Source organism: Bacillus pacificus (assembly GCF_020861345.1).
GTDB lineage: Bacteria > Bacillota > Bacilli > Bacillales > Bacillaceae_G > Bacillus_A > Bacillus_A pacificus.
Window position 1 is genome coordinate 4,087,783 of sequence record NZ_CP086328.1, and the last position, 115,343, is coordinate 4,203,125.

108 protein-coding genes and 3 pseudogenes (2 of these 111 only partly in view) are annotated in these 115,343 nt (G+C 35.5%); 30 read left to right on the forward strand and 81 right to left on the reverse strand.

Annotated features, from left to right (window positions below; all coding sequences use genetic code 11):
- From LMD38_RS21165 to LMD38_RS21180, 4 genes are all read right to left on the reverse strand, one after another.
- Positions 1–526, reverse strand: the 5' end (the start) of a protein-coding gene (locus LMD38_RS21165) for a PH domain-containing protein (RefSeq protein WP_062821508.1). It extends 917 nt beyond the left edge of the window; the window shows 526 of its 1,443 coding nt (coding positions 1–526); the start codon lies at positions 524–526; its stop codon lies beyond the left edge, outside the window.
- The gene (locus LMD38_RS21170; RefSeq protein WP_000433534.1) at positions 519–995 is read right to left on the reverse strand and encodes a PH domain-containing protein; all 477 of its coding nucleotides are present in this window, start codon (positions 993–995) and stop codon (positions 519–521) included. Before LMD38_RS21170 ends, LMD38_RS21165 begins: the two co-directional genes overlap by 8 nt.
- 79 nt (positions 996–1,074) lie before the next feature.
- On the reverse strand, positions 1,075–1,242 hold the full coding sequence (locus LMD38_RS21175; protein WP_016716715.1) for a hypothetical protein: 168 nt from the start codon (positions 1,240–1,242) through the stop codon (positions 1,075–1,077).
- Between the two features lie 2 nt (positions 1,243–1,244).
- Entirely contained in the window at positions 1,245–1,826 is a 582-nt protein-coding gene (locus tag LMD38_RS21180; protein ID WP_016716714.1) for a TetR/AcrR family transcriptional regulator, read from the reverse strand.
- Between the two features lie 155 nt (positions 1,827–1,981).
- Here LMD38_RS21180 and LMD38_RS21185 point away from each other — a divergent pair, with 155 nt between their 5' ends.
- Positions 1,982–2,125, forward strand: a complete 144-nt coding sequence (locus LMD38_RS21185; RefSeq protein WP_080454313.1) for a YjcZ family sporulation protein — start codon at positions 1,982–1,984, stop codon at positions 2,123–2,125.
- A 40-nt stretch (positions 2,126–2,165) separates the two neighbouring features.
- Here LMD38_RS21185 and ecsC read toward each other — a convergent pair whose 3' ends face one another.
- Genes ecsC through ecsA form a run of 3 tightly spaced genes read right to left on the reverse strand, consistent with a single transcriptional unit; the run spans position 2,166 to position 4,834 of the window.
- Positions 2,166–2,873 (reverse strand): ecs operon protein EcsC, encoded by a 708-nt coding sequence (ecsC, locus tag LMD38_RS21190; protein ID WP_228919976.1) that lies wholly within the window; start codon positions 2,871–2,873, stop codon positions 2,166–2,168.
- A gap of 13 nt (positions 2,874–2,886) precedes the next feature.
- A complete protein-coding gene (ecsB, locus tag LMD38_RS21195) occupies positions 2,887–4,098 on the reverse strand; it encodes an ABC transporter permease EcsB (protein ID WP_016716713.1) in 1,212 nt (403 codons plus the stop codon).
- Positions 4,091–4,834, reverse strand: a complete 744-nt coding sequence (ecsA, locus tag LMD38_RS21200) for an ABC transporter ATP-binding protein EcsA (protein ID WP_001292602.1) — start codon at positions 4,832–4,834, stop codon at positions 4,091–4,093. The genes ecsB and ecsA overlap by 8 nt, the downstream gene beginning before the upstream one ends.
- 560 nt (positions 4,835–5,394) lie before the next feature.
- On the opposite strand from ecsA, the gene LMD38_RS21205 reads away from it, so the two are divergent.
- From LMD38_RS21205 to LMD38_RS21215, 3 genes are all read left to right on the forward strand, one after another.
- Entirely contained in the window at positions 5,395–5,829 is a 435-nt protein-coding gene (locus LMD38_RS21205; protein ID WP_001016840.1) for an HIT family protein, read from the forward strand.
- Positions 5,830–6,003: 174 nt separating this feature from the next.
- Positions 6,004–6,366 carry a YtxH domain-containing protein gene (locus LMD38_RS21210; RefSeq protein ID WP_000030301.1) on the forward strand — a complete coding sequence of 121 codons (363 nt, stop codon included), beginning with the start codon at positions 6,004–6,006 and terminating at the stop codon, positions 6,364–6,366.
- Positions 6,367–6,664: 298 nt separating this feature from the next.
- The gene (locus LMD38_RS21215) at positions 6,665–7,222 is read left to right on the forward strand and encodes an HTH-type transcriptional regulator Hpr (RefSeq protein ID WP_000834918.1); all 558 of its coding nucleotides are present in this window, start codon (positions 6,665–6,667) and stop codon (positions 7,220–7,222) included.
- 1 nt (position 7,223) lies between these two features.
- On the opposite strand, the gene LMD38_RS21220 is transcribed toward LMD38_RS21215, so the two are convergent.
- Positions 7,224–7,562 (reverse strand): DUF1878 family protein, encoded by a 339-nt coding sequence (locus LMD38_RS21220; protein ID WP_000383661.1) that lies wholly within the window; start codon positions 7,560–7,562, stop codon positions 7,224–7,226.
- 118 nt (positions 7,563–7,680) lie between these two features.
- Here LMD38_RS21220 and LMD38_RS21225 point away from each other — a divergent pair, with 118 nt between their 5' ends.
- From LMD38_RS21225 to helD, 3 genes are all read left to right on the forward strand, one after another.
- Positions 7,681–7,875: a hypothetical protein gene (locus LMD38_RS21225; RefSeq protein WP_000172692.1), complete on the forward strand. Its 195-nt coding sequence runs from the start codon at positions 7,681–7,683 to the stop codon at positions 7,873–7,875.
- 425 nt (positions 7,876–8,300) lie between these two features.
- Positions 8,301–9,164: a peptidylprolyl isomerase PrsA gene (prsA, locus tag LMD38_RS21230; RefSeq protein ID WP_000710071.1), complete on the forward strand. Its 864-nt coding sequence runs from the start codon at positions 8,301–8,303 to the stop codon at positions 9,162–9,164.
- 454 nt (positions 9,165–9,618) lie between these two features.
- Positions 9,619–11,958: an RNA polymerase recycling motor HelD gene (gene helD / locus LMD38_RS21235; RefSeq protein ID WP_062821506.1), complete on the forward strand. Its 2,340-nt coding sequence runs from the start codon at positions 9,619–9,621 to the stop codon at positions 11,956–11,958.
- A gap of 94 nt (positions 11,959–12,052) precedes the next feature.
- On the opposite strand, the gene LMD38_RS21240 is transcribed toward helD, so the two are convergent.
- Complete coding sequence (locus LMD38_RS21240; protein ID WP_062821505.1) at positions 12,053–12,937, reverse strand: Rpn family recombination-promoting nuclease/putative transposase; 885 nt, start codon at positions 12,935–12,937, stop codon at positions 12,053–12,055.
- A 134-nt stretch (positions 12,938–13,071) separates the two neighbouring features.
- Between LMD38_RS21240 and LMD38_RS21245 the strand changes: the two are divergent.
- Positions 13,072–13,266 (forward strand): annotated as a pseudogene (locus tag LMD38_RS21245) (hypothetical protein); the annotation flags it as partial.
- A 101-nt stretch (positions 13,267–13,367) separates the two neighbouring features.
- On the opposite strand, the gene LMD38_RS21250 reads toward LMD38_RS21245, so the two are convergent.
- The 20 genes from LMD38_RS21250 to LMD38_RS21345 all read right to left on the reverse strand — a co-directional run bounded on the left by LMD38_RS21250 (position 13,368) and on the right by LMD38_RS21345 (position 36,510).
- Positions 13,368–14,633: an FtsW/RodA/SpoVE family cell cycle protein gene (locus tag LMD38_RS21250; RefSeq protein ID WP_062821504.1), complete on the reverse strand. Its 1,266-nt coding sequence runs from the start codon at positions 14,631–14,633 to the stop codon at positions 13,368–13,370.
- Positions 14,634–14,640: 7 nt separating this feature from the next.
- Positions 14,641–15,048: a PadR family transcriptional regulator gene (locus tag LMD38_RS21255; protein ID WP_062821503.1), complete on the reverse strand. Its 408-nt coding sequence runs from the start codon at positions 15,046–15,048 to the stop codon at positions 14,641–14,643.
- A gap of 4 nt (positions 15,049–15,052) precedes the next feature.
- Positions 15,053–15,586, reverse strand: coding sequence for a sigma-70 family RNA polymerase sigma factor (locus tag LMD38_RS21260; RefSeq protein ID WP_062821502.1), 534 nt, complete (start codon positions 15,584–15,586; stop codon positions 15,053–15,055).
- Positions 15,587–16,131: 545 nt separating this feature from the next.
- Complete coding sequence (locus tag LMD38_RS21265; RefSeq protein ID WP_228920392.1) at positions 16,132–16,356, reverse strand: hypothetical protein; 225 nt, start codon at positions 16,354–16,356, stop codon at positions 16,132–16,134.
- A 52-nt stretch (positions 16,357–16,408) separates the two neighbouring features.
- Positions 16,409–17,769, reverse strand: a protein-coding gene (locus LMD38_RS21270) for an IS3-like element ISBce15 family transposase (protein ID WP_085963576.1) whose coding sequence is annotated in 2 segments (ribosomal slippage) — positions 16,409–17,313 and positions 17,313–17,769 — 1,362 coding nt in all. Because the reading frame shifts where the segments join, the coding sequence is not laid out codon by codon here.
- A 296-nt stretch (positions 17,770–18,065) separates the two neighbouring features.
- Positions 18,066–19,748 carry an aerobic glycerol-3-phosphate dehydrogenase gene (glpD, locus tag LMD38_RS21275; protein ID WP_000672816.1) on the reverse strand — a complete coding sequence of 561 codons (1,683 nt, stop codon included), beginning with the start codon at positions 19,746–19,748 and terminating at the stop codon, positions 18,066–18,068.
- Positions 19,749–19,881: 133 nt separating this feature from the next.
- A complete protein-coding gene (gene glpK / locus LMD38_RS21280; RefSeq protein WP_000759987.1) occupies positions 19,882–21,372 on the reverse strand; it encodes a glycerol kinase GlpK in 1,491 nt (496 codons plus the stop codon).
- A gap of 13 nt (positions 21,373–21,385) precedes the next feature.
- A complete protein-coding gene (gene glpF / locus LMD38_RS21285) occupies positions 21,386–22,207 on the reverse strand; it encodes a glycerol uptake facilitator protein GlpF (RefSeq protein WP_001272193.1) in 822 nt (273 codons plus the stop codon).
- Between the two features lie 228 nt (positions 22,208–22,435).
- Entirely contained in the window at positions 22,436–22,996 is a 561-nt protein-coding gene (gene glpP / locus LMD38_RS21290) for a glycerol uptake operon antiterminator GlpP (RefSeq protein WP_000394284.1), read from the reverse strand.
- A 407-nt stretch (positions 22,997–23,403) separates the two neighbouring features.
- Entirely contained in the window at positions 23,404–23,604 is a 201-nt protein-coding gene (locus tag LMD38_RS21295; RefSeq protein WP_000449227.1) for a sporulation YhaL family protein, read from the reverse strand.
- Between the two features lie 80 nt (positions 23,605–23,684).
- Positions 23,685–24,557: an alpha/beta fold hydrolase gene (locus LMD38_RS21300; protein WP_153019346.1), complete on the reverse strand. Its 873-nt coding sequence runs from the start codon at positions 24,555–24,557 to the stop codon at positions 23,685–23,687.
- A gap of 239 nt (positions 24,558–24,796) precedes the next feature.
- On the reverse strand, positions 24,797–25,045 hold the full coding sequence (locus tag LMD38_RS21305) for a Phr family secreted Rap phosphatase inhibitor (protein WP_016716707.1): 249 nt from the start codon (positions 25,043–25,045) through the stop codon (positions 24,797–24,799).
- A complete protein-coding gene (locus tag LMD38_RS21310) occupies positions 25,045–26,139 on the reverse strand; it encodes a response regulator aspartate phosphatase (protein ID WP_016716706.1) in 1,095 nt (364 codons plus the stop codon). Before LMD38_RS21310 ends, LMD38_RS21305 begins: the two co-directional genes overlap by 1 nt.
- Positions 26,140–26,694: 555 nt before the next feature.
- The gene (locus LMD38_RS21315; protein ID WP_062821072.1) at positions 26,695–27,222 is read right to left on the reverse strand and encodes a DUF2199 domain-containing protein; all 528 of its coding nucleotides are present in this window, start codon (positions 27,220–27,222) and stop codon (positions 26,695–26,697) included.
- Between the two features lie 114 nt (positions 27,223–27,336).
- A complete protein-coding gene (locus LMD38_RS21320) occupies positions 27,337–28,314 on the reverse strand; it encodes a ring-cleaving dioxygenase (RefSeq protein WP_228919979.1) in 978 nt (325 codons plus the stop codon).
- A 44-nt stretch (positions 28,315–28,358) separates the two neighbouring features.
- Positions 28,359–29,303: a ring-cleaving dioxygenase gene (locus tag LMD38_RS21325; protein ID WP_062821071.1), complete on the reverse strand. Its 945-nt coding sequence runs from the start codon at positions 29,301–29,303 to the stop codon at positions 28,359–28,361.
- A gap of 694 nt (positions 29,304–29,997) precedes the next feature.
- Positions 29,998–30,831: a hypothetical protein gene (locus tag LMD38_RS21330; protein ID WP_228919981.1), complete on the reverse strand. Its 834-nt coding sequence runs from the start codon at positions 30,829–30,831 to the stop codon at positions 29,998–30,000.
- 530 nt (positions 30,832–31,361) lie between these two features.
- Positions 31,362–32,306 (reverse strand): 3'-5' exoribonuclease YhaM, encoded by a 945-nt coding sequence (gene yhaM, locus LMD38_RS21335; RefSeq protein ID WP_000726638.1) that lies wholly within the window; start codon positions 32,304–32,306, stop codon positions 31,362–31,364.
- 41 nt (positions 32,307–32,347) lie between these two features.
- A complete protein-coding gene (locus LMD38_RS21340) occupies positions 32,348–35,272 on the reverse strand; it encodes an ATP-binding protein (protein WP_062821463.1) in 2,925 nt (974 codons plus the stop codon).
- Positions 35,269–36,510 carry a metallophosphoesterase family protein gene (locus tag LMD38_RS21345; protein ID WP_062821464.1) on the reverse strand — a complete coding sequence of 414 codons (1,242 nt, stop codon included), beginning with the start codon at positions 36,508–36,510 and terminating at the stop codon, positions 35,269–35,271. Before LMD38_RS21345 ends, LMD38_RS21340 begins: the two co-directional genes overlap by 4 nt.
- 135 nt (positions 36,511–36,645) lie before the next feature.
- Here LMD38_RS21345 and LMD38_RS21350 point away from each other — a divergent pair, with 135 nt between their 5' ends.
- Positions 36,646–36,831 (forward strand): YhzD family protein, encoded by a 186-nt coding sequence (locus LMD38_RS21350; RefSeq protein WP_062821465.1) that lies wholly within the window; start codon positions 36,646–36,648, stop codon positions 36,829–36,831.
- 26 nt (positions 36,832–36,857) lie between these two features.
- Here the strand turns inward: LMD38_RS21350 and LMD38_RS21355 are convergent, their stop codons facing one another.
- Positions 36,858–37,220 carry a hypothetical protein gene (locus LMD38_RS21355; RefSeq protein WP_000582776.1) on the reverse strand — a complete coding sequence of 121 codons (363 nt, stop codon included), beginning with the start codon at positions 37,218–37,220 and terminating at the stop codon, positions 36,858–36,860.
- 153 nt (positions 37,221–37,373) lie between these two features.
- On the opposite strand from LMD38_RS21355, the gene LMD38_RS21360 reads away from it, so the two are divergent.
- Positions 37,374–37,514: a YflJ family protein gene (locus tag LMD38_RS21360; RefSeq protein ID WP_000273537.1), complete on the forward strand. Its 141-nt coding sequence runs from the start codon at positions 37,374–37,376 to the stop codon at positions 37,512–37,514.
- Between the two features lie 106 nt (positions 37,515–37,620).
- On the opposite strand, the gene LMD38_RS21365 is transcribed toward LMD38_RS21360, so the two are convergent.
- Both LMD38_RS21365 and LMD38_RS21370 read right to left on the reverse strand, forming a co-directional pair.
- The gene (locus LMD38_RS21365; RefSeq protein WP_062821466.1) at positions 37,621–38,937 is read right to left on the reverse strand and encodes a hypothetical protein; all 1,317 of its coding nucleotides are present in this window, start codon (positions 38,935–38,937) and stop codon (positions 37,621–37,623) included.
- A gap of 226 nt (positions 38,938–39,163) precedes the next feature.
- A complete protein-coding gene (locus tag LMD38_RS21370) occupies positions 39,164–39,358 on the reverse strand; it encodes a hypothetical protein (RefSeq protein ID WP_061182805.1) in 195 nt (64 codons plus the stop codon).
- A 157-nt stretch (positions 39,359–39,515) separates the two neighbouring features.
- On the opposite strand from LMD38_RS21370, the gene LMD38_RS21375 reads away from it, so the two are divergent.
- A complete protein-coding gene (locus LMD38_RS21375; protein ID WP_062821467.1) occupies positions 39,516–40,511 on the forward strand; it encodes a zinc-dependent alcohol dehydrogenase family protein in 996 nt (331 codons plus the stop codon).
- Positions 40,512–40,542: 31 nt separating this feature from the next.
- Here LMD38_RS21375 and LMD38_RS21380 read toward each other — a convergent pair whose 3' ends face one another.
- Positions 40,543–41,310, reverse strand: a complete 768-nt coding sequence (locus LMD38_RS21380) for a transglutaminase-like domain-containing protein (protein ID WP_000864010.1) — start codon at positions 41,308–41,310, stop codon at positions 40,543–40,545.
- Between the two features lie 182 nt (positions 41,311–41,492).
- Between LMD38_RS21380 and LMD38_RS21385 the strand changes: the two genes are divergently transcribed.
- On the forward strand, positions 41,493–41,798 hold the full coding sequence (locus LMD38_RS21385) for a hypothetical protein (RefSeq protein WP_016716696.1): 306 nt from the start codon (positions 41,493–41,495) through the stop codon (positions 41,796–41,798).
- Positions 41,799–41,873: 75 nt separating this feature from the next.
- Here LMD38_RS21385 and LMD38_RS21390 read toward each other — a convergent pair whose 3' ends face one another.
- The 4 genes from LMD38_RS21390 to LMD38_RS21405 all read right to left on the reverse strand — a co-directional run bounded on the left by LMD38_RS21390 (position 41,874) and on the right by LMD38_RS21405 (position 43,358).
- The gene (locus tag LMD38_RS21390; RefSeq protein ID WP_000637510.1) at positions 41,874–42,185 is read right to left on the reverse strand and encodes a YbjQ family protein; all 312 of its coding nucleotides are present in this window, start codon (positions 42,183–42,185) and stop codon (positions 41,874–41,876) included.
- A gap of 136 nt (positions 42,186–42,321) precedes the next feature.
- On the reverse strand, positions 42,322–42,525 hold the full coding sequence (locus LMD38_RS21395; RefSeq protein ID WP_061182807.1) for a DUF4028 family protein: 204 nt from the start codon (positions 42,523–42,525) through the stop codon (positions 42,322–42,324).
- A gap of 125 nt (positions 42,526–42,650) precedes the next feature.
- Complete coding sequence (locus tag LMD38_RS21400; RefSeq protein ID WP_061182808.1) at positions 42,651–43,181, reverse strand: general stress protein; 531 nt, start codon at positions 43,179–43,181, stop codon at positions 42,651–42,653.
- 39 nt (positions 43,182–43,220) lie between these two features.
- On the reverse strand, positions 43,221–43,358 hold the full coding sequence (locus LMD38_RS21405) for a hypothetical protein (protein WP_000359813.1): 138 nt from the start codon (positions 43,356–43,358) through the stop codon (positions 43,221–43,223).
- A 208-nt stretch (positions 43,359–43,566) separates the two neighbouring features.
- On the opposite strand from LMD38_RS21405, the gene LMD38_RS21410 reads away from it, so the two are divergent.
- The 3 genes from LMD38_RS21410 to LMD38_RS21420 all read left to right on the forward strand — a co-directional run bounded on the left by LMD38_RS21410 (position 43,567) and on the right by LMD38_RS21420 (position 47,589).
- Positions 43,567–43,818 (forward strand): hypothetical protein, encoded by a 252-nt coding sequence (locus tag LMD38_RS21410; RefSeq protein ID WP_000991343.1) that lies wholly within the window; start codon positions 43,567–43,569, stop codon positions 43,816–43,818.
- Between the two features lie 206 nt (positions 43,819–44,024).
- Complete coding sequence (locus LMD38_RS21415; protein ID WP_062821468.1) at positions 44,025–46,715, forward strand: ATP-binding protein; 2,691 nt, start codon at positions 44,025–44,027, stop codon at positions 46,713–46,715.
- Between the two features lie 16 nt (positions 46,716–46,731).
- The gene (locus LMD38_RS21420; RefSeq protein WP_000429057.1) at positions 46,732–47,589 is read left to right on the forward strand and encodes a CheR family methyltransferase; all 858 of its coding nucleotides are present in this window, start codon (positions 46,732–46,734) and stop codon (positions 47,587–47,589) included.
- A gap of 38 nt (positions 47,590–47,627) precedes the next feature.
- Here the strand turns inward: LMD38_RS21420 and LMD38_RS21425 are convergent, their stop codons facing one another.
- From LMD38_RS21425 to LMD38_RS21480, 12 genes and pseudogenes are all read right to left on the reverse strand, one after another.
- The gene (locus tag LMD38_RS21425) at positions 47,628–48,770 is read right to left on the reverse strand and encodes a fused response regulator/phosphatase (protein ID WP_227585404.1); all 1,143 of its coding nucleotides are present in this window, start codon (positions 48,768–48,770) and stop codon (positions 47,628–47,630) included.
- A 325-nt stretch (positions 48,771–49,095) separates the two neighbouring features.
- Positions 49,096–49,536 (reverse strand): ferritin-like domain-containing protein, encoded by a 441-nt coding sequence (locus tag LMD38_RS21430; protein WP_016716691.1) that lies wholly within the window; start codon positions 49,534–49,536, stop codon positions 49,096–49,098.
- 69 nt (positions 49,537–49,605) lie between these two features.
- Positions 49,606–50,202: pseudogene (gene sigB, locus LMD38_RS21435) on the reverse strand (RNA polymerase sigma factor SigB); the annotation flags it as partial.
- 159 nt (positions 50,203–50,361) lie between these two features.
- Positions 50,362–50,814: a YrhA family protein gene (locus LMD38_RS21440; protein ID WP_227585358.1), complete on the reverse strand. Its 453-nt coding sequence runs from the start codon at positions 50,812–50,814 to the stop codon at positions 50,362–50,364.
- A 140-nt stretch (positions 50,815–50,954) separates the two neighbouring features.
- Positions 50,955–51,527: an imm11 family protein gene (locus LMD38_RS21445; RefSeq protein WP_227585357.1), complete on the reverse strand. Its 573-nt coding sequence runs from the start codon at positions 51,525–51,527 to the stop codon at positions 50,955–50,957.
- A gap of 168 nt (positions 51,528–51,695) precedes the next feature.
- Complete coding sequence (locus tag LMD38_RS21450) at positions 51,696–52,325, reverse strand: hypothetical protein (RefSeq protein ID WP_227585356.1); 630 nt, start codon at positions 52,323–52,325, stop codon at positions 51,696–51,698.
- A 169-nt stretch (positions 52,326–52,494) separates the two neighbouring features.
- Positions 52,495–52,700, reverse strand: a pseudogene (locus LMD38_RS21455) (nucleotide excision repair endonuclease); the annotation flags it as partial.
- Between the two features lie 270 nt (positions 52,701–52,970).
- The gene (locus tag LMD38_RS21460) at positions 52,971–53,942 is read right to left on the reverse strand and encodes an ABC transporter ATP-binding protein (RefSeq protein WP_000544151.1); all 972 of its coding nucleotides are present in this window, start codon (positions 53,940–53,942) and stop codon (positions 52,971–52,973) included.
- Complete coding sequence (locus tag LMD38_RS21465; protein WP_016716610.1) at positions 53,935–54,927, reverse strand: ABC transporter ATP-binding protein; 993 nt, start codon at positions 54,925–54,927, stop codon at positions 53,935–53,937. The genes LMD38_RS21460 and LMD38_RS21465 overlap by 8 nt, the downstream gene beginning before the upstream one ends.
- 26 nt (positions 54,928–54,953) lie before the next feature.
- A complete protein-coding gene (locus tag LMD38_RS21470; RefSeq protein WP_001065306.1) occupies positions 54,954–55,805 on the reverse strand; it encodes an ABC transporter permease in 852 nt (283 codons plus the stop codon).
- 6 nt (positions 55,806–55,811) lie between these two features.
- On the reverse strand, positions 55,812–56,762 hold the full coding sequence (locus LMD38_RS21475) for an ABC transporter permease (protein ID WP_016716609.1): 951 nt from the start codon (positions 56,760–56,762) through the stop codon (positions 55,812–55,814).
- A 59-nt stretch (positions 56,763–56,821) separates the two neighbouring features.
- Positions 56,822–58,411, reverse strand: a complete 1,590-nt coding sequence (locus tag LMD38_RS21480) for an ABC transporter substrate-binding protein (protein ID WP_016716608.1) — start codon at positions 58,409–58,411, stop codon at positions 56,822–56,824.
- A 286-nt stretch (positions 58,412–58,697) separates the two neighbouring features.
- Between LMD38_RS21480 and LMD38_RS21485 the strand changes: the two genes are divergently transcribed.
- On the forward strand, positions 58,698–59,036 hold the full coding sequence (locus LMD38_RS21485) for a hypothetical protein (protein ID WP_062821470.1): 339 nt from the start codon (positions 58,698–58,700) through the stop codon (positions 59,034–59,036).
- A gap of 149 nt (positions 59,037–59,185) precedes the next feature.
- On the opposite strand, the gene LMD38_RS21490 is transcribed toward LMD38_RS21485, so the two are convergent.
- The 3 genes from LMD38_RS21490 to LMD38_RS21500 form a co-directional block, all read right to left on the reverse strand.
- Positions 59,186–59,479, reverse strand: a complete 294-nt coding sequence (locus LMD38_RS21490) for a hypothetical protein (protein ID WP_373925900.1) — start codon at positions 59,477–59,479, stop codon at positions 59,186–59,188.
- A 264-nt stretch (positions 59,480–59,743) separates the two neighbouring features.
- Positions 59,744–60,721 (reverse strand): ornithine cyclodeaminase family protein, encoded by a 978-nt coding sequence (locus LMD38_RS21495; RefSeq protein ID WP_227585355.1) that lies wholly within the window; start codon positions 60,719–60,721, stop codon positions 59,744–59,746.
- Between the two features lie 19 nt (positions 60,722–60,740).
- A complete protein-coding gene (locus tag LMD38_RS21500; RefSeq protein WP_153019361.1) occupies positions 60,741–61,793 on the reverse strand; it encodes a proline racemase family protein in 1,053 nt (350 codons plus the stop codon).
- 241 nt (positions 61,794–62,034) lie between these two features.
- Here LMD38_RS21500 and LMD38_RS21505 point away from each other — a divergent pair, with 241 nt between their 5' ends.
- Positions 62,035–62,277, forward strand: coding sequence for a YflJ family protein (locus LMD38_RS21505; protein WP_000433493.1), 243 nt, complete (start codon positions 62,035–62,037; stop codon positions 62,275–62,277).
- A gap of 755 nt (positions 62,278–63,032) precedes the next feature.
- On the opposite strand, the gene LMD38_RS21510 is transcribed toward LMD38_RS21505, so the two are convergent.
- From LMD38_RS21510 to istA, 3 genes are all read right to left on the reverse strand, one after another.
- Positions 63,033–63,800: a polysaccharide deacetylase family protein gene (locus LMD38_RS21510; RefSeq protein WP_000742568.1), complete on the reverse strand. Its 768-nt coding sequence runs from the start codon at positions 63,798–63,800 to the stop codon at positions 63,033–63,035.
- Between the two features lie 273 nt (positions 63,801–64,073).
- Entirely contained in the window at positions 64,074–64,838 is a 765-nt protein-coding gene (gene istB / locus LMD38_RS21515) for an IS21-like element helper ATPase IstB (RefSeq protein WP_000980839.1), read from the reverse strand.
- A complete protein-coding gene (gene istA / locus LMD38_RS21520) occupies positions 64,835–66,097 on the reverse strand; it encodes an IS21 family transposase (RefSeq protein WP_002073783.1) in 1,263 nt (420 codons plus the stop codon). Before istA ends, istB begins: the two co-directional genes overlap by 4 nt.
- 341 nt (positions 66,098–66,438) lie before the next feature.
- Here istA and LMD38_RS21525 point away from each other — a divergent pair, with 341 nt between their 5' ends.
- Positions 66,439–67,284: an AraC family transcriptional regulator gene (locus LMD38_RS21525; protein WP_000383890.1), complete on the forward strand. Its 846-nt coding sequence runs from the start codon at positions 66,439–66,441 to the stop codon at positions 67,282–67,284.
- A 1,180-nt stretch (positions 67,285–68,464) separates the two neighbouring features.
- Here LMD38_RS21525 and LMD38_RS21530 read toward each other — a convergent pair.
- The 7 genes from LMD38_RS21530 to LMD38_RS21560 all read right to left on the reverse strand — a co-directional run bounded on the left by LMD38_RS21530 (position 68,465) and on the right by LMD38_RS21560 (position 77,447).
- Positions 68,465–68,878, reverse strand: coding sequence for a YjdF family protein (locus LMD38_RS21530; protein WP_000778908.1), 414 nt, complete (start codon positions 68,876–68,878; stop codon positions 68,465–68,467).
- A 536-nt stretch (positions 68,879–69,414) separates the two neighbouring features.
- Positions 69,415–69,810 carry a DUF6262 family protein gene (locus LMD38_RS21535; RefSeq protein ID WP_000526290.1) on the reverse strand — a complete coding sequence of 132 codons (396 nt, stop codon included), beginning with the start codon at positions 69,808–69,810 and terminating at the stop codon, positions 69,415–69,417.
- Positions 69,803–71,929, reverse strand: coding sequence for a tyrosine-type recombinase/integrase (locus LMD38_RS21540; RefSeq protein WP_000739305.1), 2,127 nt, complete (start codon positions 71,927–71,929; stop codon positions 69,803–69,805). The genes LMD38_RS21535 and LMD38_RS21540 overlap by 8 nt, the downstream gene beginning before the upstream one ends.
- Before the next feature lie 83 nt (positions 71,930–72,012).
- On the reverse strand, positions 72,013–73,167 hold the full coding sequence (locus LMD38_RS21545) for a tyrosine-type recombinase/integrase (RefSeq protein ID WP_001265869.1): 1,155 nt from the start codon (positions 73,165–73,167) through the stop codon (positions 72,013–72,015).
- A gap of 260 nt (positions 73,168–73,427) precedes the next feature.
- A complete protein-coding gene (locus tag LMD38_RS21550; RefSeq protein ID WP_001059298.1) occupies positions 73,428–74,381 on the reverse strand; it encodes a TRM11 family SAM-dependent methyltransferase in 954 nt (317 codons plus the stop codon).
- Between the two features lie 132 nt (positions 74,382–74,513).
- The gene (locus LMD38_RS21555; protein WP_016716602.1) at positions 74,514–76,136 is read right to left on the reverse strand and encodes an N-acetylmuramoyl-L-alanine amidase; all 1,623 of its coding nucleotides are present in this window, start codon (positions 76,134–76,136) and stop codon (positions 74,514–74,516) included.
- Positions 76,137–76,397: 261 nt separating this feature from the next.
- Complete coding sequence (locus LMD38_RS21560) at positions 76,398–77,447, reverse strand: M42 family metallopeptidase (protein ID WP_062822275.1); 1,050 nt, start codon at positions 77,445–77,447, stop codon at positions 76,398–76,400.
- 126 nt (positions 77,448–77,573) lie between these two features.
- Between LMD38_RS21560 and LMD38_RS21565 the strand changes: the two genes are divergently transcribed.
- On the forward strand, positions 77,574–77,750 hold the full coding sequence (locus LMD38_RS21565; protein WP_001027096.1) for a hypothetical protein: 177 nt from the start codon (positions 77,574–77,576) through the stop codon (positions 77,748–77,750).
- A gap of 28 nt (positions 77,751–77,778) precedes the next feature.
- Here the strand turns inward: LMD38_RS21565 and LMD38_RS21570 are convergent, their stop codons facing one another.
- The 3 genes from LMD38_RS21570 to LMD38_RS21580 form a co-directional block, all read right to left on the reverse strand.
- Positions 77,779–78,105 carry a nucleoside triphosphate pyrophosphohydrolase gene (locus LMD38_RS21570; RefSeq protein ID WP_001277353.1) on the reverse strand — a complete coding sequence of 109 codons (327 nt, stop codon included), beginning with the start codon at positions 78,103–78,105 and terminating at the stop codon, positions 77,779–77,781.
- A 17-nt stretch (positions 78,106–78,122) separates the two neighbouring features.
- Complete coding sequence (locus LMD38_RS21575) at positions 78,123–78,443, reverse strand: hypothetical protein (protein WP_016716600.1); 321 nt, start codon at positions 78,441–78,443, stop codon at positions 78,123–78,125.
- A 102-nt stretch (positions 78,444–78,545) separates the two neighbouring features.
- Positions 78,546–79,334 (reverse strand): enoyl-CoA hydratase, encoded by a 789-nt coding sequence (locus LMD38_RS21580; RefSeq protein WP_016716599.1) that lies wholly within the window; start codon positions 79,332–79,334, stop codon positions 78,546–78,548.
- A gap of 309 nt (positions 79,335–79,643) precedes the next feature.
- On the opposite strand from LMD38_RS21580, the gene LMD38_RS21585 reads away from it, so the two are divergent.
- Complete coding sequence (locus LMD38_RS21585) at positions 79,644–81,038, forward strand: O-antigen ligase family protein (protein WP_061131405.1); 1,395 nt, start codon at positions 79,644–79,646, stop codon at positions 81,036–81,038.
- Between the two features lie 180 nt (positions 81,039–81,218).
- Here the strand turns inward: LMD38_RS21585 and LMD38_RS21590 are convergent, their stop codons facing one another.
- Together LMD38_RS21590 and LMD38_RS21595 are read right to left on the reverse strand one after the other, a co-directional pair.
- Positions 81,219–83,873, reverse strand: coding sequence for an S-layer homology domain-containing protein (locus LMD38_RS21590; protein ID WP_062822274.1), 2,655 nt, complete (start codon positions 83,871–83,873; stop codon positions 81,219–81,221).
- Between the two features lie 534 nt (positions 83,874–84,407).
- Positions 84,408–86,249 carry an S-layer homology domain-containing protein gene (locus tag LMD38_RS21595; RefSeq protein WP_062822273.1) on the reverse strand — a complete coding sequence of 614 codons (1,842 nt, stop codon included), beginning with the start codon at positions 86,247–86,249 and terminating at the stop codon, positions 84,408–84,410.
- Positions 86,250–86,512: 263 nt separating this feature from the next.
- Between LMD38_RS21595 and LMD38_RS21600 the strand changes: the two genes are divergently transcribed.
- Positions 86,513–87,934 (forward strand): glycosyltransferase family 39 protein, encoded by a 1,422-nt coding sequence (locus LMD38_RS21600; RefSeq protein WP_062822272.1) that lies wholly within the window; start codon positions 86,513–86,515, stop codon positions 87,932–87,934.
- A 24-nt stretch (positions 87,935–87,958) separates the two neighbouring features.
- Here LMD38_RS21600 and csaB read toward each other — a convergent pair whose 3' ends face one another.
- Together csaB and LMD38_RS21610 are read right to left on the reverse strand one after the other, a co-directional pair.
- The gene (csaB, locus tag LMD38_RS21605; RefSeq protein ID WP_062822271.1) at positions 87,959–89,047 is read right to left on the reverse strand and encodes a polysaccharide pyruvyl transferase CsaB; all 1,089 of its coding nucleotides are present in this window, start codon (positions 89,045–89,047) and stop codon (positions 87,959–87,961) included.
- A gap of 127 nt (positions 89,048–89,174) precedes the next feature.
- Positions 89,175–90,695 carry a putative polysaccharide biosynthesis protein gene (locus LMD38_RS21610; protein WP_061131402.1) on the reverse strand — a complete coding sequence of 507 codons (1,521 nt, stop codon included), beginning with the start codon at positions 90,693–90,695 and terminating at the stop codon, positions 89,175–89,177.
- A gap of 251 nt (positions 90,696–90,946) precedes the next feature.
- Between LMD38_RS21610 and secA2 the strand changes: the two genes are divergently transcribed.
- Both secA2 and LMD38_RS21620 read left to right on the forward strand, forming a co-directional pair.
- On the forward strand, positions 90,947–93,310 hold the full coding sequence (gene secA2, locus LMD38_RS21615) for an accessory Sec system translocase SecA2 (protein WP_016716592.1): 2,364 nt from the start codon (positions 90,947–90,949) through the stop codon (positions 93,308–93,310).
- A 13-nt stretch (positions 93,311–93,323) separates the two neighbouring features.
- Positions 93,324–94,202 carry an accessory Sec system S-layer assembly protein gene (locus tag LMD38_RS21620; RefSeq protein WP_016716591.1) on the forward strand — a complete coding sequence of 293 codons (879 nt, stop codon included), beginning with the start codon at positions 93,324–93,326 and terminating at the stop codon, positions 94,200–94,202.
- A gap of 83 nt (positions 94,203–94,285) precedes the next feature.
- Here LMD38_RS21620 and LMD38_RS21625 read toward each other — a convergent pair whose 3' ends face one another.
- Together LMD38_RS21625 and LMD38_RS21630 are read right to left on the reverse strand one after the other, a co-directional pair.
- Positions 94,286–94,645, reverse strand: coding sequence for a hypothetical protein (locus LMD38_RS21625; protein WP_016716590.1), 360 nt, complete (start codon positions 94,643–94,645; stop codon positions 94,286–94,288).
- A 186-nt stretch (positions 94,646–94,831) separates the two neighbouring features.
- Complete coding sequence (locus LMD38_RS21630) at positions 94,832–96,310, reverse strand: SulP family inorganic anion transporter (RefSeq protein WP_016716589.1); 1,479 nt, start codon at positions 96,308–96,310, stop codon at positions 94,832–94,834.
- A gap of 187 nt (positions 96,311–96,497) precedes the next feature.
- Here LMD38_RS21630 and LMD38_RS21635 point away from each other — a divergent pair, with 187 nt between their 5' ends.
- On the forward strand, positions 96,498–96,962 hold the full coding sequence (locus LMD38_RS21635; RefSeq protein ID WP_000955012.1) for a hypothetical protein: 465 nt from the start codon (positions 96,498–96,500) through the stop codon (positions 96,960–96,962).
- Positions 96,963–97,050: 88 nt separating this feature from the next.
- Here LMD38_RS21635 and LMD38_RS21640 read toward each other — a convergent pair whose 3' ends face one another.
- From LMD38_RS21640 to LMD38_RS21655, 4 genes are all read right to left on the reverse strand, one after another.
- A complete protein-coding gene (locus LMD38_RS21640; protein ID WP_228919983.1) occupies positions 97,051–99,933 on the reverse strand; it encodes a Cna B-type domain-containing protein in 2,883 nt (960 codons plus the stop codon).
- Between the two features lie 535 nt (positions 99,934–100,468).
- Positions 100,469–102,025: a fatty acid--CoA ligase gene (locus tag LMD38_RS21645; RefSeq protein ID WP_062821575.1), complete on the reverse strand. Its 1,557-nt coding sequence runs from the start codon at positions 102,023–102,025 to the stop codon at positions 100,469–100,471.
- A gap of 354 nt (positions 102,026–102,379) precedes the next feature.
- Positions 102,380–103,870 carry a coproporphyrinogen III oxidase gene (locus LMD38_RS21650; RefSeq protein WP_029141065.1) on the reverse strand — a complete coding sequence of 497 codons (1,491 nt, stop codon included), beginning with the start codon at positions 103,868–103,870 and terminating at the stop codon, positions 102,380–102,382.
- 180 nt (positions 103,871–104,050) lie between these two features.
- The gene (locus LMD38_RS21655) at positions 104,051–104,920 is read right to left on the reverse strand and encodes a Cof-type HAD-IIB family hydrolase (RefSeq protein ID WP_061183556.1); all 870 of its coding nucleotides are present in this window, start codon (positions 104,918–104,920) and stop codon (positions 104,051–104,053) included.
- Positions 104,921–105,054: 134 nt separating this feature from the next.
- On the opposite strand from LMD38_RS21655, the gene LMD38_RS21660 reads away from it, so the two are divergent.
- Positions 105,055–105,672 carry a DNA-3-methyladenine glycosylase gene (locus LMD38_RS21660; RefSeq protein WP_001148786.1) on the forward strand — a complete coding sequence of 206 codons (618 nt, stop codon included), beginning with the start codon at positions 105,055–105,057 and terminating at the stop codon, positions 105,670–105,672.
- Between the two features lie 82 nt (positions 105,673–105,754).
- Here the strand turns inward: LMD38_RS21660 and alsD are convergent, their stop codons facing one another.
- Complete coding sequence (gene alsD / locus LMD38_RS21665) at positions 105,755–106,513, reverse strand: alpha-acetolactate decarboxylase (RefSeq protein WP_016716583.1); 759 nt, start codon at positions 106,511–106,513, stop codon at positions 105,755–105,757.
- Between the two features lie 16 nt (positions 106,514–106,529).
- Complete coding sequence (gene alsS, locus LMD38_RS21670) at positions 106,530–108,218, reverse strand: acetolactate synthase AlsS (protein WP_016716582.1); 1,689 nt, start codon at positions 108,216–108,218, stop codon at positions 106,530–106,532.
- Positions 108,219–108,606: 388 nt separating this feature from the next.
- Here alsS and LMD38_RS21675 point away from each other — a divergent pair, with 388 nt between their 5' ends.
- Positions 108,607–109,167 carry an HAAS signaling domain-containing protein gene (locus LMD38_RS21675; RefSeq protein ID WP_062821574.1) on the forward strand — a complete coding sequence of 187 codons (561 nt, stop codon included), beginning with the start codon at positions 108,607–108,609 and terminating at the stop codon, positions 109,165–109,167.
- Positions 109,168–109,184: 17 nt separating this feature from the next.
- Positions 109,185–109,781 (forward strand): NDxxF motif lipoprotein, encoded by a 597-nt coding sequence (locus LMD38_RS21680; RefSeq protein WP_062821573.1) that lies wholly within the window; start codon positions 109,185–109,187, stop codon positions 109,779–109,781.
- A 40-nt stretch (positions 109,782–109,821) separates the two neighbouring features.
- On the opposite strand, the gene LMD38_RS21685 is transcribed toward LMD38_RS21680, so the two are convergent.
- Together LMD38_RS21685 and LMD38_RS21690 are read right to left on the reverse strand one after the other, a co-directional pair.
- Positions 109,822–110,178: a YlbF/YmcA family competence regulator gene (locus LMD38_RS21685; protein ID WP_000164605.1), complete on the reverse strand. Its 357-nt coding sequence runs from the start codon at positions 110,176–110,178 to the stop codon at positions 109,822–109,824.
- Positions 110,179–110,320: 142 nt separating this feature from the next.
- Positions 110,321–111,457: a DUF445 domain-containing protein gene (locus tag LMD38_RS21690; RefSeq protein ID WP_153016946.1), complete on the reverse strand. Its 1,137-nt coding sequence runs from the start codon at positions 111,455–111,457 to the stop codon at positions 110,321–110,323.
- 134 nt (positions 111,458–111,591) lie between these two features.
- Between LMD38_RS21690 and LMD38_RS21695 the strand changes: the two genes are divergently transcribed.
- Positions 111,592–112,644 (forward strand): YheC/YheD family endospore coat-associated protein, encoded by a 1,053-nt coding sequence (locus tag LMD38_RS21695; protein WP_061183552.1) that lies wholly within the window; start codon positions 111,592–111,594, stop codon positions 112,642–112,644.
- 20 nt (positions 112,645–112,664) lie between these two features.
- Positions 112,665–114,125, forward strand: coding sequence for a YheC/YheD family endospore coat-associated protein (locus LMD38_RS21700; protein WP_016716577.1), 1,461 nt, complete (start codon positions 112,665–112,667; stop codon positions 114,123–114,125).
- Positions 114,126–114,141: 16 nt separating this feature from the next.
- Here LMD38_RS21700 and LMD38_RS21705 read toward each other — a convergent pair whose 3' ends face one another.
- Positions 114,142–114,387 carry a hypothetical protein gene (locus tag LMD38_RS21705; protein ID WP_000510468.1) on the reverse strand — a complete coding sequence of 82 codons (246 nt, stop codon included), beginning with the start codon at positions 114,385–114,387 and terminating at the stop codon, positions 114,142–114,144.
- Between the two features lie 357 nt (positions 114,388–114,744).
- On the opposite strand from LMD38_RS21705, the gene sasP reads away from it, so the two are divergent.
- Positions 114,745–114,948 (forward strand): small acid-soluble spore protein, SasP family, encoded by a 204-nt coding sequence (gene sasP / locus LMD38_RS21710; protein WP_000013338.1) that lies wholly within the window; start codon positions 114,745–114,747, stop codon positions 114,946–114,948.
- 51 nt (positions 114,949–114,999) lie between these two features.
- Here sasP and LMD38_RS21715 read toward each other — a convergent pair whose 3' ends face one another.
- A protein-coding gene (locus LMD38_RS21715; protein ID WP_061183551.1) for an amino acid ABC transporter ATP-binding protein crosses the window boundary here: on the reverse strand, positions 115,000–115,343 show its 3' portion. It continues 391 nt past the right edge of the window; the window shows 344 of its 735 coding nt (coding positions 392–735); its start codon lies beyond the right edge, outside the window; it ends in the stop codon at positions 115,000–115,002.

A 115,343-nucleotide genomic window follows, 5' to 3' on the forward strand; every position in this document is an offset into this window, starting at 1 on the left:
CCTTCCAAGTCAATTTATATTCTGTCGTTTGTTTTTCTTCTGTAATGATTTCTTTTTCTACTGTATTTTCTATTGCTTCGTCTACCATTTCTTCTGCTTTCACTTCTGGAGTTGGCTCATTGAGTAAGGAAATAAGCTCCTTCGCCTCATCTTCCTTAATTCCAGCTAAGCTTACTTCTGCATCATCGCCTCCGCCAGCTGTTTCGATTTGAATTTTCTTTAAGCCAAGCATTTGATATAGCACGTTAGAACTTGTATTAATCGTTTGCACACGTTCTTTATTTAAGTAGCTCTCCTTCTTCACAAAGAGACCTTGTTTCACATGTAATACGTTATTTTCAACCCAATACGTTGTGTAATACCATTTTTCAAACGCTGAAAAAACGGTGAGTAAACCGAATGCAGCGGGAATTAAATACCAAAACGGAAATTTTCCGTTTAAACTAAACATGAAAATAATGAGTGGGATAAAGTCTGTTATTTTTAATTCTAATAACATCGTGATTGGATGCTGCCTCTTATACATCCTCATCACTCACTTTCGCTAATTCTGCAATTTTCATTTTCAACATTTCTGCTTCATACATCGTTAAGCCTGGGATGCTGTGAGAAGTTGCTGCTGTTGAAATGTGCAATTCTGCTAAGCCATATTTTCTCATAATCGGCCCTTGTTCAATCGTAACGTGCTGTACACGAATCATCGGTACTAATACGCGCTTTACGACGAAAAGGCCGTGCTGAATTTCAAGTTCTTCTTCATTTAGTTGGTAGCTGTAATAACGCTGACGTAGTTTTGGGAATACGAAGTACTCCAATGGTGCTAACGCAACTGTTAACCCGATTAACACGTACAAAATCCACGCCCACCAATCAAACTTTATCATGAGGAAAAGGTAAGCTAAAATGACAAGAATACCGATCCCTTCTTCTATTACAGCCCGAACTTTCCACACCTTGACCATGTCAGGGTGAATTTCATTTTTCAATGGCTCCATGTAACCACTCCAAATCTAGTAATCTAATATATAAATAGTCTCAATCTATATTTTACGTAACCTTACAGAAAATTGAAATTTAATCTTCTTTCTTCTCAGGAATAAAATATCCGAACCAAAGTAGCCAAATGAAACCGATTAACTTCATCCAATTTCCATCCGCTTGAAAAGCTTCAATCATACCTGGTATTTTATAAATCCCAATAAATCCAAGAAAACCGAGCCACCAGTTTTTTTGCATTTTCATCTTTATTCCTCCTTCATGACCTTTTTCACATTTCGAATCCAAATTTCTTTATACTTTAACTGAAATCCCATGAGCATGTAGTTGCTCATATTATCGATCACAAGCGCCAACGTATGAGCATTTTCTTCCGTTGCCTGTTGTGACACAACGTCAAGTTCCACACCTTTCTTCAATAAGTCGTGGAAACCATTTAAAAACTCTTCTTGTATTTCAAATAAGCGTTTCTGATACTTTTCATTTCGCGCCGCAGTTACGATAAATTCATTTATGACGCGCAGTATTCCTTCTTGTCCTTCATACTCAGAGAGCATATGTAAACCATCTGCGATTAACTTTTCTGCAAAATTTTCTTTCGTATATTGCTCTTTATCAAAATAACTCACGAAATGATACCCAGAAAAAATTTCTTCAAATAAAAAGTCCACTAACGCTTCTTTAGAAGAGAAATGATAATAAATAGCCGGTTTTGAAATACCTACCTCTTTCGCAATCATGGAAAGGCTCATCTTCTCAATGCCGTGCTCTGCCATAAGTTTAAATGACGCCTCTACAATGTTTTGCGATGTTTGTAAATTCTTTGTCATACTGTACCTCACTTATTTTTACTTACCGGTCGGTAAGTAAATTATAAAATGAAACGAAATGATTTTCAAGTTAGTTAGCGCTTCAGAAGGTATTTATTGGAAAATGAAGAAATTTATAAAGTAAAAGCAATATATAACAATAAGGAGGATATCATATGGGACTTGGTGGTAAAGGCGGTAGTGGTGGCACTGGCGGCGGTGAAGCTGAACAAGCTGGTAAGAACGGATTTTCATTCATCATTGTACTTTTTATCGTATTGATTATAGTTGGAGTTAGCTATATCGGACTTAGCTTCTAAGAAAAGGCGCCCTACATTACACATGTAGGACGCCTTTCTTTTAATCCTTATTCAACAATCGCATACGATAACAATTCATCGTTACTTCTCCAAGTCTTTGCAATAATTGATAGTTCGCATATGCGCCGACCGGGGCACCGATTATTGGTACGAGCTGAAGCATTTTTGCTAAATCGATATAGTCTCGGTACTCTGTTTGGAACTTTTCCCAGTCCATATGATTTTCTTCTTCTGTATCCCACGTTTCGATTGCTTTCCATATTTCTTTTCGGTGGTCGTCACTTGAAAAGGCAAGCTGGAAAACGTGAAAGATAAAAAGGCGCTCTTCTTTGTTGCTCGTATCAAATCCGTACAATGTTGCTGCATCGAATAAAAATTTAATTTTAATACCGAGTAAAAGCGGAAAGTCAGCAAGGCCAAGGAGAATACCGCCTGCTCCCGTCCCTGCTCCTTCTGCCGCTGCTATTTTTTTGTACTCATCCATTTTTTTACGTACTTCGTCGTCTCGTCTTTGCAATGACCAGTTCGTCTCTTTTAATTTCGGCTTTATAAAGTTTGATCCGGCGCTAATCGTTTGCACCATCATCCGAATCGTTTCCGTTAATACTTTTTGTACTTTCGCCGGAATAAGCTGTTGTACTTTCGTCTGCACTTTCTTTGAGAACCGTGTCATCATAGAAGAATCTTTCATGAATGTAGCTTTCCACTGCTCCAGTTCTTTTATAACCTTTTCTTCATATGTAATCATAGGTTCATTCCCTTCAATTTAAACGCTCAATACGTTTTGCCCCGTATTGATAAACGAAACCGATACTAAATACTATGCTTACGACTAATAAAATTCCCGTCATTATGAAATCTTTCGTCGCAAGTACAAATATGATTGTAAAGATAATACTACCTGTAATAAGGATCGCATTTAATAAAGTAAGGAAATCTTTCTTCTTCTCTTCTCCGCCTACTGGGTACAAATCAAGCCAAATTTTCATGCGGTGATGTTTCCATAAAGTTAATAGCTGATAACCAATTAAGTATAGGAAGATAAGGCTTACGATAAATCGTCCATATAAAAACGGAATGAAGTAAAGAATAACTCCTCCAAGAACGAGCAGGCGTACATATAAGCCGAAATAGTTACCAGATCTTAAGAAAGTTCTCGTATATAAGTATAAATATGTACGCTTTTCGCCGATCATTGAAAGAATAAAATCAAGCCATTTTCTACGTGCTACTCTCTCTTTTAATGCTGGTACATCAACGAACATATTCGCGATGCGGTACAACAGCATCATCTTCTTACCTTCTTCAGAAATTAAATATTCCCAGTTTAACGGCTTTCCCTTCACCATTTGATACATAATCGCAAGGTATAACACCATGAGAAGGACGATTCCACCAATAAACATAACGGAAGTACGTTCTACAAGGAAATACACAAATAAGGCGTTTAAAATAAATCGAATGAACCAATCGGCTCTTTGTATATTTTGATCTGTTAAAAATGACTTTTCCCACGCTACAAATAAATTCCACGCTTTTACAATGACAAACGCGATTACAATCCATATGTAAGTCGCTCCTGTTTGCTTCATTTGCTGGAAGTATAACGGGGCAAGCGCTGCCGCTACAATTGCGATTATGTACAACTGAATCATAAACGTAAAAAGAAACGCCTTTGTAAAATATGGTTTTAATTTTTGTTCAACTGGCAGTAAGTAAACGAGATCCGCTTCTTTTAATAACGTTTGAATAGATCCGGCCGTTAATACGAGTCCAAGTAACACTGCCATAACGAGCGCAGTCGGAAATGAAGGTGTTAACGTTTGTAACCATTGCTGGTAATAATACGCTCCTGCGCCGATGATGAATACGAAAATAAATTTTAAATGATCATTAAATACGTATTTACTATATGTACGAACTTCTTGTAGAAAGTGACGAAATCGTTCTTTCCATAACGCTGTGCTATTCATAATCTTCTTCCTTCGTTAATGCAATATAAATATCATCTAACGTTGCACCTGGCATATGAAACTGTGATTGCAGCTCAGATAACGTTCCCTTCGCTCTTACTTCGCCTTGATGCAGAATAATGAATGAATCACAATAACGCTCTGCTGTCGCTAAAATATGTGTACTCATTAAAATACCTGCACCGCTCTTTTTCATTTGATCCATCATTTGAAGGAGTGATTGAATCGCTAACGGATCAAGCCCAACGAACGGTTCGTCCACAATATAAAGAGATGGCTCCACTAAAAATGCACTCATAATCATTACTTTTTGTTTCATCCCTTTTGAGAAATGAGACGGAAACCATTTCAAACGATTTTTCATACGAAATTCTTGTAATAATTGTCCTACACGTTCTTCATATTGTTTTTCATCTACACCGTAAGCCATCGCTGTTAACTTCAAATGTTCTTCTAGCGTTAGCTCATCATATAATACTGGTGTTTCTGGGATGAACGAAAAACTAGAACGGTACGCTGTCATATCATCACGAATTGTTTTCCCATTAATTGTGACAGTTCCTTTTTTCGGTTCCATTAAACCGATAATATGTTTAATCGTCGTACTTTTACCCGCTCCATTTAAACCGATTAAGCCGACAAGTTCGCCTTTATTCACAGAGAACGAAACATCTTTTAATACAGGTCGTTTCGTATATCCTCCTGTAACATTTTCTACACGCAATAACTCGCTCATACGACACCACTTTCTTCATTTATATTCGTTCTATATTTATCTTACCAAAAATTACGCTGTACTACATAGTATCGATGCGTTCAAAAAAAATTTAAATTTGTTCGCATATATTATTACGAAAGCGGACATCATAATTATTGAAGAAGGAACACATTGAAAAAGCGACCACCTATTGATGAGTACAACAACATAGTGAAGTCATCATGAAATGGGGTGTCCATGTTGGACAAAGAAATTTACACATAACCAGATCATTTGTTTCATTTTCGAAACGGGGTGTCTCTGAAAGAGCATATACTGTTTTAAAAAATAAACAATTTCATTTTATAAAAGATTGCAATTCATTTCACTTGAAAATGGGGTGTCTACGGCAGAAACTTTAGCCGATTTACCGTGCATTTCTTAAATAAATGAGGTGTCTGCGAAACGTAAATTACGATAATGCTTTTTCAATCCCTCTTCAGAAAACAGGAAGCTGAGTCAGCTTCCTGTTTTTCGTGTTTGTTCTCTTATGTAATTATGGTAAAATACGGCTAAGGATATTTGAAAGGATGAGATCAATGAATCATACAGCGGACAATTGTATTTTTTGTAAAATTATTGACGGGCAAATCCCTTGCTCAAAAGTATACGAAGATGAACATGTGCTTGCATTTTTAGATATTAGTCAAGTAACAAAAGGACATACTCTTGTTATTCCAAAAGTTCACAAACAAGACATTTTTGCGTTAACGCCAGAAATCGCATCACACATTTTTTCTGTCGTTCCGAAAATCGCAAACGCGATTAAAGCAGAGTTTAATCCAGTTGGCTTTAACCTACTTAACAACAACGGTGAAAAAGCTGGACAAACTGTGTTCCACTTCCACCTTCATTTAATTCCACGCTACGGTGAAAACGATGGTTTCGGTGCTGTTTGGAAATCACATCAAAATGAATACACTATGGAAAATTTACAAAACATCGCAAGTACAATTGCAAATAGCGTGAAATAGTGACACTATAATAAGTAGTCATACATAACAAGCCACTTTCCTAAAGTGATTAAATATGGCACGGCTTGTTTCTCCACTTAAGATGCCAGGGACTATACACTTTTCCCTTGTCTTAAAGATATGCATATTTTTTCACATCATGAATACGAACAAAAAATAAGGAGGTCTCCTTTTATGTCAAAAGCTAAATCCTTTATTACAGGTGTCATTTGCGGCGGAGCAGTTGCTGGACTAGCTGTTCTTTTCTCAACTCCTTCTTCTGGCAAAGACATGCGCGGTAAGTTAAAAGAAAAAGGAAATGATATTAAAAAGACTTTAGCTGATATTACAGCTGATACAAAATTATTAAAACGTCAAATCGTTGAAACTGCTTCAGAAGGTAAAGAAGTGTTCCAAGAATTAAAAGACGACATGCACGATACACTTTCTAACTGGAAGCAAGATATTTCTCAAAACAAACGACATATTGAGCAAGAGATTTTGGACATTCAAAAATCAATTGAGAAACTACAAGAAGCTGTTCCGGAAAAAGCGTAAACAAATTCCTGCTTAGTTTTTTGCATATAACAAATATTTTTTATATAAATTGACCTTAACACGGCATATCACATAGATATGCCGTGTTTTTATGCATTTACAATATATGTTATCACTTAACATGTATGGACAACACATGTATTCATGACTTATAAACCGCTTCCATAGTTATGCATGATTTGTATAGAATGTCGTTTTTTTAAAAAATTTTCACAATTCTCACAAAAATACTTTATTAATTTTTATTTTACTGGCATAATAGATAGTAATGAAAAAGAATGTTAAAGTGGGTGAGTATATGAAAAGTGGAGAAAAAGATTACTCGGTAAAAGAAGCGATGATTTTCAGCCAACGCATTGCTCAATTATCGAAAGCGTTATGGAAATGTGTAGAGAAAGATTGGCAAATGTGGATTAAACCTTATGATTTAAACATTAATGAGCATCATATTTTAACAATCGCTTATCATTTAAAAGGGGCTTCTATTTCTGAGATTGCTAAGTTTGGAGTTATGCACGTATCAACGGCGTTTAACTTCTCGAAAAAGTTGGAAGAACGCGGCTATCTTGTATTCTCGAAAAAAGAAGATGATAAACGAAATACGTACATCGAAATTACAGACAAAGGGGAAGAATTACTACTTCGCTTAATGGAGGAGTATGACCCTGAAAATAATTCAGTGTTTAATGGGGCTCTTGCACTTCGTAATTTTTATGGGAAGTTCCCAGAAAATATCGAACTGATTGCTATCTTGCGTAACATTTACGGACAAGACTTCATCGATATTTTTGAGAAATCATTAGAAGATATTGAAGAGAACTTTACAGAATCCGATCAGAAGTTAGTTAAGAAGTAATCTATTTATTTTTCGCAATCATGCTTAAGAATTCATTCATAAGCGGTTTGAATAAACCTTGTTTTGCTAGCGCTTCCGCAGTTTCGTGTACTTCGAGCTGATGTGGAAGCGCTTTTTCAAATTGATCTAATAGCGCATCGAACAAAAGAAGTCCTTCTGCTTTCTCCGCTACATATTGTTCGTTCAGCTTTTCACAAAGATGTAGTATACGTTCAACATCTTTTTTACGAGCTTTTTTCTTTATGATCAAAGAATAAAATGGACACTTTTCTTCATCAATCATTTTAAATAGTAGGTCTACGTAGTATTCAGCTTGTTCTAATCTTCTAACAACGTCCATTTTCTCCCTCACTTTCTAACACAAAGTCTTCTATTTCTGAATTTTATAACACGAACAAAATATCGTATGATACAATATATAAAGTATATGTATTTTAGCCAAAAGGAGGTCTCGCCTCATGACACTTATAACAGTTGTTTTTGTCGCATTCGCACTTCTTGTTATATTTTACACGAATTTCATGACACATACACTGTGTGAACGAAAACAAATATCTGCGAGCCGCCAACCCGGTGTCTTTCGGGTTATTAATGTATGTATAACAATTTTATTAATTTCTAGTTATATAGAAATTATATTTCATGGAAAGTGAGGAAGGAAAGCCCCTTCCTCACTTTTTTCCTCTATAAGCAAATTATACCTACTATAACCAATAAAATAAACAGTACAAGTAATAAAATAAGTTGAGAATTCATCCCTATCCCCTCCTCTATTCTGTATATGCGGCATACGCCCAATATGGTACACCTTCAAAATCTGACACGTACTGGTTAATTTTTCTTTATCAATATGAAAACACGTCGAAATATGATATATTAAATTTTGTACATATTGCTTATACTATGAAATACATGACACGCATCTTAACTTTATCCTAAAGCCTCGGTAAGCCCTGTTAAGCGCGCTTTACCAACAAAAAAAGCAAAAGTATCAGTGAGACTTAATCGGGCTCTGATGAACTAAAATTCATTGGTATAGGATAAATTAAAAATACATAATAGTAGGAGTGTTTATCGAATGAAGAAAGCTATGCTTGCCTTAGCCGCAACAAGTGTAATCGCATTATCAGCATGTGGAACATCATCATCAGACAAAATCGTTACATCTAAAGCTGGTGACATTACAAAAGAAGAATTCTACGAGCAAATGAAAACACAAGCTGGTAAACAAGTACTAAATAACATGGTTATGGAAAAAGTACTTATTAAAAACTACAAAGTTGAAGACAAAGAAGTAGACAAAAAGTTCGATGAAATGAAAAAACAATACGGTGATCAATTCGATACACTATTAAAACAACAAGGTATTAAAGAAGAAACGTTAAAAACTGGTGTACGTGCTCAATTAGCGCAAGAAAAAGCTATTGAGAAAACAATCACTGATAAAGAATTGAAAGATAACTACAAGCCTGAAATTAAAGCAAGCCACATTCTTGTAAAAGATGAAGCAACTGCGAAAAAGGTAAAAGAAGAACTTGGACAAGGTAAATCTTTCGAAGAGTTAGCAAAACAATACTCTGAAGATACTGGTTCAAAAGAAAAAGGTGGAGACTTAGGATTCTTCGGACCTGGCAAAATGGTTAAAGAATTCGAAGAGGCTGCTTACAAGCTGAAAAAAGATGAAGTAAGCGAACCTGTGAAATCACAATTCGGTTACCACATCATTAAAGTAACAGACATTAAAGAGCCAGAAAAATCATTCGAACAATCTAAAGCTGACATCAAAAAAGAAATCGTTCAAAAGAAAGCACAAGATGGCGAATTCATGAACGATCTTATGATGAAAGAAATCAAAAAAGCTGACGTAAAAGTTGACGATAAAGATTTAAAAGATCTTTTCAAAGAGCAAAAAGCTGACGCTAAGAAAGACGAAAAGAAATAATGAAAAGCTCGGGATTAACCCGAGCTTTTTTATTTGCCCTCTTTTGTGGTACGTTACGTCCGGATTCGATAAATGAAATTATATAGTTGGTCCTTTGAATAAATTATATCAGCGATTTTTCAATTATATCGACCGCAACTCCAATTATATCGGCGATTTTTCAATTATATCGGCGCAACTCCAATTATATCGGCGATTTTCATAATATATCGACTTACCGACAGAAACCGACAATAACCGCGAATCCCTCTTAAAACACAAAAAAACCTTGATCCACGTAGCATGGAACCAAGGTTTATCTTATTATCATTGATTAAATTAAAAAACTATGTTAAATTAGTACAGAAACACATTTTATAAAATACAAAGAACGTATTTATCCGTATCTTAATTTTACACCAAAACACATCTTCAGTCAACCCCTATTTTTCACTTTTAAAGGAGTGCTTACCGTATGAACAAAAAACTTGATTTAGAGCAAAAACGATTGGATACCGTAATAGAAACGATTACGGAGCAAATTGATAAACTGGAAAACGAAACTGGCAGACGCCGGGCAGAAGTAATCAATATTCGTAAACACTTTTGGGATGATGTGAAAGTGAACACGGATACTTTTGATGATTATCTGGAAACAGTTATCAACTTAAGGCAACAAGCTCAGTCACTAGCTGTCACACAAATTACTCATAAGCACACCTTTAATCGACTTGCCGCATTAAGACGCATGCATAAAGCACCTTATTTTGGACGAATTGATTTTAAAGAAGAAGGAGAATCTGCTGCGGAGAAAATTTATATCGGTGTAGCCACGCTTACTGATGCAAGCGGAGAAAACTTTCTTATATATGACTGGCGCGCACCCATTTCAAGTGTGTACTACGATTATCCACCAGGACCGGCTGAATACAGTACACCAGGAGGCGTAATTCACGGTAATGTGGAGAAAAAATTACAATACATTATTCAAAATGGCAAGATTGATTCTATGTTCGATACGAGCCTTACAATTGGTGATGAGATCTTGCAACAAGCGCTCGGAAAAGGCACAAACAAACATATGCAAAGTATCGTTGCTACAATTCAGCGCGAGCAAAATGAAATTATTCGTCACGATGAAGGCCGACTTCTTATCGTGCAAGGAGCTGCTGGTAGTGGTAAAACATCTGCTGCCCTTCAGCGAATCGCCTACTTACTATATAAATATCGCGAATGGCTAAAAGCGGATCAAATTATTCTCTTCTCCCCTAACTCTATGTTCAATAGCTACGTATCTAACGTACTACCTGAACTCGGCGAAGAAAATATGCAGCAAGTGACATTCCAAGAATATTTAAACCATAGACTAAGCAAGTCATTTGATGTTGAAGATCCTTATGAGCAATTAGAATATATGCTAACTGAAACGAATAGCCCTACCTATAAAACGAGAAATGCGAGCATCCGATTTAAGGCATCTACTCAATTTTTCGAAATGATTCGAGCGTACAGAGAATCTCTTGAATCTTCAGGCATGCTATTTAGGGGAATGAAATTTAGAGGAAAGTTAATTGTTTCTGCTAAAGAAATTACAGAGCAGTTTTACAATACCGATTCCTCCCTCCGCTTCCATAATCGAATTGAAAAGTTAACGGATTGGCTAAATAAACAAATAGATGAAATTGAAAAAACAGAACTGAAAAAGCCCTGGGTAGAAGAGGAAATTGAATTACTTAGTAAAGATGAATATCAAAAGGCTTATAAATATTTACAAAAAAAAGGTGAGTTTGACGACAACTCCTTTCAAGATTTTGAAAAAGAAACGAGAGTACTTGGACGTATGATTGTCCGTAAAAAATTGAAGCCACTGCGTAAAGGCGTTCAAACATTACGCTTTATCAATTTCACGGGCATATATAAACAACTTTTCACAGATGCATCATGGGTTATGGGAGAAAAACCGAAAGAATGGGATGACATTTGCTCCTTAACGGTGAACATGCTCGATGAAGGAAAGTTATATTACGAGGATGCGACTCCATTTTTACTTTTAAAAGAATTAATTGAAGGCTTCCAAACGAACAGATCGATTAAACACGTACTCGTTGACGAAGCGCAAGATTATTCACCGTTCCAGTTCGAGTTTTTAAAACGTCTCTTCCCTGCTGCGAGAATGACGGTACTCGGAGACTTTAACCAAGCGATATTTGCCCATGCGAGTGAAACAGTGAATTTCGATACACTTACGAATTTATACGGGCCAGACGAAACAAACGGCATTAACTTAACTCGTAGCTATCGCTCAACAAAACCAATCATTGAATTTACACGTGCTCTCGTACCAGAAGGAAAGAACATTCACGCCTTTGAACGTGACGGCGAGAAACCTACAGTAACGAAAGTATCAAATGATAGAGAACTGCACAAACATATTACTGCCAAAGTTGCTGAACTACAAAAAGAGCAGCACAATACGATCGCAATTATATGTAAATCTGCAGCTGAAAGTGCCGCTGCTTACGAAGCGCTTAGTCATATCGAGAATATTAAACTCGTGAAGAGTAACTCAGCCGATTATGAGCAAGGTATCGTCGTGATCCCTGCTTACTTAGCGAAAGGTATCGAATTTGATGCTGTTATTATTTACAATGCTTCTAAAGATGTATACAGCGATGAGAGCGTTCGTAGATTGTTCTATACTGCTTGTACACGCGCGATGCATGAATTGCAACTTTATAGCGTTGGCGAGGTTAGTCCTTTTATACTTGGGGCTGATGCGGAGAGTTTTGAGCTTATAATGAAAACACCTCGATAATTGAAGTGAACCCCGAAAACGGGACACATATTAGAACACCTCCCGAATTCGCATATTAAGTATGCAAATTCAATGGAGGTGTTCTTTTTATCATTTAGACTTGTAAAATGCTTCGTATTTCTTCTAAACGTAAATTTGTAAACTTTGCAATATCTTCGATTGTCATTCCATTTTTATGCATTCCACGAATTAATTGAATCTTACCTTCTTCAATCCCCTCTTTCTTTCCTTCATTACGAGCATGAGCGAACTTTGCGGCTTCATCCATCAAAGCTTTCTCTCTTGCCTCATATGCTTGTCGGAAAGAAGAATCTTGACTCATACGCTCCCATTTATTCATCGCTTTTTGTAAAATCGGATCTTGGTTCATCGCAATGTCCTCCAATGTTTGGGTTAGTTGTTCATCCTCGTTTGCCGGAAGTAATAATAACCAACGAACAAACAAATCTTCCCAAGGATTTACTTGTTCATTCCGCCACTGTTGCATAAGTTTCGAAATCTCTACGATGTGAACTTCGATATGACTACTCAACATTTTATGTTGTTGGCGATTCCATAAAACTCCTGTTGTATGGAATGCCTCGTATTCAGGAAACATAACGAAATTTAACCAATTGATTGTAATTGTTTTATGAAGAGAGCTGTATGGCATTCCCTTTTGAAGTTGAGCTGTGTATAACCTTCCCCAATAATATAAACTGCGTTTAATCATATCATGATTATTATTGAGTTGTATTTCTACATTGACTTTTGTTCCTGTGTCTAATGTAGCTGAAATATCTAAGATAGATAACTTATCTTCTTCATGTTCCCTGTGTAAATGTGGATTTGCGAATTGTAACGAAACAATGGGTGATTCTAAAGAATCCTGTAACATCGCATTTAAAAAAGCAATTAAAATATCTTCATTTCCACTTGTGCCAAATAATTGTTTAAAAGCAAAATCAATGCGTAAATTCACTAATTGTTGGCTGAACATAAAATGTTCTCTCCCCATCTCATAAGAGGCTTTTCTTTTCTTTTCTTTTCTTTTCTTTTCTTTTCTTTTCTTTTATTGTACATAAAATAGTGATACGCATACAAACAAGCACTTACTTAAATTTCTTAAAATGACCTGTTTTTGCAGGTTATCACATCACTTCTCACGATGCAGACATTCTTACGATTGACGTACTTCTATCCTCACCTTTACTAGATCCTAACACTTCCGAAAAAGATGCGGAAGAATACGCCTATTTACAACAACTAGCTGAATCAATTTCTCATTCTGAATTATGTACTTCTATAAAAGCAAGTGCACTTATTTAAACACGAAAAGAGGGTTATTTATCATAACCCCCTTTTGCTATCTATTTACGTTTGTACTTGATCATAATAATGCATTCTTTTATATGCAACTTATATAAGTATCAAGGTGTTTTTCTCATTCTGAATGAAACACCCTTACGTCTATACACACTCAGCACAATCCCCATTATAAGCGCATGAAATACAGTCGGCGTTAATCCGTAACTAATAAAAGGTAAGGATATAGCAGCAAGCGGCAATAATCCTAGTATCATCCCAACATTATAAATGAACTGGAATACAAAAAGAGTCAATCCACCAACGAGCAGCAATTTACCGTACCGATCATTTACTTTATAAGAGATGACTATTAATCTTGCTACAAAAAGAGAAAGAACGAAGACAAGAATTAACGCAAGCCAATACCCATAATAGTAAGTCAAACTTGCAAATACAAAATCAGTATCCGGAGCAGGGATGAATTTTGTATCTCCAGATGTACCAAACCAACCTGCTGATGACATTACCTCTTTTAATCGTATATACATAAATCCTGCGCCACCTGCATCACTCTCAGGATTTAAATACCCTAAAAGTCTATCTAGGTGGTATCCTGAAGACCATGATACGGATACCTTGATCATAAATAAACAAATAGGTACAATCGTAATAATCAACGACGTTTTCTTTCCTAGCTTACTCCACCAAAGCATAACGAATACCATCGTAATATAGATAAAAATTGACGAAAGGGTGGATACAATTAAAAATAAATACAAAGAAAATAAATATAAAACCACAAGATGTATAATCTTTAACCTACTATCATTAAAAAAAGAAGCCCAAGCTAGAAAAAAGAAAGGCACTGCCATTAGACAGTCAATTGCAATTGGGCCGATTTGTATTAACGGTTCTCCAATCATTGAAGCGTTTGGAAAACAGTATAGCATTAACAGGATAACTACTCCGATTATATAAAACAACCATCCCATTCTCTCTAATTTCCGATAATCAAGTAACATCATCCCAATCGCTGTTACAACACCGAGAATAACAAATATCACCTTATTTATTATTACATCATTCGTATATTCAAAAACTAAAACCGGTAAAAAACCTAACCCCATAGCAGCCACTAATAAAATAAGTAAAAACCAATCCACCTTTGGCTTATGAAGTTTATTAAGTTCTTGCCCTAGTTTAATTGGACTTCCCATTTGTTCCACTGCTTTATTTTCAGCGACCTCCTCACTCAAACCTTTTTCTATCCATGTGTTCTTCGCCTGTTTTAGGTGAAAATCTAGTTCCGTTGCTACAAAGCTCTTTGCTTCATTTGATTTAATATGATTCGTAACTTCGCTTACAAAACGATCCCCTTTTTTATTCAATTCCGCCTCACTCCTGTACTAAGCCTTTTAGTATAAATTGTACCTTCGTAGCATTTTTTTCTGCCTTTCGCAGCATCTTTCTTCCTTTATCATTTAATTGATAATATTTGGCTCCTTCATGATCCCAACTTGATTGAATAAAACGATTCTGCTCTAGACGATGTAATACGGTATATAAAAACCCTTCATTTCCTTCGAATTTTCGAATCCCTCTTCCTCGTAGCAGCTGTGACAATTCGTATCCTGTTTTTTCATTACTGAGGAGTTGTAAAATCGCTAACGAGATGTCCTCTTCCTTCTCGTTCGAAGCATTGATTTTTTCGTGCACCTGCTTTCGATGTTGATCAGAAAAACTCAAATGTTTAAACGTTTTATTCTCCATTGATTTTCGCAGGCCTTTTAATCGATCTTCCATTTGATTATTCCTCCAATCCTTTCTTCAAAAGCTCCTTCGCTTTTTTCAGTCTCGTTTTTATCGTGTTTTCCTTTATCTCTATTACTGTAGCAATCTCTTTAATTGATAATTCTTCATAATAAAATAGATAAATGACTTCTCGATATTTGATCGGTAAATTCATTACTGCAGACGCGAGCTCACGGTCCTCGGCATTTTGCATAACAGTTTGTTCGACACTATCATTTTGAACCCCCATATAAGCAGATTCATCCTCTGTCACGATCACCTTTTTGTTATACCAACTTTTTATATAGTCCTTACATTGATTAATCGCAATTCTCCATAACCACGTTTTCACATTCGACTTCCCTTTGTATGTATGAAGAGATTTATAGCATTTCATAAATATATCTTGCGTTACATCCTCAGCAATTTCTTTATTGTTTACATATGAATACACAAGCTGCAAGACTTCTTGTCCATACTTGTTCATAATTTCATCGATAAGGAGTTCCTTATCTTCTATTTCAAACGCTTCTATCATTAATTCATCCACATCATTTCCTCCTTCCCATATATTAGACGACGCACTGTATGGAAAAGTTTTATAAATTTACAAAAAAATACAGAGGGTAATAACGTTTTTTATAAAACACTTCCTCAGCAACTTACATATAATAAACCGAATAGTCGTTACAATACATTCACCTAAAGAGCGCCTCTCTCCCAAGGCGCTTTTTAGGTTTGTAATAAGGGGGGCTTAGTTTTTCTATCTTCAAGATTCCCCCTCATCGCTAAATGAAAAAGAGAACCGATTTAATCGAGTCCTCCTTCTTTCTAACACTCACTTAAAAAATCTAATATTTCATGGCCATACAAAGATGGATCGATAATATCAAAACCGATACATTCTTCATACAAGTGTAGTATTTGAAGTTCTATACATAACGCAGCTGTTTGTTCTTGTTGATTTATTGCTTTTCTAGTTCTGCCGTGTATTTCATTTGAATGTTGTTATCAGTATCCTTATTTTTTAGTTATGTTTATTTAACAAGAAATAAAGTTGGTTATGACAAACCAACCATTTAAAACTAGGGCTTTTCATCCATTTGTCTTGTTCCCTATTTTAAAACATAATACAATTAAACTGTAACTTAATAAGCTATAACTAGTAGGTGTGGCAATCATCTCTTCCATTTCGAAAAAAGGGGGAGGTGATAATATGATCGCGATGTTTGTAATGAAATTAATGTACGGTATCCTAACCGGAGCTGGCATTGTCATCGGTAGAAGATACGTCGGTCCGTGGCTAATTTCTGTATACAAAAAAGCGAGAACCACCCTGCTTTGAACTGGACCCGAAAAGTTAGACATATATTTAAGCAGCTAATAAGGATTGAATTCTGTATTTTACAGGAGGCAATCCTTTTAATTTTGCCTTAATCCTTTTATTATTGTAATAATAAATATAATTCTCTAGTTCTTCCCTAAAGTGTTCCATACTTTCAAAATCTTTAAGATAAAGTAATTCAGATTTTAATAAGCCAAAGAAATTTTCAATGACTGCATTATCTAAGCAATTTCCCTTACGGGACATACTTTGAGTTATATTATTTTCTCTTAAAATATATTGATATCTATCCATTTGATAGTGCCAACCTTGATCTGAATGAAGGATAGGAGTATCTTCTTTATCCAAGCATTTTAAAGCCTTATCTAACATCCTTTCGACTAGAAGGAATGTAGGGCGTTTCTCAATATTATAGGAAATAATCTCACCATTAAACAAGTCTAGAATAGGAGATAGGTAGAGTTTTTCACCAAACAAATGAACTTCAGTAACATCTGTAACCCACTTTTCATTAGGCTTAGAGGCCTTGAAATCACGCTTCAAGACATTTGGCGCTACCTTCCCAACCTTCCCGCGATAAGAGCGGTATTTAGTGATTCTTACCAACGATTTTAACCCTAATTGATTCATTAAGCGAAGGACGGTTTTGTGGTTAATGGTATAGCCCTGATTACGTAATTCAAGTGTGATACGCCTATAGCCATATCGCCCTTGGTGTTCCTGAAAAATCTGCTTAATACTTTCTTTAACCTCGTTATATTTATCTTCACGACTCATTTGTTTCACCCAGTAATAATATGTACTACGAGCCATTTCAGCCGCTTTAATCAAGTCGATAATTTTATATTCATGCCTTAACTCATATATTATGTGTGCTTTGTCTTTTTCAGAGATTGTTGTTTTTGTTGAATTAAGGCGTGTAACTTTTTTAAATAAGCATTTTCCATGCGTAAGTATTCAATTTCTTTTTGTAAATCATTTTGAGAGTTAATATTTTGTTTTTTCTTAGGTGCAATAGCCTGTTTCTTCTTCACAGTGGAGTACCCCTTACTTGTTTTACGAAGAGCATCTATCCCCTGTGATTCTAGCATTGATCGCCACTTCCTAACGGTACGAGGAGATGGAACGTTGAACATAGCGGCCGCTTGTAGGGGCGAAGCTCCTGTATTGTTCATAAAATTCAATACTTCCATTTTAAACTGAATGTCATACCTTGTACATTTAGAGTTTAAGGACTCTATTCCTTGTTCTCTAGTACGTGCCACCCACTCTTTTAATAACGATATACTGACTTGATATTTTTTGGCAGTCACTTTAAAAGAATCATTTGTATTTAAATAATGTTCAACGGCATTTCTTTTTAATTCGAATTTATATTTTCTAGACATAATAAAACCGCACCTCCAATTGTTAGTTATTTGTCTAACAAATTGGGTGCGGTTCACTTCGTGGAAAAGGTAAGGGCGGTTCTCGGCTAAAACGTTAATGTAATTTTCTTATAACCGCACCTACTACCACCACAATAGCAAGTTAGGTTACAAAGGCAGAAGTTTCTCAGGCTTCTGTCTTCTTTATTTTATGCAAAATTCATACTATATACTTTACCATCATTGTAACACATTTTATTTATTTTTAGTCAAGATAAAAAACACCTAAAGAGTTTCTCTTCAGGTGTTTCTCTATTTTACGCTAATGCAGCTGCATGCTCTTGTTGATCTACAGGAATGACAGCGTCTGTTAATGCTTTTTCTAGTTCTGCTGTGTATTTCATTTGCTCTTCTTTACTCCAGCCTAGTTTTGCAGCCATGTAGTTGATTACTGCTTCTTTCCACTCGTATACCCAGTGGATGTTGAAGAATACAGCGCCTCTGCGGCGTACGAAGAAGTCGACTGGTTTTGCTGTCATTTCGTAATCCATTGCGTATACAAGTGGGATTAGAACGTCTAGCGGCATGTTGTATTCTTTCGCTTCGTCTTTATGTTTTTTCGCTAATTCGAACAGTACGTCTACGTTAGAGCCATAGAATTTCGCGAATTCTTCTGCTTGTGCTGTCGTTAAACCGTATTTCGTACCCTCGCCTGCTTTTTTCGCGATAAATGCTGGTAATCCTTTAGAACCATCTACATGTCCACCAGAGATTGGCATATGTTTCGTTGTGCTCTTCGGATATGCACTATGGCCTTCTTTTTGTAGTAAGTTCGTTACGTAGTCTACTACCATTTCAGCCATTTTGCGGTATCCTGTTAATTTACCACCTGCGATTGTAATTAAACCAGATTCAGAAGTCCAAATTTCGTCTTTACGAGAAATTTCAGATGCACTCTTACCTTCTTCGTAAATTAACGGACGAACACCAGCCCAGCTTGATTCGATGTCTTTTTCCGTAATTTTTACGCTTGGGAACATGTAGTTAATCGCATTAATAATGTACGTGCGATCTTCTGTTGTCATTTGTGGTACAGCTGCGTCTTTATCATAGAACGTATCTGTTGTACCTACATAAGTTTTCCCGCCGCGCGGAATCGCGAATACCATACGTTTATCTGGTGTATCGAAATAAATTGCTTGCCCTAATGGGAAACGTTTTTGGTCAATTACTAAGTGAACACCTTTTGATAACTGAAGTACTTTTCCTTTTTTCGAGTTATCTTTTTCACGAAGTGTATCTACCCAAGGACCAGCTGCGTTTACAATTTTCTTACCGTAAACTTCGTATACTTCACCATCTAGTAAATCGATTACACGTACACCACATACTTTTCCATCTTTATATAAGAAACTATCTACTTTTGCATAGTTAACAGCTTTTGCACCGTGCTCAATTGCTTCTTTCATTACTTCAATTGTAAGACGCGCATCGTCTGTACGATATTCTACGTAGTAACCGCCGCCTTTTAATCCTTCTTGTTTTACAAGAGGCTCTTTCTTCAGCGTTTCTTCACGGTTAAACATTTTTCTGCGCTCGCTTCGTTTTACACCTGCTAAGAAGTCGTATACACGAAGACCAATTGATGTACTGAATGATCCGAACGTACCGCCTGTATGGAACGGAAGTAACATCCACTCTGGTGTTGTTACATGGGGACCGTTCTCATATACGATCGCACGCTCTTTCCCCACCTCTGCTACCATTTTCACTTCAAGTTGTTTTAAATAACGTAGACCACCGTGTACAAGCTTCGTTGAACGACTTGATGTACCTGCTGCAAAGTCCTGCATTTCAAACACAATTGTTGATAACCCGCGTGTTGCTCCATCTAATGCAATACCAGAACCAGTAATACCTCCACCAATTACGATCACATCTAATTCTTGTTTATTTACTCCGTTTAATACGTCTTTACGTTGTTTACTTGAAAATTTCATGGTAATTCCTCCCTTTGATAACGAAAAAAGAGACCACAAACTCCGCTATAGATTTCGCCTCTATAGCGTGTTGTGGTCTCTCCAAATCTCCTACCGAATTATTAACTTGTCACCATTATAACACTGTTTATGATTATTTGAAAGCTTTTGTTGCTTCAATTGCTTTTTTCCATCCAGCATATAGCTCTTCGCTTGTTTCCGCTTCCATTGTTGGTTCAAAGCGTTTGTCCATATGCCACTGTTCTTTAATTTCATCTTGGTTTTTCCAATATCCAACCGCAAGACCAGCTAAGTACGCTGCACCTAAAGCTGTTGTTTCATTGATCACTGGACGCTCTACAGGAACGTCTAAAATATCACTTTGGAACTTCATTAAGAAGTTATTTTTAACTGCTCCGCCATCAACACGTAATGTTTTCAGTTCAATACCTGAATCTGCTTCCATTGCGCATAATACGTCTTTCGTTTGGTAAGCTAAAGATTCTAATGTTGCACGAATGAAATGCTCTTTCGTCGTACCGCGTGTTACACCAAACATAGCACCGCGTACTTCACTATCCCAGTAAGGTGTACCTAATCCTACGAATGCTGGTACAACGTATACACCGTCAGTTGATTCAACGCGAGAAGCATACACTTCACTCTCACTTGCATCTTTAAACATGCGCATTCCGTCACGTAACCATTGAATTGCAGAACCTGCTACGAAAATACTTCCTTCTAATGCGTAGTTTACTTTACCATCTATTCCCCATGCAATTGTTGTTAATAGACCATGCTCAGAAGCTACTGCTTTTTCACCAGTGTTCATTAACATGAAGCAACCAGTTCCGTAAGTATTTTTCGCCATACCTTCACCGAAACAAGCTTGTCCAAATAATGCTGCTTGTTGGTCACCAGCTACACCGGCAATCGGTACATTTTGCCCGAAGAAGTGATAGTCGATTGTTTCTCCATACACTTCAGATGATGGACGTACTTCTGGAAGCATGCTCTTTGGTACTGTTAACATGTCTAGAAGTTCATCATCCCATTGTAAGTCGTGAATGTTAAACATTAACGTACGTGATGCATTTGAGTAATCCGTTACGTGCGCTTTACCACCGGATAGTTTCCATACAAGCCACGTATCAATTGTTCCGAATAATAGATCGCCGTTTTCCGCTTTCTCTCTTGCACCTTCAACGTTATCTAAAATCCATTTTACTTTCGTACCAGAGAAGTATGCGTCAATTAAAAGACCTGTTTTTTCGCGAACCATTTCGCCATAACCTTTTTCTTTTAACTCATCACAAATTTCAGCTGTTTGGCGAGATTGCCATACGATTGCGTTATAAATTGGTTTGCCTGTTGTTTTATCCCATACAACCGCTGTTTCACGTTGGTTCGTAATACCGATACCAGCGATTTGTTCTGGTTTTACATCTGCTTCGCTTAAGCAAGTTGCGATAACTGCTAAAATAGATCCCCAAATTTCTTGCGCGTTATGCTCTACCCAGCCTGGCTTTGGAAAATGTTGTGTAAATTCTTTTTGAGCTGAATGAACAATTTCACCTTTTTTATTGAACAGAATTGCACGTGAGCTAGTTGTTCCTTGGTCTAATGAAAGAATATATTTTTTCATATCGGTTTCCCCCTTATGCTACTTTTCTACTATTTGTATTGCTTCCACTTTTTTTGCTTGTCATATAAGAGATTGCTAGTACAATCACAGTTGCAATAATTACATAAATAAGTGCTGCATTTTGTTTTCCTTCAAATACAACTTGATGGAATAATCCTGCAAGTGATCCACCTAAAATTGGACCTACTACTGGAATCCATGCATACTTCCAGTTTGAACCGCCTTTTCCTGCAATCGGAAGGAAGAAGTGCGCGATACGCGGACCTAAATCACGTGCTGGGTTGATTGCGTATCCTGTCGTTCCACCTAATGATAAACCAATACTTACAATTAAGAAACCTACGATAAATGGATTTAATCCATCTGCAAATTTATTTGCACCAATTGCTAATATACCAAATACTAAAACGAATGTTCCAATCATTTCACTTAAAAGGTTTGCAAATGTGTTCGGAATTGCTGGACCTGTTGCAAATACGCCTAACTTTGTTCCTGGATCTTCTGTTTCTTTCCAATGTGGTAAGTAATGTAAATATACGATAACTGCCCCGATAATTGCCCCAATCATTTGTGCTGCGATATAACCAGGTACGTCACTCCATGGGAACGCTCCCTTAAATGCTAATCCTATCGTTAAAGCTGGATTCAAATGTGCCCCACTAATTGATCCAACCGCATATGCTGCAACCGCTACTGCTAAGCCCCAGCCCATTGTAATAACAATCCAACCAGAATCTTTCGCAAACGACTTCTTTAAACTTACACCAGCACAAACGCCGCCACCAAGTACGATTAACAACGCAGTCCCTATTAACTCTCCTAAAAATGCTGACATAGTATCCCTCCACAATCAATTTAAACGCTTTCAAATGTGATAGAGGTAAAATGAATGGCCATTCGTTTTTGTCAAAAGAAAAAGACCCACAGCTTTGCACGCTTCTATATAAATTTATATAGAAACAATGAAATGTGGATCTCTTCTTTTCTCCGTCACGTTTATTAACTTGTCTATAATGTTAACCGTTAATGAAAGCGGTGTCAACAGAATTATTTCACATTTTCGTCACTTTTTTTGGTAATGTTTCCATAGTTCGCGTTTTGATGTCGTAATTGCTGTCGCACCAGCATTTAAAGCTCTCTCTACATCATCCACTGTACGAATGAAACCACCTGCTAAAATCGGTACACCAGTACGCTCTTTCACTTCAGCGATCACGTCCGTTAATGCTCCAGGAAGTACCTCTATATAATCCGGTTTCGTCTTATCTAAAAGATTGCAGCTCTTCTCCATTGCACTCGAATCGATTAAAAAAATACGCTGAATTGCCACAACACCTTTTTGCTTCGCCTTCATAATCACGCTCGCCTTCGTTGAAAGTAACCCGTACGGTCTAAACTCCTGACATAAATATTCCGTCGCATGCCCATCACTCTGCAAGCCATGAATTAAATCCACATGTAAAAACACCTTTTTACAATATTGCTTCGCAAGTGATATAACACTCTTCAATTGGCCGACATGAATATCTAAAATAACGATATACTCATACGAACTATGTAATAGCTTTTCCAAATCTTTAATTTGCCTCACTGCCGGCAAAATCTTCTGTTCATGAAATTCCATTCTATACGTCCCCTTCTTTATGTCGTCCTATCCTTTATAGTACACAATTTGAGTGAAAAGAACAGCTGGTGTAGGGGATTTCTTTCATTTTTCTCGTTCTTCTTTTAAACGTTTACTAAAAATCATACTATGTTTCTCACCTATCTACGTCTAGTATGAGCAAATACATGATGATGAGTAAAGCGAGTTGTCGTTGCGTTGGCTGTGCAACTTGTGCATTACAGCTTATAATGGTGCTATTTAGTATGTACATTCTATATGCTATGTTCCAATAATAATTTCCCGAACAATAACCGTGCTTCTTAACATTGTCGTTTTGTGTCGGTAAGTCGATATATTGAAAAAATCGTTGATATATTTCAGAAAATGAAAAAGTGGATAACGACATGTTATCCACGCTCCCATAATTATAATAAAACAGAATCCTTATCACTATCCTGATTACGTTTCTCGCGTTCCTCTGCTAAACGCTTCATATACACTTCGCCTTCTTTTTCAATAAACTCATTATCCATCTCTTGCTCTTTTTTTGAAGTATATAAAACCATGTAGCCACTTAATACGATTCCAACGATTACAAGATACACCCACCATGGTAAAGTTTCCACTCTACTTCATTCCTTTCCTTAGACAAGCCTTATTAGTTTCACTGTATGAGGAAAGAAGTGGATTTATGCTTAAAATTTTATCATTGTGGATTCTTCGCGAAGAACGCTTGTACATATTCCATAAACTCGATTGGTTCCTGGCGAAACGGTGCGTGGTATCCTTTTTCAATAATATGGAACGTGCTATTCGCAAATAGCTGATGATACAGTTCACCATTTTTCCAAGAAACGCTCTTATCATTTCTACCCCATATAATTAAAGTCGGCACCCTAATTTTATCGGCTTCCATCGCAATGCGGCGCTCTCTCATTTTCGTCAGCTGATCATAGTGCTCTTTATCGTCACGACTATTTTTCACTTCATTTTTATTGTAATCCGTAATCTCAGTTACAGTTTGTAAGTCTGTCGATAGCGGCGGCACTTCATAACTTTCTTTTTGCTGGAAAGACTCTATTCCTGTAGAATCCGCTAAAATGAGATGCGTTACTGCATCCGGATATAAATATGCTAAATTGAGGGACATCTCTCCGCCCATCGAATGACCAAGTACTGCGAATTGATCATATCCAAGCTTCTTCATTAACTTATAATATAAATTCACTTGCGCAGGAAACGAATACTCAAAATCAGTTGGTTTAGAAGAACGTCCAAACCCTAAAATATCAACTGCAATAATTGTATGGTCTCTCGCAAGTTCCGGATAAATATCACTAAATCCATCTGAAGAACCACCAAACCCATGCAGCATAAGTAAAGGAGGCTTTCCCTCACCAATTTTCTTAAAATAAATCGTCTGCCCGTCAATTTGTGCCATACTCTCTTTCGTATTCAGCTTCATCATAACAGTATCTTTCACTTCTTCGACCTTCGCAATCGGCTTATCAACGAAGTTACATACGATAAGTAAAACGAGCACAATACCGCTAATCATATAAAACTTAAACCGTTTCAACATTCCCGTCTCCTTTCTCTTGTTGCTATTTAAAGTTTTTACATTATTTGGTTGTTTTATAATTAATTTTAATTGTAACTAACTTAGTTACAATTATATCAAAAAAATATTACTCACTTCTATTAGTGATGGTTATTTTGTAACTATTATAGTTACATATTTAAAGTAAGTCAATTCTTTTCTCTGCATGGCCTAATAACAAAGAAAAGGACCTCGTTGTGAGATCCCTTTCTTTGTTATTATAGTTGGCTTACTCCGCCGCCGTCTCCTCTATTATCTGCTGGTGCTCCTCCTGTGTCACCTCTAGTATAATCTGGTTTTACTGGCGCTCCTCCGTCGCCTTTATTAAAGCTAACATAGTCTGGTCTTGCTGGTGCTCCTCCTGTTTCTCCTATATTTAATGCTTGATTTGTAAACGCACTGTTAACTCCAATTGATAACGCACCTACTAGCGCAATCCCTAACATTCCAAAGTGAATCTTTTTCATTATTTTAGCGCCCCTTTTTTTAATAATTTTTTCTGAGCTTTATGACTCATGTAAAAATAATAACTTGCTTTATTGTGATTCTCTTCTTTATAAAACCTTAGAGCTAACATTTCAGCGTATTCCTGTATACACTCCCATAGCTCTTCTTTTTCAAAATAAGTAATACCTTCTAAAACTACTTGCTCTAAGCTTAATGTAGGTGATTTTTCGTTTACACTTTTCAAAATCATAAAACGATAGTGAAACTCTTCCTTATTTAATTCTTTACAAATATCCAAACCTTTTTCAACCAGATCTGCTGCCAATTGATATTGCCCTAATTTATAACATTCACGTGCTTCAACAAATAGCGCTTTAAAAAATTTCGGCTGTTTTTTTGTAACTTCGGATGCATGGCGAACTGCAAGTTCCGATAAATCTTGACTAGCATACAAAAAGGCTAAATTATGACGCACCATTAAAATATATTTTTCATAATTTACCTTTTGGAAAATATCCATAGCAGCATTAAAGCTTTCTTCCGCGAGTTCATAATTTTTCAAATCTACACAGCACAGACCAAAAGCATTTTCACATAGCGCTATATTTATTTCACAACCTATATGTTTTTTGAACTCTTCTTTCGCTTTTCTCAAATAGTCAATTGCATTAACTTGTTGATATGTCTGATAGTAAAAATTACCCATACGATAATCAAACTCTGCATTTTCTAAAGAATGCGAAACGTATTTCAGTAGTTCATTTGCTTTTTCATAACTTTCCTTTGCATCGCTATATTTAGACATTGAAGTGCAATATATTCCTTTAAAAAAATGATAATAATATGCTAAAAATCCTTTAGTTGGAATTTCAAAAGATTCTATTCTCTCAAAACTATTTTCTTTTATATTCAACCAATCCGTCAGCATTTTATATCTAAAATCTAATAAGGTAAAATACAAAGATAACTCCTGATCCACGTCCAAACCACTAATCTTACTATCAATCTCCTCTTTCATTTCTGTGGCTTTCTCTATATTTTGCTGCAACATTACACGATACCAATCATCTAAAGAATGTTTCATTTGCTCCCTTGTTACTACATCTACTCCCATACACTCGCATCCCCTTTTCTTAAGCTTGCAAAATTAGGATATTTATACAATTATCAAAATTGTATAGTATCACCTCTTTTCTATGTATTGAAAAATAATTGTCAGAAAATTTATAATTTAAATGAATTATACCAAATATTTCTATTTAGAAAACTTGAGAAACATTTTTCAGAAAATTTCGTAGAACAAATAAAGTGAAACTTTAATCAGTGGGGGTTCTTCATCCCCCACTGATTATTAGTTAAACCAATCGGGCATTAACGGGCAGCCCGACCCCCACCTAACTTATTTGCTTTCCCTGAATTTTGAGATGGGGGTCTTACTGCCCTGCCCATTAAAGCGGGATAAAAATAACCTTAGCTCAGCAAATATCCGAACTAAGATTACTTTAAGTACAATGCTTCATGATTCTTATTCTATCTTGGCGCAAGTTAAACAATAGAGTGTATATCAAAAATGGATTTTCTGAATACTTCCGAATTAGAACCGTAAAAATGAGTTTATAAAATTGTACACTTGATTTTCACATAATGAAAAAAGAGCACTGAACAAATATCAGCACTCTTCCTCATCACCCTCGTTATTTACACACAGTTGTTCCGCTATTTCTTGTACCCGTTCCATCGTTATTCCTTCTCTAAATTCCACTGCTAGAGGATGGTCTGTCGGCTCTAGTTCAATATAAGGACGAATACCATCGGCTCTTGGGTGAACCATCGTTTTTAAACTTACTGTTTCCAGCTCATATGGTAAATCTGTAGAAAGCCACCCAAACATTGGCTCTAACAGTTCTTGTTTATCCCAGCATTCATTCACCTTATCAAAATTCGCTTCACTCAACGAAACCCATACACCCCATATGAAATGTTCATTTGTACCAATGATAGGAATTTCAATACTCCCTCGCATAAAGAAGTGTTCTCCATCCATCACGCATAAATCATCGTTCATTTCAAATCTATCTTCTCGCTCTTCAGGTTCAGCATCATAATAATAAACAGGAGCTGATGATCCATAGCTCCTTGGAATTTCTTCATGATATGTACCGCAGCACCTACAAGTATATCCACTTATTTTCGTCATTCTATTCCTCCATCAGTTTTACATTCATTTTAGCAAAATACTTATACAGCGAAAATAAAAAAACAAGCAGTTCCAGCGATCAGCTAAAACTACTTGCTCTCCTACTTATTATTGCTACTCTTTAATAAATTCCTTCGTACTTCTCACTGTATCAATTGGACGAACTAATTTTTCGATTTCTTCACGTTTTGGCTCTAAGAACGGAGGTAATGATAATTTTTCGCCAAGTGTTTCGTATGGCTCATCTCCCATAAACCCTGGGCCATCTGTTGCAAATTCAAATAAGATTTGTGGTGCAACTCTTGCGTATAATGACTCGAAGAAGTGACGGTCTACATAACCAGATGAAGGAAGCCCTACACTGCTGATTCTCTCGATCCATTCTTCTAATACAGCGCGATCTTCTACGCGGAATGCAGCATGGTGAACTGTACCAAAACCTTGTCGTGCTTCTGGAAGAACCGTATTATGTTCTACAATAACAGATGCACCGTTTCCGCCTTCATTTACTTCAAATAAATAGAATTCTCCTTCTTGCGCAACCTCTTTAAATAATAGAACTTTTTCTAGCACTTCTTTGAAGAAGCTAAAGTTTGCAATGCGGATAAATACAGGGCCTAAACCAGTGATTGCATATTCTAATGGAACTGGACCTTTTTGCCATGGTGTTCCTGATTCGATCCCTTTATCAAGTTCATCTGAGATTAATTGATAGTGTTGGTCATCAAAGTCAACGAAAGAAAGAGTTTTCTTACCAAATTGCTCTTTAATTCCTGTATGTTCCACTTCCAGACGGTCAAAGCGTTTTACCCAATACTCTAATGCCGCATCAGTTGGAACACGGAATGAAGTTTTTGAAATTTCATTTGTACCGTGTACTCCTTTTGGAATACCTGGGAAGTCAAAGAATGTCATGTCTGTTCCTGCACTACCTTTATCATCTGCAAAGAATAAATGATACGTTTGAATGTCATCTTGGTTTACTGTTTTTTTAACTAAACGCATTCCTAAAACGTGAGTGAAAAACCCATAGTTTTTTTCTGCACTACTTGTAATCGCTGTAACGTGGTGAATTCCTTTTAATTGGTTCATTTTATATTCCTCCAATAGTTTCAATTTTTATATTTTCTCTTCTATTACTTCTCTTCAATAGGTGCTAATTTCGCTTCAATTTCTGCACGCTGATCTTCTAGGAACGGTGGTAAATCAAGTTTTTCTCCTAAATGTTCTACATCGCCATCAACTGTAAATCCTGGTCCATCTGTCGCAATTTCAAATAAGATTCCGTTTGATTCGCGGAAATATAAGCTTTTAAAATAGAAACGGTCGATGATTCCTGAAGACTGGAAGCCTCTTTGTATCACCTGTTCTTCCCAATAAGCAAGCTCTGCATCATTTTTCACACGAATTGCTAGGTGGTGAATGCTACCGCGGCCCGGTTTTTCAGTAGGACCATCTAAATATTTCACAACGATTTCTCCAAAAGCCTCGCCTTTAATGGACTGAAAAATTGCTTCCTCTTCGCTGCGGCTAACCTCTGTATAACCAAACATCTCTGTAAGTGTACTCGCCATTTTATCAAGTCTACGAACTGTCATTTCCACAGAACCCATTCCTTGAATTTGATGCTTTGCAGGAACTTCTGATTTCTCCCAAGTTTCCCAGTGCTCTACTTTTTCTCCGTTTGAAACGAGTAGTACTAAGCGAAGACCTTCAGCATCCTCAAACTGCAAAGCAGGACGATTTGCATATGTTGTTATTTCACTATGTTTTACATCAAATTCCTCAAATCGCGCTTTCCAGTAATGTAAGCTTTCCTCGGAAGGAACGAGTAATCCAATTCGAGTAATCGCATTCGTACCGCGGTACGTTTTTCCTACTAAAGGAATTTCAAAAAACGATAATTCCGTACCTGGACTTCCTGTTTTATCTCCATAAAATAAATGATACATTGATGGATCATCTTGGTTTACTGTCATTTTCACGCGACGTAAACCAAGCACATTTTTATAAAAGTGATTATTTTCATTTGCATTTTTCGTAACCATTGAAATGTGATGATGCCCTTTAATTTTATACATTCGTAATTCCTCCGTTTCATTTTACTAGTCAAGTGATACCTAAAAAATAATATGCTTCTTAGCTTTTTAATTTATTCTCATTATATTTTTGTACATTCATCTTAGTTTTTACTGAATAAGTTACTTTGTTTTGTAAATCAAAAGCAAGTGAGTGTATGTTTTTCATATGACTCAATCGCTTTCGTTACTATCACTTTACACCTCAAGTGATTAAAAAGCAAGAGATTTATCTCAAATTCGAGATATTTTTTTATTGCATAACATTTTGAACTGGAAAACGATGAATTTCTATATGGGGTAGCGTCATAAGAATGTGGATTTACAACGCTAAGTCTTTTTTATAAACTTTTCCTTACGTTTTCATGTATCCATTTCCGCATCAGCTGTAACGTCCCTCTAACATAATTGTTATCATATCTCTTCCTTCTAATTGGAGCGGAATTTGATAAGAGTGATGCGAACACTGCATCTTCCAATCTGTTTCCCATTCTATTTGTTCATCCGAACGAAACTGAAGAGTTGCTTGAAGGATTGGAAAACGTGCTTCAGTTCCCCTAAATAGGAAGTAAGTATGTATCACGTTTATGATGATTTGAGCAAGGGGATACTGCAAAAGTGGTGCAATGAAAGGGGAATATAAAATAAGAAGATCAATCTAGAAAGAATATCTAGTTCGATCTTCTTTTATTTCTCATTAATGCATTTTTACCCTTAAAATAAAATACTCAATAGGTGGATTATTCTTCATATCCTCAAAATCAGGTCTAATTTTAAAGTCAAATTCATTTGTTATATCGCTCAATGAATAAAGGTTTGTTCCATCTACACTTGTATGAGGAGCAATATATCCTCTTTGATCCCAATTCCCTTTGAAATCTGATGGTATTGTACTTTTTCCGTTTTGTTCTATTTTAGCCCCAGGTGCACCAGAAAAAATAGTTTGGTTTGTAGTGTTATTAATTGTGTACTTCACACGAACTATATTATCAGCTTGTTCAACTTTATGAACTGTAACAATAATCCCATGTTGTTCTAAAGTTACACTTGTAGCCGATTGCTCTTGATTTTGATTAGGTTTTTGTTCATTATTGTTTGAATTATTATTCGAGTTATTACTATTATTAGTGCCCCATTCATTATTTGTATTAGTGTTATTATTACCATTAGAATTGTTTACATTGCTGTTATTGTTATTATTGCCATTAGAGTTATTTGCATTGCTGTTATTACTGCCATTAGAGTTATTTGCATTGCTGTTATTGTTATTATTGCCATTAGAGTTATTTGCATTACTGTTATTGTTATTATTGCCATTAGAGTTATTTGCATTGCTGTTATTGTTATTATTGCCATTAGAGTTATTTGCATTGCTGTTATTATTATTGCTTGAATCATTATTATTGTTTTGTTGTTTACTAGATTCAGCATTTGTTTTTTCTTTGTTATCAGTTACACCACAAGCTGCCATAGAAAATGCCAATCCCGTTGCTAATAAAATTTTTCCCGATTTTTTCTTCAAATATTTCATGGTATCCTTGTCTCTCCCTCTTCAGATCCTATTGTCATTTTAAAAAAGAATACTAGATCCTTCTCAAATAATCCAAAAAATCCCTTTATATGTATATAATTTTACAAGAAGTCACCATTATAGTCAAAGTTATTTGTATAATTAGAAACTTAAATCAATTAGGTGCATATTAAAAAGAAAGAACAAAAAAAAATTTCACGTGAAATGTAACTTATATAGACTTAACTTGATAGAGATGGGGGCTCACCCACATTGTAATGAAAATATACTTTAAACAAATTTCAACATAAAATTTGGATCTTATTTTTAGACCTATTGTAAAGGCTGAAGAGATTCTAACTTTAATATCTGTCATATTCAATCGACACACATCTAAAAAGTTGATACGCTCCCATTCTAGTGGAAAAATATGTTTTATTAGTTCTTCGTTACACCCATGCGTACTTCTTAACTATTTCATTTAATTTCCAATAAAAAAAACAGCCTCACTAAGCGTATTAACACTTAATGAGGCCACTTTATTCACACTATTAATTATGAAACGACGGCTTATAGAACGAACGATTATCAAGAGCAAAGACACGCTCAGTGTATTCACCTGGTTTTGTGCGTCCTAATGCGCGGTCCATCATGTTCATTTTTGCATCTAAGTTATCGATGTAATGCAGAATTTCTGCTTCTTTTACTAATGGTGGTTTTGGGCTACCCCATTCTGCTTTTCCGTGGTGAGAAAGAACGATATGTTGAAGAATTAATACTTCTTCTGCATCGATTTGCAGCTCATCTGCTGCTTTCCCAATTTCGTTCACCATAATCGAAATGTGGCCTAGTAAATTTCCTTCTAACGTATACGTTGTAGAAATTGGGCCAGATAATTCGATTACTTTACCAAGGTCGTGTAAAATAACGCCTGCATATAGTAAGTCTTTATCTAATGATGGATATAGATTTGAGATAGCTTTCGCTAAATCAAGCATCGATACGACGTGATAAGCTAGTCCAGATACGAACTCGTGATGGTTCTTCGTCGCTGCTGGATAGTCTAAAAATTCGTTTTGATGCTTATTTAATAAATGTCTTGTTAGACGTTGAATGTTCGGGTTTCTCATTTCAAATATGTATTGCGTAATTTTCTCAACCATATCTTCTTTTTTCACTGGTGCTTTTTCTACGAAGTCTGAGATATCCGTAACTTCATTTTCATTCGCAACACGAATTTGTTTCACACGTAATTGAATACGGCCTTTGTAATTTAAAATATCACCAGCTACTTTCACGATTGTTTCCGCTACATATTGTTTCTCAACTTCTGGTGATACATCCCATAACTTCGCTTCAATATCTCCACTTGGATCTTGTAAGATTACTGTTAAAAATGGCTTTCCATTGCTTGCGATACCTTTTGTCGCTGTTTTAATTAACAAGAAAATATCGACTTGTTCACCAACTTCATACTCTGCAATTTTCTTTTTCATTCGAATTCCTCCACCAAATCAGTTACTTTTAGTATAGCACACTACAACTCATTTTCTTTACGCTTATGCGTTAATTTTATAATCTGTTTTTCTGTAAAATACGTTAGTAAATGCGCATGGCATGTAAAGAAGATCACTTGTCTATCCTTTGCAATTTCCTTTATAAGTTCAATCGTCCGATTCGTCCTTACCGCATCAAAGTGTACGAAACTATCATCAATAATAAATGGATAATCATGCTCAAATGTTTTCGCTAATGCAAATCTCAGCGATAAATACAACTGCTCAGCTGTCGCTTGGCTTAGTTCATGACTATAAAAACGCATACCATCGTTACGCTCTACAATAAACGGCTCCGCCTCTGACGGTGAAAAGATTTTACTATATCGTCCGCCTGTTAAATAGACGAAATACTCTTCTGATTTTTGTAAAATACGAGGAAGATGTACTTCATGATAATATTGCTTCGTTTTCGTTAACACTGTCTTTGCGGTCGCATACGCAGCCCACTTCTTCACTTGTTCACGCACTTGCGCTTTTTTCATTTCCCATTCGTGCAGTAAATCGCCGTACGTACTACCTTCTTCTAAATTCGCAATTTCCATACGATGTTTCGCAATGCGCTCCGTCAGTTCTTTTTCCTTTGTAAGACAGTTTTGCATGACTGTCATTTCTTGCTTTAATTTTTCATCATAACCATCAGCTTCGTAATGTTCAGCTAATGATAAACTCGTTAAACGTTGTTCTAACAAATCAATTTGTGGTAATAAACGCCCCACTTGTTTCTCTGCATCTTCACGTTTTTCCGCTAGTTTACCTGCCTCTAAAAACATCTCTTCATTTGTAGCTTCTGCGATATGCCATAAACTATCTCGTTCTACTAACAGTTGTTTCAATTGCTCTTGCATGAACACATATTCTTCTTGCCATTCAGCTAGTTTCTCTTTTAGCTGCTTACAAGTTTGGCGTTTTTCTTTCTCATTTTGCATACGGCTTTGCGCCTCGTGCAGCTTACTATACTCCGCACTACCGATAACAGTTTCTAGTTTATGTTCAAATTGCGAAATCATTTCATATAATGAAGATTTTCGTGTGCCTTGCTTCTCTAATTCACGATATAATTGCTGCATTTTTTCCATACGCTCAAACGCCGGCAATATGTGCGCATACGTATAAAATTCAGGGAACGTATAGCGCTTTTTATACGCATTGACTTGTTCGCTCATGCGGAACGTTTCTCCCTCCCATTCCTCATACGATGAAACGACTTTATCATACGCTCGCTCCATTTGCTGTAATTTATAAGACTCACGCTCAAATAGTTTACGTATCTCTTCATCTTTTTCTAACTCATAGCGCACAGACATCGCTTCTTCACTTTGCCTTCCGCCAGCACTTTGCTGTAGAGTAAGAAGTTCTTCTTGTAATCCACTTGACGGATCTTTATATAAAACGAGGGCAAGAACAATCCCTACAAAAACGATGACGCTAATAAATAAGAGCGGGCGATTGTCTATAAATAAGCTTGTGAATAAAATGCCTGTATTAATAAGAAGTAACAGAAGACAAACTCTTTGCCACTGCTTTTTCTTTTGCATAGCCGCTCCTGCTTTTTCCTCATATTTGCGCTTCATTCTCTCAGCGCCTATACCGATAAACGCCGCATCTTGGAACGACTTCTCTTTCTCGGCTAACGCATTTCGCTCTTCATCCGCTAACATTTGCTTCTGAATCTGTCTTATATTTTCTTCTTGTTCTTCTAATTGCTCCTGCGCTACTTTAAAACGATCATCAAGCTGTGCTTTTTGCGTTTCTAATTCGCGCGCCTTTTGCACTGTTTGCGTAATTAACTCTTTCGTTGCCAAACTCATATCAAACGACAGGACTGTTTCTTTTTCAAAAGTAGCACCAATTTGTTGCTCGAGTTCTGCAAGCTCTTCTTTTATATTCGTAATCGTTCCTGTTATATCACGCATTTCTTGGCGTGCATTTTCATACGACATATGCTGCATACGAAGTTCTTCTACATAACTTTCTTTTTGTAAAAACTCTTCGTCTATTTGAATCGATTCCATTTCCAATTGCACTGTCTCTATTTTTTTATGGAGCGAATCAACTTGCAACTGGAGCGGCTCCATCTTCGCCTTAATTGCTTCATAGCGCGCCATTCCGTTTACAGGAAACTGCCCTTTTTCATCTTCTAACACTTTCTCATGCGCACGCTTTTCAATAACGAGAGGCTCAAGCGCCGCTAATATTTCATAATCTTGCTTTCGTTTTTCTGCACTCTCTTTTTCTGCGCGAACAAACACCAATTTCTCTTCACTTTCTTTTAACTGCTCCACTTGCTTTTCATACGTGCCAATTTTTCCTTGCCATTCTTTCATCTTCTCTTCCAGTTTCTTCATCTCTTGCAGTGACACGTTAATTTCTGGCTTACGCCCGCTCGGCTTAAAACGCTGATCCATTTCTTTCTCTAGCTTTTTATCGAGCTGCAATAACGCATCACTTCCGACTGTGCTTGCTGAAAATAAATAATTGCCGATGTCCGCTTCACCAAGCTGATGAATGTTTTGAAGACCGTGCATATCAAATGAAAAGACAGATTCAAATAAGCTCTCATTCATCCCGGTTAATATATCGTGTAAAATTTCTTCGCCGCCCGTTTTCCCGTCTTCAAAATAAACGGTTACTTCACCAGCGGCCGTCTTTGGCAATCGTTCAATTTTCAAACGGCCGTACTTTTCTGTCTGTACAGTCATCGCCCCGCCATACTTGCCGCCTTCTTTCGGTTCATAACGGCGCTGTCCTCTCGTCGGAAAACCGAATAAAATACTTTTCATAAACGAGCGAATTGTCGATTTACCCGCTTCATTTTCACCGTATAACACCGTCAGCATTGACAGATCCATTTCCACATTTTCTAATTTTCCGTACCCATAAATATGGAGTTTTTCCATTCTCATTTCTTATCCCTCTCTTGCTGGAATAATTGTTCTAAAATAATATTTTCTGCTTCCTTTTGAATCTCTTTCTTCTCTTCTTCTGTAAAAGATTCAATACTATTACGCGCTACAGGAGATGTCCAAATACTGCGCAGCACGCCGTCCATATTGGTGAAAGCTTCTAACTCTTTTAGCACGCTACCGACGAAATGATTTTCTTCTTTCAACCGCTCGATTTCCGCAAAAGAAACCGTCTCATTCTTCCACTTCATCGCGTATACAAAATCTTTTCGCTCTTCGCCAGCTGTTAAAATATGAAAAATTTCTTCCACACGTTTTTCATCACGTAAATAAGGAGAAAGTGGCCCCTGTCCTGTAAATACGACAGTTAATAGCGTACCTTCCTCTTCTCTTCGGCACTCATTCATCGCAGTTGACACTGCTGTCATAAGTTCATCAACAGTTTCAAGTCCATCAATACAAACTTCGATTTCATCCCATACAACATCTGCCGTATGGAAAAATGAACATTGCGTTCCTTGTTTCGTAAGTTCAATAAGGTACGCACCCTTCTCGCCTGTTTCCTTACGATGACGACCTTGTATATTCCCTGGATAAATAATGTATGGCTCTTCTGATAAAATTTCACGTTTATGTATATGGCCAAGAGCCCAATAATCAAACTGCTTTTCTTTCAACTCACGAATTTGAAACGGTGCATAGCGATTATGCTCTGCATCTCCTTCCACACTTCCGTGAAGCATACCAATATGAAAAGGCGCATCACTCATTTTCGTATACTGCGCTGTCATATTATCCGTTACCGCTTGCTGCAAATAACTAAACCCATAAATAGAAGCGAATAGCTCACCATTTTTATAAAATGATTTCTCTTCTACATACGGTTCCGTAAACACATGAACATTTTCCGGAAACTCAATTGCTGCCCAGCTTCCTCCTAAATGATCGTGGTTACCGTGAATAATAAAAACAGGGATATCGTACTGCGACAGTCTCTTCATTTGCTCGCGCACAAACACTTGCGCCCTCAAACTTCTCGTCTCCGCATCATACAAATCCCCGGCTAGCAATACGAAATCAACGCGCTCTTGAATCGCTTTATCAACAATACGTTCGAATGATTCAAACGTACTTTGTTTCATTCTCTCCCAAACAGACTGCGGTACATTCATCTCCATCCCTTTAAACGGACTATCCAAATGCAAATCAGCCGCATGTATAAACTTCACTTGTTTCACAAATAACGATCCTTTCTATGTTTCAAAAGTTTCACCTTATTGTAACACGCAATGTCATATATTTCTTTGCATATTCTAGTGATTTATGCCAAAATAGTTATAAGATTCTGATTTCTATTATTGGAGGGAATTTTCATGGGAGTATACGTTCTAACAGTCTTTGAAAAAGATGGTTCTAAAGCATTAGACGAATCATTCGAGGCGGCAACTGAAAAAGAAGCGAAAGCAAAAGGTGAATCTCTTTTACGAGAAAAAGGATTGTATGAAAAAACACATCGCTGCACATCTTCTGCAGGTAAGCTCGTTTTATTCCAGCGCTAAAAAAAGAAGCGTCATCCGCTTCTTTTTCACTCAACTATATCTTCGTCACACCACGTAAACACCACATCTAGAATACGATTACCGATACGTACGCGCTTATTCCATTTTCCTGTTTGGATCTGATGTTGCAATTCCGCTTTCATCTTTTCCGTCCAGTCGTGAATCGTTTCACTACCGTCGTACGGATATACGCCTGGAAACTCTTCCTGCAGTAGATGCAAGCTCTCTGCATCAAAATGAAAATGGAAGAAGTAGTTTGCTGTAAGCGATGGTTCTTGCAATCGTAAAAAATGATCATCAATTTGCTTTCTATTTCGATAGAAAGTAAAGATATTCACTTTACCGCTCGTAATTTGGTCAATTTGAATTTCGTGCTTCTCTATAATCACGTCTTGCCCACCTCGTTATATACTACCTTTAGTATATATGTCTTTTGCAACAAAGTTAACCATTTTCGCGCGAAATTCATTTCCTTCATTATATTACCTGTACCTCCATATGCAATCAAAACAAATAAAACAAAGTTGAAGGGGAGCGATTACATGTATTTCGGAAGCAAAGGTTGGTATGTAAAAGAACTTAAAAAATTAGGTATCCGTACTTATGAGGGTAAAAAACTAGAGTCGTATCGTACGCATGTGTTATCTAGTTTACTTGAGAGAATGAAGAGAGCTTCGGCTTAATAGGTAAATAGGTTATATCCATTGTTAAAACGTAATTTATATTAGTATGTAAAAGAAGCTGTACCAAAATTTCGTTACAAACGAAATTTTTGAAACAGCTTCTTCTTTATTTAACAAAAATATCAAACCAATTTTGATTCTTGCACATTTTCTTATTTTCTTTGTTTTCTTCGTCTTCCTTATTTACTGATTTAATATGATAATTAACTGGTTTTATAATCTCCAATTCCCAACATTTGTTAGATACATATAAAGTTGAATTATTTTCTATGTAATAATTCCCAAATAAATTACTTTCTTTTCCCGACTGATTTACATAAGTAATTTTAATTGGTTTTTCATAAGATTGATTTATCATTCTTATTAATTGTCCACACGATAAAGACAGCCTAGGTAATAATACAAAGGCTAATAATAGTATAAGTCCAATTGCTAGCTTTGGTGCATTATTAGCTTTATTTGAAAGCATGCTATAACATTGAGATATCACATTATAAACAAAACCCTTATTTTCTTTCCCTTCTTTCATTCCCCAATCAATTTTTGTATTAATACTAAATTTCCTTTTAATCTCCGACATTTTTGGTAACCATTTCGTTATTTTTGGTAACCATTTCATTAGTTTTAGAATAATAACATGTAATAGTGGTACTAATATACTCAAAGTTATTATATTGGAAATAAATATTAAATTAAATTTTTCTAATATAAGTAGTAACAGTGAAGAAATAATAAGCGTAATTGGTAAATAACTTATCAGCTTAAACCATTCTTTTCCACAAAAGAAATGAAATATTGTTGTTATAATTAAAAGCGAGGGCACAGAAAAAACAGAAATTATTTTCAAAGTTTCTAACTCTCCCAAAATGCCCATAGAATTAAGTACAAATAACGAAAATGCGAATACTACAATATGAAACACAAATCCTTTTATCGTAACGAAAGTATGCTCCATTGTTTTTATCGCTACATATATATAGCATATTATTAACCCTACAAATCCCCATATCAAACAAAAGCTTATCATACTAGTAAACGTCACTTCATTAGCAAAGAACATTGTTATAGATACATTTAATATTAATGCTGTAAATACGAATATAATAAAAGTGTTCAACTTTATACCCTTTTTTTTAATTATTAGAGAAATAAATATTGAAAATATATAATAAATGCAAATAAAAAATATAGATGTAATAGTCAAGGTTTGTAAATTAAAAGGCATTACATTTGAGACGATACTAAAATTCGAGATTTGAAAAATTTCATTACCACTAAAATAATATCCATATAAAAAGCTATATATAATTAGAAATCCTAAAGATGATATAAGAGTAAAACCGAAAAATAAAAACCTCACATCAAAAAATAAACTCTGAGCATGTTCAAATTTCTTTTCAAAAAAAGAATTAATAAAACTCACCTGTACACATCCTTTATAAAATAATTTTCATTCCATATTTCAATAACACACTTCTAATAATCGATTTATTTGACTGCAAATCATTAAATTTAAAATCCATATATAATTATAATTTAATAATAGGTATTATCCAACTATTAATATCATTTATATTATAAAAATACTCACAAAAAATCTCCTATGAAATAAACCTATAAAGATTATTTCACAAGAAATTTTTTACACATTATTTACCTTCTTCATATAACTCTACTAATCGACTCCCACCAACAGTACGCGTCCCAATCATCTTACGTAATTCCTGCGCGTCTTTTGGTCTCTTAGTAATTAAGCTGGTTTCATTTTCTATCACTGTAAAATCTAAATTTAATTGCACCATATCAATAACTATCACTTCATCATCTTCCTTTTTGTTCAACATAATATCATCCCTCCTTTTACGAAATAATTCGATATATACCATATACTCCGCTACTTCATATTGCCCTTCCTATTTCATTTCCTAATCTATTCCCAATAAAATAACTCCCAAACCAAAAATGCTATAATAAATCCAATCAAACTAAGGGGGCACATTTATGTTGCACAGAACATGCATTCAATTTCACAAGTTTGGCAACCCAAAAGATGTACTACAAGTTGAATATAAAAATATAGAACCATTAAAAGAGAATGAAGTTTTAGTCCGCATGTTAGTTAGACCAATTAACCCATCTGACTTAATTCCAATAACAGGAGCGTACGCTCATAGAATTCCTTTACCTAACATACCTGGCTATGAAGGTGTTGGTATTGTCGAAGATGTTGGCGCGGGTGTTACGAGAGACCTTATCGGTAAACGTGTTTTACCGTTACGCGGAGAAGGTACTTGGCAAGAATATGTGAAGACGTCGGCTGATTTTGTAGTCCCTATTCCAGATTCCATTAATGATTTCACAGCGGCACAAATGTATATTAATCCTCTTACGGCGTGGGTTACTTGTACAGAAACGTTAAACTTACAGAGTAATGACGTTTTATTAGTGAATGCTTGTGGGTCCGCTATTGGGCATCTTTTCGCGCAGTTATCACAAATTTTAAACTTCCGATTAATTGCTGTTACAAGAAATAATAAGCATACAGAGGAGCTACTACGCCTTGGTGCTGCATACGTAATCGATACTTCCACTACCCCGCTTTATGAAACCGTTATGGAGTTAACAAACGGGCTCGGCGCGGATGCTGCGATTGATTCTATAGGGGGACCGGATGGAAATGAATTAGCTTTCTCCTTACGTCCAAACGGGCACTTTTTAACGATCGGTCTTCTATCAGGAGTACAAGTGGACTGGGCAGAGATTGTCACAAAAGCAAAAGTGCACGCGAACATATTTCATTTACGACATTGGAATAAAGACGTACCGCCATATAAATGGCAAGAAACGTTTCGTCACTTAATTCGCTTAGTGGAGAATAAACAATTACGTTTTATGAAAGTACATTCTACGTATGACTTAGCGGATGTAAAAACTGCCGTTGATGTTGTGCAGTCTGCAGAGAAAGCTAAAGGAAAAGTATTTTTGATGAGTTATTAAATACAAAGGAAACGTATAAAAAGGATTCAGTTTAGCTAACAGTATTGATCAGAATCTCTTGCTTTAATTTCAGATACAGATTATTAAAACGTTTTATTTCATTTTGATACTTGTGGAGATTACTATGTCCGCTGTAGGTTTCTATTCCTACTTCGGTTAGTTTGTTAATTACTAATTTCCATTCTTCCCATACTATTGTTTTACTTAGCTTTCCATTGTAAAATGTATCAAATTGGTCAATAAGATAAAAGTTTGATAATATCTCTGATACATCCCTTTTTGTATGTAATGCAACAATGCAAAAAGGGATTATTTGTTGTGTAGTTGGTATAGATTCTTTAGTAAAACTTATTCTCTTTTCTAACCAATGATTTATACCTAAAACACCAAATGCTGTATCAATAGGAATCCATTTTTCAAGCTGTTTGTTGTAATATTCCAGCCATCTATGGTCGTTATGATTCCAACCAAAGATCGAATAGAAATCTCCATGTGTTTCAATTAAATGAAGAGAAAAGTTTTGTCTTTCCATACTTTTGGGATGAGAATTTATTTCCAAGATCCACCTAGTTTCTATTCCGATATGAGTTAATACTTTTTCAACTACCTTTGCCTGTTCAGCGCAATTCCCTGCTTTTCGCGCTAGAATCTCTTCTACTGTCCTGTCCACATAGTCAGTTTGCACCCATTCAAATTCTTCATTTAACCAAGAGAAAATTGTATTCACCTTTTCACTTTCATTTTTTATTTCTCGTATTCTTGCGTTAATTTCATTAGATATTCCAACATGAAATGCCAACTTTAAGTTTCCCCCCTTCCCTTTTTCATCTACAATATTTTAACATATTTTCCAATTTCCGAATAATAAAACCGCATTAATATTCACCAAAAAGGTTAGAGACGAAAGATCTCATCCCCGCTCAATTAAAAAACTGTAAATATATGGTATAGTTTAATTAAAAGGTGAAAGGAGACTCTAACATGTGGTTACTCACGGCAATTGCGCCTATTGTAATAGTTGGAGGAATTGTAGTGTATGTGATTGGAAGGCTTAAACATAAATATAACAACGGCACATTAGGTAAGAAAAAGTCAAAAAACGCTCAAGTTTTATTAGATAGTTTCATACCAATGGGAATGCTCGTTGGCTGTATAATCGGTTTGATTTTCGGCATGTTTTTCCCAGATTATTCACTTCTTGCGGTAAGTTTAGGAGCTGGAATCGGCTATTTATTTGGTTTTTTTGCTTATGAATTTTATAGCAAAGCAGGAAACAATTATTCATAATCCTCAAACAGACGCGAGGACAAAAAAATCCCCTTAAAGCATAAGCTTTAAGGGGTGAGCCTGTTTTTTATTTACTTATATACGTACAGCTGTACCACTTACAGCGACCATTAACATTCCATCACGAACTACTTCGTAATCTACGTCAATACCAACGATAGCGTTCGCGCCTTTTTGTTTTGCAAGTTCTTTCATTTCATCCATTGCGATATCACGAGCTTCTTTTAGTTTGCTTTCGTAAGAACCAGCACGACCACCGACAACATCACGAACAGAAGCGAATAAATCGCGGACAATATTTGCACCCATAATAGCTTCACCATTTACAATATCGATATACTCAATAATTTCTTTACCTTGAATTCCAGACGTTGTTGTTACAATCATGACTGACACGCTCCTAATAATTTGTATTTTGAATAAGCTTTCTTATGTCTTTATTATGACATGGAACAAACAATGAATCTATTGAATTACCTTACAGGAATGTGACAGTTTTGTAAGAATACAGCGACTATTTTGTTTAATAAAGCGCTTTAACATTAGGATACATAAATGATTCTCTATTTTCTCTCCAGTCCTTTTCTATTTCTTTAAAAGTCGGTCGTCCTAATTCTTCCTTGTTTCCCTGTTTACGAAACCATTTCTTCACATACTTCTCTCCATTTTTATTTTGTACTGTACAAAGGAAGCTATTACTACTATCCTTTAATATTTTTACAATCACGACAAGACACTCCTTCTCTCTAAAACTTGATCTTTTACTATAAACCCTTCCTCTCTTATAGTCATACGACTCCTCGGTCGCGCCAAAGTTGTAAGATCAAAAACGATATTTACTTTGTTTACATTTTATTTAAAGAAATCAGAGTTATAAGCATGATGCTTATCAAATATTTTGTAGATTTCTAACTTATCATCTAATTTTGCATCTACTAAAATTAATATATTTCCATCGTAAATATATTCTTCATACTTTTTAGCATGTTCTTCAGGGATTCCTAATCCGATAAATGCTCCTATTAAACTTCCAGCTCCTCCGCCAATACCGGCTCCTCCAATAGCTGCTGCGATAGGTCCCGCTGCTACAATTGGACCCATTCCAGATACGGCAAGTACACCAAGACCTGTTAATAAACCTCCGAGTCCTCCTGCTACTCCTCCTGCTACAAGTCCCGTCGCTGAAAAGATATCCCCTTTATGTGCAGTTTCATGATTCACTTTTTCACCCGATTTTTCTTCCAGATGTTCAATTTCCTTTTGATCTTTCGCAATAGCTGAAATGTTATCTGCCGAGTATCCTTTTTCCTTTAATTCATTAATAACGAGTGCCGCATCATCAATTGTTTGAAAAACACCTACTATTTTTCTATCCACATTCATAACTATTAACCTCCTAAAGTTTTATATAATATATCTTTATTACTCTTCGTTTTTATATACACTAATTTTTTTATTCACATATCCATTCACAAAAAACGCCAATAATAAAAGGATTACAAGAGAACTACTTAACAAGTAAATGAAATCAAATGTAATATCCGTTATCATTTTATCCATATGTAACAGTCTCCTTTTTATTTAAAGTAAAAGTATAAAACCTTACAATTCATCTTCGGTCAATCTCTTTGTAGTATATGTATACCCTCCATAACTCTTTCTAAACGTAAAAAACTATAATTATATTTTTTAAATTTTATAGGTTTAACATTTTTTTAAACGGGTATGTTTATATTGTTATGCTTATTATATGGAAAGGAATATTACGATGAATGCCATTCACTCTACTACTATTCTTTATAATGAAACACCTACAATAACGCAGATTCATCATTTTTATGCTGTAATGACAACATTTCAAACAAATGTATTTATAAGTAAACACGGAACACTTACTGCTATTAAAAATTTAAGCACATTAGTATCATTTTTCCTTACTGTAAAAAAGAGAGAGCTTGTATTATTTATCTTTGAAGGAATAGATGCAAAAAAAGCTTTAAGAACACTCTTTCCTTCTTAAAAGTTTTGTTATCCCCCTATTCCCTCAATTGTTACTTTTCATATATCGTTTTATACTTCAAAATGATTTCTTCTATTCAAAACGAGACCCCCTAATACAATAGGGGGATTTCTAGTTTGGCCCTATGAAAACTGATATAATATATATTACGTTTTTCATTCTTTAAAATAGAAAACTTTTAATAACCTTGAAGGTAGGAATTTTTAATGAAATCGGAAACAAAATTTAGTATTCGCTACAAAATTATGGCTGGTTATTTAGTTATCATTTTGTTCTTACTTATTTCTTTCATTATGCTAAACAATGAGATTTCCAATTTACAAAAATCTCGTAATTTTATTATTGATCACGATTTTAAAGTTCTTAATTTAACGAATCAAGTGGAGAAAGAATTGCTAACAATTGAAAATAAAGCGAAGGGCTTTATCACTTCTAATAACGCGAATTATCTGCAATCTCTTAACTCTGCCGAAAAAGATTATGAAAAACATTACCATGATCTTTTTTCTTTATTAGAAGATAACCCATCTCAGCAAGAAAAATTAAAACAGATTAACGGAAATATTACTAATTGGATAAATAAAGAAATTCACCCGTTAATTGCAAACCATAATAGTAATAACATACAAGAAATCGACACTACCGAAATTCAATCATTGCAATCACAGCTAACTGACTTCCGTAGCACTGAGGAGCAATTAACGAAAAAAAGAGCTGCACAATTAGATACGGAAAATAATAAATTAGAGATTTGGTTATACAGTTTATTGTTCTTACTTTCTTGTATTTCCATTATCATTTCACTCTATATTTCGAATTCCATTACAAAAACGATTAAAAATGTAATTCAAGCTATTAAATCCATTTCTTCTAAAGAAAAAATTACGGAAAGAATTCATGTAAATACACATGACGAAATAAAAGATCTTGCTCATACAACAAATCACCTACTGGACGAAATATCGAAAAGAGAGTGGTTACAAACGGAGCTTGCAGAATTAATTTTAATGTATCAAGGTGTATCCTCTATCGAGATGTTAGGCAACAAAATTTTGAGTGGCATTATACAAAAAACGCAAACTTCTTGCGGTGCATTTTATGTACGTGAAGAAGTTGAAGAAACTGTCTACTATGTAAAGAAAGCTTCTTTCGCTGAGCAAGGTGCTGATATTGGAAAACAATCTATTAAAATGGGTGAAGGTTTCATTGGACAGTCTGCTTTAGAAAAGAAAAGTTTTATTCTGAGGGACATACCTGAAGAGTTTCGTTACGTTACTACTGGATTATTAGAAATACGTCCTAAAAATATACTAGTCATCCCTGTCTTATTTGAAGATGAAGTAATTGCAGTAATGGAGTTAGTAAGTGTAACTGAGATCTCAGACTTACATCAAGATTTCATTCAACAAACTATTGATAATCTAGGTTTAACAATCCATAGTATTATGGGACGTATGCGAATTCAAACTCTTTTACATGAATCACAAGCAATGACAGAAGAGTTACAAGTTCAATCAGAAGAATTGCAAACGCAAGCGGAAGAACTACAAATGCAAGCCGAAGAATTACGAACAACGAATGAACAATTAGAGTCTAGAACAGAAGAAGCTGAACAAAAGACAGCTGACTTACAAATTACGAAATTAGAATTAGAAGAAAAAGCAAGCGAGTTGTTACGTAGCTCAAAATACAAATCAGAATTTCTAGCAAATATGTCACATGAATTACGCACACCATTAAATAGTATTTTACTATTATCTGAAATGTTAAAAGAAAATCATGACAATCATCTATCCGATGATGAAATTGAATTGGCAACCGTTATTCATTCATCAGGAAAAGATTTGCTTACTTTAATTAATGACATACTAGATTTATCGAAAGTAGAAGCTGGAAAACTAGATGTCATTTTTGAAGCAACGAACATAAGTGATATGGCAGCAAGTATGCAGCAAAACTTCTTACATATCGCTGCACAAAAAAATGTAGAATTTACTGTTGAAGACAGTGACACGATTCCTAATCTGTTTTATACAGATGCAAAACGGATTGAACAAATTATTAAAAATTTATTATCCAATGCATTTAAATTTACGGAAAAAGGATCTGTCTCTTTACATTTCGATTCAATAGAAGCAACTAATTTGAGCCATGAAATGCAGTCTATCAGTAATGATTGGATGACCATTTCGGTAAAAGATACTGGTATTGGTATCGCTAAAGAACAGCATCAACTTATTTTCGAAGCCTTTCAACAGGCAGATGGCGCAACGATTCGAAAATATGGTGGTACAGGCTTAGGATTATCTATTTGTAAAGAGTTTGCTAGATTGTTAGGTGGTTGGATTACGTTACAGAGTCATGTAGGAGAAGGCAGTACTTTCACTGTATATATTCCTAACCTTCCAAATGGATTAACTGATATACAAGTATCCAATTTAGAAGTGGCAGCAACGGTAGATGAAGTTATTCCTGCTGAAGTTGTGGAGGAAACTATCGTGATTCCAGAAACTAATAACGTCTTCCAAGAGAAAACCATTTTAATTGTCGATGATGATCATCGAAATATATTTGCGTTACAAAATGCACTAGAAAAACAACATGCTAACATTATTACTGCACAAAACGGTATAGAGTGTTTAGACATACTAAAAAACAATACAAATATCGACCTTATTTTAATGGATATTATGATGCCGAATATGGACGGTTATGAAACGATGGAACATATCCGAATGAACTTAGGATTACATGAAATACCTATTATCGCATTAACTGCGAAAGCAATGCCAAATGATAAGGAAAAATGTTTATCTGCTGGCGCTTCAGATTATATAAGTAAACCATTAAATTTACATCAACTCTATTCAGTAATGAGTGTATGGTTAATAAAATAAGTGAGGTTTCGTTTCAGTGGAAAATAAGTATTATAATTTTGATCCATCAGTAGATACGGATAAGCGTACGAACTTAGAAATTGACTTACTATTGGAAGCGGTATTTAAACTATCAGGATTTGATTTTCGCCAATATGCTCGCACATCTATTTATAGAAGAATTTGTAATCGAATGCAGCTTTCTAATATCCCTACCATTTCAAAATTAATTGAAAAAGTAATTCATGAAGAGGGGGTTTTAGAACAGTTATTAAATGATTTCTCCATTAATGTAACTGAGATGTTCCGTAACCCTATCTTTTTTAAGGCGCTAAGAGAGCATGTTATTCCTGAATTAAGAAAGCATCCTGAAATTAGAATTTGGCATGCTGGATGTGCAACTGGTGAAGAAGTATTATCCATGTCCATCTTACTTCATGAAGAAGGATTAAGTGAAAAAGCTGTTATTTACGCAACAGATATGAATACAAATGTGTTAGAAAAAGCAAAACAAGGCATCCTTCCATTAAATAAAATGCAAACTTATACGAAAAACTATTTACAAGCTGGCGGTACACAAGCATTTTCCAACTATTATTCAACGGATAGTCGCTTTGCTTATTTTAATCCGTCACTGTTACAAAACATTATTTTTGCACAGCATAATTTAGTAACTGATCAATCTTTTAACGAATTTCACATTATACTTTGCCGTAACGTTTTAATTTACTTTACGAGTAAACTTCAAAACCAAGTACAGCAACTATTTTATGAAAGTTTAGGTCACAACGGATTCCTATGTTTAGGAAATAAAGAAACGCTTCGTTTTTCAGATATAATGCCGCATTATATCCAATTTAATCCGAACGAACAAATCTACCAAAAAATACAATAAAAGCGTATGAAATCCTCTGTTTGGATTTCATACGCTTTTTATTTCGCATTCGTTTGTATCATAATGAGGCACATATCATCTGATTGTGCTTTCTTCTGTTCTTCCTTATAAAACCCTTCTATCTCTTCTTCTAAATCTCCCCATTTTCTTTCTGTGAAAGTACGTAATTTCTCTTCAGCCTCAAATTCATCATTTGCTATTGCTTCAAGTACACCATCTGTAAACAATGTGATTTGAGCGTTCTTCTCAAAAGGTATAACTGTCTTTTCAACTTTTATTTCATCAAAAAATCCTACCGCACAACTCCCGCGATTTAGTTCCACTACATTTGTTTCATCAACTAAAACATATCCAGAAGGATGTCCTGCATTTACATATTCAATCGTTCTCTTTTCTGTATCCACTACTAAGTATATCGCTGTAAAATAATATGGAATATTGTCATTCTCATTATGTAAAAGAGTCATATATTTATTTAAGTCTTTCATAACGAGTTCTGGATCGATTAAACTTTTAATCGTTTCACGTAATACAGACGAAATAAACATACAAACTAAGGAAGCTGATACACCATGTCCCATCACATCTAATAATATAATACCGTAGCGGTTTTCATCGATTTTATACCAGTAATACATATCTCCAGCTAGTTTAAATGAAGGTAAGTAACTTGCTTCGATTTTTATGTGTTCTTCTCTTAATGGACTACTTAATAAGTTTCTTTGTACTTGCGTAGCTAAATCTAGTTCATTCCGAAGATTTTCTTCCTGTTCTTTATGCCAATTTAATTCCGATTTCAAGCGTAATGCTACACGCATACGCGCTAACAATTCAACTTTATTTATCGGTTTCGTAATATAATCCATTGCCCCCATATCAAGCGCTTCAGCTAATTTATTTGCATCTTCTAAAGCTGTTACAAAAATAATAGGAACATCTTTAAACTTCTCCTCTTTTTGTAATCGCCTACAAACTTCAAGTCCATCAATTTCAGGCATCATAATATCTAATAGTATTAAATCTATTTCATTATGCCTGGAAGAATCTTTTCCAAAATGGATGTATTCGAAAAGCTCTTGTGCAGAATTCAGCGATACAAGATCCTGATACCCGGCTTGCTTCAAAATTTTTTCAATTACAAAGATATTCACCGGATTATCATCGACAATTAAAATGGACACAAGTTATTTCCCCTTTTCTTATATAAAATGTAAATCGATTATCATTTTCTATTTTTCTAGTATTACATACTCAGTTATGAAATGAAAATTTCCTACTCAAACACATTTATACAGCAAAAGAACAAACCCCCAGAAATGAGAGTTTGTTCTTTCATTCTATAAAGTGAAACTTTAATCAGTGGGGGTTTTCTTCATCCCCCACTGATTATTAGTTGAACCAATCGGACTTTTATGGGCAGTTAACCCCCCACCTAAATTCTTTGCTTTCGCTGCATTTTGAGGTGGGGGGTCTTACTGCCCGTTAAAGTGGGGTAAATTTCCACTTTTAATTTAGGACCATTGCTTTGTCATTTAAAAGACGATCTAATTCTTCCATATGATTTGTTTCATCTGCAATCATGTCTTCTAACTTTACAACTAACTCTGTCATATTTAATTTTGCTGCCTGTTCTTTTCGCTTTTCATAACGCTTAATTGTTTCATATTCTGATTGTCTAGCATATTCTAACATTTCTCTCACATCTTCTGCTTGTTTCACTGGTAAAGGGATTGTAGTAGGTGTACCACCTAACGTCTTAATTTTCTCTGCTAAATATAGGGCATGTCCTTGTTCATCACTAATTTCAGATTCAAAGAAAGGCTTTAACACTTGTCTATATATACCAGAAACCGTAGCTGCATAATGGTTATACATAATAATTGCCGAGTATTCTCCTGCTAAATCTTCATTTAATCCTTCGATTAGTTCTTTCACATCGTGTGACATTTTTATATCTCCTCCTATACTTAATAACTACCCCTTTTCTCATGTTTTAAACATAATTCTTTAAAATTTTTATGTATCTAAAAATGCTGCTTGCTTCAATTTACTTATTGCTTGTCTTTTAATACGAGAAACGTGCATTTGTGAAATACCTAACCGTTCCCCTGTATCTTTTTGATTTAAATTTTCTTCAAATATATAATGAATAACACTTTTTTCTGTCTCATTTAATACGTTAAAAATATCCTTTAAAACGAGACGCCTTTCTGTCTCTTCATATCCTTGCTCTACTTCACCTACAGATTCAATTCTCGCCACCGAACTGCCATCAGATGCATTTTCAACTACATCATCTAAGGAGGATACTCGATAATTATTTTTCGCATCCATAATTTCTAGCACTTCCTCTTCGGATAGTTCTAAATGATCCGCAATCTCTATAATTTTCGGTGAACGTTGCAGTTGATCTGTTAACTCCTCTATCGCAAGTTTAATTTTTCCGCCTAAATCTTTAATTCGCCTTGGAACGTGAATGCCCCATGTTTTATCACGTAAATACTTTTTTATTTCCCCTACTATCGTAGGGATTGCAAACGGCTCAAAAGCATTCCCTATCGAATAATCATACCTTCTTATTGCGCCTAAGAGCCCTAACATGCCTACTTGTATTTTTGGAAAAAGGTCGATGGTGATTCCTTTAGAACCCCATTAACTTCGATTTCAGCAATATATACACCAAAACGATTAGGTGGTGACTCAGTTCCAGGTTTTATTTTTCCGCCTCCCATCATACTCTCATGATGGTACCCACCAGGTTCTCTATTTCTATTAAAGAAGGGTTATTTTTAACGCTTCCTCAAGCATTGTATTAAAATCATTATATGTGTTCATTACCGTACCTGATGGTTTATCAAGTTCTAAATAAGTACCGTCTGATAAACTCTTACAAAACCACGCAATATTTGAATCGCCAAAGAAAAGATACTCTTTTTGAAATTCATTTTCATACCAAATATCATTGGTTTCTATAAGCCCGCAAATTGATTCGTCCCTTTCTGTATCTAACAAATAAGAGTCAACTCCATAAAATACTAGCCCGTTAAAATCTAATCCATTTACATTTTTAAGAAACTCCTCATATTCACTCGGCAGGTCAACATTAAAACTCTCTTTCATGTGTTCTCTTAATTTCTGAACCTCACTATCTGTTGCTGGTGTATTCAGTTTATCATTAAAACTTTTCTCTATTTTTTCAATTTCTAAAATCAGATTTTTCCACATATAAATTTCACCATTACTTCAGCTTGAATCAATTCAAAAATTTCTTTTTCATTTCCCTCATAATTGTTTAACATTCTTAGAACTTCTAAAACCTTTGCATCCATATCACTAACTCCTATCAATTATTTTAGGACTTTCTTTTACATGTTTGCTTCTGAATCCCATACCTCTATAAATTCAAAACCTTTTAAATCACTTTCTAACACTGTATTTCTAAATTCATCTGATACAAAAACGGAAGGAATATGTAATATTTCATTTAAGTAAACTTTAAATATTGTTTGGTTCTTAACCATATTAGGTAAGAATGCGTATTTTTTGAAATCTATTACTAAGCCAGAACGTAGTTTCTTTAGTATAGCTTTCTCATAGTCAATAGCATCTATTGCATTTAAAACGTTAATTATATAATACACTTCTCCCGTCACATCATGAATTAGGGGAAGAAATTCTACATTATCACCAAGTATAGACTCTAAGAATTTTTTAGCTTTCCGACTAACCATTGGTGTACCAACTTCTCCCCAAAAATGAGGCAAATCACTTTGATTTCCTTCTTCTACACATTTAATACGTATTTCTCCCCATGAATTAGATGCTTTTGCTGCCGAGTCAATTTTTCCTTCAAAATACTTTTTAGAATCTTCTTCTAAATTCAATAATTGAAAGGATTCATAGCCATCAAATGAACTCTTTAATTCCCAAATTTTCATTTTTTACTCTCCTTTGCTATTTTTCTAGTATAAATAAGATTACTCTTTCTTCGGTTTATTTAATTTTAATTCACTATTCAATAAACGTTCTCTGATATCATGTTAAAATAAAATTCTATGTTAACTTACAACAAAAAAGAGGAGCCATCTCCTCTTCATAAATAAACACTATTTAATTTGTTCCTTATACTCATTGTTAACAACTACATACCATTTTCCTGTATCAAATTTTTCTTTATTAATCACATAAACTTTATTTTGTCTCTTTACTTCCCCTGGTTTTAATTCCTTAGTAATACTAGATGTCTCACCTTTTTCAACATCATAACTACTAGCTGCCCACACATCACTTTGGTAAGCATTATCATTTTCATCCACTAAATCCACTGATGGTAAAAAGGCTAATTTCATCGGTTCGCTTGTGATATTTTTCCCTTCTGCTTCTACAACAATAAAGACATGTCCATCTTCAGGTTTTTGGAATCCTATACTTTCTTTACCAACCTTATCTCTTTCTACAACTCTTTTTACAGTTACATCAAATTTAGGTGTATGAAAATCCTTGTTTACAGTATACTCTTTTTCTTTTATTTTTGATTTCTCTTTTGTTTGTTCTGTATTTTTCTGCTTTGTATTCTCTTTCGTTTTCGCCTCATCAGTTGTTTGCACTTTCTTTTCTTCTTGTTTAGAATTAGTTTCTTTAGATTCTGAAGAAGTTTTGTCGGATGTATTGCCGCAACCAGATAAATTGAATACTAAAGCGCCACCTAAAATACATGTAGTAAATTTTTTCAACATCTCTTTTTATCCCCCAATAACACGATATGTAAATTCCTTACTTATCATAGCAAAAAATACAATCTTAAATTGTTGCATCTTGTCGAATGATTAAGAGTAATCAATTGTTTTTATTGCATATAAAAAACATGATCTTGATGTAGTACCAAAATCATGTTTTACGTTGGTGTTATTTATAAAATACTTTATCCACATTATACTTTGCTTGAAATTCGTTAATCATATATGTTTCGTAAATTTCTCTTTCCATCGGATCTTCTACAATACATACATCAATACGATATACTTCATCACGATGATTTTTAATACGCTGTCTTACTTTACGTACTTTCCCAACAAAAAAAGTTCGTCATTAAAATTATAGTTAGAAAATAAAGGGAATTATATGATAGGAGATGCAAATATAGACAGTCGCTGACCATTAATCTACAACCAATCCCAATCCCACTCTTTACAAAAATATATCAGCGATTATTCAATTATATCGACCGCAACTCCGAATATATCGGCGATTCGACACAACATATCGACTTACCGACAAATTTCGCAAAAACTAGCGCCAAAACTACCAACCAATCCCACACCAGCATCCACGCCCCCTACAAAAGAAAAAAGCACCAGGTCCCCCCAGTGCTTTCCCCCACTCTAAAACAAATGACAAGCCACCTCATGTCCTTTCGCAATCTCTACCATCTTCGGTACTTCCTGCGCGCATTTTTCAGTGGCGAATTTGCAGCGCGTTCTGAATTTGCAGCCGGACGGTGAGTTTAGTGGGCTCGGTACTTCTCCCTCTAGGATGATCCGTTCTTTGCCTATGTTTGTTGGATCTGGTTCTGGCATGGATGAGAGTAGTGCTTGTGTGTATGGATGTGCCGGTTTTGTATATAAGTCTTCGCTGTCGGCAATTTCTACTATGTTTCCTAAGTACATGACCCCGATTCGGTCTGATATGTGTCTTACCATAGATAAGTCATGTGCGATGAATAAGTATGTGACGCCTGTTTCTTCTTGTATGTCTTGCAGCATGTTTACGACTTGTGCTTGGACTGAGACATCTAGTGCTGAGATTGGTTCGTCACATAAAATAAAATCTGGTTTTACAGATAGTGCACGCGCAATGCTGATGCGCTGGCGCTGGCCTCCGCTAAATTCGTGCGGGTAGCGGTATAAGTGTTCTTCTTTTAAGCCTACCTTTTTGAGCAGGTCTAAGATGATTTCTTTTTGTTCTTCTTTTTCATAAGATCCGTGAATGTTCATTGGCTCACTAATAATTTGGAATACATTCATCGACGGGTTTAATGATGCGTATGGATCTTGGAAAATGATTTGCATTCGTTTTCGATATTCTTTTAGTTCACTTTCTTTTAAACTTGCGATATCTTTTCCGTCGAATAAAACGTTACCTGAAGTAACGTCGTGTAAACGAATGATACTTCTTCCTGTCGTTGATTTTCCGCAGCCCGATTCTCCTACTAACCCGAATGTCTCACCCTTTTTAATTGTGAAGCTTAAGTCATCCACCGCTTTTAATTGCTCCGTTTTTCTGCCGAATAGTCCTTTTTTAATAGGAAAATACTTTTTTAAGTTCCGAACTTCAATTAAGTTTTCTTCATGCATGGGAATCACCTACTGTCTTATCGTTTAACCAGCACATAGAGCGTCTTTCATTTCCAATTTCAAAATATGGCGGACGTTCTTTTTCACAAATGTCCATCGCATGCGGGCAACGCTCTGCGAACGGGCAACCTTTTGGCGGGTTTAATAAGTTTGGTGTTACACCTTGAATGGGCGCGAGTCTTTCTTTTACGCCGTTCGATATTTTTGGCAAAGAGTTTAGTAACCCTTTCGTATACGGATGATTCGGTGATTGGAAAATATCAAGTACAGGTCCTTCTTCCATAATAAGCCCGCCATACATAACGATAACGCGTGTACAGTTTTGTGCGACTATTCCTAAGTCATGCGTAATAAGAAGTAACGCCATGTTCGTTTCGTTTTTTAAGTTTTTCATTAAATCTAGTATTTGTGCTTGTATCGTTACATCAAGCGCTGTCGTCGGTTCGTCCGCAATGAGAAGGTCTGGATTACAAGACATCGCCATCGCAATCATAACCCGCTGCTTCATACCGCCGCTTAGTTCATGCGGATATTGTTTTATCCTTTCTTCTGGTGACGAAAGACCGACTTGTTTTAACAAGTTGATCGCAATTCGCTCTGCTTCTTTCTTTTTTACTTTTTGATGCCGTATAATTACTTCCGTCATTTGCTTTCCAATTTTCACGACTGGATTTAGCGCCGACATTGGATCTTGGGATATAAGTGAAATTTGATTTCCTCTAATAGAACGCAATTCTTTCTCAGATTTAGAAAGGATGTTTTCATTATGAAAAAGGATTTCCCCTTCTTTCACTTTTCCTGGTGACGTAACGAGAGACATAACAGACTTCGCCATTACACTCTTCCCGCTTCCAGATTCCCCAACGATACCAACTACTTCTCCTTTATTTAAGCGAAATGTAACGCCTCGAACAGCTTCTACTTCTCCGCTTTCTATGAAAAAAGAAGTCTTTAAATTATTCACTTCTAATAGTTTTTCAGACACGCTTCTCACTCCTTTCACGTAACACTTTAGTTTTCATTTCCAGCTCCTTTTGGCGCGAAAGCTTTCTTCAATGCTTCACCAATTACGTTAAAGCTAAGTACCGTTAAAAGAATAAGGAATCCTGGGAAGAGTGTTAAATACCAAGCTTCACCAATATATCCTTGCGCATTGTTTAGCATGCTGCCCCAAGAAGAATCTGGTTCTCTAATACCTAACCCTAAGAAGCTAAGTGATGATTCCATTAAAATCGATGTCGCAATTGTTAATGTCGCAGCGATAATAATGGTTGATAAAATGTTTGGAATGATATGTCTTACAATAATTGTGAGTGATTTTTGTCCTGATACTTTTGCATATAAAACATACTCCCGCTCTTTTACGGATAGCGTTTCTGCCCTTACAATACGAGCGGTGTCCATCCATGTTAGTAATCCAATAATAAGAACTAACGTCGTAATCCCTGGTTTTAAATAAGCATTTAATAACAGCATTAAGAAAAATGATGGAATTGACATAAGTACTTCAACAATTCGCATTAAAAAGTTGTCTAACTTTCCGCCAAAATATCCGCTAATTGTTCCAACTGCGGTACCGATTGTAATAGAAACAACCATCGCTAGAAAACCGACCGCAAGTGAAACTCTTCCGCCATATAACGCCCTCGTTAAATAATCCCTTCCGTAATCATCCGTTCCGAAAGGATGACTCATACTCGGTTCTTGTAAACGATCTGGAATCGACATTTTACTAGGATCATACGGTGATACAAATGCAAATATCGATGCAATCGTTAAAACCGCCAGTATAATAACTCCCATTAGTACAAACTTATTTTTCGTAAAACTACTTTTTATCGTTTGAAATCTCCTATTATTCATTCCAAATCACCCCCTCATTCGAATGCGCGGATCTACTACGCCATATAAAATATCAGCAATTAAGTTACCGAGAATTAACATGAAGGACGATAGTAATGTAATTGCCATAATAATTGGATAATCAAATCTAAAAATAGCATTTACCCCAAGTGAACCAAGACCCGGCCATGAGAATACTGTTTCCGTAATGAACGCTCCGCCTACTAAACTTGGAATAGATAATCCGAAAATTGTAATGATTGGTATTAATACATTTCGAAGTACGTGATTAAATAAAACGGTTTTCTTCGAAGCACCGTACGCATATTGAATTTGTACATAGTCTTCTTCTAATTGTTGAATTGTACTGGAACGAATATATCTCATATAAACAGAAACGTTTTGGAACGCAAGCACCATACAAGGTAAAATACCGTGCTGCACAATATCCAAGAAGGAATCTTGACCGACTGTACGCATACCCATACTTGGAAGAAGGTTCAACTTTAAAGAGAATAAATAGATTAATAGTAAAGCGAACCAAAAGACTGGCATTGAGATTCCCACATAAGAAATAAAGTTTACAATGCGATCAAAGATAGAATTCTTTTTCACACCTGTAAGTAGTCCAAGCGGGATTGCAATTACAAATGAGACGAGTAAAGACGATCCCATTAAGCCGATTGTCGCAGGTAACCTTTCTACAATAAGATCTAAAACTGGACGATGGTTTTGAAGTGAATAACCAAAGTTCCCTGTTACAATATTTTTTAACCATAAAATATACTGCATATAAATTGGTTGATCGAGCCCTAAACTTCTACGAATACGCTCAACATCAATTGGACTCATATTCGGCGTGACAAAGTTTCGAACAGGATCACCCGGTGCTAGTTTTATTAATAAAAAAGAGATAATAGAAATAACAAATAAAAGCGGAATTGCATTTAAAAGCCTCTTCGCAATTACTTTATACACAAACTTCCCCCCTCAAGCTAAAGAAGCTGATTTCCACCAGCTTCTTTACTGTTTGTTTCTTATTTCACTTCATAAATCTTAGATAAATCTTCAAACATTGTGACAGGAATTGCTTTTGCTTCTTTTAATCCATCAAACTTTTTATCTACTGCAATAACCGCTTTCGGATACGCAATTGGTAGATAAGGTAAATCTTCTCTAGCTGTCTCTTGAATTTTATGGTATAGTTCTGCTCGTTTTGTTTTATCTGTTTCAACTGCAGCTTCTTCCCATAACTTATCAAAATCAGCGTTTTTATAACGTGCATAGTTGTATTCAGCATTACTTAAGAATAAGCTCTTATATGAATCTGGCTCAGGTCCCATTATGTAACCACCGAATGTAATATCGAATTCTTTATTCTCTTTATCTAAGCTTTTTTCACTTGCTGCACTAGCATCTAATGCATTCAGTTCAACTTCTAAGCCAACTTCTTGTAATTTTTGTTGTGTATAAAGCGCTAAGCTTTCCATAATTTTATTATTCGTTACATACATCACGCGTACTTTTTCTTTATCTTTCACGCCAGCTTTCGCTAATAAATCTTTCGCTTCTTTCTTATCATACTTATAATCTTTAATGTCTTTTGCATAATACATAGCATCCGGCGTTAAAATTGAATTTGCTGGTTCTGCAAATTGACTAGAAACGAATGCAGAGTTAATCATTTCTTTCTTATCTAACGCATGCGCAATTGCTTGGCGCACTTCTTTTTTCTTCATCAAATCTGTATTCATGTTATAAGATAAGTAGAATAATCTACCTTCTGGGAATGTCACCATTGAGAAGTTCCCAGTGCTATCTAATTTCTTAAAGTCTTGCGGCTCAATCATCTTCATGTTGATTTGACCATTTTGTAGTGAAACATTTGCTGTATTACGGTCTTTTACAACGCGGTATACGATAGAGTCTAACTTCGCTTTACCACCTACATAATCATCGAATCGATCTAATGCAACGTACTCATCTGATTTATACTCTTTAAACTTAAATGGACCTGATCCTACAGGCTGTAAGTTTTTCTTACTCTTCGCTAAATCTGCTTCCCCTTCAAATACATGTTTCGGAATTGGGAAAAAATCATTCATCACACCTTCAAAAGATGCGCTTACTTGTGGTAAAACGAATTGAACTGTTAACTCGTCTACTTTTTTCACCTCAAGCGGTTTTCCTTTAAAAACAAAGTTTTCACGACTTGAACTATTTTGCTTCTCATCTAAAATAGATTGGAATGTAAATGCTATGTCGTCTGATGTAATTTTCTTACCATCATGCCATTTCAAATTATCTTTTAACTTCAATGTCCACGTTAATTGATCCTCTGAAGGCGTAAAGCTTTCAGCAAGAACAAACTTTTTCTTACCGTCTTCCATATGATACAGCGGTGCATATAAAGCTTGCTGCACAGTTAACGACACACGATCATTCGCATAAAGCGGATTCATCGTCTCTGGGTTATCGCTAACACCAATCGTTAACGTTCCTCCATCTTTCGGAGTCCCTGATTTACTAGTGCCCGCTTGCTTCGAAGAATCTTTTCCTCCAGAACAAGCCGCTAATGCAATAAGTAGTATTAGGACAAATGGTAATGCAAATAATTTCCGTTTCATCTTTCGGCCCCCTCAAACTAGTTATACCCATAAGAAAACTCGGAATTAATTCCGAGTTTTCTTATAAGTTTTAAATTACCACTACCTCTATATAAAGTCAAACTTTTTTGTAAAACTAGAAGGTTTGAAATCTATTTATGCATTCTTGCGATAAACTATATTGATGCGAAGAGCAAAATAAGTTAAAAAACTAGTATCCTAAAAAATTCCTCTTAAATGATTGTTATATATGATCGAAAATGTAGAATGGGATTAAAGATAAAAAAACACTTTTTAGGAGGTTATCATGACATTTGATGAATTGAAAAAAACCAAACCAACAACATCATGGGTTGAGTATGATGAAGACGGGGAATTTTTCACTGAAGAAAATATAAGTGCAACAAATACGGCCCTTGACACTTACATTAACCATCTAGAGCAATTAGGAAAGAACCCAAACGAAGTCGAAGTAATGCAAGTTGTTAAAGAGGTAGTTCTTAAATTAAATGAACTAAATATCGAACATGACCATTTTATCGAAACAATGGAAAGAGAAGATCTCTATGAATTTATCGATACAGCAGCACGAATAGCTGGCTTAGAATCGGAAGAAGATATAACAGAAGAATGGCGGGAATGGTAAACAGCTACACCTCTAATAATGAAATGCACGGCGGTCTAACAAAGGACACCGTTTGAGATCCTAATCTTAATAGGAAAATCAGCGGATTAGCTACCAATGGCTTCATAAAACAGATGCCAGTGGTAGTTCTATTGGAGTAATCTAACTTATTACCTTTGGTTCTTAAATCCCCAACCAGAGACTAAATAGTTTTGCGTTTTGTTTATTGTAACACGGATTACCTTCTTCTTATCATTTTTAGAATAACCTTCTACATCAATAAAACCCTCACGAACTCCATGTAAAATCTCAGCTTTAGTAACTACAAGATCTATATTTTCTTTATCCTTCATGTGATTTATTGCTACTTTCGAAGCTTTATCTTGCGTAATATTTTTGCTGTACATTGTATAAGATATGTAGCCTATTATTAATAATAAAATTGTTAAAATAGCAATATTCATCCTGTTTTTCTTATTCAATATACCCTCTCCTTAAGAAGATTTATAATATAACTATAAATCTTTTTTAAGACGATGGAAATGCTAGTAGTGGTTATGGCGATACTGTACAGCAGTTATAAAATTTAGAAACCTGTAGAAATAAATGACTCAGTTCTTCATAACACCTAAAATAACTTTGATGCAACTCTTTATTTTTCTTGGAAAGGACCAAATGTTATTACCCCTCAACCCAAAATTAAAAAGACCACCAAAAGGCAGTCTCTCTCAAAACTCAATCCTATTCCCCACGCCGCGCTCCACCGCTCTCTCATACAAATACTTCGCAACAATAATATCCACTACCGCCAAACCAACCGATTTAAAAATAGTAATCTCTTCATCACTTTCGCGGCCTGCTTTTTCTCCGCTTATGATTTGACCAAGTTCGGCGTGGATGTCGTTTGCTTTGAATAAACCTTCCTGTATCGGAACTTGAAGGTCTCCTGTTTCTTCTAATACTGCTTCTTTTGATTCAACTACTACTTTATTTGCGCCCGCGATGACGTGTGATGGTAGTTCTTGCATGTTCGGCCTAAATGAGCCGACGGCGTTTATGTGGACGCCTTTTTGTAGTTTTTTTGAGAAGACTGGTGTGGATGCGTTCGTAGTTGTGACGATGATGTCTGCTTCGCTTATTGCTTCATTTGCACTTGTGTAAACGTACGCAGGTTTATTGAATTTCTCTTGTATATATTGCGAGAATGCATACGCCTTTTCTTCTGTTCGATTGTATAAAATGACTTTTTCAATATCTCTAACTGCAAATACAGCTTCGGCAATTCCCTTCGCCTGTTCTCCTGTCCCGATAATACATAACGTTTTTGCGTTATGACGTGCTAAATATTTTGTCGCTACTCCTGATAAGGCGCCTGTTCGGATCATCGTTAAGTACGAACCTTCTAACAGCGCGAGCGGTTCTCCCGTTTGAAAGTCTGATAGCATCACAATCCCGTTTATCGTTTTCTTTCCTATCTTTTTGTTCTCGGGGACTACTGTTACTACTTTTAAACCAAGTGCCTCAAGCCCTTCTGCGACTGAAGGCATAATTAATGCCGTATTTTGCTCGTTCGCAAATGGTAATGAACCGCGAATTGGCGTGATTGTTCTTTCTGCGGAAAACTCTTTTAAGGCAAGCGCCGCATATGCAATGACTTCATTCATATTTACTAAGTTTCGTTGTTCGTTCGCGCTTATGACTAGCATATCTTTCCACCTCCTCCTTCTATCCTAACAAAAATCCCCGATTCAAATCATCTCTCGGGTCTACAACGAACTGATGAAATCCTGTAATAAATGCATGTCCCGTTACTTTCGGAACGACAGCTTCATATGTATGTACCGCTGTTACCGACAATACTTCTCCCTCGAATTTCCCATCAGTAATGCATTCGTGGACGAAAATTTCTTCCTTTTGTAAAGCACCTTTTTCAAAAAGAGTTGCGATTCTTGCGGAAGTTCCTGTGCCGCAAGGAGAACGGTCTACTTGCCCATCAGCGAAGATTGTTACATTTCGTAACGTTGCGTCTTCCCCTTTCGGTTCATCTGAGAAAATAACGCCGTATATTCCTTTTAACCCTTCTTCAAGTGGATGCTTTACTTCCATTTTACTCTCGATGTAGTGCTTAATTTTACCGCCCCACGTTTGAATAGCAGCTAAGTCTTTAAAATCAACTTTCAAACCAAATTCTTTACTATCCACAACAGCGTAGAATGCTCCGCCAAATGCGATATCTACTTGAAATTCATAGTCATCTATTTTAATAGGAACGTCTTTTTTGTATACAAATGAAGGAACATTTTCAAATGATACGGACTCTACTTCACTCCCCCTATATGTTGCGTACGCAATGACTTCCCCAGCAGGGCTATCAATAATGAACTTTTGTTTCTCACCTGTCACTTCAAACATACCTGTCTCAATTCCAACTGTAATAACAGCGATAATGCCGTGTCCACACATCGTACTCCATCCTTCATTGTGCATAAATAATACGCCAAAGTCAGCGTGAGCACTGGCAGGCGGAGTAATGATACAACCGTACATACCGTGATGTCCTCTCGGTTCATACATAAGAACTTCGCGAAGATGATCCAAATGTTCCATGCAGTATGCACGTCTTTCTAGCTGCGTGTCTCCTTTTATTTCTGGCACACCACCCGTAATAATTCGAAGTGGCTCTCCAGCTACGTGCGCATCAATTGTCGTATACACTTTACTAACCTTCATTTCTATCTCTCCCCTATATGTTGATACTCTTTTCATTGCAAATATCATGCCAACGCATAGGGTATAAAGTGAAACGTTAATCAGTGGGGATTTTGTTCATCTCCCACTGATTATTAGTTGAACCAATCGGGCTTTTACGGGCAGTTGATCCCCACCTAACTTCTTTGCTTCCGCTGACTTTTGAGGTGGGGGGTCTTACTGCCCGTTAATGCGGGATAAATTTGTATATATTGTTTGAAAAAGCATACAGTACTGTCTATTTTTTTATACACAATCCAGAATCCATTTTATGGAACCACTTGATACAGCCAGGCTTATTATTTTCAATGGAAAGTTACTTCCATCCCCAACATATACTGTTCAAAAGCAAAAAGGAAGTGATCCAATGTATTACGGAACAAAAGGCTGGTACGTAGCTGAACTAAAAAAATTAGGCGTGCGTTATCATGAAGGACGCAAACTAGAAAGTTACCGCGGACACATCTTGCGCAATTTACTACTTGCACAACAAGAGAAATTAAAAGAACAGTAATATACTAATGTAACGATATCGACGATTCTCGGAATATATCAGCGATTCCACACAATATATCGGCGATTTTTTAAATTTATCGACGATTCGACATGGAATATCGACTTACCGACAAATTTCGCCAAATCCCTCCTCCATTCCACCAACCAATCACACATCAAACCACCATAAAAAAGGTCACCTATATATTATATTTAGGTCATAGAACTTAAACACAATAAAATCAAAGGTAGGAACATATTTGATATATACAAAATGTTTCTGCCTTTTTATTATGCGGCGGGACTCCACACCTATCAACTTAAGATTTTTTTACACTCATAAAACAAAAAATGTACATTTTCTCATTTTGGGGTATTTGCTTTTCTAAGCTTAATTGTGGTGGGGTAGAAGTAAAGCATCTGTTTACATAATACACCTCTCTTCTCTTAAAAAGATTTATTCAATGTAGTGTTTATACATACTATAAATCACAAAAGAAACCGTTGTTTCAAAATTCATTAAGAACAAGTAGAAGGATTAGAAGCAAGTAAGAAGCGTGGCAAAAGTTATAGGTAGGCCAAAATTAGAAAAAAGCTCTCGATTGCATTACGCATGTATGACTATTAAAGAAATTATAGAAGAAACACAGAAGTAAAAAACTTTGTGTTTCTTTTTTATATATTCTATAGGAACTACTTTGCGCTTCACGGCATGGTTACTCTTTCTACCCCAGTACAATAAATTTTTAAAATAGGTAATAAATAACCCCAAATTCACTGATATAAAGGATCAAAAAAAGGAGGCATACTTTTTATGGAACGATAGAGCAATTCAGATACTGTGACACATTTATATCCATTGTTGTTTAAATACTTCATGATACTTTCTAATGCTTCAACTGTCTGAGATATCTTAGAAAATTCACTACCATTCCAATCATGAAGTAGAATGATATTACCAGGTTTAACACCTTTCGTTATATACCTCGAGATTTTGCTAGCTGCTGGACTCCTCCAATCTTGTGGATCCTGATGCCATGACCACAAGATCACAAGCTTGCGATTTTGTATAGCTGTATTAATAATTAAATTGTTATGAAGCCCTCCAACTGGACGATACAGAGTTGGTTTATAACCAGTGATCCGCTTGATAATTTCATCCGTTTGATTTAATTCTGATGTTAATTTAGCTGCAGTAATGTTTTTATCATAAATGTGAGTATATGTATGATTCGCAATTTCGTGTCCTTCTTTTATTTGTCTCTTTAAAATAGCTGGGAACCTGTTAACTTTATTACCCGCTACGAAAAAAATTGCTTTCGCATTGTATTTAGCTAATATATCAAGTATTTGAGGGGTAAAAACAGGATGAGGACCGTCATCAAATGTTAGTGCAACTATTTTTTCCTTTGTATTTACTTCCCAAATTACTTTCCCTGTTCTTTCATATGCTTTACGACTATCTGTAAAAGCATATATGGATATTGGTTTGAAACAAAAAGAAACCATAAAGAAAATGAGGAATATCCAATTTTTTTTCACAACTAATACACTCCTATGAAATACAAGTAAGTTTAGTTTATGAAGATATTTTCAAATTATTTAAAAAGAAACTAAAAAATGAAAGAGATTGGAAAGAAGGACTATTATTTTTTCATTAGTTGAAACTTCAATTTTTATTGGTAATATTCAGCGTACTGATTTCGTCTTAATAAACCATGCTGTATAATACCTCTAACTGTAAACAGTTATTCTTGTCAACAACGATTCAAATTTCCCCAATTTCAACGAAATGAAATTCCCCATTATGAACGGCTAAATCGTTGTTTGGGCAGGATAAATTCCTGCTTTTTTCTTTTCTCGCAAACGGTAGGAGTCACCCTTGATGTTAAATGTAATCGCATGATGTAAGAGGCGATCCAAGATAGCCGTTGCCAATACATCGTCACCAAAAACTTTTCCCCATTCAAGGTACGATTTATTAGATGTTAAAATCATTGCTCCTTGTTCGTATCGCTTTGAAACAACCTGGAAGAAAACATTGGCGGTTAGTTCATCAAAAGGAAAATAACCTACTTCATCTACAATTAACACGTCTGGACGACTCCAACGATTTACGAGTCGCTGGAGTGTCCCTTTATCATTGGCCTTGCGGCACTGAGCCACTAAGTCGTCGGCCGACAAAAATAGGGCTGTATATCCTTGGGTAATCGCTTCAATCGCAAAGGAGACGGCTAAATGAGTTTTTCCTACACCCGGAGGACCCAGTAATATGCGATTTTCCCCATTGGCAATAAAGCGACATGTTAAGGTTTCCTTGACCCTTTTCTCGCTCAGACTTGGTTGAAATGTAAAGTCAAAATCATGAATCGTTTTGGTGTAAGGCAGCTTTGCCCGTTTCATTCGCTTTTCTAGTTGATCAGAATCTTGTTGCTCCGTTTCATGCAAAACGATAGTGTGAAGAAACTCAGAATATGATACATTATCCTTAGAAGCGTCTTCTAGTAAACTATCAAGTTGGTTGGCTGTATGATGCCAGCCGAGCTTCTTTAAACGCTCCAATAAGAGTTCGTTCATCATACAGACTCACCTTCTTCCAGTGCTGCGTAAGCAGCGAGAGGGCGTTTTTCCACATTTGGAGATGGGGTATGAGAGTGAAGACCGTCGGTCGCCAAATCTTCAACGTTCTTCGCTTTCTGCCCTTTTTCTTTTGTATGTAGCCCATCATAGTGTTCCATTCGGATATGAGTAGTTGCTTTTCCTGTAAGAACCGGATGTTTTGCGATACATTCACGTTCATCGTAAATCTCTAAATGATGATCGAGTGTTTCTTTAATCTTAACCATTTGTCCAGCGTAACGGTAAGGAACTGAATACCTTTTTCCGCGGTACGACACCACACAGTCCCGACTGACTTCTCTGGTTTCCCAATGTGAAGTGGGAAACAGAGGCTTCACTCCCCATATCTGCAGGAACTTCTGTTCCTGCTCAAATCGTTGAAATGGTGACTCATTAGTAGTCTGATTGGTTTTCTTGTTAGCTATCTGATCCAACCATGTACGTACGGCTTCATTTAATGCATGTAAAGTTGGTTCGTGTTTTCGCTGAAAGAAGTTATCTTTCAAATACTTAATGGTTCTTTCTACTTTCCCCTTTGTTTGCGGACGTTTAGGACGACAGGCTTTTGGCACAATCCCATAGTAGGCTAAGAAATCCTCAAACTTGCGATTGAAACGAATCTCTACAGGACTATGCTTGATTACAACGGTTTTCATATTATCATAGAGAATTTGTTCTGGTACCCCATTAAAGTAAGAAAAAGCATTCATATGACACTTCATGAGGGTTTCGAGATTCATGTTGGTTGTAAACTCTACGTACTTCATTCGGGAATAACCTAATATCATCACAAATGCATAAATGTCTTGCAGATTGCCATTCACTAAGTATTTTCCCACGTACGCCCAATCCATTTGGGCTTGTTTCCCTGGTGGTGTTTCAAACCGTAAGGTTGCCTGTTTCTTTGGCTGTTGACGAAGAGGACGAACAAAGTCTCTTAAAATTGTCATCTTCCCCTCGTAACCCATCGTTTGAATTTCCTCTAACAGTACGACACAGTTGGTTGTTCCTTCTTTGACTCGTTGAAGGATGTAGGACTTATAGGGTTCGAGCTTACTCTCTTTCTGCTGCTCGCTTGCCTTACGTTCCGGCAACTGATTGCTTTTTAGATATTTGCTGATCGTTTTACGATCGAAGCCTGTTGCTTCTGCAATGGCTGTTTTCGTCCACCCTTTCTGAAATAACTCTCTAATCATAAAAAACTCCCCAATCTTCAGCACCGTTTCTTCACTCCATCTTTGATGTTTGTTTCGAAACGATTATCTGTTATTTTTGGGGAATTTAAAACCGTTGTTATTGGGTATTTTACAATCGTTGATTACATTCTTAACGAAGGGAATAGGACTCTTTTCTTATTCTAATATGCTAAGCCTGTTTTTTTCTAAAATGTTAGTGATCCCTAGAATTAAAAAGACTATATAAATATCAGAGAACAAATAGGTAACCCTTATGTTACATTCAATTTAAGGATATATTTTTTGTACCGACATTTTTAGGCATGAAATGTCGGTTATTATTATCTATTATGTATTAAATTAAATATTTGAAAGGGAGTAAAATTATGGATTGGCTAAAAAGAATGAATAACGCATTGGACTATATTGAGAATAGTTTGGATGAAGAGATAGATTATAAGGAGATTGCAAAGGCAGCTAATTGCTCTGAGTTTCATTTTTCAAGAATGTTTTCTTCAATCTCAGGTGTGTCGCTTTCAGAATATATTAGACGAAGACGTTTAACACTTGCAGCATTTGAAATTCAAAAAAGTGACATTCAGATCATTGATGTGGCAATTAAATATGGTTATATTTCTTCTGATGCTTTCTCACGTGCTTTTAAAAAAATGCATGGAATAACCCCTTCTAATGCTCGTAATAAAGGAGTACAGTTAAAAGCCTTTCCGAAGATTTCCTTCCAAATTTCTATTAAAGGAGATACCGAGATGGAGTACAGAATTGAAAACCTCGATTTTGAGTTAAGAATTGTAGGAAAGAGTAAACCAGTAAAAACAAGCAGCGCCTTTAAAAAAATCCCTACACTTTGGAACACTGCGAAAAAAGACGGATTTATGCAAGAATTAATAGATATGTCATGGGAAAATCCAAAGTGCACGCTTGAAAGTCTTTTAGGGGTTTGTGGGAAGGAAGCTGCCATAAAAGATGAAGAATTTTCTTATTTTATGGGTGTAAGATATGATGGGGAGGTATCAGCTAATATGGAAACACTAATTATTCCCGCAAGTACATGGGTAGTTTTCCCGAATATAGTAGACGCATGGAAACGATTATATTCCGAGTGGGTCCCAACTTCTGAGTATGAACTTGCCAATTTACCGTGCATTGAATGTTATTACGGTCCGAAACATAAGCCGAGACATGAACTTTGGGTCCCTGTCATCCCAAAATAAGACACGCATTCAATAAAAAAGAGCTGTTTAAGTTGTAATCAAAAAAACTTAACTTAAACGCTTTAGAATTTGAGCTTTTTATATTGTGAGTAGTCACATAATGACCTGAAAACTTACGTTTCCGTTATACAAAAGCTAACTTTCTAGCAAATTCTTTTAAAAATAAAGGGGTAAGATATCGCTCTAATTCTTCAGCAAATAATTAGAGTTCACTTCGAATCGAAAGATCCATAAAAACGTCTTCTAATTTATTTTGTTTAAAGAGAATACTGTTTCTTTATAATTGAGGAAGTTAATATTCTTAAATTGATGGGAGTGTCCTTCTACCTCTATTTAGTAATAAAAAAGAGCACCTCGAATAGTACTCTTTGAAAAAGAACTGTATAAGGTTAAAAATTCAATTGAAACCTTTATTTAAAAACTAACATTGAAAAAGAATACCACGTGATATTATATGTATATTTAAAAGGTATGTCCAGTTTTAGAAAGAAATCGTAATTTTAATAAGGGTGTAGCCCTTACATAATAATAAGGGCTCGTATGGAATGGAATTTTATCTTTACTTGATTGTATCATGCTTTTTCATTTATAGGAATTATAAATATACAAATAAAATTGAACTAAAAAACAAAGCAATTAGCGTGATTAGCTAACTGCTCTGTAAAAAAAGAAAACTGCGCTTATCAAGCACTGGTTTTTGTAACTATAAGTTACAGTGATAGTATAAACTGAATCGAAAACATTATGCAGGAAAGACAAAGAAATTAATAAAAAAATCATTTTGTATGAGTTTAAAACATAAAAAGAGCACTTAATAAAATACTCTTTTAACGAGATCATTCTTTTGTAAAGACTACCTCATTTTATATAGAAAGAAACACAAAATATTATATATGCATCCAGTCCATTGCGTATATTTTTACAAAAAAGAGCAGCTAGCAAAAGCTAACTGCTCGGCTCAAAGATGGCAATCTAGATGCAAGTATAGTATTAACGAAATTTAGATCTTTATTCAAAAGGGGATAAATATTGAATATATAAAATGATATGAAGCTCAGTAAGTAACTTAAACATATCTTGAATCAAATAAATTCATAAAAAACGCTATATTTCCCTACAAAAATATAGCGTTTTTTTTCGCTTTATGAATATAATTTCTTTTTCATTTGAAGATGACCTTTTATCTTCCTCGATGTTTTGCTTTTCGTTTTTGAATTTTCATTTGTCGCTTTTTTTCTAGTAATTCTTCTTTCTTTTGACGCGTAATACATTGTTTCATTTTCTTTTTTTGTTCTAGTTCTATTCTCAATACTTCATAAGATTTGTTAGAAACTCCTTGATTTTTCATTTCTTTGGCGGCTAACCTTATTAATCTTTTGGGATTAATAATTTTACTTTTCCTTTTATCAATAGAGTTTTTAACGCCTGATGTACTTTTTAATAGCGGAACCATATCATGAAAAATAAAATCTAGTATTTCACTATCTTTTGGCTCTGAACCAAAAGTATGTTTACATACTTTCAATTTATTATTTTCAAACATTTCTACAATTCCAATCCAAAATTGTCCATCAAAATAAATTGTAAGTTTCATTGAGAATCCCCCTTGTTTATTACATGAGTGATGGACATCCCAGGGGGGAAGGTTACTGACAATAATTAAATAATTATTGCGTCCGGACTACCAACCGAACTGTGTTTTTTCACTCTAAAGTTATTATATTCCAAATTCTCAATTTGTAAACATTTTGATATTATCAGTTTAGTTAAATTATTTCTTTTAATATTTACAAATACATATTAAACTACTTTTCCTCTAACTTTTTCATCCATCTTCAAAAGTTAATTACCATAATAGTGACAATCATAGCCAGTTTCTTAAAAAATCATTTGTTTTCCAAAATAATTTAATGTGAATAATTGTAAGATTATAAAGTTTTATAATGTCTTTAAAATAAAAAAGTTGTGCACCTTTTAAAAATATAATTCATTTTTATCTTGTATTCTTATTAGTTTGATGGTATGTATGGTGATCTCTTTTAACGGAGTAAAACTCAATTCTTTTCCTATATGAATTTGTTTAGCTTGTTTTTTTAATACTGGTAATCCTCTAATATGTGTGGTCTTGCTTTATAACTTCGAAAAGTAATCAGTAAGCTTTTCGTTTTCTCTTTCGCGTAATCGCTTATTTTCCTCTTCGAGCTCTTTTTTTCTTTTTTCCAGCTTTTCAATCTTTCTTTTAAGAGATGCAATTATGGCTTTTTGATTACTTTCATCTCGTTTAATTCTAGAGTCTACAAATGCTTTTTCTTGTTGATTCCGTAAGAATTTAATACGTTCTTTAAGTTCTGGGTGATTATAAAGCGTAGCTTTACTTACACCAGCTTCTTCCGCCACACTGTTAAAGTTAATTGCCTTAGAAATCTTTGTTAAGCGTTTAATAGCTTCTTCAACTTTAACTTTGGTTGTTTGCTTTCTTTTTTCGTGTAGCTGCTTCAATTGCTCTTCACGGTTAAAATTACCCACGGTTAACACCTTTCCTTTTCTTGTCCTCTAACTGCCTCTTTATACGTTCAAAACGTCCAAAAATGACATTTCCGTTTTTAATCGTTTCATAAATGTTTTTGTATCTATTTAAGTTCTTTTCGTTTGCTTCGACCATATCTTGGCGACCATATTCCTTTGAGACTTCAATTATTTTAATTGTACTTTCTATATGTAGCTCATATTTTTTTACATCAAAGCTTGTCATACCAACCGATAAGTCAAAACAAGGTTTTCCATCGTTTGCTGTAAGGCAAGGGGGCTCTACTGCTAATGGACAATTACCATTAACTCGAGCACGACACGTCCCGTAAGGGTTGTCCAATGCATTTAATTTCTCGTCTTTCCATATCATATCCATAATACCTTCCGGAATGTCTTGAGCCTCTGATACCTGATGAATTTCACCATTCAAATCAAAGCTAAAAACACCTTTTTTAATGACCTCTTCAAAAGCCTTACGCTTCGTGTCATCTAATAAACGGGCATATCGCATTGTCATTTCAGGTGATGCGTGTGCTAATAATTCCTGAACGGTTAAAATATCAGCTCCGCCATTTAACATCTTTACTGCGTAAGTATGTCTAAACGCGTGATTTTTAAAGTGGAAGATATCACCTGTTTCATCCGTAATATTCTTTTTGACTGATAACTCATTAAGTTTTGTTTGTACCCAATACCGGATAAATGGCCGCCCCTTACGTGTACCACTATAGCGGACGAAAATGTATTTGTTGGGATTATTGTCATCATTGCTGCGTTCTTTAGAATTACGGATTAAAATGGCGACTATATTAGCTAATTGTTCATCAATGGGCACTTTATGGTCTTTTACATAAGTTTTTTCAACATCCGTCTGAATCCAGTATTTACCGTTTAACTTAATCAAAGAATCTTGAGTCAAACCAAGTGTATCACTAATGCGCAAACCAGTTTTGTACGCTATCCAAACGATTGGCTGAACATCTGGATGAAGATCGTTAATGTGCGTAAATAATTGCTCCAATACATAATCAGGAATGTAATCAATATCATCATCGGATTTCTTATCTAATTTTGGATAATCTTCGGAATAAAGTAGTCTAGAAGTGGATTTCTTAGGTGCAATACTGTATTCAAAACGTTGGATATCACGTAAAAAGGTGTAAACACATTTTAGACTATCATTTATATGTTGCTTTGGATTAGTTTTTTTATATTTCAAATTATTTTTTGCATAATAATGAAGATACTCTAAATAGTTCTCGATATGTTTTCTTGTAAGCATATTTAGATTACTCCAGTTAGGTTCTAGTTGACTGATAAAATTTAGAAACCTTGAAACAAATCTTAGATAATTCATAGCTGTACCCACCGAAAATTTCTTTCCGCCTAGTAATCTAGTTTTAATATATTTTTTAAAATGCTGTTTAAAAACATCATTATGAATAGTTGTAAAATCTATATAATAATGAGAATCAGAAGTATTATATAAGATCCCATACTTCTTATTTAACACCCTGGCATCCCATTTATCTTTTTCCCATTCTTCCCGTGTATCTGTCAGATAATATAATTTCTCATACATTCTTCGCAAGAAAGTTGCTTGTTGTGTTTTAGTTTTATAATCGCGGTTCTTTTTTGATGAAGTAGTTTTTAATCCCTTATTATTTAACCACAAAACCCACTCTTTCTCAGCTTTATCGATATTTAAATCAAGTAAAGAATGTAGTTGATTGTGTTTTTCATTTAGAAATTGAATCAAATTTTTTAAATGCACGTTGTAGGTGCAAAATACAGTGTTAAAACTTAACTCATCGTTAAAAAGGTAGCAATAGAATACAAATTTCAACTCTTGGGATATTGTAATGCACTTAGTAGCTAACTTTAATACTTTTCTTGTCCCCGTATATTTCTTAAAGCGTTCTTCAAAGTTAGGAATTTGACCAATTTCATTCACGTTCCATATATCATTAATAGAAAAATAATTATCTTTCACAAGTTTTCTTCTTAGTGTTCCATCGCTAGATATTTCCTTCACCTCGTAAGAGATGAGGGTAGAAGTGATTAAGTCCCAATATTCACTTTGCGGAATTAGGTAATTTTCTATATTTTTTTTCAAAGCTTTTCCTCCTACATCACTCGTTTAGTTTTAAATTAAAAAGGAAACGCTTCGTCAGGAATTTCTAAGGCAACGTCGTCCTTTTAGTTATCTATTTTGGGTCCAATTTTAAACGCATGAGCTGCTTTTTCCCAATCCTCCCGGATTGCATCATCAGAAGGGTGAACATATAGATTGATTGTTGTTTGGACTTGCGAATGTCCCAAACGCTCTTGCACCATTTTAATATTTTTCGTTTCGAGATAGTAAATCGTTCCGTGAGTATGACGAAATAAATGTGGAGTTATATAAATACCAGTTTTTCTCTCAATCTCTTTAAAAGTGGCATATACATCCGAATAGGTCATTGGTTCACCAGAATTCTTCCCAAAAAGCTTCACAAGAACAAAGTTATGGTCCGGATTATAGTCATCAATCACTTCATACAGATAGTCATCATATAGGTTCATTAATGACTGAGAAATTTCTAATTCCCGAGATCCTGTTTTTAACTTACCACCATTAGGTAATTCTCCTCTATCTGTTAATTTAAGCTTATGTTTTCTTTGTTTAGCATCAAATTGAAAATCTTTAAGGAATAAAGAGAGAGCTTCACCAATACGTAAACCTGTTTCAAAAAGCAAAAGAACTAGAAATCGATCTCTAATATTCGTAGTTGAATGATAGATGGTTTCAACTTGTTCTTTTGTAAATATCTTTATTTTTTCTTTGGGTTCTTTTAATTTAAGGATATTTTTGGAGTAGGGTTTTCCCTCGTTGACATGATGTAAAAAGCTCTTGTATCCATTTCCACCGGCACCAGTAAACATCTTTTTCATTAGCTTTTCAACTATATCTGAATCGATTAGCTCGCTACGATACAAATAGTCATAAAAGTTGGTTACGGCACTGATGTAGTTATTTACTGTTTTCTCAGTCAGTTGTTTGGGTTCTTTTTCTTTATTATGTTTTTGAGGTATTTTGTAAGGAATTACCTTGTTGTTTCTATATGGGTTTCTAAGCCAGACCACATAGTTAGATAAAATCTCAAAATTAACTTGTTGGTAATCAATTTTTATTTGTTGTAAGTATGTGAAATAGTGTTTTAAAGCCGTACAGTATGTCTTTAAAGTATTACTTTTACTCTCATTGTTATAGAGATGTTTCATATACTTAGCTACTGATACAACAGGTACTCCTTCCGAATTTAGTAGAAGGTATGCCTTTCTATTACCAATACATATTTCTTGAACTCTCATTAAAACACCCTCCCATCCTTTGTCTATCTTTAAGAGTGCCTCTAATTGTTTTTTAAGGTCCTCACATCGAAACTTTGTCCTCTTTCCAAAACCTAACAAACACTTCAAATTACACACCTATATTATACTGATTAAACTAAATATTCAATCTTTATTTCCCCCATTCATTATGTAAATAAAAAAGGATAATCAGCCCTCATAATGGACTAACTATCCTGTAATTTATTATCTTACTTTAACAAACGGGTGACCTTTCTTCCTTATTCACAAACAAGAATTTGTCTAGAAAATGTTCCTTTTTTTGTAGTGCAACGATCTATAATTTCAAATCCTGCTTCATGAATCATATCGTCCATTGTTTCCATTGTGACAACGACTACCTTTTTAGCAATGCGGCGTGCGCTTGAAAGAATGGAGAGCTGATTTTCTGGTGTTGCGTGCGTAAATAAGTCATATGGCATGTCGATAATTGCGACGTCATAGTTCTCCGTAATCTCCTCGATCGGACCTTTCGTTATCGTCCCATCGAATCCGAAGTGCGCAATATTTTCTCTCGCTCCAATCGCAACGAGCGGGCTTATATCTCTACCAACGATGTTAATTCCCATCGAAAGAGCTTCTACTACAACCGTTCCAATGCCGCAGCACGGATCAATCGCTCTTACTCCCTCTGGATTTGGCACCGCAATATTTGCAACGGATCTTGCAACACGTGTGCTAAGAGATGTCGAATAGCTACGTGGTTTTTTTATATGATGGTACCAAACTGGTTTACTCTCTACATAATGTCCAAAATACCAACGTCCGCCTAATGGAACAATACCAAAAGTACGCTCTGGATTGCGCACATCTGCTTCCGCATCAATACAATCCCCAATACGTCGTTCAATGATACGTCTTTCCGCATACTCTATTTTATTTTCTCCCTCAAGATCATTGATTTTCACGAAGATAACTTTAAACGTCATTTCTCCTAATTCAATTTCCTTTACTTGTTCCAAAATACTTTCTAAGTCGTCTCCTTCATACATAACCTCAACGCGTTCTTTCATAAAAGGACTTCTACTCGGGTCAATTTTGACATCACTTTTCAAAATATTAACGTGGGACTCCATTCCAAAGAACGAGCGCATTTCCAAGTAACATAAAGCACGCTCCTCCTCACGAAATGCATACGTATATATACATGCAGGTGTTTTCCTATGATTATTCAATCTATGATCATCCTCTATATCGTTATAATTACAATACTTTTTTGTATAAAATTAAATGATATCACATGCCTGAAATAAAGAGAAACGTTAATAAATAAAAGAGACTGCCTATTGGCAATCTCTTTTAATGTATTAACGGAAAGAAGATACGTTATTACCCTTTGCTTCGTAATAATCTAAAATACCTTGATAAATCGCTTCTGCTGCACTTTGCTTCTGTGCTGGTGTAGCGAGTTTATTTGCATCATCCTTATTATCTACAAATGCTAATTCTGCTAATACAGCTGGCATTGTATTATATTTTACTACGTACCAATTATCCTTTTTCACACCACGATCTTTTGTTCCAAGAGCTGCTACAAGGCGCTTTTGAATTTTTTCTGCTAATAAGCGACTGTCTTCCGTATGTGGATTCGTTGATTTTGTCGGTGCTGCTGCATAATAGAATGTTTCTGTACCGTGTCCATCTTTACCTGTAGAACCGTTACCGTGAATACTTACGAAAATATCACCATTATTTTCATTAGCAAATTCTACTCTTTTTCTTAAAGAATCACTAGAATCTACTCCTGGGCGTGTATCGTTCGTACGTGTTAACTTAACAGTAAATGGTGTCTTTTTCTCAAATAGTTTTTGTAATCGTAAAGATGTGTCTAATACGATTTCACTTTCTTTCTCGTAATACCCAACATTACCCGAGTCAATTCCACCGTGACCTGGATCAATAATAATTGCTTTACCTTCTAAGAAGTTCTCTTGTTTTACTGGGTTTAATTGATTTTTATCAACCCATTGGAAACCACTATTTGTACGGATACGAATCCAGCTATCTTTTTCTTCAATAACCGTTACTGTTTGTGCTCCATATTTCCCTAGTACTTTAGAAGAATGTGACGCTTCTGCATATGTTGTAAATCCTTCATTAATAACTTCTGTTTTTTCTTTTAAAGGTGTCCACTTCTCACCTTTGCTCGTTACAATTTTAATCCATCCATCTCGCTCTTCTTTTACTACAACTTTTTGTGGATCATGCTGCAAGTCAGTAATTCCTGATGATAATGATGGTTGATGATATGTAATGAACTTACGATCTATATACATTTCTTTCTTTGTTTCCTCTGGTTTGCTCGTATTATCATTATGTTTCTTTAGCTTGTCCGCTTTATACGTCATTTGCGCTGCTTGTTCACGCGGTATATAAAGATCTGGGCTCCAAATCGTCTTACCAGTACCAGCAGAAATCTCTAACGCTACTAAAATATTTGCTGCTTCTTTACCGAAATGACCTTCCAAATCAGTAAATTTATTCGTAATTGGGGATTGTACTAACCCTTGTAGTTTATAAGCCTTCACAAGCATAGAAGCCATTTCAGCACGCGTTACTTTTCCATCAGGATCAAATACGCCTGCTCCTCGGCCTGCAATAATATTTTCTTTTTCAATTGCTGCAATATACTGAGTTGCCCAATGATTTTTTGAATCATTAAAAGATGGTTTCCCAGCTGGATCCACTTTTAATCCAATTGCTTTCGCTATAATTGTCGCTGCTTCCGCACGTGTTAAAAGACCTTTTGGCGCAAACGTATCACTTGTCATACCGCTAATTACATCTCGCTCTACTAAATAGTAAATTGCGTCTTTTGCAAATGAGTCGTCTCGAACATCTGAAAACTTCTTTGTTTCTGCTAAACTACTAACTGGATAAGCTAGTAAACTTGCTGCTAACATACCAGCAGCGATTGCCTTGTACTTCATAAAAATTAAATCTCCTCTCAAAATCTCACGTTATACAATTCTCTTAATCAAACTAATATAAAAAATACCAATTGGAAAATAACTCCTATAATAGTTTATAACATTCTACCACTGTAGTAAATACGTTTCCTGCCTAAATTATTAAAGATGAATATATAAGGAAGAATAAATATAAAAATTCAAAAAGCGATTCATTACCCACCAAATGAAAAGCTGATTAAAAATAACATTTTCAATCAGCCCTCTTTATTTTCTACGAAATTATTCTTCAATTAAATGAGACATTACATACGCATATACTAACGCTTCTGTATGAGCAATCGAACTTTCATGTGTACGCTCAAATGCATGAGAAGAATCAATACCTGCTCCAATTAATGCATGCTTCACATCAAATCCAGCTCGAATCGCAGCTGATGCATCCGATCCATAGTACGGATAAATATCTACTTTATATTCAATATTGTTCGTTTTCGCAAGCTCTACTAAATGTTTACGTAGTGCATAATGATACGGACCACTAGAGTCTTTTGCACAAATAGATACTGTATACTCGTCAGATGCTTGTCCATCACCTAGCGCTCCCATATCAACCGCTAAATATTCAACCGTTTCTTCTGGAATGTTAGAGTTACCACCGTATCCAATCTCTTCATTGTTAGAAATTAAGAAATGAGTTGTATATGGTAATGTTACGTTTTCATCTTGTAATCTCTTAATTAATTTTAATAGAATTGCAACACTTACTTTGTCATCTAAATGACGTGATTTTATGTATCCACTCTCTGTAATTTGAACGCGTGGATCAAATGAAACGAAGTCTCCTACTTCAATTCCTAATTCACGTACTTCATCAGCTGAAAATACACGCTCATCGATACGAACCTCAATATTTTTCTCATCGCGTTTCGCTTCACCTGCATCTTTATATACATGTACAGATGTTTGATGCATTAAAATCGTTCCTGTATACGTCTTGCCACTTGATGTTTCAATTTCGCAATATTCCCCTTCTACAGAGTTCCAGCGAAATCCGCCAATCATAGAAAGACTGAGACGACCATCTGGCTTAATTTCTTTCACCATCGCACCTAACGTATCAACGTGTGCTGTTAATAAGCGATGCTGTGCATCATTTTTCCCTTTTACCGTTAAAATAAGAGCGCCTTTATTGTTACGCTTCGTTTCTACATTCCACTCACTTACATAGTTTTCAATAAAACGAATAATTTTCTCTGTATTTCCAGATGGACTTGGAATAGAGACAAGCTCCTTAATCAATTCCATCGTTTCTTTCGCATAATGTGCCATTGTCGTTTCCTCCTCATTTTTCCTATTATTTAGTATACCGAATTTACTATAAATCCTCTACTCATATAGCTTAATTTTCTAAATTATAGTAAAATTCACTTTAGTATATAAAAGGAGTTATACAATATGAATATATCAAAAAAATATGTACACATTGCACTCATTTGGTTTCTAGCATCATTACTTTGTTTACAAGTTTCTTATGCAGTTCATACTACTACTTCTATTACAATTGGCTGGGTATTAACAGCTATCTTCTTCATTATTAGCTTAATCGCAACAAAAAAGCATAGCGTTCGTTAATGAGTAACGCTATGCTTTCCCTACAAATCTATTCTTCTGAAACATCCAACAAGTAAATACCTCTTTCAAACCCACCGCGCTCTATCTCTTTCTGCTTACGAAGACGTTCTACATCTTCAATTGTTGCACCTTCTGCACGCGCTAATGATATGATTACTTCCAGTGCATCCGCAAGAGAATCAAGCGCATGTTCACGCTCTTTCATAGAAGCAAATTCACGAATTTCTTCTGTTCCAATTTTCGCCAAAGCTTGTATGTATGCTTGTCCTGTTAATTTTTGTGCTGTATATGTTTTTCCAGACATTAAAATCTTCTCTGGAACACGATCTCTTACTAACTTGTTATATGCTGACATCATTCATCCTCCTATGTTTAATAGCAGCCGAGCTCTGCCTTATAAAATAACCACTCTTTTTTCACACAAGCACTTAACATATCAATTCCTGATCCGTGCGCCCTTACTGCCGGAAAGAAATAATGCTCTGGTTCTTCTTTCTTCTCTCCATATAAGGTTTTGTACTCATCAGGAATCGCTTCTTTTTTCACATCCCGTTCTTTCTCCACTTCACCTGAGAAAGCAGCAATTGGATGCCCTTCAAAAAATAGTGCAGTCCGTACCGCAAGAGATGGTGTACTATGCAAAGCATAATATGTAAGTAAAATAATAACGATAACGCCAATCAATTTCTTCATTCATTACTCCTTAAAAAAAGTGCTAACACAATTATACTAAAATGTGTTAGCACTTTCTCCCCTTTATCCTAAATTAACCGGCAGTAAAACTGCCACTACACTTTATTCTCCTTTAAATACCGGTAAACGTTTTTCTAAAAATGCAGCGATGCCCTCTTTATGATCTGCTGTTTGTCTCATCGCATATTGGCCGCGTTTTTCAAGCTGCAGCGTTTGTTCTAAATTGGAGCGATTTACTTCACATAAAATTTGCTTCGTTTGAATCATCGCTTTGATTGGCTTTTGTGACCATTCACTAATTTTTTGCTTCACAGCCGTTTGGAAATCTTCGCCGATTACTTCATCAATTAAACCGATATCAAGCGCTTCTGTTGCTGATAATTTCTTTCCTTCCCAAATAATTTGCTTCGTCATATTTTCACCAACGCGCTTTTGAAGGAAGAAATGGCCGCCACCATCTGGAATTAAAGCGATTCCAATAAAGTTCATCGCAATAATTGATGATATATCTGCCATCACATAGTCAGCTGTTAGTGCAATACTTAATCCAAGACCAGCAGTTGGTCCATGAATAGCACTAATAACAAGCTTCGGCATCGTATATAAAGTCACAACGACTTCAGAAATAGTATTCATAATACCATCAAACTTGCTTTCATCATTACTTGAAAGCATCGATTTAATATCTCCACCCGCAGAAAAACCACGGCCGTTCCCGCATAACACAACAATGTGTGCAGAACTCTCCGCTACTTCTTTCAGTTTTTGTAATAACTCTTTTAACGTTGGTTCATCTAATGCATTTAACACCTCTGGGCGATTGACCATAACCGTTGCAACGTGCCCTTCATATTTCACAATGACAGATTCTGTTTTACTTGTTACTTCCATTATATATACCCCTCTTTTCTACACAAAGATTATACTTATATAATTATAGAAAGGATGTGAAAAACCCTTCTTTTTTCTTAATTTTCTGTCTAATAATCTCGTAATTTGTATATCGCCTTGCATAAAACATACAATTTCGTTGAAAAATATAGAAATTAAAGTCGGTTTATCCCGGCTCTTCATCTATTTACCATTACAATGAAATGGTGTATTCTTAAGTCTGATATAAAAATTAAATATAGAAATTCATTCCCCTTCCTATTATATAGAGGGGTGCTGAAATAAAGGAATGAAGAAATGGAGGAACATATGGTTACTAAGTTAAAACAGACGGATAACTACTTCCCGCATTTCCTACTGCTATTCATCGTGTTTCAACCAATTTTAGATTTATTAACGTCTTTTTCAATCTATGTATTACACATGAGCGCAACAGTCGGAATCGTAGTCCGTTTCGCCTTTATGCTTCTTGCATTAGGTTATCTACTTCTTCATCATAAACAACAAGGCGCGAAAAAGTACATTCTCTATTTATGTTTACTCGGAATTGCACTGGCAATCGGTCTTGTAAATAATATGATGGTTAAATCTCCAGTTTCATTTGGAGAAGAAGTTAAATTTATTTTAAAGAGCATATATCCAATTGTGCTACTGTTTGGATATATTATCGTCTTTAAAGAGCTAAAAAATAAAGAATATGTGTTTCATAAAATCATTACATATTTCTTATATGCAACTTTAATTTTAAGCATCACAATGATTATCGCAATGCAAACTGGCACTGATTTCCCAAGCTATCCTCACTCAAAAATTGGCTCAAGAGGTTGGTTCTTTGCTGGAAATGATTTAAGTGCTCTCTTTGCGATTATGTTCCCAATCGTTGTCTTATATTCGATTTATAAAACAACTTCTTTCTCGAAAATATATTACTGGATTCCAACAATACTTGCGATGTATGCAAGTATTATGGTCGGAACAAAAGTTGGATATGGTGCAATTGTGCTAACATTAGGCGTAGCACTTTTCTTCTCGTTCATTGAATATATGATAAACCGTAAAAAAGAAAAAAAAGGATTCACATATCTTGTAAACACCATCGTTGCAGCAGTTGTACTAGGAGGTTTAATTGTTCTTACACCGCATACTCCTATCGCAAAAAATATGGGAATCCACATGCAAATATACGAATACAAAAAATCAGTACAAGAAGAACAGGATAAAAAAGAAGGAAAAGTAATTAAAGAAAATCCAGAGGATGCAAAAAAACACGCAAAAGGTGAACTAACAGACTCTGAAGTGAAGAGTTTAATTTATAGTGATCGGGACAAATTCTTAAAAGTATACAAACAATACTATAAAGAAGCACCGCTCTCACAAAAACTTTTTGGAATGGGTTACGCTGGTAACTACACAACGAAAGTGAAGCTAGTCGAAATGGATTTCCACGACCTATTCTTTGCATTCGGAATTGTCGGCTTCCTTATGTATTTACTGCCGCTTCTTTATTTCGGTATAAAAATATTCATTCGCTTGATCACAAACTTCAAGAAACTATTTAGCGTAAAACATATGCTACTAGCTAGCACACTCGTCCTATCGCTCGGAATCGGCTTTATGTCCGGCCACGTATTAACAGCACCTGCTGTAAGTATTTTCTTTACTGTCATACTTGCTTATATGGTTGTTGATTTGGAAATTGAATAACATTGAAATGGCATGCCCCTATTTTATGGGCATGCCATTTTTTATACTTGCTATGTTTATTTCTCGTAACAATCAAACAGCATAAGTCACCTGCTCGCAAATAGCTGAATTATATAGAAAAACCCTTTCAGGAATTCTCCTGAAAGGGTTTTTCGTCAATAACAGATATACTATCTATTATTATTTTTGAACAATAGCAGTTGATGCAGTTACGTTACCAAGTGATAATTGGTTACCTGCAGCATCTGTAATTTTAATGCCGTCTGGATTAGCTGAACCTTTTGCTACTACACTAATTGTTGCAGCTTGAGCAACGTTTAGCTCTTTTGCAGTTGTTAAGTAAACAACGTTAGCTTCATCTGCGCCGCCATGTTTAATACCAGCAATTGCAGCATCGTTACCATTTACAACAACTTTTAAGTCATTGATAAATTGAGCGTCATTTTCATTGAATGCTTCAATGTTCTCATCAAATGTAACTTTGATTGTTTTTGAAACGTCAGCTTCGTTATTAGCTTTCACATAAACAGCGCTTGCTAATTTTGGAGCTGTGTTATCGCCGAATTTAATTAAATCTTCAACTGGAGCTTTTGTTTGAGCGTTAGCTACTACTTTGCTTCCAGATGCAGTTAATACGTTTGTGCTAATTGTGAACTTAGCAGATTGATCTTTTGAGAAATAATTTTTTGGTAAAGAAATCTTAACAGTCTTTTTGTTACCAACGAATTCTGCAGTTGTACCTGTTGGTAATGCTTTACCGTCAATTTTGTAATTCTCTACATCTTTCGCGTTACCACTCATGTCTTGTGTATAGTTGATAGTGATTACATCACCAGCGATTGTAATAATTCCTTTGTCCATCTCTACAACAGGTGTTACAATACCTGTTTTACCAACAGTTGTAATAAATGCTTCGTTGCTGTTTGTGTTTACAGAGTAAGAAGCTAATTCATTATCTTTTGCAAACTTAATAGCACCAGCTTTTAATTCTACTGTGTAAGAATCGTCTTTTAATTCAACGTTGTTTTTAGGAGTAACTTTTAATACGTCACCTTCAGCTACGAAAGTAGATTCTACAACTACGCCACCTTTGTCACGTACTACGATTTGTTCTGGTTTATTTACATCAATTTTACCATCGAATTTAACTTCTAAAGTATTTCCGTTGATTTTGTTTAAGCTATCAGTAGCTACTTTTGGTGTAGCAGTATCAGCAGCTAAAGAAACGCTCATATCAACTGGTTTACCAAGTAAGTTTACTCCATCTTTGAAGTTTTTAAGGTTAACACTTAAGTCAACTTTCTTTTCACTACCTGCATATAATGGGTTAAGATCTCCATTTGCATTTTCTTTAATAGAAACGATGTATGAAGTTGGATCTTTTAGATCTTTTGTAAATTGTACTTCACCAGCGTTACCTGGAGTACCGTATCCCGCTGTTTTGAACGTGTAGTTACCTTTTTTCACAGTTACTTCAGGGTGTTGGCTTAACGGCTCAGAGAATGTAACTTTGAAAGTACGGCTGTTAATAGCTTTTAATTCTTTCACTTCTGGTGCTGTTGTATCAGCAGCTACAGTGTATTTTGTTGTTAAGATTGAAGATGTATTAGGGTTCTTTGCTAATGTATCTTTTGCATCGTATACAACTACTTCATGATCACCTTTAGCGAAGATACTATCTTTTCCTTCAACTTTAGCAGTAGTTAAAGTGTATACACCTGGAGTTTCACTTGCAGTTTTTGCTTCTGTAAGCTCAACGCCATCAATTTTAACTTTTGCATCTGTTTGCACAGGTTTGTTGAAAGTTAATTCAACTGCGCCACCAACAACGCGTGCACCTAATAATTCTGGAGCTACTGAGTCAGAGAATGTTTTTTCTGTATCAAGGTATTTTTCTACAGGTTTTAAGTCAGCACCTAATACGCCTGTAGTTGAGTGTACTGCATATTTGTCAGAGTTAGCAAATGCTTTGCCAGCTACTAATTTGAAAGTTACGCTCTTACCATCTTTTGAAAGAACACCTTTCTTATTAGTGTTTCCTAAGAAATCTTCAGATTTTAAGTTAACACCATTTTGTTTGAAAATGTAGTTAGCTTCGTCAATTGCAGTTTTTTCATTTACTGGTTTTGTGAATGTAACTTTAATTTCTTGAGCGTTGATTGCACTTACAGATTCAACCTTAGCTTCTGTTTTTACTTTCGGGCTATATGTCATTGCATTGTAGATGAACTGAGCAGCTTGCTCACGAGTTACAACACCGTTTGGATTGTATTTGCCTTCACCTTCACCAGATACGATACCTAGGCTTGCAAGAGTCTCGATTGAAGATTTTGCAGTTGCCCAAGATAAACCGTCGATGTCACTGAAAGTTTGTTTGTTTTCTTCATCAGCTTTGAAACCGTATGCGTTAACAAGAAGCTGTGCCATTTGTGCACGAGTTAATTTCTCGTCTGGACCGAATTTATTGTCGCCTAAACCAGCCATGATTTTGTTAGCTTCAGCAGCTGCGATGAATTTAGCATAAATGCTGCTTTCTGGTACATCTGTGAATGGAGTTTTCGTTGAACCAGGTTCAATACCTTTTGCTTTTACCATGAAAGTAGCTACTTGAGCACGAGTTACATCGTCACCAAATCCGAATAGGCCATTACCTGTACCTACGATAATACCTTGTGCAGCCATAGCGTTGATCGCTTTTGCAGACCAATGTTCTTTAGGAACATCTTTAAATGCGCCCTCTTCTGCAGATGCAGCAACTGGAGCTACTACGCCAGCCACCATTGCAGCTGTCATTGTACCAGCCATTAATTTGTTAAAAGACTTATTTTTTGCCATTGATTTATTTCCTCCTTGAGAAATATAATACTAGCTTTAGAAATATGTATTTGAAAAACTAGTGATTTACTAAATTCATATATTAATTTACAAACACTTTTTGAAGAATAGTAATTTATTAGCCATAATAAATACTATCTTTTTCCAAAAAGTTAAACCATGTATATAATACGTCATAATTCTTTTTTTTTAAAGAATTATTTATCGCATAATTCGACAAATTTACAATGTTTGTCGAATTATATATTTATCAACTTTTCTAATATGTAAACGTATATACATCGCTTGTATTTAATATACAAATAGCATTATAGCACATAATATAAATGAAATGACAATTTATACTTTTTAAAATTATCGACACTTTTCGACAAAGATACGCTTTATTTTTTGTTATTTTGTCGAATTATTTGTTATAAACTTCTATAAAGTGGGATTTTTTTATTTTAATGTCATAAAATTACATTCATTTATTTTATTCGACAAACAAAAAGACTGATCATCTAGGTGATCAGTCTTTTTGTTTTTTCTTTATTAGTGTTTTACGTACTCTACATTTTCTTTTGCAACGTACGCTTCATTTACAGCAGGATCATCAGAAATGATTTTAACCCATGCTTGTCCATTTATCGTTTCTTCGCCTGTAATCGTAACAACTTTATTTGCCGCTAAGTTATACAGTCGTTCATTCGACGTACGAGGATCTTTTTTCGCTTCCACCTTATTCGTTACACGAGCAAGTTTATATTTGTTGTACTCTTTTTTACCTAAGTACGAATCAAAACGGAACATATGCCCTGCTACTTTTTTACCCCAGTTTGCATCAGATGCATATTTCATATTTAAACCGCTAGCTTTATCACCTGTATATGTTGCAGTATAACGCCAATGACCTGGATTTAAATATCCTTCATTCATATATACTTTTGCAGCATGTTCAATACAATCTTCTTTTGAATTAAATGTTAGACCGTTACCGAATGGACTATTATCTGTTGCATTTAAACCAAATAAGTTATTTTTATCTCTTGCAAGATCGCTTGTTCCATATAAACTTTCATGAACAGCTAATGAATATAAGAATAATGCATTTACATTATACTTACTTTCTACTTCTTTAAATTTCTTCCCTAAACCGATTAGTGGCGAATCTGGTTTTACTGATTTTACATAACTATCTAATTGTTCTGCCGTGTACTCTGTTTTCGTACGTAGTGATAAATAATTAAAATATTGATAGAATGTTTCATTTCCGAATGTTTTTCCATCTACACTATACATTGATTGCCCTTGTTTTATGAACGAAGGGGCTGCGCCGAATCTATATTCTGTATATCCAGGTGAACTTGTATTATACGTGAAATATCTGTGATATAAATATCCATCTGATTTTACGTAATAAGATGACTTCTTCATTTCATTTTCAGGAATTAAAGTAACTTCATTTTTCTTTACATAACCTGTTAGGTCAGAGAGTTGCACTTTCACACGATCTTCTCCAACTTCTAACACTTTAAATTCTGTTCCATACTGAATATATGTATATACTGTTTGTAAATTATCACCGTACACATTAATTGTATTTCCAGGAGTTTGCTTCGCCGCTGCAAAGCCATCTTTAATCCATACGTATTCATTTTCATACTTCACTGTATTGATACCTTTACTTTGTGCAGCTGTAACAGCTTCTTTATATGTAGTGTAACGCTCTACTACTTTCCCTGCATCATTTAACAACACATAATTCTTTGTTTCTACAGGCGTTTCTCCACCACCAATTTTATCAAGCATTAAGTTCAGCATCGCTGAAGCCATACCTCTTGTCGCTGATAAATGCGGTCTAAACGTATTATCTTCTGGATAACCTTTAATAATCCCCGTAGTTACCATAACTTGTACATGTTCTTTATAGTTAATACGATTCGTATCAGCAAATGTAAGCGGACTTACAGTTACGTTAACCTTTTTATAATCTAGCGCCTGTTTTACCATTACGGCCATTTCTTCACGTGTAATCACATCATTTGGTGCAAAAGTCTCAGGACTACGCCCTTTAATAATTCCCGCTCCGAATGCTCTACTTACGCCGTCATATAAGCCATATGATTTTGGCACATCATTAAAATTTGAATCTGCTTGCGGAAGTTGCAGGGCTTTCGCTACTAATGTAGCAAACTCTGCTCTCGTTATCTCTTTGTCAGGTAAATATACATTATTTCCATACCCTGACATGATTCCTTTATTAATAAGAGTACGCATATGCTGCTCAAATAGATGACCTGTAATATCATCACTCGCTGCATAACTTGAAATAGGCGTTAAAAGGAATGCCCCCGTTAATGCAACTGCTGTAATACCTTTTGAAAATTTTTTCACGGTTATGTAATCCTCCTCGTAATCTACGAATTTATCATTCCAACACCGATTATATACTAATTATATAAACATGATAAACAAAAATTAGCATACAACCTTTTTAAAATAAGCATTTTATTATATTGAAATATTATATATCCTACTAATCTTCCTATAAACTCCATTCCTTTTACAACCGCGAAATCCTTTATGATATAATGACGTAGTTATTTCTGTTTATATAGAAATAACTACAAAGATATTACATACTACGGAGGATCATTATGCCTAGATTATATGCATTTGCATTTAAAGCACTGCAAATATTAACATTGTTATTTTTTGTAATGACTCTTATATACTCATTGCAATTTTTAATAACTGAACCGAAGTACGATCATCCCTATTTCCTTATAGTGGCACTTATAGTCATTCTAATCGGGATCATATTCATGTCTATCATCGTGAATCGGTTTTTCACTCAAACACAATTTATCATATTTATTTGTCTACTAGTATTCACACTTCGTCTTGCATGGGTGTTAACAGTTCAAACAAATGTCGTACAAGATTTCGCACAAATGTATAACGGCGCCGTTGATGCTGCAAATAACAATTTCTCATTCGCGGACAAAGCATATTTTACTACTTGGGTATATCAATTAGGCTTTACAATGTACCAAGCTGGTGTGATCAAATTGTTTGGCGAAGGTGTACTAGCAATTAAATTATTAAACATACTATACTGCACTGGTATCACGTACTTTATATATCGCATAGCTACACATCTATTTAACGAATTTTGCGGTAGAGTTGCCGCACTTATTTTCGCAACGTACATTCCTAACATTATGATGACTTCTGTACTAACAAATCAGCATCTCGCAACATTTCTATTCTACGGTGGTTTTTATCTTCTCGTAAAAAAAGGAATCTCGCATTCATATACGTGGATATTTGTTAGTATTCTTATTGCATTTGGCGATATTATGAGACCAATTGGTATTGTTATTTTACTAGCTCTCATTCTTTTCTTACTTATCACTCATATAATTGGTGATAAGAAACTGAATAAAAAAATGGTTGTATCAAAGCTCATTGGTATGATTGGCATTTATTATATCGTGCATTTCATCTTTAGCTATTCATTAATTGCTACAGGGGTTACACAATATCCATTATCCAGTCGAGACCCTTATTGGAAATTTGTAGTTGGATTCAACCCTGAAACAACAGGTGGATTTTCTTTCCCTGACCATAAACTTGTTTTTCAATATCCGATTGGCGAGGAACGTTTCGAAATTGAAAAACAGCTCATTAAAGAAAGAACTTCTGATAAAGGACAACTATTATTGTTATTCAAAGATAAATTTAAAATTATGTGGGGAGATTATGACGCAGCCATTTATTGGGGATTAGAAGGACATCCAAAACCCGAATTATCAAAATTACTGTGGACGTTAGAAAAATTATGTTACGTAAGCATTTGCATATTCGCTTGCATAGCTTCTATCAAAACGATAAAAGAACAACGAAATAAAACGTTACTGTTCTTCTCATTATTAATTTTAGGTTACGCAGGCGTGCACTTCTTCATTGAAATTCAATCGCGCTATCGCTACTTTATCATCCCGACGTTTATGATCATACAAGGTTACGGTGTCTATCTCGTTACACAATATATAAAAGAAAGATTCAGGGCGTAAATAAATACACTAACAAAAAACACTCTACTTTTTCTGTAGAGTGTTTTTTTCTATATGATAAATAATTTTCTTAGCCGCTTGTTCTCCTTGCAGTTGCAGCTCATCTACTCTTCTTTGCAGAGATTGCTGTATCTCTTCATGTTGCATCACTTGCCTCTTCGCAATTTTATATAGATCTTCTGCACTCCAGTCTCCATCCACACTTCCTATAACCGGTTGATTCACTTGTCTTAAAAATGAATCGATTTTTGGATCGTATGAAATTCCAACCATCGGTGTTTTCGCGACAGCCGAAAAAATAAGGGCGTGAAGACGCATACCAATTAAAAGAGAACACTCTGATAAAATAGATATTTTTTCATCAATATCCATTTTATATGGAAGCATATACGTCTCTTCTCCCATTAAATCCACTACATCACGCGAAGCATTTTGATCAAACGGACCATGCATCGGGACGAATAAAATTTGGTATCCTTCTTGCTTTAATTTTTTTAAAGCTATCGCTAACTTTTTTATATAATCTTCTTTTGCATTCCAGTGACGCACACTCACTGCAATTATTTTCCCATGCAAAGAATGTTTTTGTAGCCAATCTGATTGTTTTTTTCGTTTCCATGTTAAAACTGGATCTGGAACAAGTTCAATATCCCTTTTCATGCCAAGTTCCTTTAAGTATAAAAATGAATCCTCATCTCGAACTGATATATATGTCGCTTTCGACAAATGCCATTTCACTAATAGTCGATTATGCCTTTTTGTAATCGGACCTATTCCTTGTGAATAAATGTAATACGGTTTTTTTAACATACGAGCAAACCCCATAATACCCGTATAATATAAAATACTTTTTACACTCGTTTTATCTTGGAGGAGGCTCCCTCCGCCACTAATAAGTCCGTCACTTTTTTTTATTGCATCATAAACCGATTTGATACTCCAACGATCCACCGCTTCTACTCCGTACATTTTCCTTGTATAGTCAGGGTCATTTGACAGCACAACGAGTTCAATATTCGGATTCTCTTTATGTAACGATTCAATAATCGATTGTAGAATAGCTTCGTCTCCAACGTTATAAAAACCATAATATCCTGATAAAACTAACCGCACTCTTAATCTCCTCCAACATTTGGTAACCAACCATTTCATCCATTATTGGCACCAACTCCTTACCTAAAAAAGCATCATCACAATAAGCCCGTCCGAATTCCAATCCTTACATTTCGTAGTTCTATATTTATTTTTTCAAAAATGGTATTTGTTTTTTTGATATCCAGTTTAATTTCAAAGCACATACCGCATACAAAATGATTGCAATAGCAAGTGCTACAACACTATATAATAACGCAATAATTCTTGAAGATGTAACATCTATTATAGTAGATAGTTCATATAGTCCGAATCCTAAAATACAAGATACACCTATTACAATAAAAAATCTTCCTATGTGAACAGAATAGGAAAGATATTTTCGAATGTACAGATGATTTACGATACAGATTAACACATATATAATCAATGTACTATACGCCGCTCCATCTATGCCAAACTTTTTTGTTAATACTATGTTTAATAAACATTTCACAAAACTTGCACCGATAACAATCCACGCAGCTTGGGCAGAGCGGTTAATTCCTTGTAAAACTCCTATTGATAATACCATAACCGATGTGAAATACGAACTACCAATCATAACAGCTAACATACTGCTTCCTTTCGCATCTGTAAACAATCCCACATTTAACGGAACCGCTAATGCAATTAACCATATTGTTAACGGGGCTGTTAGCACATGCATAAGTGAGTTCGTATTTTGGACTGTCATTTTTGCTAAATTCATATCTTTTTTTGCTAGTGCAGACGTTAATAATGGTATTAATGGAAATACAATTGCGCTTGCGAAAACAACAATTAATTGTGTAAATGCAGAACCGCGGCTATATATACCAAATTGCGATTGAATTTCGGCTGACGATCCTTGCAGCACGTGCGGTACTGTTAGCGAATCCACCAAATTTAAAAGCGGCATGGATAAAGCTCCAATAGCAATCGGAATAGATACTTGCAATATTTTCTTTCCATCTTTTTTCAAATCTTGTAGTGAATACGAGTTGCTCTTATATCGGTATGAACTTTTATTGTACGTCATACGTAAATATATAAGTGAACTTATTACCCCAAGAAAAGATCCAACCATGGCCCCACTAGTAATGATAGTACTACTTTCATTCCAATATACTAATATATAAGCGATGATTAACATAAAAAATACTCGTACAAATTGCTCAATGACTTGTGATATCCCTGTCGGCTTCATATCACCGAACCCTTGAAAATACCCTCGATAAACTGCCATATATGGTGCAACGAGTAAAGCCAATGACGTAACCAGTAAGGGCACCCTCGTTTCTTGTCCACCAAGCATACTTGCAATTTCAGTAGAAAATAACACGATCACTAGACATCCAAATGTTCCAAATACCATCCCTATAATTGATGCCGATTTAAATAATTTCGCAATTTCTTTCTGCTTATTTTTTTCATTCAACTCTGCAATCAATTTTGAAATTGCCAATGGGACACCAGCTACTGATAAGGTAAGGGCAATCATATATACAGGAAATACAAGGCGAAAAATACCAAGCACTTCATCTCCTGCAATATTTTGTAACGGAATTTGAAAAAAACTACCAAGCAATTTCGACAAAAAAGTTGTAATTGTTAAAATTGCTGCACCTTTTACAAACTTCTTATTCATGTACCTTCTCTTTTCTTTTATACATATATTCTTAAGCGTATTGTTTTGAATTATAGAGACCATATTCTATCTCATTAAATCATCATACCAAATTTCTTATATATTGAATACTTTCTTTTTTACAACAAAACAAAAGTATCCTTACTCACATAACTCTTTTACACACATCCCCTACCACTTTCCATTTCTACTTTTTTCTAGTATAACTATGCTATAATGTATCTATTGTCAGTAAGAGGAGTGTTACAAGAATGCTGAATTCGGTCAAGAAACTATTGGGAGATTCACAAAAAAGAAAGATTAAAAATTATGAACAAATTGTGAATGATATTAATCAATTAGAATCTGTAATGGAAACATTATCAGATGATGAATTACGTCAAAAAACTGTCACTTTCCAGCATATGTTACAAAATGGAAAAACAGTTGAAGATATAAAGGTAGAAGCATTTGCTGTCGTTCGAGAGGCTGCAAAACGAGTACTTGGCCTTCGTCACTACGATGTACAGTTAATCGGTGGTCTTGTATTACTAGAAGGAAATATTGCTGAAATGCCTACAGGAGAAGGAAAAACTCTCGTTTCTTCTTTACCTACTTACGTACGTGCTCTCGAAAAAAAAGGCGTTCACGTTATTACAGTAAATGATTATTTAGCAAAGCGTGATAAGGAATTAATTGGACGAGTTCATGAGTTTCTTGGATTAACAGTTGGATTAAATATGTCACAAATGAAATCTATCGATAAAAAACGCGCTTATGAAGCTGATATTACATACGGAATCGGTACTGAGTTTGGTTTCGATTATCTTCGTGATAATATGGCATCATCTAAAGCCGAACAAGTACAGCGCCCATTTCACTTTGCAATTATTGATGAGATTGATAGCGTTTTAATTGACGAGGCTAAAACCCCGCTTATTATCGCTGGGAAAAAATCAAGCAGCTCCGATTTCCATCATTTATGTGCAAAGGTAATGAAAACGTTCCAAGACACTTTGCATTACACTTACGATGCGGAAACAAAAGCATGTAACTTTACAGAAGATGGAATTACAAAAATTGAAGATTTATTTGATATTGATAACTTATATGATCTAGAGCATCAAACTTTATATCATTATATGATTCAAGCATTACGCGCACATGTAGCTTTCCAACTAGACGTCGATTATATTGTCGAAGACGAAAAAATTATGCTTGTTGATATTTTCACAGGACGTATTATGGATGGCCGCTCTTTAAGCGATGGGTTGCATCAAGCACTGGAGGCAAAAGAAGGTTTACCGATTACAGACGAGAATCAAACACAAGCATCTATTACTATTCAAAACTTCTTCCGTATGTATCCAGCTTTATCCGGTATGACAGGTACTGCAAAAACAGAGGAGAAAGAATTTAACCGCGTATACAATATGGAAGTTATTTCAATTCCAACGAATCGTCCTATACTTCGTGAAGATAAAAAAGACGTCGTATATGTAACAGCCGACGCAAAATATAAAGCTGTCTGTGCAGAAGTAATGAATATACATAAGAAAGAACGCCCTATTTTAATTGGTACGATGTCCATCCTTCAATCAGAAGCAGTTGCACGTTACTTGGATGAAGCAAATTTGCCTTATCAACTATTAAATGCAAAAAGTGCTGAGCAAGAAGCTGATTTAATTGCCCTAGCCGGAAAAAAAGGGAAAATTACAATTGCTACAAATATGGCAGGACGTGGAACAGACATTTTATTAGAAAAAGGTGTGCATGAACTTGGCGGTTTACATGTAATCGGAACAGAAAGACACGAATCTCGCCGCGTTGATAATCAGTTAAAAGGGCGAGCTGGCCGACAAGGCGATCCCGGAAGTTCCCAATTCTTCCTTTCATTAGAAGATGAAATGATACAACGCTACGCAGGTGAAGATGTCGAGAAGTTAAAAAAGTCACTTAAAATTGATGAGAACGGTTTAATTCTAAACAATAAAATTTATGATTTAATAAACCGTACACAATTAATTTGTGAAGGCAGTCATTTTTCAATGCGTGAATACAACTTGAAATTAGATGATGTCATAAACGACCAACGAAATGTAGTTTACAAACTTCGTAATAACCTTTTAAACGAAGAAGTAAATATGATAGAGATTGTCATTCCAATGATCAAAAATACACTAACTGTAATTGCTAAAGATCATTTATTAGAAGGAATGCTTCCTGAAGAGTGGGATTTCACTAGACTAGTAGAAGATTTAAAAGCAGTTTTATCTACCGAAGAAATTCCAGCATTATCTGCTAATAACGTTCATTCTGCTGAGGACTTACAAGAGCTATTAAAAGATACTCTTACAAGTTATATAGAGCGTGTTAACGCTTTAGAAAGTGATGCAGATGCACAACAAGTATTACGTCAAATTAGCCTTCACTTCCTTGATTCTGGTTGGACAAGCCATTTAAGTGCAATGCAGCACTTAAAAGAAGGTATTGGCTTAAGACAATACCAACAAGAAGATCCGGCGCGCCTTTATCAAAAAGAAGGTTTTGAAATCTTTTTACACACATTTAGCCATTTTGAAAAAGAGGTTGCTTTATATTTAGCAAGATATATAACTGTCCCACAAAATATATAATGAGGTGAATTACATGCTATCATTTTTAAAAAAGGCAAGAAAAAAAGGTAGAGACTCTGTAATTTCGAGTTCTCAATTATTAGGAACCGAAGAAAATAGCAATAATACAAAAAACGTAAAACCGAACTTATACTTCCATCCTTCTTGGAATGAAGTTTCACAAGAACAAAAGTATATTTATCAATTTTTACATAAATCTTTGCCTACCTTACAAGAAAACCAAATTTCGCTAGCCGGAATTGAAAGTAAAAAACATGAAAATGCTTATTATATTACTACATTCATTCGTAGTAGTGTAAAGCATCCAATTCAATTTGAAACTCTTACTCTATCTTTATTAAATAAAAATGGAGAAACATGCGCACGCCAAACATTTGATTTATCACACTTAGAAGGAATCCCATCAAATGTAAATATGCCTTGGACTTTCGTCTTTGAAGAAAATTCAATTACAGAAGCAACGCTATCAAATGAAGACTGGCAACTAGTATTTGAATTACAAGGAAAACATTCATTAGATTTAGATCCTATATGGCAAGAAAAGCTACCTGAAAGTGCAATAATGAAATTACAAGAAATTATTGCTAACCTAGATCCACCTGAAGAAGATGAAATCAACCTCCGAGGGCTAAACGCTGTTGTAGAAGAAAACGGAGATTTGAATGCAACTATTTTAATTCGTAATGGCTATAACAAAAATATAACCCTTGAGCAACTTCCATTGCATATTTCAGATCGCTCTGAATCTACCGTTGCGGAAAGAATATTTGTATTAAAAGATTTTCAAATTAAGGCCAATTCTACAAAACCTTGGACCTTTACATTCCCTGCTGACTCAGTATCAAAAGAGCCAATCGATTTATCTAAATGGAAAGCGTTTATCCCGCAATAACCTTCATTACTCGCTAATCGAGTAATCAAAAACACGTCGTATCCGTTTATGAATACGACGTGTTTTCTTATGTAAAAATTCAACTACAAACGTTCAATATGATACGCTGCTTCCAACTTACAAAAATCATCTATATTGTTTACTTCGTGATCTTTTAAAATTTTTAATTGCTCTTCAGTCGGCTCTTCATTAACAAGCTCGTTAATTTTTTCGTTCACTTTTACTGCTAACGCTTGATGGAAATCTGGATGTTCTTTCAACTTGTCATCTACTTTATTAATCCAAGTTGATTTTGTATATAAATATTGTTTCCACTGTTCAACAAATTGTTGTATGTCAAACTTTTCTTCGTTCCATTCAATTTCCTTCATATACTTCTCAAAAGAAGCAACGATTGAACGTGTAATCCCGACTTTTACTCCATGTGGTAACTGTTTGTACATCAAATATTCCCTCCAGCTTAAAGCGATTTCTTTTTATCGAAAAGAAATCTTAAAATTCTTACACTTATTACAATAGCATACTGCTAATCTAAAATGTTACTATACTGCTAAGATTAATAAATGTCAATAATCGCAAAATATTGCGATATAAGGATATCCCCCCCCCCCTCATATGAGGGCATTTCCTTACATAACATCAGCTTCTACAAACAGTAATTTATCTTTCTGTTCTTTACTCGCCATCGTTACTAACGTCTTTTCAATATGAGCAGGCACTTGCTCTAGCGTCACACTCAATCCTGATTTATCCGACTGCTCAATGAAATTCAATAACGCCATAGCTCCTGACACATCCATATAGTGTGCCTCTTTCATACGTAAAACAACCGGAGATTTTACGTCTTGTAAAGCATAAAAAACACGATCCACTGTTAAAAACGAAAGTGGGCCCTTAATTTTATATGTTGCTTCCTTTTCTTTTACAATAGAAGCTTTACGTTCTTTACATTTCACCATGTATATAATGAATGAAAGAATAATACCGAACGCAACCGCGATCATTAAATCAAACTTCACTGTGACAATCATCGTTACGAGCATAACAACGACATCACCCTTTGGCGCTACATGCATTTTCTTCATGCTCTCCCAATCAAACATGCCAATACCAGTTAAAATTAAAATACCTGATAATACAGCAAGTGGAATGTATTGTACGACTGATCCAAGTCCCATAATGAAAATAAATAATATAACACTATGCATACTTGCTGAAAGCGCCGTTTTACCGCCACTTCTTATATTAACGATAGATCGTACAGTCGCACCTGCCCCTGCTAATCCGCCAAACAATCCGCTCATCACATTACCGATACCTTGTCCGACCAGTTCTTTATTACTTTTATGACGTGTCCCCGTCACGTTATCCATTACGACCGATGTTAACAACGAGTCAATCGATCCTAATAAAGCAATACTAAGCGCTGGTAAAACAAGTTCTGCTATACCTGTTCCACTTAAAGATGGAATATGAAGCGTTGGCATCGCTTCTGGAATCGTCCCAATCTTTTCAATTACCTTATTTAATGACAAATTTCCGATAACCGGTAACTTCACTGTAAGCCCTTCTAACGCAGAAGAAAATAAAGGAAGCATAGCTGTCACACCTACTAATGCAACTAAACTAGATGGGATTGCCTTAATCCACTTTCCAGAAACAATCATGACAATAATCGTTAATACGACGAGTAGAAAACTATTTTGCACATGCTTCATTTCACCTAAAATAATAATTAATGCGATTCCGTTCATAAATCCTGATACGACAGGATACGGAATGTACCGCACGTAAGATCCAAGCTTACATACACCGAATAAAATTTGAAACAGTCCCGCCATCATAAATGCTATAAAACTCGCCTCTAATCCGTGCGTCGCAATAACCCCTGTTGCAATAACCGTAATCGGTCCAGTTGGTCCCGTAACCTGCCCAGGTGTACCACCAAATAACGCCGCAAATAAGCCTGCAAAAATTGCACCATACAATCCGACTAGTGCTCCCTCAGACGTTCCCGTTGCAGCAATACCAAATGCAATGGCAAGTGGCAATGCAACAATCGCAACAGTAAAACCTGCTAAACATTCCTTTGCTATTTTTTGAAACATATAATAACCACCTTTGTATAAAGTCCATTTTCCATTGTACACCTAAAAGGATACATTCGTTAGTCCACTTTTTACAGTATCGTGACGTAAACGCATTCAATTGTAAGCTCCTACCGCATCTTTGGAAACTATTATAACTATGATATAATGGATAAATTAAATCTTTTATTATATATTTGGAGGCACTATGCTAACTTTTGAAGAAAAATTATCGATCATTGAATCTTTCCCAGAATTAGAAAGAAAAAACGTATCATTAAAACGTGTGAACTTTCACTTTGAAGAAAGTCGTTTAGATAAAAAGAACGTTGTATATCATTTACATCCAAATGGAAACGGATTTGTATATGCAAGTGGGATTAAAGGTTACAAAACGGATGATAAAGGTATGGTTAACATCCGCGAATTTTCAGCAGATGAGTTACGTTCAGTAATTGAACAATCAATTGAACTATTATCCCAAGAAGAAATCGTAGTTCCTGCAGAACCTGCAAAAGAAGAAGAATGGCAGAACGAAGACGGTCATATCCTTACTCTTATCTCAGAGGACGATATGTGGAACGTGTACGCTGGTGTAAATTTAGACGGTACATTCAACTCTTATCCAGAAGCTGCGGAATACCTTGATGAAGAAGGGTTTTCACGTAAATAATATAAAAAGCGGAGACTTATCGTCTCCGCTTTTTTCTATACATTTGTTCCCAAACTAAAAACATAAAAAATTAATGCTCTCACATCCATTAATTTTTTTGGCGTCTAAACATGATCGCTCCCAAAATTAATGCGAACATACCTGCAAGAATGGAAGTAGATTCCGATGCCGCTCCACCTGTTTGAGGAAGTAATTTTGATTGCTTATTACTTTCTTTACTAGATGATACTTCATTTTTATTTTGTACATCTTGTTTGTTTTCTGCTTCTACTTTACCTTGAATCTCTGGTTTGTTTGAAACTTTTGGCTGCTCTTTTACTTCTGACTTATTTGGTTCTTCTACTTTCTCTTCTTCTGGTTTCACATGAATTTCCGGCTTCTCCGTAACTTCTGGCTTCTCTAACTCTTTCGGCTCTTCTGTTACTTTCGGTTCTTCCGGTTTTTCTTCTTTGATTTCTTCTGTTGTTTCTTCTTCAACTTGTTCTTCTTCTGGTTTTACATGAATTTCCGGCTTCTCCGTAACTTCTGGTTTCTCTAGCTCTTTCGGCTCTTCTGTCACCTTTGGTTCTTCCGGTTTTTCTTCTTTAATTTCTTCTGTTGTTTCTTCTTCAACTTTCTCTTCTTCTGGTTTTACATGAATTTCCGGCTTCTCCGTAACTTCTGGCTTCTCTAGCTCTTTCGGCTCTTCTGTTACTTTCGGTTCTTCCGGTTTTTCTTCTTTTATTTCTTCTGTTGTTTCTTCTTCAACTTGTTCTTCTTCTGGTTTTACATGAATTTCCGGCTTCTCCGTAACTTCTGGTTTCTCTAGCTCTTTCGGCTCTTCTGTCACCTTTGGTTCTTCCGGTTTTTCTTCTTTAATTTCTTCTGTTGTTTCTTCTTCAACTTGTTCTTCTTCTGGTTTTACATGAATTTCCGGCTTCTCCGTAACTTCTGGTTTCTCTAGCTCTTTCGGCTCTTCTGTTACTTTCGGTTCTTCCGGTTTTTCTTCTTTTATTTCTTCTGTTGTTTCTTCTTCAACTTGTTCTTCTTCTGGTTTTACATGAATTTCCGGTTTCTCCGTAACTTCTGGCTTCTCTAGCTCTTTCGGCTCTTCTGTTACTTTCGGTTCTTCCGGTTTTTCTTCTTTAATTTCTTCTGTTGTTTCTTCTTCAACTTTCTCTTCTTCTGGTTTCACATGAATTTCCGGCTTCTCCGTAACTTCTGGTTTCTCTAACTCTTTCGGCTCTTCTGTTACTTTTGGCTCTTCCGGTTTTTCTTCTTTGATTTCTTCTGTTGTTTCTTCTTCAACTTTCTCTTCTTCTGGTTTTACATGAATTTCCGGTTTCTCCGTAACTTCTGGCTTCTCTAGCTCTTTCGGCTCTTCTGTTACTTTTGGTGTTTCTGGGTTAGTTGGAGCTTCCAGTTCTTCTATCGATTCTTCTTTACCTTGTTCTTCTACTTCTGTTACTTCGTAGATTTTTATATTTGTAAGATCATATCCGTTAACTTTCGATTGATATCCTGATACTGGTTGTTCTTTCACTTCATACGTATGAGCTTTTCCTTCACTATCAACTGCTGGTAACTTTCCAAACTCATATTTCCAATCATTTTCTGCCGTAACTTCTTTCGTTGCAATGACTTTACCATTTTGCAGTAAATCTACTTTAATCGTTTTCGGGCGATCGTTTACTTTATCGCCTTCCCACGTTTTCGTTCCTGCAACAGATGTAGTTTTTAACTTATTTGGAACCATAAGTTTTATTCCATTTGTAGCATCCGTCTTAATTGTGAAAGGAATTTTCGCTTGTGAATCAAACTCTACATAGTTCGGAGCAGATATTTCTTGTACGTAATAATTACCTGGAGTAAGGTTTGGTGCTTCAACTATTCCGTCTCGATTTGTTGTATAGGAATCACCAATTTGCTGTCCTGACTCTGTAAACAATTTAAAAGAAACACCTGGAATAAACTTCTTCTCGTCTCCTTCAATATGTTTTACAATTTGCAGCGTTCCTTTCGCAGGTAAAACCCCTTCAGCCCCGCCGCCAAATGATATATTTTCAACCTTTACACTATTAGATTCAGAAATCGGTTTCTCATATAAAATTTGATAATCAAGCTTGTAGTCATTCTGTAGATGTTTCAACTTTTTCCCACTATCAGTAATCGTTGATGTATAGAAAATGGTAAACGACGTAGCGTTCGCCATATGTCTATAAATTACTACTTCAAATGAGTTATCACTAGTGAGCTTAATATATCCATAACCTCGGTCTTGAAATTGTTTAAGAGATAAATACTCTTTATTATTGATAGTAATAGTAAAACTATCTTTATTTAGCGTTTGTCCTTCTTGTAACGTATCTTTTAAAACGATGTTGTCATGTAAATATTGTTTCTTTAAATTTATATTTAAAAACCAACGCACTTCATTACTTTTGTCTGGCTGAATATCACCAGACTTATAGAAAAAGATCCCCGGTTCTGTACCCTCTCCTTTTGGATGCGTAATACTTACCATTTGTTTTTCTAAATCTGTCCCTAAATTCGTTTGTACATCTTTCGTCTTTCCGGCTTCAACATTCGTACCTTGAACAGTGAAATTAAAGTTCCCTCTAATATTTTCAAGCTTTTCTACCGTATCATTAAATGTACAAACTACATTATTTGCATTAATCTGGCACGTACCAAAAATACGACCCGAATCATCCTTTAATGGAATTGTGCCACTATAACCTTTTAATTCTGGCGGAAGTGCTAACGTTAATGTATCCCCAGACTTCATCTTCTTTCCAGGTTTTTCACTAAAGTTTACATGTATCGTGGTTTTTTCTCCATAATTTAATTTCGTCTTTTCAAATACAAAACTATCAACAAATCCTGTCGTATTTAATTCTTGAGCATGCCCTATGATAGGCATAAAAATTTGTCCAATAAGAACAGTAAAAATAAAACAAATTACCGATATTCTTTTGAAATATGTACTCATAAATCCTCCATCTTTGGTTACTTCATTTTGCTACCCTAAACTACACTTTAAAATAAAGATTATTTGCAGCATCAAACTATCTTTACTTGTCCTTTGGGCAGCCAACAATAAATATTAGTCCTTATAAAAGTGCATTACAAGACTGTTCATCCACTCGATAATTTGTTACTATTACAGTAGTAACTTTTACAAACTAAATGACCGTTTTATTCATAAAGTCATTGGATGACTGACCATTTTTCTCCTTTGAATATACTCCAGCATATTCTCCTCCAATACCTTTATTCCACTTACACTAAAATTATTATTTAAACATCTATAAAATTCACCTGAAAATTTTATCAAACCCTTATCTAAAGTGGATTTCATACATTTATAAGCAAAATGTAATCCCTTAAAAAATATTTTTATATAATAATAAAAACGAGTTTAAATAGAAGTTACATACCATTTTTTCAATCGTTTTCAAAAAAATAAAGCTATCTTTTCTTATGAAAAAAGATAGCTTTATTTGTATAGACGACTGCTCTACTTCCTATTGTTTTGCACCTTTCAACGACTCTCTCAGGACAAACTTCTGTAATTTCCCACTTGCATTACGAGGAAGTTCATCCACAAATAAATAATGACGTGGACGTTTATAATCTGCTAATTCATCACTTTCTTTACAATACGTTTCTAAATCAGCCTCTGTAATTGTTTCATCTTTCTTCACAACAACTGCCACAACACGTTCTCCCCATAATTCATCCGGCTCACCAAGCACCGCAACATCTAATATACCAGGATGACTATGGAGAAAATCTTCAATTTCACGTGGATAAATATTAACGCCGCCACTAATCACCATATCATCCACGCGATCTGCGACGAATAAATAGCCGTCTTTATCGAAGTAACCTAAATCACCAGAGTGATACCACCCTTTATACATCGATTTTGCATTTGCCTCTTCTCGGTTATGATAACCAGCCATCATAGTTGGACCACGTAAAATAATCTCCCCTACTTCATAAGGAGGCAATACATCATCTGGTTCTGCTGGTATATCTTCATTCGGTTTCACAATTCGAATTTCATGACTAAAGCACGGTGTTCCTGCTGAACCTGCTTTCGTAATTTGATCTTCTTCTACGAGAAACGCAACAACTGGTCCCATTTCTGTCATTCCATAAATTTGTACAAGATCAATATAAAGACGTTCTTTACATTCCTTCACTAACGCTGGAGCCATCGCAGCCCCGCCATATATACCAATCTTCATCGAAGTTAAATCGTACTTCGTTAAATCTTTTTGCAACAGCATATTCCACATCGTCGGCGCTGCAAAAAACGTCGTAATCTTCTCTTCTTGAATTGTATGTAATACTGTTTCTGTGTCAAAATGATGTAAAATAACATTCTTTCCACCAACTTGAATGCGCGGTATAATTCCAGCATTCAGCTCACCGCAATGATATAACGGTGCTACAACAAGCCCAATACTATCTCGATTATATTTTAGGAAATACGTACAAATCATACTATGCTCAGCCATTTCGCGATGACGATGTAATACACCTTTCGGATGACCTGTCGTACCGCTCGTATACAGCATAGAACAATAATCCATTTCATCAATTTCGATATCTATTTTTTCAGAAGATGCCGCATTTACTTTTTCATGGTAGGAACTAGCATAAGAAGGTGTATCGTCTTCTACATACCAAAAAGACGAATTCGGAAAATCTCGTTCAACGATAGCCACGGTTGGCTCAACTGCTTTTTCAAAAACAACTACTTTCGAGGATGCGTCCTGGAGAATATAAGATACTTCTTTTGCTTTTAAGCGGAAATTGATCGGGTTAAAGATCGCTCCAATTTTTGCACAGGCTAAGTAAACGTTTACAAATTCACGGCAATTATATAAGTAAACAGATACCGTATCGCCCTTTCTTACCCCTTCTTCTAATAGAGCATGCGCCGTTTTATTTATTTGCTCATCCCACTGTTTATACGTCCAGCGAATATTTTTTTCTGGTTCCACTAATGCCTCTTTATTCGGATACTTACCAACAGATAAATCGAAAATTCTCCCTATCGTCATGTACATGCCAACAATTTCCCCCTTTTCTCTTTCATAAATCTATCATTTCGTCCATAAGTAGACATTGTCCTTTAATGATTTGACTAATTTTTCTGATTATTATCGACATAGTTTTACAAACAGTTCCGCTTTTGGCGGTAAGTGAAATTATATCGGCGATTTTCCGGATATATCGGCGCAACTTGAATTATATCGGCGATTTTCAAAATATATCGGCGCAACTTGAATTATATCGGCGATTTTCAAAATATATCGGCGCAACTTGAATTATATCGGCGATTTTCCAGATATATCGACTTACCGACAAAAACTGACAAGATAAAAAAGGAGCTGTCCCGACTCGGAACAGCTCCTTTCTTTTTATGCAAATAGCTCTTCTAAAATTTTCAGTTTATCTTCTGTATATTTTACGAAGCCATCGTTATATGATTTTGGATCTTTCGGATTCGCAAAGTGCGTAATTGCTCCCGTTTTCGGGTGAACAAATTTACTTGATGCACCACAACCAAGTCCGATAATTGATTGTACTTCTTCCATAATGACAATGTTGTAAATACTTTCTTGCGTCGGCATTGCATAACCAACGTTCTCTAAATTACCTAAAATATTCTTTTGACGATATAGGTAATATGGTACGTAATTATGCTTTTGCGTCCACTCTTCTGCTTCGTGCATCATCGCTGTAATTTCTTCACGACCTGCTACTTTATATTTACGTTTGTTTTGCGTCATTTCAGAAGCACGTTTAAATGATAACGTATGAACTGTTAATGATTCTGGCATTAACTTTTCTGTTTCATCTAACGTGTGCTTGAAAATATCTAACCCTTCACCAGGAAGACCAATAATTAAATCCATATTAATATTGTTCATTCCCATTTCACGAGCTAAATGATACTTCTCAATTGTTTCTTCTACAGTATGATGACGTCCAATTGCTTTTAATGTTTCTTGGTGGTATGACTGCGGATTAATACTAATACGGTCAATGTTCCATTTATTTAACACTTCTAGCTTCGCTGGCGTAATTGTATCTGGGCGACCTGCCTCAACTGTTACTTCACGCACATTTTTCACATCTGGGAACGCTTCATACATTTCTTCATACAGCATATCCATCTCTTCTGCTGTAATACTTGTCGGTGTACCGCCGCCGTAATAAATCGTCGTAACTTTTACACCTTTTTCTTTTAAAAACTTACCAATTTCACGAACTTCATAATGTAAACCACCTAAGAATGAATCAACAGAGCCTTGGCGTCCGTTAATTGCATACGCCGGGAATGTACAATATGCACATTTTGTTGGGCAGAATGGAATACCGATATAAATACTTACTTCCTCTTTCAAACGATATAAATCCGGAACTACCGCTAATTGGCAATCAACGATACGTTGAAGAAGTTCAATTTTCTCTTCATGAATTAAATAACTTTCACGAAGTTCTTGGTGTGCTTCTTCCTTTGACATACCATTTTGAAGCATTTTATGAAGAAGTTTCGTTGGACGAACTCCCGTTAAAATACCCCAGCTTTGTTCCATACCAGTTAGCTGCTGAAGAACAGAAAGATATACATAAGAAACAACGTGCTTCACTTGCTTCATACGCTCTTTTTCATCTGTAAAAGCAGATAAATCTTTTGCGAATGTTTCTTCATACACATTTCCAGTCGCAACATCTGTTAAACGAGCTGATGCTTTCACATTCTCTTCAATGTGTATATCAACGATAAGATTTGCTTCCTCTTGTTCAAATCCAATCGTACTATCTTCAAAAAATAAGCCGCCAATATTTTGTAGCGGACGTAAAAAACGATCATCTTGTAACGTTTTAATTGAAATTAACAACATTATCACCTTTTCATTTGCAAACTCTCTTTAGTTTACTTGAAGGGCGTTTGCAGGTCAATACAGAAGGTTTTACCTTATCTTCTTTCGTTATCCCCTTATCCTATACATGCATCAGCCCAAACGGTATGAAAAAGATAGCAAAACAAAAAAACGTAGCCAAAAAGCTACGTTTTTCTTTCATCATTGCGGTGTATTTTTATGATTCTTCAAAAACGGAAGCGGGAATTGCTTACGGAAATGTTCTTTAATCATATACTCTACACCGTTCTCACTATTTGAACGTGTAATCCAATCGGCTGCTTGCTTTAATTCTATAGGCGCGTTCCCCATCGCTACACCAAGCCCTACATTTTCAATTACTTCTAGATCTTCTAAACTATCTCCAATCGCAACCATTTCGTTTAGCGAAATATTTAAATGCTCTCCAAGCAATTGTAATCCACGTAATTTTGATACATTTTGTGGCAAAATTTCTATTCGTTTTGAATCGCACTCAACATACTCTACATCTTGAAACGCTTTTCTTAATGTATTAAGCCCTCGTTCTTTTTCACCTTTCGTTTGGAAAAGAACATCAATTTTTGGTGCCGCTACTGGATGATCACGAAGCGCATCACCTAATGAATCTACAAATTGAACTGGATAAAATAACGGATCTGCACTCGATAACACAGTACGTGCAATTAAGTTTGGTGTATTTCTCTCACGATTTCCGATTGAAAACCGTTCATGAGAAATGCGGACGTTACAGTCAAAATGCTCTAATACTTGCACAATGTTAAACGTCTTCTCTTCCGATAATCTTCTTTGAACATAAGGCTTATCTAACGTCGCTGAAACGAAAGCACCGCCGTGTGTCACTAATATAGAATCTAATTTTAACGCCTTTGCTACTTTATGAGCGGACTGAAAATTACGGCTCGTAAATAATGTAACGTATACGTCTTTTCTTTTCACAAATTCAATTGTTTCTCTTAATCCTTTTGCAATTTTTCCGTTGTTGTATAGTAGTGTCCCATCTATGTTAAGAGCTAGTAAGCGATAAATCATGTCGCACTCCCCCTCTTCGCTGTTGTACTCTATCCATAATTTATGAAATAAATGTAGCAAATAGAACGAGTTAGAATTTCTACTAAAAATTTGGTTTACTATATACATATACACTCAGTAAAGGAGATAGTACAATGCAAGCACCTCCTTCCTTTTATGAAGGCGATACGTTAGAAGTCGCAAAAAAATTACTCGGACAGAAACTTGTTCATATTGTAGATGGAATAAAGCGAAGTGGAATCATTGTTGAAGTAGAAGCATACAAAGGTCCCGATGATAAGGCCGCACATAGTTACGGCGGCAGACGGACTGATCGTACAGAAGTCATGTTTGGTGCGCCAGGACATGCTTACGTATATTTAATTTACGGTATGTACCATTGTTTTAACGTCATTACAGCACCAGTGGGCACCCCGCAAGGTGTTCTCATTCGAGCCCTTGAGCCGGTAGATGGAATAGAAGAAATAAAACTAGCGCGCTATAACAAAACTGACATTACAAAGGCGCAGTATAAAAATTTAACGAACGGCCCTGGCAAACTATGCCGTGCACTCGGAATTACTTTAGAAGAACGAGGCGTATCATTGCAAAGTGACACATTACATATTGAACTCGTCCCCGAAGAAGAACACATATCATCACAATATAAAATAACAGCAGGACCTCGAATTAACATCGACTATGCAGAAGAAGCTGTACATTATCCGTGGCGTTTTTATTATGAGGGGCATCCGTTTGTTTCAAAGAAATAAATAATATCAACGATTTGACAAGAAATATCGACCTACCGACAAATAAAAGAAGACTGTTCCACAATGGAACAGTCTCTCCTTTTTACTCCGCACCTTCCGCAGTCGCAATATTATCCTCTAAGTTTTCTCTCGATAATTCAGCCGCCATAAAATCAGCTGTTTCTGGAAGTGCTAAATGCATATGAGCTTTTTGACAAATTTGGATCGTACAGTTTTCAACAACATAGTCGAAAACATGTCCGCCTCCGCTTCTTTCATCATCAATATAATGTAAATGGAAACCAGCTACACCAATGCCTTGCGCATAATCTGGTGTCCAAAATCCAGCAAGCGTACCTTCTGTATTTTTAAAGGAAAAGATTGGTTGTGATTTCGTCACTTCAACGAGCGGTGTATACGGTTTTTCTTGTTTTGGAACAGTTCTCGTTCTTACTTCGCGGAATGTACCATCCATTCGAATACCGTAAAATAAGTTTTTACTCGGCATTAATTCATGTAATAATGCTTCTACTTCTTCACGATTCATCGGACGCTCTATCGTATAACTCATTTCTTTTTCAAAAAACGTTACAGTCGCAAACGGTGTTGTTTCTTCTGGCTCTACTTTTTCTGCTGAACCGTCTGAACGTAAATGATAAAATTCGTTATCAAACGCAATCATTTCACCATCTAATTGATCAAATGTGCCGATGCCGAAATCACCACGTTCTTTTAGTTCCTCAAAGCTAATCACACCATCATATATACCATCTAATAGCGCAAGCATTGTAGATGTTTGATATACTTCGTTACTCATTTTCGTTCTTTTTGCATCAATATCGATTAATTGCGCAACCGTCATCTCAAATCTGCCTCCATTAGTTTAATTGATTTGGTAATAATTTTTCGCTTAATTTAATGTTATCACGGTAATCGATTGGAATATCAATAATGACAGGGCCGTCTGCTGCTAGTGCTTCTTTTAATACACCTTCTAATTCATCAGGCGTGTTAACACGAAGACCTAACGCCCCGAAACTTTCCGCATATTTCACAAGATCAACATCCCCAAACTCTGTAGCTGATGTTCTGCCGTATTTCATCATTTGTTGGAATGCAACCATATCATATGTGCCGTCTCTCCAAACAAGATGGACGATTGGAGAATTTAAACGTACCGCCGTTTCTAACTCCATCGCTGAGAATAAGAAACCACCGTCACCTGATACGGAAACTACTTTTTTACCTGGTTCTACTAAAGTAGCTGCAATTGCCCAAGGAAGTGCAACACCTAACGTCTGCATACCGTTACTAAATAATAATCTACGTGGTTCATAAGAACGGAAACATCTCGCCATCCAAATAGAATGGGAACCGATGTCACATGTAACGGTTGTGTCGTCACTAATTAAAGAACGAAGTGTACGAATGACTTGAAGTGGATGCGTAACACCTTCTGAAGGACGATTTGGAATTTCTGCTTGTTCTGATAATTTCTCGCGTAATTGTTCTAACACCGCTTCTGATTTCGTACTTAATACAAGTTTCGGTAATTTCTCCGCGATGCTATTTACAGTTAAAGCGATATCACCAATTAATTCACGCTCTGGTTGGTAATCATGGTCGATATCTGCTTGATGGTCATCAAGATGAATAATCGTTCTGTCTCCAAGTTTATTCCAGAATTTCGGATCATACTCAATTGGGTCATAACCGATAGAAATAACAAGGTCTGCTTCTTCTAGTAAAATATCACCTGGTTGGTTACGGAATAGTCCAACGCGGCCGAAGAAATGATCTTCTAACTCACGTGAAATCGCACCAGCTGCTTGATATGTTTCAACGACAGGAAGTTCTGTATCCGCAATTAATTCACGAACGGCTTTCGTCACTTCATTTGTGCTTGCTCTCATACCGAGTAAAATAACCGGTAATTTCGCTGCTTTTATTTTTTCTACTACGTATGTAATATCATGTGTGGGAGCGATTCCAAGCTGTGGCTTAGAAAGCGCACCGATAGACTCTACAGTCGTTTCCGCAGTCATAACGTCTTGCGGCAGACTGACTAAAGTAGCACCTGGATTTGTAGAAGTCGCACTTCGGAATGCATTTGATAATGCTTCTGGCACATTATCAGGATGCTCTACTTCTACGCTATATTTTGTGATTGGTTCGAATAGTGCAGCATTATCCATAGATTGGTGCGTACGTTTTAATCGATCTGTACGCGGAACTGCACCAGCTAAAGCAACAACGGGATCACTCTCCGCATTCGCAGTAACAAGACCTGTCGCTAAATTTGATGTCCCTGGTCCTGAAGTTACAAGACATACGCCCGGTTTTCCTGTTAATCTACCAATCGCAGCTGCCATAAATGCTGCATTTTGTTCATGACGACAAACAATTAACTCTGGTCCTCTTTCTTGCAGTACATCAAATACAGAGTCAATCTTTGCTCCTGGAATACCGAAAACATGTGTAACACCTTGTTTAATTAAACAATCAACAACAAGATCTGCTCCTTTTGTTTTTGTCTTCACGTCGTTTGCTTTTACACCTGTACTCAAACTAATCATTCCTTTGTTTCATAATTTGTGTAATAAAGATTTTGAATTTCACCTGGTTAATTAATGTGGTGAAGTATTATTTATCATTATATTACAAATGCATTATTTTTCCAACAATATGAATTTGACATTATTTTGACAAACAATAAGGAATACGCTTACAAACCTTTGTTTATCTTAAAATAATATTTTTATATCTCCTCGAAAAAAGCTGAAAAAACCTCCATATCATCACAGTATTAAAAAAACACCAGTACCTTGCAAAGAATAATACTAAATGATATATTTGTAAATAATGGAATACCCATTAATTGTAATTCAGAGCCCCCTTTTCAAAAGATACGATTCTCAGCTTTCATTCATCATTCTATAAAGGAAAGTGATTATTATGAACAAAAGTGAATTTTTAGAACAACTTAGTTCTTCCCTGCGGAATATGCCTAATGCAGAAAAGAAAGATATTATTTTAGAGTACGAAACTCATTTTATTAGTGGTAAACAAGATGGAAAATGTGAAGAAGAAATTGCTAGAAAACTAGGAAACCCTAAAACGATCGCGAAAGAACTGAATGTTTCCTATGCAATAAGCAATGCTGACAAGAAACGCAGCTTCAAAAATATGATAACTGCACTATTTTCTGTTATGAGCTTAAGTGTTTTAAACTTTGCCTTTATCTTTATCGCCTTTTTCGTACTACTCTTTTTATTACCGATTATTCTAGCACTTATCATTGCTACTCCAGTATTAATCATTTCACCTATTTTATTAATAGGGTTAGGATTTTTTAAAGGGTTTCATCAAATTAGTTACTCCGATATTTATAATGTGTTTATCGCTTTTTGCGTCGGTTTACTCATATCCGTCATAAGTTATCAAATGATCAAACATCTATATGCACTTTTAGTAAAGTATTTGAAATGGAATATAGCTATTTTACAAAGACACTAATGCAAAAGGAGATTAAGATGAAAAAGTATATTTTATACCCACTCATGTCACTTACAATTTTATTGCTACCAGCTTGTTCACATGATACACAATATAATAAATTAGACGATGTACAATCTATTAAAGATGTTACAGTTAAAATTCCAGAAACGATATTCACTTCCTCAAAGAAAAATGAAATGATTAATGAAGACGAGATGAAACAAAATATAAAAACTTATTTAGATTACAGCGGGGAGTTATACGAAAACATCGTTCCACTTTCGTCAGCCATGTCTGACGAGAAGGTTACTGAATCCGACCGAGAGAAATTACAAAAACTAATAGATTTAGCTCAACAAAACGATGCGAACTTCCATCATTTTATTAGTAACAATACGATTCCTGCTGATTACAAACAGCCTTCGAAGGAAATTCATGATTACATTTCATCGTCTACGGCACTTTCAGTAGAACTAGAGCAAGAATTAGACAAACTTGCTGAAGATGGCAACTTGTTCAAGACTGATTTTTCTTTTACAAAACGCTTTGAGAAAGTGAATGGTAGGAAGCAAAAAGAAATTGAAAAGTTTTTGAAGAAGAAGGAGATTGAGACGGAGTATTTCCACAAATAACAAACAAAAAAGACGCCCATCCAAGGGGCGTCTTCTCTCATTACGCTTGTTGTTGCGCGCTATATAATTCTTCAAGTGGCTTCATGATAATTTTGTTAACGTCACCGATTACAACGTTTAGGCGTTGCTCAGTTTCCATTAACTTTGTGATTTTAGCATCTTGTTGAATGCGAGCTACAACTTCTTGTGCTTGTTGGTTGTCTTCTTCAGTGATTTCTTGGCCTTGCATCATTTTTTGTTGTAGGCTAAGTTGCATTGTACGGAACTCATCGAATAAGTTCTTTGAAGCAGCATCAGCTTGAACTGCTGCGTAGCTCTCTTTTAACGTTTTGAAGTCATCGTTTTCAGCGATTGCTTTTTGTAATTCATATGCTACATCATGAATGTTTTTTGTCATTTTATTTTTCCTCCTTTAGAAGACTAGCGCTTATCATACGCACTGCCTTTTACGTGCATTTACATACGCACCTCTTCTTACCATATCAAACTATGCAAGAGATGTGAAGAAATTTCACTTTTATTTGTATGTACATATCTTATTATTTAAGAAACAACAGTAATAATCCTTGCACAATTCCAATCATACCGCCTAATAAGGCACCTAAATACGTAATCATTTTTAGTTCATTTTTTGTAATAGACAGCACTAAATCTTCTAGTCTCTCCGTTGAAAATGTAGATACCTCTTGCTGGACAATTTCCGCAAGATGTAGATTGTTTAGAATGCTATCTACGTTTTCCGTCCCCCACTTCAAGCCTTTCGTTACTGCACTCGGGACTACCTTTTCTATCATTGTTTCTCGAACCGGTTCACATACTTGCTGCACAGATTGATTTAAAAACTTACTCACTGTTTCCTCAACTTTAACTGCAGACAATATGGAGCTTACAATCATTTCTTTTTCTACAAACGTTTCTACTTCTTTTACATCTCTTCCTTTTAACTTCTCCCACTCTTTTTGCAGTACATCAGTTAAAAGCTGCTTTGTGCCATCTTGCCCTAAAAACTTAATGACTTCTGGCTGCACACGATCCACTACACTTACATTCCCTAAAAACATTCCGACTAAATTAAGCAATGTCCCGCGAGAAGCAAAGAAATCATCAATCATTTTTGAAAGACGTGTTTTCCCTTCTTCACTCTCAAAAAACTGAGTTGCTCGCCCTAAAATAAATGCCGAAACATTTGGAATCGCACTCTCTATTTTCTCGTGAACAGAATGAGGTAAAGCTTGTTCCCATGTATATGTATAGTACTCTTCTAAAAATGCCTGAATCTTTTCTGTAATTACCTGTTCGATTTTCTCAGTTGCTTCTTTTTCTACATGCGCTACGTTCCATTTTTCTAACATATTTCGCAGTGATTGTTCATTCGTCATTACTTTATCCACTTCTACTTGTGCCCAGTGGATTAAACCTTTTTGAAACTCTTCATTCGTTAACTTCTTTCCGATTCCTTCCGGCGTTAACAAATGCTCTACAACCATTTTCCCTAATTGAACTGCAAGCTCATCGCGGCGCTTCGGAATTAAACCTGGTGTAAATGGAACTTGAAATTTCCCAATATAAATAGGACGGTGAGGACGAAATAACATTTTTATCGCTAAATGATTTGTAAATCCTCCAATAATTGCTCCGAGCCCTGTCGTCGTTAACATACTTAACCATATATTCATTACAATCAACCTTTCGCTTCTCCAAAACTATAGCATATCATCATACGGACAAAAGTATAATGGTATAAAAATGTATTTGCAATATATAGCTTCGCCTATTATGTCAACATTTTGTTAGTAAAGGAGTGATTTCGTTGGTTCTCGGTATTTTAACTTCTCAGCCTCATTATGAGCAAACGTATTACACCGAAATCGCTAAACGCGCTCGGCTTTATCATAATGTCGTTGCACAGTTTACGCCATTTTGTATTGATCCTAAAACAGATCTTATTTCTGGTCTGATTTATGATACAGATACAGGAAAATGGAAAGAGCAAACATTCCCTATTCCTTCTTATATATATGATCGTTCTTCTTTTAACGAGGAAACGGACTTCGACAAGGCAAAATCAATTATTCACTCACTACACAACCGTCCTTCCACTACCTTTTTAAATAACACACTCATTGACTTAAGCGAACTACATGATGTATTTCTCACGAATAAAAAATTATCACCTTATATACCAAAATTTGAAATAGCAACGATACACAACGTTTTCAAACTGTTATTAAAAACAAAAGATATTATTATACGTCCTACTAACGCACATTCCAATGAAAGTCTGTACCGGATCGTTTATAAAAATAAAACATTTCATATTGATACGATAAATGATGCCTATCATATTTCTACTCCCATTAAACGGACCGATGAATTTATTTCTTGGTACAAATCTAATATACGATCAGCACGTTACATCACCCATACAATGCTGCAACCACCAAATCAATTAACATACCCGCTCCATATTCGGACCATTTTACAAAAAAATAAAGAACAGAAGTGGAACGTTATCGGTCAGTTTATACAAAAAAGTTCATTTCCGAATCAACTTTTACTTTCGGTAACCGATGATTCCTCTCTGCACGCATTTTCAAAAATTAAATACGTACTATCTAGTACCGGTGTACAATTATTACAGGACGCTTTACAAGACATTATAAATGAAGTATTTCAAACACTAGATCAATCTTATTCTTCGTTATTCGAGCTAGAGCTTTCCACTATTATGGATCAAAAAGGGGCAATTTGGCTTATGTATGTCAACACGATTCCCCCGTACGAACATTACATCCGCCATAGTGATTCATTAGCCGAAAAAATATATCACGGACCATTACAATTTAGTCGCTTTACACCATAAAGAAAGGGGGTAAGTCTATTTTGAAAGAGCACATATATACATTAAATATTTCAGATGAGCATCCAAATAGTATTACTTTACCTTATATTTTTTCCATCACACCACCAATTACATCCCTTTCCTTCGGCCTACGCCATGTTGCAAGTGAAGAGGTAAAAATTCATTATTCCTTTACTCGCGAAATCATTATTGGAAAACAAATTGCAGAGAAACTTTTACTTCCTCATTCCACTACTATCCATGCATTCACACAAAACCAAACGATTATTTTCGGACCATTAATCGGGATTTTCACAACTGGTTTTAACGATGGCGCTTCTAATCCTTTAGGGAACCGTTCAATTTCTCTTGGCGAGTTACTAACGCCACCATTCACCTTACGACCATTTGTATTCGTTTTTGGTGTGCAACATATAGACTGGGAAGACGAAACAATTGAAGGGTATTTCTTTCAAGAGGAAAAGTGGATAAAGAAAAAAGTCCCTTTACCGAATGTCATTTACGATCGATTACCAAATCGGAAAGCCGAAAGTTATAAACCGATTGTAAGAGCAAAAAGAAAGTTAGAGCATGACTATGCGATTCCATGGTTTAATCCAGGTTTTTTTAATAAATGGGAAGTGCATCAACTTCTTATGAAAGATGAATCCATTATGCCGTTATTACCAAACACAGAAACATTTCAGCACTTCGAACAAGTGGAACGATTTCTCGGAACGTATAAATCCATTTACATGAAACCGATTCATGGTAGCTTCGGTAGAAACATTCATCAAATATTTTATTCCCAAACAGAGAATTGCTACTACTGTCGTTATCGCGAAAATGAAGAAAATAAACTAAGAAAGTACCAATCATTAGAAACGCTTCTGAACCATGTGTTAAAAGGACATGATTTAAAAAAGTTTATCGTACAACAAGGTATTTCCTTACTTCGCTTCGATGGGCAACCTGTTGATTTCCGCATTCATACAAATAAAAATCATTTCGGCCAATGGATGGTCAGTGCAATCGTCGCAAAAATTGCTGGCAAAGGTAGCTTAACAACGCATGTAAATAGTGGTGGCGATACGAAATTGTTGCAAGAACTTTTTCCAGATTCAACGAAACAAGTTCAAATTGAAAATAAGTTAAAACATACCGCCTTACAAATTAGTTATGCGCTCGATGAACAAGTAACCGGAAATATTGGAGAAATCGGTTTTGATATCGGTTTAGACACGCAGGAAAACCCGTGGCTCTTTGAAGCAAACTCTAAACCAGGGCGAACTGTATTCCAAGATGCCAAGTTAAAAGAACAGAGTGAACTAACGCGCCAATTATTTTACGAATATGCCATCTACTTAACTGAACATTCTTTGCGCGATACAAAAGAAAAAATGTCTCAAATAAAATCAGAGACTTCCTCAAACAACGAGCATATCCCGTCCCCTATGATTCACTCACAAATACAAAAACAAAAACTTCCACCTCATTCATAAGGTGGAAGTTTTCTATTTACACAAGTTTTACGACAACCTCTGTTTCCACGTTACATACTCCGCAATAAAAAATATGATTGCAATATTCATTTGAATTATTATGTGTTAATCCATCTACTGCACTCAATAATTCTTGGTCCATATACGCACTATAATCGTCTATGTAATCTACAGCCTTCCCATAATCTTGGAGTATACTTTGGCAATTTTGACAAGAATATGTTTGTGATTCTAATGCGTTACAAAGCGGACAAATTCCCATCACGATTCCTCCATATAATTGTATCTAGCTACGTATAGGAGCAGCTTGCCCCATTCTTACTTACATTCTCCTCAAAATAGCAGGATACAAAAAGAAAAATATATTTCATATCGCTCTTAGTTTTACCTTCTTTCTAAAAAATAAAACGATTACTCTTATTTCATAATTTACGAAATCACTAAGATTTTTTTTACAAAATTTACAAATTATTATTTCGTATATCTTTCTAGGTAACATCCATACTATGAGTACAAACTTAATTACCGATGGATTAGCGCCAAACGGGGCGATAATCTGGTTCAACTCCAGCTAGTCCAACCAAAAAAATTTTTATAACTCTAAGGAGGATATATTCCTATGGCAAACCAAAATTCTTCAAATCAATTAGTAGTACCAGGAGCAACAGCTGCAATCGACCAAATGAAGTACGAAATCGCTCAAGAATTTGGTGTACAATTAGGAGCAGATTCTACGGCTCGTGCTAACGGTTCTGTTGGTGGCGAAATTACAAAACGTCTAGTTGCAATGGCTGAGCAAAGCCTTGGCGGATTCCACAAATAAATATATATGGCAAAAAGGTCTCAAGGCATATGCCTTGAGACCTTCCTTCATTTATTGCAACATTTGTAAAAACTTCTTCGTACGTTCTTCTTTTGGATTTGTAAATACTTCTTCTGGTGTACCTTGTTCGACAACGACACCGCCATCCATGAAAATAACGCGGTTTGCAATTTGATGTGCAAAGCGCATTTCGTGCGTTACAATGACCATCGTCATGCCTTCTTTAGCAAGTTCTTTCATTACTTTCAGAACTTCTTGAACGAGTTCAGGATCAAGTGCTGACGTCGGCTCATCAAATAGTAACACTTCCGGCTCCATCGCAAGCGCGCGAGCAATTCCAACGCGCTGTTGTTGTCCGCCTGATAGTTGGAACGGATATAAGTCTACTTTATCCG

What these genes read in the sequence shown, in the direction of transcription:
- LMD38_RS21330 (WP_228919981.1), bottom strand. Translation starts at nt 30,831, where the DNA reads ATGAAATATTTGAAGAAAAAATCGGGAAAAATTTTATTAGCAACGGGA.
- LMD38_RS21305 (WP_016716707.1), bottom strand. Translation starts at nt 25,045, where the DNA reads ATGAAAAAGATTCACTTTGGAATGTTAGGGATTGCGCTAGTAGGTGCG.
- LMD38_RS21580 (WP_016716599.1), bottom strand. Translation starts at nt 79,334, where the DNA reads ATGGAAGTAACAAGTAAAACAGAATCTGTCATTGTGAAATATGAAGGG.
- LMD38_RS21585 (WP_061131405.1), top strand. Translation starts at nt 79,644, where the DNA reads ATGGTTACTAAGTTAAAACAGACGGATAACTACTTCCCGCATTTCCTA.
- LMD38_RS21590 (WP_062822274.1), bottom strand. Translation starts at nt 83,873, where the DNA reads ATGGCAAAAAATAAGTCTTTTAACAAATTAATGGCTGGTACAATGACA.
- LMD38_RS21360 (WP_000273537.1), top strand. Translation starts at nt 37,374, where the DNA reads ATGTATTTCGGAAGCAAAGGTTGGTATGTAAAAGAACTTAAAAAATTA.
- glpP (WP_000394284.1), bottom strand. Translation starts at nt 22,996, where the DNA reads ATGGAATTTCATGAACAGAAGATTTTGCCGGCAGTGAGGCAAATTAAA.
- LMD38_RS21495 (WP_227585355.1), bottom strand. Translation starts at nt 60,721, where the DNA reads ATGCTAGTCATAAGCGCGAACGAACAACGAAACTTAGTAAATATGAAT.
- LMD38_RS21675 (WP_062821574.1), top strand. Translation starts at nt 108,607, where the DNA reads ATGAACAAAAGTGAATTTTTAGAACAACTTAGTTCTTCCCTGCGGAAT.
- LMD38_RS21445 (WP_227585357.1), bottom strand. Translation starts at nt 51,527, where the DNA reads ATGAAAATTTGGGAATTAAAGAGTTCATTTGATGGCTATGAATCCTTT.
- LMD38_RS21635 (WP_000955012.1), top strand. Translation starts at nt 96,498, where the DNA reads ATGCTAACTTTTGAAGAAAAATTATCGATCATTGAATCTTTCCCAGAA.
- LMD38_RS21560 (WP_062822275.1), bottom strand. Translation starts at nt 77,447, where the DNA reads ATGGCACATTATGCGAAAGAAACGATGGAATTGATTAAGGAGCTTGTC.
- LMD38_RS21450 (WP_227585356.1), bottom strand. Translation starts at nt 52,325, where the DNA reads ATGTTGAAAAAATTTACTACATGTATTTTAGGTGGCGCTTTAGTATTC.
- LMD38_RS21400 (WP_061182808.1), bottom strand. Translation starts at nt 43,181, where the DNA reads ATGAATGTGGATAGAAAAATAGTAGGTGTTTTTCAAACAATTGATGAT.
- LMD38_RS21215 (WP_000834918.1), top strand. Translation starts at nt 6,665, where the DNA reads ATGAAAAGTGGAGAAAAAGATTACTCGGTAAAAGAAGCGATGATTTTC.
- istB (WP_000980839.1), bottom strand. Translation starts at nt 64,838, where the DNA reads ATGATGAACGAACTCTTATTGGAGCGTTTAAAGAAGCTCGGCTGGCAT.
- LMD38_RS21545 (WP_001265869.1), bottom strand. Translation starts at nt 73,167, where the DNA reads ATGAGAGTTCAAGAAATATGTATTGGTAATAGAAAGGCATACCTTCTA.
- secA2 (WP_016716592.1), top strand. Translation starts at nt 90,947, where the DNA reads ATGCTGAATTCGGTCAAGAAACTATTGGGAGATTCACAAAAAAGAAAG.
- LMD38_RS21530 (WP_000778908.1), bottom strand. Translation starts at nt 68,878, where the DNA reads ATGAAACTTACAATTTATTTTGATGGACAATTTTGGATTGGAATTGTA.
- LMD38_RS21375 (WP_062821467.1), top strand. Translation starts at nt 39,516, where the DNA reads ATGTTGCACAGAACATGCATTCAATTTCACAAGTTTGGCAACCCAAAA.
- LMD38_RS21490 (WP_373925900.1), bottom strand. Translation starts at nt 59,479, where the DNA reads ATGAATATTGCTATTTTAACAATTTTATTATTAATAATAGGCTACATA.
- LMD38_RS21385 (WP_016716696.1), top strand. Translation starts at nt 41,493, where the DNA reads ATGTGGTTACTCACGGCAATTGCGCCTATTGTAATAGTTGGAGGAATT.
- LMD38_RS21180 (WP_016716714.1), bottom strand. Translation starts at nt 1,826, where the DNA reads ATGACAAAGAATTTACAAACATCGCAAAACATTGTAGAGGCGTCATTT.
- ecsB (WP_016716713.1), bottom strand. Translation starts at nt 4,098, where the DNA reads ATGAATAGCACAGCGTTATGGAAAGAACGATTTCGTCACTTTCTACAA.
- LMD38_RS21630 (WP_016716589.1), bottom strand. Translation starts at nt 96,310, where the DNA reads ATGTTTCAAAAAATAGCAAAGGAATGTTTAGCAGGTTTTACTGTTGCG.
- sasP (WP_000013338.1), top strand. Translation starts at nt 114,745, where the DNA reads ATGGCAAACCAAAATTCTTCAAATCAATTAGTAGTACCAGGAGCAACA.
- LMD38_RS21310 (WP_016716706.1), bottom strand. Translation starts at nt 26,139, where the DNA reads ATGGGAGTAGATGTAGTAACAAGGGAGCAAATGAAACATTCTTTAGAT.
- LMD38_RS21210 (WP_000030301.1), top strand. Translation starts at nt 6,004, where the DNA reads ATGTCAAAAGCTAAATCCTTTATTACAGGTGTCATTTGCGGCGGAGCA.
- LMD38_RS21570 (WP_001277353.1), bottom strand. Translation starts at nt 78,105, where the DNA reads ATGTCAGCATATAACAAGTTAGTAAGAGATCGTGTTCCAGAGAAGATT.
- LMD38_RS21600 (WP_062822272.1), top strand. Translation starts at nt 86,513, where the DNA reads ATGCCTAGATTATATGCATTTGCATTTAAAGCACTGCAAATATTAACA.
- LMD38_RS21555 (WP_016716602.1), bottom strand. Translation starts at nt 76,136, where the DNA reads ATGAAGTACAAGGCAATCGCTGCTGGTATGTTAGCAGCAAGTTTACTA.
- LMD38_RS21325 (WP_062821071.1), bottom strand. Translation starts at nt 29,303, where the DNA reads ATGTATAAAATTAAAGGGCATCATCACATTTCAATGGTTACGAAAAAT.
- LMD38_RS21220 (WP_000383661.1), bottom strand. Translation starts at nt 7,562, where the DNA reads ATGGACGTTGTTAGAAGATTAGAACAAGCTGAATACTACGTAGACCTA.
- LMD38_RS21640 (WP_228919983.1), bottom strand. Translation starts at nt 99,933, where the DNA reads ATGAGTACATATTTCAAAAGAATATCGGTAATTTGTTTTATTTTTACT.
- LMD38_RS21430 (WP_016716691.1), bottom strand. Translation starts at nt 49,536, where the DNA reads ATGTCACACGATGTGAAAGAACTAATCGAAGGATTAAATGAAGATTTA.
- LMD38_RS21350 (WP_062821465.1), top strand. Translation starts at nt 36,646, where the DNA reads ATGGGAGTATACGTTCTAACAGTCTTTGAAAAAGATGGTTCTAAAGCA.
- LMD38_RS21225 (WP_000172692.1), top strand. Translation starts at nt 7,681, where the DNA reads ATGACACTTATAACAGTTGTTTTTGTCGCATTCGCACTTCTTGTTATA.
- LMD38_RS21485 (WP_062821470.1), top strand. Translation starts at nt 58,698, where the DNA reads ATGACATTTGATGAATTGAAAAAAACCAAACCAACAACATCATGGGTT.
- LMD38_RS21315 (WP_062821072.1), bottom strand. Translation starts at nt 27,222, where the DNA reads ATGACGAAAATAAGTGGATATACTTGTAGGTGCTGCGGTACATATCAT.
- LMD38_RS21255 (WP_062821503.1), bottom strand. Translation starts at nt 15,048, where the DNA reads ATGGAAGATCGATTAAAAGGCCTGCGAAAATCAATGGAGAATAAAACG.
- LMD38_RS21500 (WP_153019361.1), bottom strand. Translation starts at nt 61,793, where the DNA reads ATGATATTTGCAATGAAAAGAGTATCAACATATAGGGGAGAGATAGAA.
- LMD38_RS21625 (WP_016716590.1), bottom strand. Translation starts at nt 94,645, where the DNA reads ATGTACAAACAGTTACCACATGGAGTAAAAGTCGGGATTACACGTTCA.
- LMD38_RS21240 (WP_062821505.1), bottom strand. Translation starts at nt 12,937, where the DNA reads ATGTTCAGCCAACAATTAGTGAATTTACGCATTGATTTTGCTTTTAAA.
- LMD38_RS21480 (WP_016716608.1), bottom strand. Translation starts at nt 58,411, where the DNA reads ATGAAACGGAAATTATTTGCATTACCATTTGTCCTAATACTACTTATT.
- LMD38_RS21575 (WP_016716600.1), bottom strand. Translation starts at nt 78,443, where the DNA reads ATGAAGAAATTGATTGGCGTTATCGTTATTATTTTACTTACATATTAT.
- LMD38_RS21470 (WP_001065306.1), bottom strand. Translation starts at nt 55,805, where the DNA reads ATGAATAATAGGAGATTTCAAACGATAAAAAGTAGTTTTACGAAAAAT.
- ecsC (WP_228919976.1), bottom strand. Translation starts at nt 2,873, where the DNA reads ATGATTACATATGAAGAAAAGGTTATAAAAGAACTGGAGCAGTGGAAA.
- LMD38_RS21370 (WP_061182805.1), bottom strand. Translation starts at nt 39,358, where the DNA reads ATGTTGAACAAAAAGGAAGATGATGAAGTGATAGTTATTGATATGGTG.
- LMD38_RS21340 (WP_062821463.1), bottom strand. Translation starts at nt 35,272, where the DNA reads ATGAGAATGGAAAAACTCCATATTTATGGGTACGGAAAATTAGAAAAT.
- prsA (WP_000710071.1), top strand. Translation starts at nt 8,301, where the DNA reads ATGAAGAAAGCTATGCTTGCCTTAGCCGCAACAAGTGTAATCGCATTA.
- LMD38_RS21415 (WP_062821468.1), top strand. Translation starts at nt 44,025, where the DNA reads ATGAAATCGGAAACAAAATTTAGTATTCGCTACAAAATTATGGCTGGT.
- LMD38_RS21205 (WP_001016840.1), top strand. Translation starts at nt 5,395, where the DNA reads ATGAATCATACAGCGGACAATTGTATTTTTTGTAAAATTATTGACGGG.
- LMD38_RS21460 (WP_000544151.1), bottom strand. Translation starts at nt 53,942, where the DNA reads ATGCATGAAGAAAACTTAATTGAAGTTCGGAACTTAAAAAAGTATTTT.
- LMD38_RS21390 (WP_000637510.1), bottom strand. Translation starts at nt 42,185, where the DNA reads ATGATTGTAACAACAACGTCTGGAATTCAAGGTAAAGAAATTATTGAG.
- ecsA (WP_001292602.1), bottom strand. Translation starts at nt 4,834, where the DNA reads ATGAGCGAGTTATTGCGTGTAGAAAATGTTACAGGAGGATATACGAAA.
- LMD38_RS21660 (WP_001148786.1), top strand. Translation starts at nt 105,055, where the DNA reads ATGCAAGCACCTCCTTCCTTTTATGAAGGCGATACGTTAGAAGTCGCA.
- helD (WP_062821506.1), top strand. Translation starts at nt 9,619, where the DNA reads ATGAACAAAAAACTTGATTTAGAGCAAAAACGATTGGATACCGTAATA.
- LMD38_RS21620 (WP_016716591.1), top strand. Translation starts at nt 93,324, where the DNA reads ATGCTATCATTTTTAAAAAAGGCAAGAAAAAAAGGTAGAGACTCTGTA.
- LMD38_RS21320 (WP_228919979.1), bottom strand. Translation starts at nt 28,314, where the DNA reads ATGAACCAATTAAAAGGAATTCACCACGTTACAGCGATTACAAGTAGT.
- glpF (WP_001272193.1), bottom strand. Translation starts at nt 22,207, where the DNA reads ATGTCAGCATTTTTAGGAGAGTTAATAGGGACTGCGTTGTTAATCGTA.
- alsD (WP_016716583.1), bottom strand. Translation starts at nt 106,513, where the DNA reads ATGACGGTTGCGCAATTAATCGATATTGATGCAAAAAGAACGAAAATG.
- LMD38_RS21645 (WP_062821575.1), bottom strand. Translation starts at nt 102,025, where the DNA reads ATGTACATGACGATAGGGAGAATTTTCGATTTATCTGTTGGTAAGTAT.
- LMD38_RS21705 (WP_000510468.1), bottom strand. Translation starts at nt 114,387, where the DNA reads ATGGGAATTTGTCCGCTTTGTAACGCATTAGAATCACAAACATATTCT.
- glpK (WP_000759987.1), bottom strand. Translation starts at nt 21,372, where the DNA reads ATGAAAAAATATATTCTTTCATTAGACCAAGGAACAACTAGCTCACGT.
- LMD38_RS21440 (WP_227585358.1), bottom strand. Translation starts at nt 50,814, where the DNA reads ATGTGGAAAAATCTGATTTTAGAAATTGAAAAAATAGAGAAAAGTTTT.
- glpD (WP_000672816.1), bottom strand. Translation starts at nt 19,748, where the DNA reads ATGAAATTTTCAAGTAAACAACGTAAAGACGTATTAAACGGAGTAAAT.
- LMD38_RS21175 (WP_016716715.1), bottom strand. Translation starts at nt 1,242, where the DNA reads ATGAAAATGCAAAAAAACTGGTGGCTCGGTTTTCTTGGATTTATTGGG.
- LMD38_RS21410 (WP_000991343.1), top strand. Translation starts at nt 43,567, where the DNA reads ATGAATGCCATTCACTCTACTACTATTCTTTATAATGAAACACCTACA.
- LMD38_RS21505 (WP_000433493.1), top strand. Translation starts at nt 62,035, where the DNA reads ATGGAACCACTTGATACAGCCAGGCTTATTATTTTCAATGGAAAGTTA.
- yhaM (WP_000726638.1), bottom strand. Translation starts at nt 32,306, where the DNA reads ATGAAAAAGAAAATTGCAGAGTATGAAGTTGGTGAACAAGTCGATATT.
- LMD38_RS21655 (WP_061183556.1), bottom strand. Translation starts at nt 104,920, where the DNA reads ATGATTTATCGCTTACTAGCTCTTAACATAGATGGGACACTACTATAC.
- LMD38_RS21690 (WP_153016946.1), bottom strand. Translation starts at nt 111,457, where the DNA reads ATGAATATATGGTTAAGTATGTTAACGACGACAGGGCTCGGAGCAATT.
- LMD38_RS21565 (WP_001027096.1), top strand. Translation starts at nt 77,574, where the DNA reads ATGAATATATCAAAAAAATATGTACACATTGCACTCATTTGGTTTCTA.
- LMD38_RS21405 (WP_000359813.1), bottom strand. Translation starts at nt 43,358, where the DNA reads ATGGATAAAATGATAACGGATATTACATTTGATTTCATTTACTTGTTA.
- LMD38_RS21650 (WP_029141065.1), bottom strand. Translation starts at nt 103,870, where the DNA reads ATGTTGTTAATTTCAATTAAAACGTTACAAGATGATCGTTTTTTACGT.
- LMD38_RS21185 (WP_080454313.1), top strand. Translation starts at nt 1,982, where the DNA reads ATGGGACTTGGTGGTAAAGGCGGTAGTGGTGGCACTGGCGGCGGTGAA.
- LMD38_RS21680 (WP_062821573.1), top strand. Translation starts at nt 109,185, where the DNA reads ATGAAAAAGTATATTTTATACCCACTCATGTCACTTACAATTTTATTG.
- LMD38_RS21525 (WP_000383890.1), top strand. Translation starts at nt 66,439, where the DNA reads ATGGATTGGCTAAAAAGAATGAATAACGCATTGGACTATATTGAGAAT.
- LMD38_RS21170 (WP_000433534.1), bottom strand. Translation starts at nt 995, where the DNA reads ATGGAGCCATTGAAAAATGAAATTCACCCTGACATGGTCAAGGTGTGG.
- LMD38_RS21610 (WP_061131402.1), bottom strand. Translation starts at nt 90,695, where the DNA reads ATGAATAAGAAGTTTGTAAAAGGTGCAGCAATTTTAACAATTACAACT.
- LMD38_RS21685 (WP_000164605.1), bottom strand. Translation starts at nt 110,178, where the DNA reads ATGACAAAAAACATTCATGATGTAGCATATGAATTACAAAAAGCAATC.